The sequence below is a fragment of the Bartonella sp. CL71SXKL genome, assembly GCF_042194935.1.
Lineage (GTDB): Bacteria > Pseudomonadota > Alphaproteobacteria > Rhizobiales > Rhizobiaceae > Bartonella.
In genome coordinates this window covers 1-115,343 of sequence record NZ_JBHINI010000006.1, presented here as the reverse complement: position 1 = coordinate 115,343, position 115,343 = coordinate 1, and the positions used below count along the sequence as shown (strand labels likewise).

The following is a 115,343-nucleotide window of genomic DNA, read 5'->3' as shown; positions in this document are numbered from 1 at the left end:
AAAATATGAGTGATAAGATTGTACTGCTCTGGTTGACATCATGAGTTTAGTAGAAAAAGCTTTGATTTTAAAACTTCAAGATGAAGTGCCAATCCTTCTTTCGATATCTTTCTCATCTGACGCTCCATAAAAAAAGCCCCACAAAAGTGGGGCTGGATAAAATCAATCTCGCGCTAATTATAATAAAGTGGCTCGCTACATCCACGGGCGCCTATTTTTTCATCTTCTACATAACGAGAATGCGCAAAATTCCGTACAAGATGATCATTGTTAGAACCACCAGTCCAATCGCCTCCTCCCAACATAACATTTATGTCTACACGTAAACTGCTTCCTTGCTCCCCTGTATGCCATTTAGTCACTGGATAACAACCAGACAAATATTGCCAAACATAACCGCAACCATCCTCACAACCGATATGCGAAATCATCGTCTATTGTTTGTATCAACGTGTCCTCCAGACGTCTTAAGAGAAGGCGCTTGATTGCCGACAATACTGGTTGCTTGATTACTTCCATACATGCTTGGCGAGAACTCATCACTCGTCAAAAATCTCTTATTAACAGACCAAAAATCAAAGGCATGATCTGCATAGCTACGATTGGTCGTAATCGGAACACCATATGCCGACTTTGCATTTACACCTGTCCCTGATTGAAGATAAATATCAACCCAAATATTATGCCACGGATTGTAAACCATTTCCTCTGGGTCACTACGTGGACGGTGATTTAAACACCAAACAGAATTAGGCAAAATATCCCCTGCTTGATAACCCGATAAGAGATGATCTTCAATCTCACCAACATCCGCACAAAGCGTATGAAATCCGCCAATCTTTTGAGAATTATCCTCTGTATAGCCATCAGGAGCCGTCGGATTTTGCGAAATTTCAAAGGATATCTCATTCGTCTGATCTTTTAGGACGATATATATATAATAATCCTTTCCTGCTTCAAAATCTTCGTCAAAAGTCATCCTTCCACGCCCTGGAGTGCGGTAAAAGATGGACCTATCCCCATTCTCACCGCCACGATAAAAGTGAAAGCACGCCCCTGCATTGATCACAAGACCTTTTCTATTGTGTGAATCGGCTTCCAGAATTCTGTCAGGTTGATTAAAACGCACATTCTCTAAAAAATTAGTGGAAAGAGAACCTACCTTACTTTGAAGTTCAGAAAGACTGTCACTGTTCCTCTGTGCCTTCTCTTGAACTTCTGTCAATGCACTCTTTGCTTCTTCTGCTAACACTTTTGCCTCAGAGGCGGCTGTATTCGCAGAATTTGTCGTTGCTGTCACCGTGTCTAATGAACTCTAGACCTCTCCAAGCCCTTGCTTCGTCGTATCAGCTTCTTCTTTTGCTTGCTCCGCAACACTCTTCGCTTCTTCCGCTGTCGACTTCGCAGTCGAAGCTACTTCCTTGGCTTCTACAACCAAAGGTTTTACCTTATTGCCTTAGCCTGTACTGCTTCACAAATGATCAGATCAAATTCTGGTAAACCGTATTTCTTTTGCGCATCCGCAATCACTTGGATTAATTAGTAAGTAGCAAACACCACGGTCATTACATTCGCTAAGACTTTATTTGTTTTTTTCAAAGCTTTTGAACATCAGTTGGTAGCTGATAGAGCAAGATCTGAAACATCAAGTTCGACAACAGCATCTTTGTTTTTCGACGCTTGCCAACTTATGTATCAAAATACACCGCAAAGGAACGAAACGGCACTTCTGTATAGCGTGTCCATTCTCTTATTGTTTATGACATCAAAGCTAGGGAAGGCACGAGAAACAAAATACGCTTGCCAGTTCTAGTTATTTGTTCTGCTATCTTAAAGATGGTAAAAATCTTCTCCGTTCCACATGCCACAATAAGTTTGCCACGGTCTGCTTCTTTTAAACCCTTAGAGACTTTCTCATACTTTTGGATTTGTTGAAAAGTTACCCCTAATTGATGCCCTAATTGCTTTTGCGACATTCCCAGCATTGTTCTTTGAAAGCGAATTTTTTGCCTATAGAAATGTCGTTAAAATGTAGCCTTTTGCTTTTCACTCTTAAGCTCCCCCCGCTGAGTGCGAGCACCCTCGCATTAGTATTCCGAGAGCCTGAAAGTACTGAGTTCGAGTGAGTTTTTTTTTACTTTTAGTGCTCATCGCACCTAGACATAGAAAAATATCCCATAATTCCAAGACACCCACAGAGTGGGCTCATTTATGATCGAACTTTAGGGCTTTCAACCCCTACTGATCGCTGCGTAGACGACCAAAATCACTCTTTAAGTAATAAAATAATTTCAGGAAATTGGCAATCAAAATTAAAATAATCTCAAAGACTATAAGATTGGGCACTCTTCAAAAGAGAGCCAATGCGAAGAACTGTCATCATGGTTAGTCATCAACCCACACAATGCTTCTTTTTCAGAAAACGCACAACGCGATATAAGAAAAAATGTTGTTTGCAAAGTTCTCTCTTGCCTATACAAAGAGAAAATGAAAAATTTGGAGGGCGCCCTATGATAAATGACATCTACTGTGTTGGATACAATTATGTTGAACATGTTCATGAACTAGGTAATGTTGTTGAAGATGAACCCGTTATCTTTAGCAAGCCAAAAAGTTCACTCGTTTTAGGCAATGAAATTTATCTCCCTAATTTTTCCAAAGAAATACATTTTGAAACCGAAATTGTGCTCAAAATCTCAAAGGACGCTTTCATGATCATGGAGGAAGAAGCAGAAGAATGCTATGATGCCGTAGCAATAGGTCTTGATCTCACAGCGCGGGATTTGCAAACAAAACTGAAAGAAAAAAAGCTTCCTTGGCTTTTATCGAAAGGATTTAAAGGCGCCGCATACGTCTCTGACTTCATAAACAAGGAAAAAATAAACAACCCAATAACCTTTGCAATGAAGTTAAATGGCGAAACAAGACAAGTTGGCAATACGAAAAATATGATCTTTAACTTTGAGAAGATAATCTCATTTTTAAGTCACTACATTCAGCTAAGACGTGGTGATCTCATATACACAGGCACTCCACAGGGTGTCGGAAAACTTTCTCAGTTTGACAGAATAGAATTGTATCTCGAAAATCAATTAATTTCAGAGCTAAAAGTAAAATGAATCATCAAATACTGACCTTTTTCATTGTTTCATTTTTTTTAGTCATCTCACCGGGGCCGAATATGGCCCTTATCATCGATAATGCAACGAGATTGGGAAGAAAGAACGCATTTGTAAACGTTTTAGGATTGTGTACAGCAACATATGTGCATGGGGCATTTTCCACACCTAGGTGTATCAGCGCTCATTCTCAACAACAAAACGCTGTTTTTTTTAGTAAAACTCATATGTGGCAGCTATTTATTATACATGGGCTTTAAATCAATTAAATCTGGAATACACAGCTTAAATTCAAAAGAAAGAAGTTCAACGAATGAAAAGCATGCTACGAGTGAAACAAAGCTTTTAACCAGCTATATGGACGGTTTTCTGACACAAATACTAAACCCCAAAGTATCTATATTTTACATAGCAGCTTTTCCAAAATTCTTAGATTCTGGAGGTAGCATTAAAAAAGGTTTTGAACTTGTCACAATACATTCTTTCAACATCTTTGCATGGTTTACTTTAATGACCATTTTTATATCATTTGCCAGTACCGCCTTAAAAAAGCAGCGGGTAAAAGGCTCGATTAACATTGCGACAGGAACAGTTTTATCTCTGTTTTCTTTTTTCATTTTCTTTGGATAGTTTTATCTTTTGATAACAAATTGTAAAGTTAATAGAGCAATCTTTTCCTGATTCTGTCTCTCACTATGAATAGCTCAATCTCTAACAGAGCTTATACAATCCCCAGTTCTTTTTTTCTTTATATAACTGAATTACGTTGCATTTCTTTATCATACTCTCAAGGACGTTTGTGTAAACAATGTGAGTTTCTCGTAACATTTTATAAAATGTTACCAATATCTAAACAAAATCCTTATTCATCACTTTTAAAAAAATAAGCTATGATATTTCTCTTTTCGTTTATGAAACAAAAGTAACTTTTTGATTTATGATAGCACCATACAAACAAAAAAATGATTTTAAAAATCATTTTAATTTTCCATTAAAAATTGTTTCTTAAACTAAGATGAGAACTCTCGAGTGCTATTTGAGCAAAAAGTAAAACTCTCACCATTATGAATAATAATAAATAATGCACTGATTACAAATAATAAGTTTCAAAAAATTATAAAAACTCCTGACAACTTTCTGAAATAATTTTAAAAGCCCCACGTCTTTTAATGAACAATTTATTTGTTATTCATAACAATAAAAAGCTCCCTATTCAAATATCTGTTACGTTATTTAAGAGGACAACATTCTCTTTTTTCAAAAGTATATTCTTTTCTTTATCCACACAAAATCATAAAAAACGTTTTTTTCCTTTACACCTCATTTATATCATGCTTCGATACGAAATAATGCTTTTTTAGTGTAATTTAATCTCAAAATAATTAAAGGGAACCCCCAAAAAATGAGCTACAAACAAAATTTAAAAGATAATTCTCAGAATAAGTTGCAGCGTGGACTACACAACCGACATGTACAACTTATAGCCATTGGTGGTGCTATTGGAACAGGTCTCTTCATGGGGGCAGGAAAAACAATTAGTGTAGCAGGTCCTTCCATCATACTCGTTTATGCTATTATCGGTTTTGCTCTATACTTTGTCATGCGTGCTATGGGAGAATTGTTGCTTTCTAATTCACAATACCGATCTCTTATTGATTTTTCAACCGATATGCTAGGACCGGGAATCGCTTTCTTTGTTGGCTGGAGCTATTGGTTGAGCTGGGTTGTAACTGGAGCTGCTGACATTATTGCCATCATCACTTATATGAACTTTTGGTGGCCAACACTCAATCCATGGTTTACCGTTTTTACCTGCATTAGTGTCTTTTTAATCTTTAACCTCTTTGCCGTGAAACTATTCGGTGAACTTGAATTCTGGTTTGGTCTTATCAAAGTCGTCGCAATTTTAGCATTAATTGTTGTGGGATTTTATATGATCGTTACGGGCTTTACCTCTCCCAATGGTACGGTTGCTTCTCTCAATCACGTATGGAACGATGGAAATATCTTTCCGCGAGGAATGACAGGTTTTTTTGCTGGATTTCAAATTGCCATTTTTTCTTTTGTTGGTATAGAAATTGCTGGAACAACCGCTGCTGAAGTAAAAGAACCTAAAAAAGTTCTCCCCAAAGCAATTAATGCAATACCGGTCCGTATTGTACTCTTTTACATTTTTTCTCTCGCTGTAATTATGTCTGTCACACCTTGGGATCAAATTGTTCCAGATAAAAGCCCCTTTGTCTCGATGTTTTGGCTTGCAGGCATTCCGATAGCTGCTGGCTTGGTGAACTTTGTCGTTATCACCTCAGCTGCCTCTTCAGCAAATAGTGGTATTTTTTCTACCAGCCGTATGATATATGGGCTTGCAACACAAAAAGGTGCCCCTCCAATTTTAGGTAAACTTTCCAGATACCATGTTCCAGCCAATGCTCTATTCTTTTCCTGTTTATGTATTTTAATAGGGTATACAATTGCCTCACTCTCTCCAAGCCTCATAAGTGCTTTTACAATTGTGACAAGCATTTCAGCTATTGCATTTTTATTCGTATGGTCTGTAATTTTGATTAGCTATATTGTGTATCGTCGCAATCGCCCTCATCTACACGCTGAATCCATTTATAAAATGCCAGGAGGTGTTGTCATGTGTGGGATAATTTTAGTTTTCTTTGTTTTCATGCTCTATTTGTTGACATTAGAAGCTGATACTCTACTAGCCTTAAAATATAGTATATTCTGGTTTGTTTTCTTGGGTATAATGTATTTTATGTTTGTAAAGAAAAAAATAACTCAAGGTAACAAATAAAGTCTATACATAAAAACATCTCAAAAAAGGGTAATTTTAGTTACCCTTTTTCTACTTAACCTCCTCCCCAAACATCAAAAAACGACGATTCCTACCGGCACCGGTTTGTAAACAATCCGGCTTATTAAGGGGGAATGCTGCTGATCATTTATATGGTTCACCTACATAAGGCTCTATGGGCTAGCCCTGCCCTGAACACTCACCACCCATTCTAAAAATACTTAATGTGTAAAATGTTATATGCTTTATATCACTACTCTACACAACAGTACTTTACTGTATAATAGGATAAGAACGAGCTATTCTGTAAAGAATTCTCTATAAACTTCACTGACATTGTTTACTAATAAAACATGAGATTTTATCTAAAACTTCCCCCCCAAAAAAAATTTATATTCAATTTTTTATCAAAATTAAAAATATAGCTCTAAACAGAATATATCTTAATAGCTATCTGCAATAAAAAAAGATTCTATGAAAATATTTTTCTATTTGTAATAAATTTTAAATATAAATACTTAAAGATAAATTTTAAATATGTTTTTTCATATTTTAAATAATAGTTTAACTACTTAAACTTATTTTATTTATATATAAAGTTTTATATTTAATAAATTTACAATTTTATTTATATTTTTCTATATATAAAAATCTACATTAATAAATAATTTTAAATATAAAGATATTTATACAATAAATTACTATAAATAAATATACATAAATATAAATTATTATTTATATACAAATAATAATAATATATAATATAAATTATATTATATATTATATATATAAATTATGTATAAAACATAAAAAATCAAAAAAATATAATACAGTTTATCTTTTGTTTCTTATATATAAAATAATTATTCCATTAGTTAATAATGTTTTTGCTTTATTCACATATAGTCATAGAAAAAAATTCCTTTACTCCTTAACCATAGCGTGTTCCGATAGAAGGAATTACCTTTTTTAGGGTAATTTTTATTTAAAAATAACTAAGGAGAACTCCCCAAAAATGAACAAACAAAATTTAGAAAAAAAACCTAAGAAGAAATTGCAACGTGGACTACATAACCGACACATACAACTTATAGCCCTTGGTGGAGCGATTGGAACAGGTCTCTTCATGGGATCAGGAAAAACAATCAGTGTAGCAGGCCCCTCAATTCTACTCGTTTATGCAATTATTGGTTGTGCTCTATACTTTGTCATGCGTGCTATGGGAGAGTTATTGCTTTCTAATACACAATACCGATCTTTTATTGACTTCTCAACCGATCTTCTAGGGCCATGTGCCGGATTCTTTATCGGCTGGACATATTGGTTGTGTTGGATTGTCACTGGAACTGCTGAAATTATTGCTATTGTCACTTACACACACTTTTGGTGGCCTGAGCTCAATCCGTGGATTCCTGTTATAATTGGTCTTATGTCCTTTTTAATTCTTAACCTCGTCGCCGTAAAACTATTTGGCGAACTTGAGTTTTGGTTTGGTTTTATCAAAATCGTAGCAATTCTAGTCCTAATCGTTGTAGGATTTTATATGATCTTTACCGGTTTTGTCTCTCCAAACGGTACGGTTGCTTCTCTTAGCCATATATGGAACGGTGGGAATATTTTTCCGCGAGGAATTACAGGCTTTTTTGCTGGATTTCAAATTGTTATTTTTGCTTTTGTTGGCATTGAACTCGCTGGAACAGCTGCTGCTGAAGTAAAAGAGCCTCAAAAAGCTTTACCACAGGCTGTTAATTCAATACCAATCCGCATTGTATTCTTTTATATATTCTCTCTTCTTGTGATTATGTCTGTGACGCCGTGGGATCAAATCAGTCCAGAAAAAAGCCCATTTGTAACAATGTATGCACTTATTGGTATTCCAACTGCTGCAGGTTTGATGAACTTTGTTGTCCTCACAGCTGCCGCATCTTCAGCAAATAGTGGAATTTTTTCTACCAGCCGTATGATATATGGGCTAGCAACACAAAAAGGTGCTCCTAAATTTTTAGGAAAACTTTCTCGTAACCACGTTCCAGCCAACGCATTATTCTTTTCATGTATATGCATCTTATTTGGTTATGCCGTCGTATCGTTATCTCAAACACTCATAGCTGCTTTTACAATTGTTACGACAATTGCCGCAACTTTGTTTATATTTGTATGGTCTATCATTTTGATCAGCTATATCATCTATCGCCGCAATCGTCCTCTCCAGCATACTGTCTCTCCTTATAAAATGCCAGGAGGTGTTGTTATGTGTTGGGCGCTTCTTGTTTTCTTTGCATTCATTATCTATTTATTGTCATTAGAAGCTGACACTGCCATAGCTTTAAAATACACTCCAGCATGGTTCATATTTTTAGGAATTGTATACTTTCTTTTTGGGAAAAAGAATTATGCAAAAAATTAAAAAATAAAGCTTATATTACAAAAAACATATAAAAAAGGGTAACTAAAGTTACCCTTTTTTGATATTTATCTATAAAATTATAAAAGCTATTGACAAAATATCTCTGTAGAATCTTCAATTACGCTCTTTATCAACCAAAGCATTCGATTTTATCCAAGGCATCATAGAACGAAGTTTTTTACCAACTTCTTCAATAGGATGATTATCATTTAAACGCCGCATACTTTTAAAATGAGCAGCACCAGCTTTATATTCTTGAATCCAATTCGATGTAAATTTACCCGTTTGAATATCTTTCAATATACGTTTCATTTCTGCTCTGGTTTTCTCCGTAATCACACGTGGACCAGACATATATTCACCCCATTCAGCTGTATTAGAAATCGAATAATTCATATTTGCAATGCCCCCTTCATACATGAGATCAACAATCAGTTTAACCTCATGCAAACACTCAAAATAAGCCATTTCCGGTGCATAACCTGCTTCCGTTAGTGTTTCATAACCTGCTCGAATCAATTCAACAAGACCACCACAAAGAACCGCTTGTTCACCAAAAAGATCAGTTTCGCACTCTTCTTTAAATGTTGTTTCAATCACCCCAGCACGTCCACCACCAAGTCCACATGCATAAGACAATGCTACATTATGTGCATGCCCTGAAGCATCTTGCGCCACCGCTATTAAACAAGGAACACCACAACCCCGTTGGTATTCATTACGAACTGTATGACCTGGACCTTTAGGAGCAATCATCACAATATCAACGTTTTTTTTAGGTTCAATCAAGCCAAAATGAATACTTAAACCATGAGCAAAAGCAATTGCTGCCCCGTCGCGTAAATGATCATGAATATGTTCCTTATAAATATCAGCTTGCAATTCATCTGGTGTTGCCATCATGATGAGATCTGCCCATTTTGCTGCTTCAGCAACACTCACCACTTCAAAACCATCGGCCATAGCCTTTTTAACTGTTTCCGACCCTGAACGCAAAGCTATTTGCACATTTTTAACACCGGAATCTTTCAAGTTTAAAGCGTGCGCACGCCCTTGAGAACCATAACCAACAATGGCTACTTTTTTCCCTTTAATGAGATTAACATCCGCATCACGATCATAATAAACACGCATAAAAAAATTCCTTCTTTCTCTATTTAAACTGGATTTCAGATTATTTTTATTAAATAAGAAACATTATCTTTAGTGCATCACACACTTATAAAGACAAAAAACACCGCTTATAAAAACACAGCAATTGAATAATTTTAAAGTTTACATATTGCATAGAAAAAACTGTAATCCCCAAACATTCCTAAAACATATACAGATCCCCAAATAACTTCAACTGCTATTCTACAAAAATAATAATTACACAAAATAAGATTTCTAAAGAAAATTTAGCTAATATTCTACTCTTCTATCGTGCAACAAAACGCTATATTCTAAAAATTAAGATACAACATACAATTTTTAACATGAACCAAATCAATATGGATAGCAAGAAAAATTACAAAATAACAAGTATTGTTTTAATACAACCTTCAAAAGCATATACAACAATATCTTTAGAATAATAGAGAGGATGTTTTTACTTTTTACGTTCTTTAATATCCACGCTTCTCACGCAAAAAAGAACACCCCCATACGGCCATTATGTTATCCATTTATGGCGCCTTATAAAAAAATTTTAATATGCTCGAGCCCTTTTCAAGAATCCCCTATAATAGTCTAAGATTTATTGCACACCACTCTCTTTACTTCATAAAGCTACAAGTCGATATCATCATTCTATTTAACAGCTCCTATTGCATTAAGCTTACTCATAAGGAGATTTTACGTTATACTATTTACAGATAACCCGAAAATGAGCTCAAATATCAAGAAAATTTGTGTATTGATCCATTAAAATCCTACGCACTCCTTTATAATGGAAATACTTTCAAAACCCTATTTCTTCTCCCTTCAAAGAAATTATAGTAAGTAGATTTGGTAAAATTTCCTCATAATGGATGGTATATCAAAAAGCATTTCATACCCTAAAAAACACAAAAAATAGAAAGCTACCAATAAACAGAGGAAAATAGAATATTTTATAATGTATGCTAATAGTGCTACTTATCTCAAACATGTATAAAATTGTTTTTTAAGATAAATTGACAAACCTCTATAAAAATTTCTCTTCCAATTTTTATAGAGAAAAAAAGATTACGATAATAATCGGATAAAACGCTGAACAGTCTCATGCATTCCATACTCCAACGCATCAGCAATAAGCCCATGGCCAATAGAAACTTCATCAAGCCAAGGAATCTTTTTGACAAGAGCAGGAAGATTCATAATTGTCAGATCATGCCCTGCATTCATACCTAACTGCAACTCTTTTGCTCTTCTTGCTGCTAAAACAAGTTTATTGAGCTCTTGAACTTGTTTTATTTTGTCCTGAAATGCACCACCGTAAGGTCCCGTGTAAAATTCCACACGATCAGCACCCATTGCTTTAGCAATATCAAGACCATCGACAGTAGGGTTAGCAAAAAGGGATACACGAATCTTTCTTTTTTTTAAATTCTGAATAATAGGTGCTAAAAATTCTGCATCATGAGCAAAATTCCAACCATGATCAGACGTTGACTGATCTGGATCATCAGGAACAAGGGTAATCTGATCCGCGTAGTTTTCAGCGATATCTAAAAATTGATCACTGGGATAACCTTCAATATTAAACTCAGCTATAGGAAAAGCGTTCTTGATTAAACAGTATATATCTGGCAAATCCGCAAAACGAATATGCCTTTCATCAGGGCGTGGATGAACCGTCAAACCTGCTGCTCCAGCAGCAAGCGCTATATGCCCAATATTCGTTATACTTGGCCACGGAAGATTACGTCGATTACGCAAAACAGCAACAGCATTAAGATTAACCGAAAGTTTTACCGCCATGCCCATTTCCATTTTTTTATAGTGTGTAACAAGATAGAAAAAAGGCATTTTCCATCTGAAACTTAGATGATATACATATTTTTTTCTATCGAACAATCATTAAACGTTCTGCTGCGCGCGTAATTCCCGTATAAAGCCAGCGCGCATACATATCACGAAATGCAAAACTTTCATCAAACAAAACGACATTATTCCATTGAGAACCTTGCGCCTTATGAACCGTTAATGCATACCCATAATCAAAATCATCATATCGCTTTTTTAATTGCCATGAAATTTCTTGATCAGGGTTTTCAAACGCTGCTTTTAAAAGTTTAATCTTTGCTACCCCACGCTCACTTTCTTCTGGTTTAACAAGAAGATTAATACTCGGTTTAACTGTCTCCTTCTGTGAAGTCATCACCTTCCATAAAGAGCCATTCAACAAACCTTTAATAGGATCATTTCGCAAACACACCAGCTTATCTCCTGCTTGCGGATAATCTGCTGTAAATTCTTTTAACACACGCAAACGCTGATTATAAAGGTAGCGCGTACGATTAACCCCCACCAATACCTGATCAGCATCCAAAACCAATTGTTGATTGACTTCTTTACGTGTAACAACACAAGCTTCTCCATAGTCACCATAAGCAATATCGCGTCCTTCACGCACGTCCATAGCAAGACGTATAATCGGATTATCTCGCGCTTGCCGATGAATTTCTGAAAGAAGAAAATCTGGTTCTCCACTGGAAAAAAATCCTCCACCTGATATAGGAGGCAATTGGCCTGGATCACCAAGAACAAGAATTGGCGTCCGAAAACTCATTAAATCACGCGCCAATTTTTCATCGACCATCGAACACTCATCAACAATAATGAGTTTAGCTTGTGCAGCAGCACTTCTTCGATTTAATGTAAATGTTGGAGCGATAGACTTTTTTCCTGTTATTTCATCGGAAACTTCCTCTTCACCACGTGGACAATAAATCAGCGAATGAATCGTACAAGCATTGCTTGCACCTTTAGAACGTAAAACCTGCGCCGCCTTCCCTGTAAAAGCAGCAAACTGAACAGAACCATCAACTGTTTCTGCAAAATAGCGCGCAAGCGTCGTCTTACCCGTCCCCGCATAGCCAAAAAGGCGAAAAAGAGGAGAACGCCCTTCCTTCAACCACGCGGCAACAGCCTTCAATGCATTATCCTGTTCCCGTGAAAACTGCATAGCTTACCAACATAAGATTTGCATAAAAAGAGCAGTATTTTGAAAAAAAACTACTATCAAGAAAAAATTTTTTATTAAGAATTGCTGATACACACCCATCTAACAACTTTCGTAGCACAATTATCAATTATTTACCCATTGCTTTTTCAAGATATTGTAACAATCTAAATTTTATCTATACATCGATCTTCTTGGTAACACTTTATGCGTATCAAATAAAATATCATTTTTTACAACAGTAACACCAACAATGGAAGATGCATATCTTAAATTTAAAATAACACCTCTATACGCTTTTTCTAACCCCAAAATTTAGAATGAGAAAAAGAGCATTGCAATTGCAAAACCCTCACTAGAAAAAATGTCCTTAACAGGATAAGAATAATGTAATTTTTGAACGCTATTTTACACAATCAATCAGCTTTCTTGCACATAAAAAATAAAGTACATCCACTATTACGAAATAATAATAAATATATCAAAAACCTTTTGGCAAAAATAGAAATAGCTCTCAACAAAACGACTTAATCCTATGATGATACACCTATAAGGTTCCTATTTCCCTCTTATCATGATTTTAATAAATTTACTCTTCATGCTACAAATATGTTATATCTCAACGAATAAAGAGAGACATCACGCTTATATGAAGCACGCTTTATCTCGCACAAATATGGAACTTTTTCTGTTTCAACAATAAAATATGGTTCGTAAGTATGGCCTTCTTGGTAGTCTATTATAAGAAAACTGGGACATGGTTTCATGTCCAGCGTAGCACTTCAGGTTCGTCCTCTAGAATATGAGAAAAGCGCAATTCTCCATCGACTGAGTCAAACTTTTTCTTTTTGTCGCAATGTTTTAAAGTTTATAAAAACTAACTGATTAATACTATTCTTATTGCTAGAAATAACAATGAAATAATGAGCTCAAATATTGATGAATGAAACGGAAGGTTTAAATTGAAAATATTAATTCCAGACGACTATCAAAAAGCCACCCTAACATTACAGTCTATTACAAAATTAATGAAATTGCATGAAGTGCTGGTTATAAATAATTTAGCTAAAGAATGTGATTTAGAAGATAAGCTCAAAGAGATAGATATTCTTATCTTAATCAGAGAGCGGACTATAGTTGATAGAAATCTTCTCCTGAAACTGCCAAATTTAAAATTAATCTGCCAAACAGGCCCTATAGGTTCACATATTGATATAGAAACTTGTAGAGACTTAGGAAGTGAAATATTAGACGGTGGTGGAGATCCAACTTCTGCTGCTGAATTTGCGTGGCTCTTAATTATGTCTGCGCGTAGAAAACTCTGTAAATCTGTATCTGATATGAAAAAAGGACGATGGCAAACAACATTTGGCAACCAAATGAAAGGGGCTACTCTTGGAATATTCGGGTTTGGCCGTATTGGTAAAATGGTTGCTCAATATGCTCAAGCTTTTGGCATGTCCATTTTGGTTTATGGGAGCGAGCGTTCAACGCAAGAAGCAAAAAATTTAGGTTATCATTTTACGCATTCAAAAGATGAATTTTTTACACGTCCTGACGTTATATCCGTCCATTTACGTTTAAGCGATAAAACCAGAGAAATCATAAAATTAGATGATCTATTGAGCATGAAACCACATGCTATTTTTGTTAACACAGCGCGTTCAGCTTTGGTTGAAAAAGGGGCGATAGAAAAAATACTAAGTTTGGAAAATTCAACTTACTTTGCACTGGATGTTTATGACAGCGAGCCAGTATATGAGAGCAAATTATTGCAATCAGATAGAGTTCTTTGCACACCGCATCTGGGCTATGTGACTGAAGAAAGCTTTGAGAATTATATTGAAAAAGCTTGCCAAAATATAGCGTCTTTTATAAAGAGCGCTTAATGCCGGCTGAGCCAATGTTTGTAAAATTTATCTTATATCGCTAGCCTATCAAATTTGCACGACACATATTGGCTGGACAGATGACGCCATGTCATCTCTTTACACAAAGAGCGCAGACCGTAAAAAACTCGCTCTTGAAGCTATAAAAAAACTTCAAAAAGATGAGGAATAGAGGCAAAAAAACGTAATAGAATCAATAGCGAATAAAACCCTCACTATTAATATAACTTATTGACTTAATTATTATTGAGTATCCATACGGTGGTATTGAATATTCGGTTGAGTTAAAAAAATAGCATTTTCGCTGCTACCACATAGAATATTGACAATTCTTATGAACAAAAAGGGGTCTATTACCCCTAGACCATATTTAATCTTTAAAAACCTTCCTGTTGATAGACAAATTAATACGTCATCTAATCCTTATAATTTAGATGCGTCTTGTAAAAGTGGCTATATTAGCGAAAATTTAATTATGATGTTTTCTGTAGTGATCGGAGAGCCTTATTCAATTAAGTTTGAAGGCGAACATATAGTAAATAACCTGCTTTCTTTAGAGGATAATAAAAAAGATTATACAGAATTAGGATCTGAAGTTGAGTTAGATTTTCATACAGAAAATGCTGCACTAAAATTTATAACGGGTTTAAATTTATCTCCTAAAGGGATCCTTTTATCTGGTGTTCGCAATGATGTTGATGGCCCGTTAACGAGAATATCTGATGCACGTCTAGCTTTAAAACTTTTAAGTGAGGAGGATTTGAGGAGCTTAAGGGATAATTTATATATAATTAATGTTCCCTATAGATGGAGAAAAAATGGGGTAACCTCTACAAGTAAAGTGCCCCTAGTTCACAGGGACAGTGAATTCCCAGATATCAGCGCTGTTTTTTATCCTGGCATGTTAGAACCACAGTCAAAAAAGCCAAGGAAGCTTTAGATCATTTTTATGAAGCTATTAAGGCTGTATCTTTTGGAATTGATGTACCACTAAGGAAGATTATTATACATTGATAACAGAAGGACTCTACACTCTAGAGATAAATTTTTTGGCTCATTTGATAGTTATGAAAATCCAATGCGGTGGATTCAAAGAGTGTTGGTCTCTGCAGATTTATGGAATCATAGATATATAGAACAAATAAAAGAAAGAGTATTTGATTTTCAATGTTAATGTCCTGATAATGATATAATGTTGAGTATTATTCTGGTTTATATATTGACGATACATCTCATATGTATAGGTTTCTCCCGCATAATCAGATGAGGTTACTACCTAATTATAAGCTATGGTAGCCAATTGATTTTCTATGGCTGCATTTGATCTTTGTTATTTTTTCCCTTCCTTCAAGCCGCTAGGGGGATTCCCCTATCAAGCCCTTGAAAAAGCGATTTGGAGTAATTTCATAATGCGAAACCAAAACATAGTGACAAACTTTTCTATTGTTTTCACAAGTATGACGGTTTGCATGGTTGCCCCCTTCAAGCACAGTGGATTTTTTTCTTGCACGATGGAATCTTTCATATATGAGACAACATAATTAATTTATAACAGATAATTCAATGTATTATCTAAAAAATGCAACGAAATAGCTATTAATGTGAACATATGAATTAAAAAAACAAACATCGCGTACAAATAAATTCAAACATAATTGTGCACACGACTTATAACATTTTTTAGATGAACAAATAATAATACACCCCATGTCTTTAAACAAAGAATGAAAATCATAAAATGATCTCTAAGGATAATAGGAACTCTCCACAAAGAAGAGACAGAGATGAGGACTCCAAAGACTTCATCATCACTATCCTTCATCATTTTGTTAACATATTAATTTTATACAAGAATCTTTCCCTCGGAAGAAATAGCATTTGCAATAGCTTCTTCGCTTGCCTCATCGGGTAATAACATCTCATTATGAGCACATCCCGATGGGATCATAGGAAAACAGTTTTCTAAATGATAAACACGACAATCAAAAAGAACAGGCTTATCACAGTCAATCATCTGCTGAATTTTATCATCAAGTTCATCGGGTTTTGAACAATGAATTCCCACGGCTCCATAAGCTTGTGCCAATTTCACAAAGTCAGGCATAGATTCCGTATAAGAATGAGAAAGACGATTACCATGCAGCAATTGCTGCCACTGGCGAACCATCCCCATATACTGATTATTTAAAATGAAAATTTTTACAGGTGTGTCATGCTGAATAGCTGTTGCAAGCTCTTGAATATTCATCTGAATGGAGGCATCACCAGAAATACACACAACAAGCGCATCAGGATGTGCTATTTGAACACCGATAGCGGCCGGAAGACCATACCCCATCGTTCCAAGACCACCAGAAGTCATCCAATGTTTTGGTTCATCAAAATGATAATACTGTGCTGCCCACATCTGATGCTGTCCGACATCCGTTGTAATATAAGCGTTCGCATCTTTGGTAAGGGCATACAGCCGTTCAAGAGCATATTGCGGCATAATGACATCTTTTTTCTCCGCATATGCCAATGAATTACGAGCTTTCCAACGGTTAATTTGCGTCCACCACGCCTCACGGACTTCACTGTTAAACGCTGGTTGCTGTATTTTTACGAGTTGCGTCATATCTCCTAAAACACAAGCCACATCACCAATAATTGGAACTTCTGCTTTTACAATTTTATTGATGGAAGAAGGATCAATATCAATATGAATAATACGCGCATGAGGTGCAAATGCATCAAGGCGCCCCGTGATACGATCATCAAATCGTGCTCCAACAGCTAACATGACATCACAATCATGCATGGCCATATTAGCCTCATAGGTTCCATGCATTCCAAGCATTCCAAGCCAATTTTTACCGGAAGCAGGATAAGCACCAAGTCCCATTAATGTTGAAGTAATCGGAAAATCCCCCAATTGAACCAAATTACGTAAAAGCTGTATAGCTTTCATCCCCGATGAAATAACACCACCACCAGAATAAATAATAGGGCGTTTTGCCTCAACTAAAAGAGAAACGGCAGATTCAATAGCCTTAATATTCCCTTTCAACGATGGAAAAGAATGTAAAGACTCCTGAACTTGAGGTGCTCTATAAAGTCCTGAAGCAAATTGAACATCCTTAGGAATATCAATCAAAACCGGCCCAGGACGACCTGATTGAGCAAGAGCAAAAGCTTCATGAATAATAGCCGCAAGATCATTGACATTTTTAACCAGCCAATTACGCTTCGTACAAGGCTTTGTAATTCCAACTGTATCAGCCTCTTGAAAAGCATTTGTTCCAATCACCGTTGTTGACACCTGCCCAGAAAAACAAACAAGAGGTATCGAATCCATAAGAGCATCTTGCAAAGGTGTCACAGCATTCGTTGCCCCTGGACCAGAAGTCACAAGCATAACCCCTACCTTCCCTGTGCTGCGTGCATAGCCTTCAGCCGCATGCCCTGCGGCTTGTTCATGGCGCACCAAAATATGCTGGAGTGTATCTTGGTGATAAAGAACATCAAAAATAGGCAAAACAGCCCCACCAGGATAACCAAAAATATGTTCAACGCCTTGATCTATAAGAGCCTGAATCACTATTTCAGCGCCCGACATTATTTTTCCATCTGCACTCTCTTGCTTTCTTGGATCATTTCTCATTTTTCCCACTCACCTACTTTATAGGACAATAAAAAAGCCCCTAACGGAGCCCATAAAAAAAGCCCCCAAAGGAGCCCATTACACAACACATACTGTATGATCACCCCCCATTATTCCAACGTATAAAATATATAAAAAATTCCTTGTAGACAGATTTCTAATTCCATTGATACCATTCGTCAATAAAAAATTATATTTTCTAAAAAATTTCTTTTTTACGAATTATCTTTTATCTTTCGAAAGTTTCTTTGCAAGGCTCCAGCTCCTTTATCAAAAAGTAAGCATCCATTCTTCATCAAATTGATTACGAAACCATGTCATTTGTCTTTTTGCATATCTCCTCGTTTGTATTTTCACCGCTTCAAGAGCACTCTCAAAGCTTCTATATCCATCCAAATAAGCCATAAACTCAGGTATACCAATAGCCTTCATTGCTGGTAATGAAGGGGAAAGTTTAAGTTTTTTCATAGCCACCACTTCTTCTAAAGCTCCTCTTTCAATCATAGAATCCAAGCGTTTATGAATACGTTCATAAAGCAGAGGACGTGGTGGCATGAGAAGAATTTTTTCGGTCAAATTTGGCGCAATGAGAGGTGTTGTTTTTTGTTTCTGCCACCAACTGAGCGTCTTACCGGTTGCATCATAAACTTCCAAAGCACGGACAATACGCTGTCTATCATGCGAAGAAATTTTTTCAGCAACAACAGCATCAATCTGCAACAACTGGCGATAAAGACTTTCAGGTCCCTCTTTATCAAGCAGCAAACGCCACTTCTGCCGCACAACATCTGGAACATGAGGGACTTCCGAAATCCCCTCTAAAAGAGCACGAAAATAAAGTCCTGTTCCACCAACAAAAATAACTGATCTTAAAGAAAAAGTAGCCAATAGCTCCTCGACATCACACAACCATTGCCCTACTGAATAGTTCAAAGTAGGACTCACATGACCATAAAGATAATGGGGAACAATCGCGGTGTCAGCCTCCCCCGGCCGTGCCGTTAAAATATTTAAAACATCATAAACCTGCATTGAATCAGTATTAATAATGAGAGCATTCTTTTCTTGAGCCATTTGCAAGGCAAGTTCTGACTTCCCACTTGCCGTTGGCCCTGCTATCAATGTAATTGTTCTTTGTGCCATAAATAGCAATTTCTCCCAATCAATAACTTATTGCAACATACAGACACCCCCAAAGCCACTATCTTCTCTCCATTATCATAGAGTAAATACTTCAAACAAAAATACGAACACAAATTCTCTTCAATACAAAGAAAATCCTATGAAACTTATAAAAAAGAAAAAATAGACTTAAGAACAACACCAAAGGAATTTCCAAGCATTTTTTGCTATCATAATTCAATAACAAACCACAGCTATAATAATTTTGTCCGTTTAGGCCATTAAAAACATACTCTTTGTCATCATTTATGAAAATAATACTGAGCTTAACCTATACAATCAAACAGCTTTATTTTTTCCTATAAAAACAGCATGCTACTCTGATTTATAATAGGAGATTCAGAAATTGTCTTCTTCACGCTCTTTTTTTATAACTATTTTTTCATCCATCACCAAGAAAGGTGTAAATATATATATAACTAATTTAGTCTAATATGATTTTTCTCTGAGAGAGCTTTTTTCAAACTGAAGTGAAAAAACGTTCTCTATAGCACACAAAATACAATCACAAAGTGCTAAAATTCTCACTAGATACAACATTATTTATAATAATAATTGACTTAAATACAAAACATAGATCTCTTATGCACTATTTTAAAGCCTAAGCTGTTGCAAAGTTGGAAATCTAGCAAATCTATGATGGTAGCAACTTGTACTTTTATTTAACGCAAAAATAGAGCTGCCCAATGAATTTTATATTGCACACCCCATGCTCTCTATCGTGAAATGAATTTGAGAAATATTGGACATCACATGCCTAGCTTGCAAAATATCCCATATACTAAGGCTGATAAAAAACAAAAAATAATTTTTAAGGATCAATCCATTAGGAGCGTTACGAACCGTAACTCTCCATCTGGACGCGCTACAATAAATAGAGCATTTTTGCGTCCAGCTTCACGTAATTTATGAATACGTTTTTTAGCCTCATCAATTGTTGTGATAGAACTCTGATTGATATCAACAATCACTTCACCAACGCGAATACGCTTTTTATCCGCTGCACTATTTTGTGCAACAGATGTCACCACTAGTCCTCGAAGTTTATCTGAAATTGAATAACGATGACGCAAATCCTCCGTCAGTTCAGATAACGTCATTCCCATAAATTGCATTGTCACGTTTTTCGACAGATCTTGATTTTTTTTATCATCAACTTCTTCTTCTGTATCTTCATTTGGATCTGTTTCAATCAAACGTCCAAGCTTAACTTTTACTGTTTCTTCTTGCCCATTCCGTAAAACAGTAACATCCACCACCTTTCCTTCTGAACTTTCTGCAACTAAACGCGGCAAATCACGTGCATGCTTAATTTTGGAATTACCAAAAGAAAGAATAACATCTCCAGTTTGTAACTGGCTATTATCTACATTATTTTCTTCCGTCTGTTCTATTTTACCAGCCACCAATGCTCCCACAGCATTGTCCAATTTTAAACTTTTTGCAATATCCTCTGTTACCGGCTGAATACGAATAGCCAACCAACCACGTCTTATTTCTCCAAAATCACGCAATTGATTAATAACAGAAAGAGCCATATCCGATGGAATAGCAAATCCAATACCGATAGATCCTCCCGAAGGTGAAACAATTGCTGTATTAATGCCAATGACTTCACCATTTCTATCAAATAACGGACCACCAGAATTGCCCCGATTAATTGCTGCATCTGTTTGAATAAAATTATCATAGGGACCAGCATTAAGATCACGGTTACGCGCAGAAATAATACCAACCGTCACACTTCCACCAAAACCATAAGGATTACCAATAGCCATAACCCAGTCACCAATACGTGCTTTTTCTGAGTCACCAAAACGCACAGCTTTTAATTTTTTACTTCCTGCATCGACTTGAAGCAACGCCAAATCAGTTTTGCTATCCTTTCCAAGAAGCTTTGCCTTTAGTTTTGTACCATCCGTAAAATTAACTTCAATATCATCAGCATCAACAATAACATGATAATTTGTAACAATAATCCCCTTTTGCGCATCAATCACAAAACCAGACCCTAAAGAACGCACCTTTTGAAATTGACTATCTTTTTGAGCATCCTTGGGTGTAAAAAAATCACTAAAATATTCCTCCAGCAATGAATCTTTTGGGATAACGGGTACCGAGGTATTTTCATCCTGTTCTGTTCCTTCAACAGTCTGTGCCGTGGAAATATTCACAACTGTTTCCAAAAGCTCAGAAGCTAAATCAGGAATAGAAAGCAATGCCTCGCTTGTCTCTGCTCCCCAAGACAAACCTGACCCTGATAGAAACAAAGTCACACAAAAAACAACTCTTGTGATAAAAAACTTTAAAAACGTATTTTTACTCACGACACTTCTATCCATGACATGCCTTTAATCAAAGATGCAAAGAGCCCCACTAAATTTATCTACATAAAACCAGCACGGCTCGATACTCTCTACCACTTTTACCATAAAAGAAAATGGTCACAGATCATTCTTTTCATGCAAAATCTCGTATCTGCAATCCATTATTTTATCTATTCTCTCCCGATTTTGGATCAGTTTTACTAATGCCAGTATTCATTGTCGGTAAGAATGCTTTATTTGCCTGCGGCGGATTACGAAAATAGAAAAAGAAATCCTCATTTGGAGAAATCACCATCGGTGTTTTCTCTAAATTCTTGTATTGTTCCATCGCCAACCAAAAATCGTAAAAAGACGGATTAGCCTCCCTCGCATTCAATAAAAGACGAATACTTTCAGCCTGACCTTCACCACGAGTAATTTCAGCATCACGCTTTGCCGCTGCTACAATTTCTTCATATTCACGATTAGCTTCTGCTACAATACGATCTCGCTCTTGTTGACCACGAGCACGGATATTTTCCGCAGCAGCTTCACGTTCAGCTGCCATTTGCCGATAGACATCTTCTGAAACAGCATCAGTCAAATCGGTTTTACGAATACGCACATCAACAATGGTAATACCCAACGAACCTGCATCTACAGAAAACTGCTTCTGTACTTCAGCCATCATCGCGCCTCGTTCATCCGATAAGGCTGCTTTAAATTCTCGCTTACCATAAACAGCGCGCAAAGCGTCAATAAACCGTGGTGCAAGGTTTTCACGTGCCGCAATTTGTGGACGCCCAGAAGCAATGCGCTGTAAAAACAACTTAGGATCTGTAATACGGTAAATAAAGAACGCATCCACCTCATAATACGCACCACCACGAACCTGTACAGATTGTGTAGGAACATCGTAACGCAATAACCGATTATCAACAATGATCATCTTATCGATAAAGGGCGCCTTGAAATAGATTCCAGGATTAGATTCTACCTGAACAATTTGTCCAAAACGCTTAATTGCTACTTGTTGACGAGGATAGACGATAAATACGGACATCCACAAAATCATCAAAACAAACACTATAGCACTAAAAACAAACAAAAAGCGAGATTGCTGCATAATTAATCTCCTCCAGAAATACGAGAATCTAAGAGTAACGCAGGACGCGCTGATGTTGCCTTTACTTTTTCCGATGACTTGCTACGCAACAATTCGTTCAAAGGTAAATAAGGCACCGCTGGAGAATTTGCCTGATCAAGAACCAGCTTATTTGGTGAAGAAAGAATCCGCCCCATCGTCTCCATATAGAGACGATAGCGAGCAGCTTCTGGTGAAATCGCAGCCTCACGAGCTATCGCCTGAAAACGTTCAGCACGCCCTGTTGCCTCTTCAACCATTTGTGCCTTTTCACCTTTTGCGATTTCCCGTGTGCGTGAAGCTTCACCATTTGCTAAACCAATTTTCGTAAAACGCACACGATTCCCCTCTTCAATCATTCTTCCACGTTCCTGCTCCGCCTGCTGAACAGAATTAAACGCAGCAGCAACCTTTGTCGGAGGAGCAGCTTCACTGATAGACACACGACTTATTTCAACACCAAGTTGATATTTATCTACAGTCAACTGAATAATCTTTCTGACGTCATTAGCAACTTCCTCTTTCTTGTCACGTAAAACATCATCAACCGGCCGCGAACCAATGACCTCACGCATTGCACTCTCAGCAACTTGGCGGACTGTTCCCTCTTGATCATTCACATTGAATAAAAACTGACTAGGGTATGAAATCCGATAGTAAACGGAAAAGTTAACATTAACGATATTCTGATCACTTGAAAGCATTAAGCCATCACTTTGTTGCGCCTGACCAGGCTTCCCACCAATCGCAATTGTTTTTTCCGTTAAAGGTACTTTCATATAGGTCTCAATTGGCCAAAAATGAAAATGCAACCCATCACCAATAATACCTTCTTTAGGGATGCCAAAGCGCAACTCTACCGCTTGTTCATTTTGCTGAACAATATAAATTGACTGGTATAGCCAAAAAAACACAATAAGCAGAAGGAATAAAACAGAAAAACTGCTTCTCCCGAATTGTTTAAACTGATCCTGCCCTTTGCGCAAAATATCATTAAGATTAGGACCATTTTCGCCACCATTACCGCCACCAGAACCAAAGAGATTCTTAGCTGGTGTTTTTTTGTCACCACTGTTTTTATCGCCACTCCACGGGCCACCACCATTTTGATTTGTCCAGGGCATTATCACCTCTTTAACTGATTACCACTACTCGAACACCAACCATTTGCTTGATCTTATAGGGTGTCTCTTACCTCATTACAATACAACTGATAACCCCTTCCACTTCATATTACAAAAAATTATTTCCGCTCATAAACAACAAAACGTGTCGGATGACTATCTTTATCCCCTTTTGGAATATCTTGTGTTTGCACAATAGTCCACTTTTCTTTATCAAAAACAGGAAAAAAACTATCACCTTCTATAGAAGCTAAAACTTCTGTAAGAAATATTTTATCAGCCATATGCAACCCTTGTTGAAAAATTGCACCACCACCAATAATAAAAATTTCCTCTACATCATTTTGAGAAGCAACGCTTGTTGCAAGAGAACAAGCTTGCGATAAAGAGTGAGCAACAACAGCCCCCTCAGCACAAAAGGTACAATCACGCGTAATGACGATATTTGTACGCCCTGATAAAGGTCTCCCGATAGAATCCCAAGTTTTTCTTCCCATAATAATGGGCTTACGCAACGTCAAAGCTTTAAAGCGTTGCAAATCCGTCGATAAATGCCACGGCATTGCACCTTCACGACCGATAACACCATTTTCTGCAACAGCAGCAATTAAACAAATGGAAATCGTCATATTGCTACCGGCGCTTTAATATGAGGTTGTGCTTCATAATTAAGCAACTCAAAATCCTCAAATTGAAAAGAAAAAAGATCTGTTACCGCTGGATTTATGCGCATACATGGCAAAGCATTTGGTATACGAGACAATTGATATTTTGCCTGTTCAAAATGATTAGAATAAAGATGAGCATCTCCCAGAGTATGAATAAAATCGCCTACTTTAAGACCGCTTACTTGCGCAATCATCATCGTTAGCAATGCGTAGGATGCAATATTGAATGGAATACCTAAGAAAATATCCGCCGAACGCTGATAAAGTTGACAAGATAATTTACCCTCCGCAATGTAAAATTGAAAAAGACAATGACACGGAGGTAACGCCATTTCCTCTATTAATGCAGGATTCCAAGCTGATACAATCAAGCGACGAGAATCTGGCGTTTCCTTAATCATCGTTAAAAGATTGTTAATTTGATCAATATGGCGTCCATCAGGAGCAGGCCAAGAACGCCACTGATAACCATAAACAGGACCAAGATTTCCCTTTTCATCAGCCCATTCGTCCCAAATCGACACACCATGCTCTTTCAACCAAGCGATATTTGTATCGCCTTTAAGAAACCACAAAAGCTCATAAATAATTGAACGTAAGTGTAGCTTCTTTGTTGTCAACAACGGAAATCCTGCTTGTAAATCAAAGCGCATCTGATACCCAAAGATAGATCGCGTGCCAACACCCGTTCGATCTGTCCGATCAATACCCTGATTTAAAACATGAGATAAAAGAGCAAGATATGACTTCATAGGGCTATTATGTCCGATTCTTCTCATTATAGAAAATAAAAACTGTAAAATCCGTACAAACATAATTCAAATCTTTTTCCAAAAACATCTTACACAAGAAATTATCATGATCTGACTAAATTTTTGATGCAAAAGATAAAATACTATAGACAGCTTCTAAAAAAATGACATAAATGAACAAAGATGGATAAACATCAAATAAAGGGATCGACTATGGAAAAACAAGAAGCTTTAAAACCACATGATACAAGAAAACGTATCTGGGCTATCGTGTCCAGTGCATCAGGTAATCTAGTAGAATGGTATGACTTTTATGTTTATTCCTTTACATCTATTTATTTTGCATCACAATTCTTTCCCTCAGATGGCAATGTCGTTACGCAACTTTTAAAAGCGGCTGGTGTCTTTGCTATTGGTTTTCTTATGCGCCCAATCGGCGGATGGCTTTTTGGCTTCATTGCCGATCGTTACGGACGCAAACGCTCAATGCTTATCTCTGTTTTTATGATGTGTGGTGGTTCGTTCTTAATCGCCCTACTTCCTACCTATGAAACCATTGGAGTGGCAGCAGGAATTCTTTTACTTTTACTCAGAATGCTTCAGGGGCTTTCTGTCGGTGGTGAATATGGTACAACAGCAACTTATATGAGCGAAATCGCCCTCAAAAATCGCCGTGGATTTTTTAGCTCTTTCCAATATACCACACTGATTGGTGGTCAACTTCTAGCCAGTCTCGTTATATTCATTTTAGCGCTTTATCTCACCGAAGATCAGCTAAAAGCGTGGGGCTGGCGTATTCCATTTGCCATTGGTGGATGCGGCGCAATTGTTGCGATTTATCTACGCCGCACACTCCATGAGACAACGACCAAAGAAAGTCGTTCTAGTGCACAAGCTGGTAGTATTAGGGGACTTCTGAGCAACCACCGAAAAGCTTTTTTTCTAGTTATCGGCTTTACCGCTGGAGGATCGCTCACATTTTACACCTATACGACTTACATGCAGAAATATCTGATCACAACCACCGGCTTTGATAAACATACAGCCACAACTATAATGACTGCTGCACTCTTTGTTTTCATGTTACTCCAACCCCTCTTTGGTTCTCTCGCAGATAAAATTGGAACAAGAACTTCTCTCCTTATTTGGAGTGTCTTATCTATTATCTTTACCATTCCTGGACTTAATATGATTGGTAATACTGATAGTACATGGATTGCTTTATCAGTCATTACTGGAATGCTCTGCATTATGAGCTTTTATACATCTATCTCTGGCATTGTAAAATCAGAAATGTTTCCCGCTTCAGTACGAGCGATAGGAGTTGGGCTCTCTTATGCTATTGCCAACGCACTGTTTGGCGGTTCTGCTGAATATGTCGCGCTTGGATTAAAAGATCTTGGATATGAATCTGTCTTCTATTTTTATATAACCGGCATGATGATTATTGCATTCATTGCTGTTCTCTTAATGCCAGATGCTCGCAAAAAAGGGTATTTACAAGGAGACGATATTCATTAACCTTTAATGTTAACAAACAAGGGTTTCAACAAAAAAAGCAAAGCCCAGTATTCTGGGCTTTTTTATATTCTTTCCAATAGAAGTTTAAAGCTCACAGTTTTTTATCCCTTCAAACACTCTAAAGAAGCAATGTTCCCTCCTACACACGCCGCTTATAAAAACAAATGGCTTCATATTATTATGTAATAAATACTTCTTTTGCTGAATTTAATTCACGGAAGATAAAAAACGTTTGATTTATTTTAATATTCCCATTCCCACTCAACGTCGAAGAAAAGTGATTATCTTTCAAGAAATTTTATCAATAATAAAGATTACACTCATGATTTTGTTTAATACGTTCTTAATGGTACCCCCTCATGCAAAACAAATCCTTTCATGAAAAATAGAAAATACCATTATATTATGAATTCGCACACTTTTTTGAGAAACATTTCTCAATGCACCCAACTCCATTTCACAACGGCACCCGTGAATGACATAACGTAAAAGCCCCGTAAAGTATAAACATGGGCATCACTCTCTTTACACTTAATAAAAGTGCAAGCCGCTATCATTATACTATTGAGGAACTCTTAATATTGTACTCCCCCTTAACACTTAAGATCATTCCTAAAAAGTATTTTAACTGATACACCAACCTCGCATGCAATAGTCAATAACATCATTTTACGAAACAACATCAAGCATATAAACTAAAGAGTATCATATCTTCATAAGCACTCTGCATATGCAAATAATTCACAATCAAACAAAAAATAATATTTCCTTAAGGATAGTAAAAAGCGCATAATTTACGCAATATAACAACACCATAAGCCCAAAACAGCACTGATAGCTCTAGAAAAAATCTTTATGTTTCCCTGAAAAATTATCATGGTACAATGGCGTTTTTATAATGCACATCGTAAATAGCTTTAAAAAGAAGAAAAGTTATAAATCTAAAAGGGGAATACTTCATGAATAATCAAACAACTTTAGACCCACATGATACAAGGAAACGTATTTTTGCTATCATGTCCAGCGCATCAGGAAATCTGGTAGAATGGTACGACTTCTATGCTTACTCCTTTGCATCGGTTTATTTTGCCTCACAATTTTTTCCTGAAGATGAAGATATCGTTACACAACTGTTAAAAACAGCAGGAATCTTTTTTATTGGCTTTCTTATGCGTCCAATTGGAGCATGGCTCTTTGGATTCATTGCGGATCGTTATGGACGTAAACGCTCAATGCTTATTTCTGTTTTTATGATGTGTGGTGGCTCTTTTCTCATTGCCATACTTCCCACTTATAAAACCTTGGGAATAGCAGCAGCATTCCTTCTCCTTTTTGTCCGTATGTTTCAAGGACTTTCCGTTGGAGGTGAATATGGTACAGCAGCAACTTATATGAGCGAAGTTGCACCCAAAAATCGTCGCGGGCTCTTTGCTTCTTTTCAATATGCAACAACGATCTCAGGTCAACTTCTCGCAAGTTTTATAATATTTATTTTAGCCCTTTACCTTACTGAAGATCAGTTAAAAGCGTGGGGATGGCGTATTCCTTTTGTGATTGGTGGCTTTGGAGCAATCGTTGCAATTTATCTGCGTAGTTTGCTCCATGAAACAACAACCCACAAAAGCCGCTCTGAAAAACATGCTGGTAGTCTTCGAGAACTTTTTCGCAATCATAAAAAAGCTTTCTTTTTGGTTGTTGGCTTTACAGCTGGTGGATCACTCACATTTTATACATACACTACTTATATGCAAAAATATCTGATCACAACCACCGGCTTTGATAAACAAACCGCAACAACGATAATGACTGCCGCCCTCTTTATTTTTGTGCTACTCCAACCCCTTTTTGGTTCCCTAGCCGATAAAATTGGAGCAAGAGCTTCACTCATTAGTTGGGGGCTATTATCCATTATCTGCACTATCCCTGTACTTAAAATGATCGGTAATGCCCATAATCCATGGACAGCACTCTTAATCATTATTGGAATACTCTGTGTTATGAGTTTTTATACGTCCATCGCTGGTATCATAAAAGCAGAATTGTTCCCTGCTTCAATCCGAGCAATTGGTGTTGGATTTGCTTTTGCCATTGGCAATGCACTCTTTGGCGGTTCTGCCGAATATGTAGCGCTTGGATTAAAAAATATGGGATACGAATCTGTTTTCTTTTTTTACATAGTTGGTATGATGGTCATTGCACTCATCTCTATTCTTCTTATGCCCGATATAGATAAAGGAGGATATCTCGATAAAGACGATAGACTTCATTAAACTTATTTTCTGGATAAAAAAAGCCCAAGAAATTGGGCTTTTTTCATCTCCTCTCCATCCTAACAAAGAACGAAAATTCTGCCCCGCATTCGTCTTACAAACAACTCAGTTTCTCTTAAATTGTCTATAGTTACTGCCCTCTTTATGTAATTCACTTGATAAGATTCTATAGGCAAGCCCTACCCTAAATATTTATCATGATATCTGAAAAATACCTCATACGGAAAACCTTATCTGAGCCTTACCTCCCCCTCCTAAATAATGATGTGTGGTGATACAACAAGATAAGCAAGGACACAAAAATCCCCTTTTACATTATTTAAGCTTTATGAAATGTCTTCAGTTTTTGGGCTTTCTGCTCATAAAGACCATCTCTTCTATAATCTTCCGGTATGCCAATAATTGCATTCTTCTCATAAAGTTTAAAGGTATCTTGATCTACTTTTCAATGTTCTCTCCCTTTAAATGCAACGTGATAACTTTTTATTCTATAACACAAGTAAAAATCTTAAAACGAATGACAACATAACTCTAATAAATCATCTTAAAGAGTTTCCCTAAGAAATTATTATAATACAATTGAATTTTTCTGGAAATCATAAACAATTATGTTTAGAAAATATAAAATATAAATCCAAAAGGGGAACAATTCATGAAAAATGAAACAACTTCAGCATCACAGGATGCAAGAAAACGTGTTTTTGCTATTATAGCAAGCGCATCAGGAAATCTCGTAGAATGGTATGATTTTTACGTTTACTCATTTGCATCAATTTATTTTGCATCACAATTCTTTCCCTCCGATGGTGATACGATTACGCCACTGTTAAAAACCGCGGGTGTGTTTTTTATTGGCTTTCTTATGCGCCCTATTGGAGCTTGGTTTTTAGGATTTGTCGCCGATCGTTATGGACGTAAACGCTCGATGCTTATATCCATTTTTATGATGTGTGGTGGCTCTTTTTTCATCGCCATACTTCCCACCTATGAAACCTTAGGAATAACATCAGCAATCCTTTTACTTTTAGCTCGAATGATGCAAGGACTTTCAGCGGGTGGTGAATATGGTACAGCAGCCACTTATATGAGCGAAGTTGCTCTCAAAAAACATCGTGGGCTTTTTGCTTCTTTCCAATCAGCCACCCTTATTACAGGTCAACTTCTTGCCAGCTTCATTATATTTATTCTAGCATCTTATCTCTCTGAAGATCAGTTAAAAGCATGGGGATGGCGCATTCCTTTTGTGATTGGTGGTTTCGGGGCAGTGATTGCGATTTATCTGCGTCGTTCTCTCCACGAAACAACCACGAAAGAAAGCCGCTCTCACAAACACTCTGGCAGTCTTAAGGAACTTCTCACCAAGCATACAAAAGCCGTTGTCGTAATTGCATGCTTTGCATCAGGAGGATCACTCACATTTTACACCTTTACGACTTATATGCAAAAATATCTAATCACAACCACCGGCTTTGATAAACATACCGCAACAACGATTATGACAGCTGTACTATTTATTTTCATCCTATTCCAACCCATAGCTGGTATCATAGCCGATAAAATTGGAACAAAAACTTTACTTATCATTTGGAGTATACTCTCTGTCATCTTTACATTTCCTGGACTCTGGATAATCGGTAATACGCATAGTATATGGGTTGCCTTTTCCGTCATTATTGGCTTGCTCTTCATTATGAGCATGTATACATCCATCTCTGGTGTCGTCAAATCAGCAATGTTTCCCTCTTCAATACGCGCATTAGGCGTTAGCATCTCTCATGCCATTGGCAACGCCTTATTTGGTGGTTCTGCTGAATACGTTGCGCTTGGATTAAAAAAGTACGGTCATGAATCACTCTTTTATTTTTATATAACCGTCGTGATGATCATGGCATTCATTGCTCTTCTCTTTGTCCCGAGTATGCGTAAAGGAGGCTACCTCCAAGAGGATGAAAAACATTAACCCTTTTTATCAACGAAAAAGCCCAAGAAATTGGGCTTTTTTATCATTATCACAAATTTAATATTGTTTAAATTTTATGAAGTGCATTAAGGTGCTTAGCAACTAGATAATAAAAAGTCAGTCGATTTTTTCTACGCTCTCCAGACATCATCTCAGCCACTTTTGAAACAGCCATTTTAGCACTCTTCTCATCGGCTTCTAAAACATCTTGAACCCATTTTTCAACACGTTCTAACTCTTTTGGATCCGATGTAGCAACAAGCGCTGCATCCTGCTTTTTCATCACCAAAGCTAAACGACGGCTAAGTCGTTCTACTGCTGCTTCATCGGGATTTGAATCATATAGTTTAATATCTGCTAAATTATTTGTCATTTTGCATCATCTCCTCTCCAAAAATGAGCGGACTATACTTTACAGCCGCATCATATAGCTCCATAAATAATTAGAGGATTAAAAATATTAACAACCCCCCCTTTTCCTAAGACTGTTCTTCATCTATATTTAGAGGGCTGGTTTACCAGCTATGGTAATAAATGGACGGTGAAATAAACCTATTGGACCCGGGGGCGGTACCCGGCGCCTCCACCAAAATATAAGAAACCAAAGTTATATTTTGGTGGGGGCGAAATAGGATCGACAAGGGTGTAAAGATCGCTCTTTTACTCGGCATTGTACCACCGTTATCGGGCTAAATGAGTAGTTGCAAATGACAACTATGCGGAAGCACGTCTCGCCGCTTAAGGTGGTGTGAATGTTTCAATTTGAGCCTTAAACCGTCGCAGGTTTAAGCGGGGTTCGGAGGCACCTGGCAACAGAAGCCTTCACTTTTTTAAATGTTGTTGATTGATCTTTCAGACATTATCAGACATTATTTACCATAGAGTTTCGTATTTATTCGATTTATTGAGGTGCATCGTAGAAAAAATCTGCTAATTTAAAATATATTCTGTCACACAATATCAATACGCCCCATTCTGCTACGTGAAATAAAAGGAATAAACTTCGATGGTTAAAGATCAAATCCGTTACGATATTCTCGTTCAGGATGCGCTTCGTGGAGTTATCCGTAAAGTTTTATCGGAAGTTGCCAAAGCAGGTCTTCCGGGAAATCATCATTTTTTTATAACTTTTTTGACAAATGCCCCAGGCGTTAAAATTTCTCCTCGGCTAAAAAATCGCTATCCCGAGCAAATGACAATCGTCTTACAACATCAATTTAGAGATCTCAGTGTTTCAGAAACAGCTTTCGAAGTAACCCTCTCTTTCAGGGAAATAACCGAAAAGCTCGTGATTCCTTTTACTTCCATTCAGGTCTTTTATGATCCTGTAGCAGCATTTGAAGCAGCATTTGATCTGCCCTCAAATCTGACCTCTGGAGAAAGTGAAAATTCAGAAAATACCTCAACTACGCCCATTACCTTATCAAACAAACAAAAAATAGAAAATACGCTTACAAAAGAACAAAATCTCAGTACAAACAAAGAACCTTCAAATAACGATGCAAAACAAAGTCAAAGTGCTGATGTTGTATCTTTAGATTCCTTTCGGAAAAAATAATTTTTCTCATGACTGAATTGATTAATCTTCGCCAATTTCGAAAACAAAAAAAACGTACAGAAAAATCTCTTCGTGCTGAGCAAAATCGTTATCGTTTTGGACGAACAAAAACTGAAAAAAATTTTGAGCAACAAAAATCTTTAAAAACGCAAAAATTTCTTGATCAAAATCGTTTACGAAACGACGAATAAAGGTGGAAAAATGCACGAAAATAATTCTATCGATTGGTCAAAAGTCATTCCACGAAAGATATCTGTTCGCGTTGATGGACACGCAACAAGCGTCTCTTTAGAACCACCATTTTTAGATATTCTAAAAGATATAGCCCGCCAAAAAGGACAATCTTTAGCCTTTATTATCACCGATATTGATAGCAAAAGACCACAACAAGTAAATCTTTCGGCTTCGTTACGCGTTTATGCCCTTCAAAGCGTTCTCACCCAGCGCCTTTAATGTTTGTGCTTATTTTTTTACGTTCTCTTTCTGTCTGTTTAACTGAAACTGTTGTGACTTTTTAAGAGAAGTTTTTTTAATCTAGAACTTCAATAAAAAAAAGACTACAAAAGAGAGATAATGAGTAATTTTTCTGATCACAACATACCTTTCTTTGAAGAAGATTCCCCTCCAGACCATGATAAGAAGAGCTCTGGTTTTTTCTCCCATACTCTAAAAGAACAAAAATCATATAACACAGATTATTTAGAACAACTCAATCCAGAACAGCAACAAGCTGTTATGAATACTGAGGGACCTCTTTTAGTTCTTGCAGGTGCTGGTACAGGAAAAACGCGCGTTTTAACAACCCGTATTTCTCACATTTTACGCTCTGGACTTGCCTCTCCTCAGCAAATACTTGCTGTCACTTTCACCAACAAAGCAGCACGTGAAATGAAAATACGTATTGGTGAACTTATTGGAGAAGTTGTTGAAGGTATGCCTTGGCTTGGAACCTTTCATTCCACTGGCGCTAAAATTTTACGCCGTCACGCAGAGCTTGTTGATTTAAAAAGAAACTTTACAATTCTCGATAGCGATGATGTTCTTCGACTTTTAAAACAGCTTATTCAAGCTGAAGGATTAGACGATAAGCGTTGGCCCGCACGAAACCTTGCCATGATGATTGATTCTTGGAAAAATCAAGGACTTTCACCAAAACATATCTCAAAAAGTGATGCTCATTCCTTTGGTAACGGCATGGGACGTGAACTTTATCACAATTATCAAAATCGATTAAAAGATCTTAATGCTTGTGATTTTGGTGACCTTCTACTTCATTCTATCTCTATCTTCCAACATAATCCAGATATTCTTCGCGAATATCATTCTCAATTTCGTTATATTCTTGTCGATGAATATCAAGATACAAATACAGCACAATATCTTTGGCTTCGCCTTTTGGCCCAACATCCTCAAGGTCAACATGTTAATCTTTGTTGTGTTGGCGATGATGATCAATCCATTTATGGATGGCGTGGTGCAAAAGTCGAAAACATATTACGTTTTGAAAAAGATTTTCCTTCTGCTAAAATTATTCGTCTAGAACGCAATTATCGCTCAACATCCCATATTCTCAAAACCGCCTCCCATCTCATTGCTCATAATGAAGAAAGGCTGGGAAAAGTCCTTTTTTCTGCTCAAATAAAGAGTGAGGAAGAAAAGGTAAAAATTCATTCAGCATGGGATTCGGCAGAAGAAGCACGAGCAATCGGAGAAGAAATCGAACGCGCACAACAAACCGGTCATGCATTAAATCATATGGCTATATTGGTACGCGCATCATTTCAAATGCGTGAATTTGAAGATCGCTTTGTAACACTTGGCCTTAATTATCGCGTCATTGGTGGTCCTCGTTTTTATGAGCGAATGGAAATACGTGATGCCATGGCTTATTTACGCGTTGTTGTCCAACCTACTGATGATTTAGCTTTTGAGCGTGTTATTAATACACCAAAACGCGGCATAGGAGATGCAACCCTGCGCATTCTTTATGAGAGTGCACGTGCACGTGCTGTTCCTCTCTTTTCTGCTGCCGCTGACATCATTGAAACAGATGAATTAAAGCCTAAGGCGCGCAGTGCGTTACGAAGCCTCATTGAAAGCTTCCGCCGCTGGCAAAATATGCTTCAAGACACTCCTCATAGAGAACTTGCCGAGATCGTCCTTGATGATTCTGGTTATACAACCATGTGGTTAGAAGATCGCTCACCAGAGGCTCCTACAAGACTAGAAAATCTTAAAGAAATGATTCGTTCCATGGAACAATTTGAAAATCTTCAAAGTTTTTTGGAACATGTTGCACTCGTTATGGAAACGGAAAATAATGAAAATATGGATGCAGTCAACATCATGACACTTCATTCAGCCAAAGGACTTGAATTTGAAACAGTTTTTCTTCCAGGTTGGGAAGAAGGACTCTTTCCCCACCAACGCTCATTAGATGAAGGTGGACGTTCAGGATTAGAAGAAGAACGGCGCCTTGCTTACGTAGGTCTAACAAGAGCAAAAAAACATTTGCATATATGGTTTGTATCTAATCGAAGAATTCATGGACTTTGGCAACCTGCTCTTCCCTCCCGTTTTCTAGATGAATTACCAGCAGAACATATAGAAGTTGTAGAAATGGAAACATCCTATGGTGGTTATGGAAAATCTTCCTTTCAACATCACGATTCCTTTTATACTGACTATGCAACAGCAAGACAAAAGCGTGCACAAAAAAACAAGAATATTGAAGGGAAAGTTATCTCTCAATCAATCTCTCATGCACCATCAGATTTTTCTGTCAATGATCGGATTTTTCACATAAAATTTGGTTATGGTCATATTACAGCAATAGACGATCATAAATTGACAATAATGTTCGAAAAAGCCGGAGAAAAGCGTGTACTAGACAATTTTGTAAACAAAGCTTAATTACAAGTAAACCACGATCAGTTTTTTCAAGAAACCACTTTATTTTATTCTGAATGTCATTTCCATTTACGAACAAAGGCTTCAATAGGCAAATTTTGCATATCAGGCAATGCGTTGTGAATTTTATCAAGCGGCCAATCCCACCAAGCCATATCTAAAAGGCATTCTATCACATTATTGGGAAAACGCATCCGCAACCGTTTAGCAGGCACCCCAACGACAATCGTATAAGGCAAAACATCTTTCGTTATAACAGCGTTCGCGCCAATGATAGCGCCATGACCAATTGTCACCCCAGGCATAATAACCGCACCATATCCAATCCACACATCATGCCCAATAATAACACGTTTTGCACAACGCCTTTCACGAAAACCACTATCTAATGCCATATAACGAAAATATTCGTTTGGACGATAGGTTATTTTATGCGTTGAAACGCGCTCCATAGGATGCTCCAACGCATTCATCCGTACATGAGATGCAATAGAACAAAAACGCCCAATATCGCTATAAATAGCCTCACTATTACGTTCTAAATAAGAAAAATCTCCAACGGTTACATCCCGTAAAATCACCCGCTCATTAACTTCCACATAGCGCCCTAATTTACAACCATGCAGCCGTGCCGTCGTATGGATACGAGGCTCACTTTCATGAAACCGAAGATCGTTCTCAATATTCATGCATCTTTCACCAATGTTTCATCATAGATATGGAAAGACATACCAATCAAGCCAATAAAATCAACCATGAAACACACATTGCAAAACAAACCTGCCGATGTTACAATTTCTCGATCTATTTAAGAGAGTCAAACTATGAAAAATGTAATACGCATCTTGGGGCTGACAATCATATTTCTTGCAGGTGTTTTTATTTATGATACGCTGACAAATAAGCCTTTAGGTGATAACTTTACTCTCACTGATTCTAATGGAAAAAATATTACTGAGGCTGATGTTCGAAGCAAACCTTCAATAATTTTTTTCGGCTTCACTATGTGTCCTGAAAGCTGCCCTACCACACTGATGAATCTTGATCGATGGCTTACAGCCCTTGGGCCTGAAGCTGATAAATTAGGTATATGGTTTGTGACTGTTGATCCTGAACGTGACACACCAAAAGTACTCCATGATTATCTCAGTAATTTTAACAATAAAATTGTTGGCATCAGCGGAGATCCTGAAAAAGTTCATAAAATGGTCAATTCTTTCAACATCGTTGCTGAAAAAGTCCCTGAAACAGATGGAAACTATACATATAACCATACAGCAGCAATTTTTTTACTCAAAAAAGGTGGAAAATTAGCTGGCGTTATCCGTTATGACACGAAAGAAAGCGATAGCGAATTAAAAGATGAAATCGCCATTGAACGGTTAAAAAAACTCATCTTAAACTAAAAAAACCGATCAAAAGAAAGAACAGCATGTCGCAACAAATTCGCCTCTATTATACTGCTTCTAAAAATGAAGCAGAACGGTTCTATACCCTTATAGAAACAGCCTTTGACGAAGAAGGGTATCCTCTTGCTCTCACAGAGATAGATGAACAAAATGCTGTATATGAGCTTTCTCTATATGTCGATCAAGACAATCAAGAGAACGCATTGAAACGTTTTGCTCAAATCCTTTCTATAGATTTTGATAAAATTAATATGGAAGTTTTACCCAACATTGATTGGGTACAAAAAAGCCTAGAAGGACTAAAACCTGTGCAAGCCGGTCCTTTTTTCCTTCATGGAAGTCACAACCGAAACGCCATTCCAGCAAATGTTCTCCCTATTGAAATTGAAGCTAATCAAGCTTTTGGCACCGGACATCATGGAACAACAGCCGGTTGTTTAGAAATGATTGCCAAAGTCATGAAACACGAAAATCCCAAAAATGCCCTTGATCTTGGTACTGGGAGCGGTGTACTAGCCATTGGCATAGCAATGCTCAAACCAATTACTGTGCTTGCATCCGATATTGACCCAATTGCTGTTCAAGTTGCACAACACAATATCGAATTCAATGGTGTCAAGGAATATATTACAGCTATTACAGCAACAGATTTTGCCCATGATGCAATTGCATCACGAACCCCTTTTGATCTCATCGTTGCCAATATCCTTGCTAATCCGCTTATTGAACTTGCGCAAGAAGTGGTAAAGGCACTTCAAAAAGGGGGATCACTTATACTCTCTGGAATTCTTGAAGAACAACATGCCCATGTTTTGGAGACTTATATAAAACAAGGAATGAAGCATATCGAAACATACCACCGGCAAGGATGGGTTACGATACATCTGAAATAAAATAAAAGAAAAGGACGTCGTTATGTATCAATCTTTTGAGGCGACAACAAATCCTGCTTATGCAGCAGAACGCATTTCTTGCCTTCGTAAAGAACTCGATCACCTTGGACTCGATGGTTTTCTTGTTCCGCGGTGCGATGAGCATCAAGGAGAATATGTCCCCCCTCATGCTCAACGCCTTAGCTGGTTAACCGGCTTTACTGGATCAGCTGGGATTGCACTGATTTTAAAAAACAAAGCCATCATATTTACAGATGGGCGATATAAGCTCCAAGTTCGCCAACAAACTGATCCTGATATTTTTAATTATGAAGATCTCATAACTTGTCCTCCCTCACAATGGCTTGAAAAAAATGGTCAAAAACTTTCTATTGGCTTTGATCCATGGCTCCACACGATTGCTGCCACCGATGCATTGAGAAACGCATTAGAAACGAAAGCAGGTGGAAAACTTGTAGAAGTTCAACATAATCCCATTGATTTGCTCTGGCATAATCAACCAAAGTTACCACAATCTGCCTTATCAATTCACCCTCTCAAATATGCTGGGTGCGATACAGATGAAAAACTCGCTTTGATTTACAAAGATATACAGCAAACTCATGCAAATGCTTTTATTTTTACAGACCCCTCTTCCATTGCATGGACATTCAATATACGGGGCAATGATGTTTCCAACACGCCTTTTTCCCTTTGTTTTGCTCTCATTCCACTTAACGAAACACCAGCCTTATTCATTGACAGCAAAAAACTTGGTGTAGAACAGAAACAATATCTGGAACGTTATGCAAAATTATATGAACCAGAACAGCTTATTCCCAAGATCAAAGAGTATGTTCAAAAAGGGACCGTGTTTGCCTTAGATCCACAGCTAACATGCGAAAAATTACGAACTGTTATTGAAGAAAAAAATAGCTCTTTTATCACACTTACCGATCCTGCTGCTCTACCACGTGCCATTAAAAATGACACAGAACTCAATGGCGCACGCAAAGCGCATCTACGCGATGGTGTTGCCCTAACCCGTTTTTTTTCTTGGTTAGATAAACAAATACCAGGGTCAATAAGTGAAATTTCTGCTGCTCAAAAATTAGAAGAATTTCGCATAAATACAGCAAAAGAAATGGGAGAAAAACTTAAAGATCTTTCTTTTGATACAATTTCAGCAGCAGGAGAAAATGGCGCCATTATTCATTATCGTGTAACAACACAAACAAATAAACAACTCAATGCTGGTGAACTTTATCTTGTTGATTCAGGTGGCCAATATCGTGATGGAACGACAGATGTCACACGTACAGTAGCAATTGGGAATATTGGAGAAGAAGAAAAACGCTGTTTCACTCTTGTTCTCAAGGGCATGATTACTCTTTCAACTGCTTGCTTTCCCAAAAGAACCCGTGGACAAGACATTGATATTCTAGCACGCATTGCATTGTGGAAAGCTGGTTTTGATTATGCCCATGGCACCGGTCATGGTGTTGGGTCTTATCTTTCTGTTCATGAAGGACCACAAAATATTTCCCGCAAAGGATGCCAAGAACTCATCTCCGGTATGATTCTTTCAAACGAACCAGGATATTATCGCGAAGGTGCTTTTGGTATCCGTCTTGAAAATTTGATGATAGTAAAGCCAGCACAAAAAATTGATGGTGGAGATATAGAAATGCTCTCGTTCGAAACACTCACACATTGCCCCATTGATCGACGGTTAATCCTTCCAGAGCTTTTGACACAAGAAGAACGGCAATGGCTCAATGATTACCATGCGCGCGTTTATCAGATGAATGCACCTTACTTAAATGAAGAAGATAAAAAATGGGCAAAAGAAGCAACAATGCCCCTTTAAATCAAGCAACCTATAACTTTTACCCTTTCTACAAAAACAGCACCGTCTTTTTTTAGAGAAAAATATGTACTTGCGTCAGGAAATACAAAAAATATTTCTACAAGATACTTCACGTTTTTTCTGATATGGCAAACACTGACCTAGGTGAAGCAGAGTGAGATACGCCTGCACGTGGTAATGCTTATTTTGGGTATTACCATCTAGACACTACCATATCCCTAGTTTCTTTATATGGAAACTCTCGTTATATTTTGTAATCCTTCGCATCGTATTTCTAAAACACCTATTATAACCAGCTTATTACGCTGTTTGGATTCAAAAATTCTGCATATTTATTCGAATAAATTTTACCTTTTTGTTTGCTTCACAATGATAATTTATATTATTTTAATTCTTGAATCATTTTCAATAGTTGTAATTCATTATAATACATATTGCTACAATAAAATAGAATCTGCTATGAAATAAAATTAAGTATTTAGAATTAAAAGAAGGAGCATGCTGATAACATCAGCGTTAAAGTTTTTTATTTATTTGCATAGTTAACAGTACAATATTATTTTCTAGACTATTACTTACTGTTGAAAAAACGTTACCCACAATATAGATAGTTTCCAACTACACAGTATAAAAACAACATATATGGAGGCATGTGTTTTGACCTGAATGTGTTATTCAGCTAAAAATTAACAACAATAACAGAGGATATGAAAAACTAGATAACACAAAAACAGTCACGTAAATAAAGAAGATTCAAACTCTCTACAGAGTTTTACAAATGCTCTGAAAAATACACAATAAAACGTGTGTCTTATAGCTTGTTAGTTAACAAAATCTTAAGCACAGATCTTAGTAATCTATATCCTTTCCTTATCCAGTATTTTAGAAATAAAGTGACTATCCTAATGCGTATAATTTTATTTTGTTCCGTAATATTATTATTTGGATACTATATTGGGCCTTCTGTATTGAAGGAAATTACTAAATTTAAGCGAGTTCCTATTGCTTTATTTTCTGAAAATCAAGTCATTACTCCAAATCAGTACGATAAATTATACGAAGAGTACGTAAAGACACAATATCCTGATAATATATACGAAGAGCGCCTAGAAATTGCAAAAAAATATCTGGATAATAAGAGTTATGGTGTATATCATGTTCTAAGCCCTGGGATGGTAGTACTAATTCCTGAAAATATAAATCTTATCCATGCGAAAGTTGTTTGGTGTGCATGCCTTGTGGACTTATTACAGGGAGAGTACAATAAAAAATTTCCAGCATTATCCCTACCTACCTACATACATAAGCTACGTTCTCAATATAATTGGAAAGAAAACGATTTCATTTGGGCAAAAAATTTGGTCATGAACTCGACAGATCCAATGTTTAGATACGCACGAATGGTATTTAATTCTGAAATATTCTCAATCCAAATACTAGCTCTAATAAACGAAATTTCCTATGCTGAGAAATTTGAGAGAGATGAAGGAAGTCAGGAAAAAAATTATGCTGCTAGACGCATTAGCGAATATCCGAAATTTTGTAATGAAATTGGACAAGTGTACCATCTAATAATGCCTGATAAGTATAGGTACCAGTAATCTTTTATAAATTCAACATAATAAACAACTCGCATTTATATCCCTTATTCATTTATAGCGGAATGTTTTATTATATTTTGTAATCTTCCGCGTTACATTTCTATTACGGCATTTTGGATTAAATTCTACATATTTGTTCAAAAATTTACCTTTCTTCACAGTAATAATTTATATCTTTTACTAATAATAACCTTGCATATTCTTCATCATAATAGTTTAAGTTTAATATTTAAGTTCAACGTTAATTATTTTAATAACTTAATAAATATCAAAGTATATGGCGCTCTATTTTTGCAAAAAACAGCTCCTATTATCCCCTTTTTGATTTCATCCCCCCAAAAATGTAAGAAAGATAATCATATCAACAGTATACGATCTTCTGGAAAACACCCTTTAAACATTATGTTTCTCAATCAGCTGTAGCCAAACCTCTTCATCGATAACCTCAACACCTAATTCTTCAGCTTTAGCCAATTTGGAGCCCGCTCCAGGTCCTGCAACAAGAAGATCTGTTTTTTTAGAAAGTGAACCAGATGTTTTAGCCCCTAATCGCTCTGCCAATGCTTTTGCTTCATCGCGTGACATATGCGACAAAGTTCCTGTAAAAACAATGATCTTCTCCGCTATTGGTGAAGAATCTGCTATGATAGGCTCTTCATCAAGAGGTGTTACTTCTTCAAGCAAAACAGATAAAATCTCACGGTTATGCGCTTCTTGATAAAAATCAACAATTGCGCTCCCTACCTGTGGTCCAATTCCTTCAATATTGGTAAGCTCCATCCAAGCCTCATTTCCTTCTTCATTTTTCTTATCACATGGCATAAGTGCTTCCATAGCCGCGGTCTCAAAAGCTGTATAATTTTTATAAGCACGTGCAAGGCGGCGTGCATTCACTTCGCCAACATGACGAATCCCCAATGCAAACAAAAAACGGCTCAAAGGAATTTCTCGGCGCGCATTAATGGCATCATACAATTTCCGCACTGAAACAGTACCAAAACCTTCCATATTTTCCAAACGTATCAAAGATTTTTCTTGGCGCCGTTGTAACGTAAAAATATCGGCTGGTGTATGAATACAAAGCGCTTCATCTTGAACATGGAAAAAGAACTCCACTTGTTTTTTACCCAAGCCCTCAATATCAAAAGCATTGCGTGAAACAAAATGACGAATACGTTCAATCGCTTGTGCCGGACAAATAAGCCCCCCTGTACAGCGACGCACGGCTTCTCCCACTTCACGAACAGCATGACTCCCACAAGCTGGGCACAAATGAGGAAAAATAAAAACAGCAGCATCTTTCGGGCGTTTTTCAATGATAACATCAATAACTTGAGGGATCACATCACCAGCACGTTGTACAATCACGCTATCGCCTACACGGATATCACGTCCTTCACGAATGGGCTCTCCTTTATGACCAATTCCCTTAATATAATCCTCATTATGCAAACTAGCATTGGTCACCACCACTCCACCAACAGTAATAGGCGTAAGACGTGCAACAGGTGTCAAAGCTCCCGTGCGACCAACTTGAATGTCAATATCTTCCAAAAGCGCTATCGCTTTTTCTGCTGGAAATTTATGGGCGATAGCCCAACGCGGCGAACGAGAAACAAACCCCAAACGCTTTTGGAGCATCAAATCATTAACCTTATAAACAATGCCATCAATATCATAGCTTAAAGAATGACGGCATTCTTCGATATCGTGATAATACGAAATAATTTCTTTTACTGTCTTAAAGACTTTTGTTAATGGATTGATAACAAAGCCATATTCTTTTAGCTTTTTCATCATCTCCATTTGACTTTCTGCCAATATTTCACTCACCTCACCACAAGCATAAGCAAAAAATTGAAGTTTTCTGCTAGCGGTTATCCGTGAATCAAGCTGACGGAGTGAACCAGCCGCCGCATTTCGAGGATTGGCAAAAGTTAACTTTCCCTTCTCTTGTTGGCTGATATTCAGTGCTTGGAAATCTTCCCGCCCCATATAAACTTCACCGCGAACCTCAATGATATCAGGAAAATCACTTTGTAAAACTTGTGGAATATCAGCAATTGTTCGGGCATTTGCCGTCACATTTTCACCGACAGTTCCATCCCCACGCGTTGCCGCACGCACAAGCCGCCCCTTTTCGTAGCGTAAAGACAAAGATAAACCATCAATTTTTGGCTCCGCTGTTATTTCTAACACTTGTGTTTCTGGAAGCCGTAAAAAACGACGAATACGCTCAACAAATTCACTAACATCTTCAGAGCTAAACGCATTATCAAGTGAAAGCATAGGCTGTGCATGAACAGATTTTTCAAACTTTTCAGAAATTGGTGCCCCAATTTTATGTGAAGGAGAATCAATACGTATAAGCTCTGGAAAAAGAGCTTCAATTTCTGCATTACGGCGACGCAAAGCATCATATTCTGCATCAGAAATTTCAGGCTGATCATCACGATTATAAAGCACATCATGACGTGCAATTTCTTTTGCCAACCACTCTAATTCACGTTCTGCTTCAACAGCTGTGAGATTTTTATCTGCATCTTTGTTCATAAAATCTATTCCAAATTACAAGCACTGCCACAAGGATTTCCACACGCATCCTCATCAAGTGAATCTCAATAAATTCAAGCTTTCCAGTATTTTTATCGCTGACTAATTACCTTTATGCTAGAAGCTTTTGAGCCGCTGCACGCGCTTCTTCAGTAATCTGTTCTCCAGCCAACATACGGGCAATTTCTTCTGCACGCTCATGCTCTTCCATTTTATGAATCGCAGTAACAAAGCGTCCTTTATCCTGACTCTCAATTTTTGAAATAAGAAAATGACCATGCGCTTTCGATGCAACCTGTGGAGCATGCGTAATAGCGAAAACTTGGACATGTTCTGATAAGCGTTGCAACCGTTGCCCAATAGCCGCTGCAACAGCCCCCCCAACGCCTGTATCAATTTCATCAAAAATCAGCGTCGGTGCTGATCCTCGATCAGATAAAACAACTTTTAATGCCAGCAAAAAACGAGATAATTCACCGCCAGAAGCCACACTAAGCATGGGACCGGCCCGTGTGCCAGGATTTGTTCGTACCCAATATTCAACACGATCACATCCCTCTGCACTCCGCTTTTCCATATCACTTTGCATTTCAACAATAAATTCAGCCCTCTCTAATTTCAATGCCGGTAGCTCAGCCATCACGCTTTCAGACAAGTGCTTTGCAACCTCTTGACGTTTTATTGACAACGCTTGCGCTAACATATCATAATTTTTTTGTGCTTGTCTTGCCTCATCTTCAAAACGTGTCAATATAGTCTGAGCCTCTTCAAAATCAGCGAGTTCTGCGTCCATTTTATCGCGTAACTGAATCAATTCATCCGCAGAAACTTGATATTTACGAGCAAAACCCCGAAGAGAAAAAAGACGCTCTTCTATCCGTTCCAATTCATCAGGTTCAAAATCTAATGCTCGTATTGCCGTCTCAATACCTTCTTGTGCTGTTGCAAGTGCATGCAATGCCTCATCAATAGATTTCACCACTGGTACAATAAGTTCTTGCGCCTCAGGAATTTTCCGCTCCAAACGCCTCACCAAATTAGAAAGTACTGGGATTGGTGATTTTTGACCCGTTAAAAGATCATCCGCTTCTTTAATATCTGTCGCTATTTTTTCTAATTTAAGCATATCAGCACGACGAAGAGAAAGAGCTTCCTCTTCACCAACTTTAAAATCAAGCTTTTCAAGCTCTTCTACACACGCACGAAGATAATCAACCTCACGTACGGCACTCTCTACTTTAAGACGCTGCCGTTGCAAACGCTCCTCAAATTCACGCCATGAGTGATAACACTGACGCAAATTTTCCACTTCATCTTCAAGACCACCAAAGGCATCTAATAATTGGCGATGTGTAACAACATCAACAAGCGCACGATCATCATGTTGTCCATGGATTTCAACCAGCAAACGGCCAACACTCCGCATCAATGCAACACTAGACACCTGATCATTGATAAAAACACGGCTACGTCCATCACTTGATTGCACACGCCGTAAAATAATATCACCCTCATCATCAAGACCATTCTCACGAATAAGTTGACGTGCAGGATGTGAAACAGACACATCAAAAACAGCTGTGACCTGCCCGCGGTCAGCACCATGACGCACAAGCGAAGCATCACCCCGCCCCCCTAGAGCAAGTGATAAAGCATCAAGGAGAATAGACTTCCCCGCACCTGTTTCTCCAGTTAAAACCGTCAACCCCGCCGTAAAATGAATATCAAGCGTTTCGATCAAAACAATATTATGAATCGAAAGCTGTACCAACATAGAGAATCAACGTACCCTCTTCTTATCACCACCTAAAGCATTTGAGATCCAAGAAGATTTATGCTCACGTGGCGATATTTTATTCTTCTGCAAGAGATTATAAGAAAATTTATACCACTCACTTTTGGGATAATTACGTCCTAAAATAGCTGCTGCCGTCTGTGCTTCCGCCGTTAAGCCGAGAGCAAGATTAACCTCAGTCAAGCGGAAAAGCGCTTCTTCAATTTGATTTGTATCAGAATACTCTTCAACCACGGTACGAAACCGTCTACTTGCCGCAAGGTAACGCCGCCCCTCTTCATAATAACGGCCAATCTGCATTTCTTTACCAGCCAGCTGTTCGCGACCAAAACGGATTTTATCCTTAGCATCCTTGACATACTCAGAATTAGGATAACGCTCTATAAGAAGCTGCATAGCAGCAATAGCACGTTTCGTATCACGTTGATCACGTGTAACATCAGGAATCCGACGGAAAGAAGAAAGACCAATAATATAATACGCATAAGCCGAGTCAGTCGACCCTGGATAAAGAGTAATATAGCGTTGAGCCATACTAATTGAATCATCATACTTTCCGAGTCGATAATTAGTAAAAGCACCCATGACCAAAGATTTACGCCCCCAGTCTGTATAAGCGTACTGTTTTTCAATCTTCAAAAACTTCTTCGATGCATCCCCAAGCCGCCCACTTTCAAGGCTAGCAAGCGCCTGATTATAGAGAACATCTGGTGGCTCTATTTTCAAAACATAAGCAGATGGATCAAGGGTTTTTTTCTCTTTAAAGAGACATCCCGCTAACATACAGGTGCTTCCTAAAAGTACCACCCCCAATATCTTGCGTACAATGTTAGATTTTCTATATGTCATATTTCCAATGCACACATGAGATTTTTTCATAGTTTTTCCGGCCTCCAGAGAATATCACCTTGTAGCAAAAACAATTTATTAAAGTTTTTATACCATATCACTTTAAAATCCACATAACCAATTTAGCAGTTTAGGTCAATCATCCCCTTAAAAATCAAATAAACGATAAAAAAATCTTGTCAATTTTCTTTTACTCTTTCCCTAAAAAGCTTTTTTGGTAATATGATTCGTCTGCCAAAACAGCTTTCACCAATTGCGCATTAATTCTATGCCCACTACAATAAGAACGAAATAATCCAATAAAAGGTGCTCCCAGCAAAGCAGTATCACCAATCGCATCAAGCATCTTGTGCCGAACACATTCATTCTCCCAATAAGGACCATCGGGATTTAAAATTTTATCATTAAGGTCGATAACAAGAGAATTTTCCAAAGAAGCACCTCTCGCCTTTCCAGAAAGCCTTAATTCTTCCACGTCTTTGATAAAACCAAAAGTGCGCGCACGTGACAAATCATCCCTAAACCCTCGTGTGGTAAGATCAAAACTGAAATGTTGCTTACCAATAGCAGAAGAAGGAAAAGAGATCGTTATATCAAAACGACGTCCATCGAATGGCAAAAGCTCTGCAACACCATGAGATCCTTCAACTCGCACCGGCTTTTTTATAATGAAATAAGAACGCAACGCATTTTGCTGTACAATACCAACATCTTCAAAAGCTTGGCAATATAGCCACGCTGAACCATCCAAAATAGGAATCTCATTATGTGACACTTCAATAACAAGATTATCCAAATTATAAGCAGCAATTGCTGCCATCAAATGTTCAATTGTTTCAACCCTTACATCTCCATCTCCAAGTACTGTTGATAATTCAGTTTCTCCTGTTTGCGATGCATGAGCTTGAAATATTTTCTCTGTTCCGTCTAATCCACAACGCTTAAAAACAATACCACACCCAACATCCGCTGGACAAACCTTTACCACTGACAAACAGCCACTGTGAACGCCAATCCCCTTAAATGTTACTGCTTTTTTAAGAGTAGACTGATATTTTGGTACTAAATTCATCATAATCATTTTATTAAATTGCTTGTACATCTTTTAACAAAATTTATAAAATTATAAAGAATATTCATAGTAAATAATAAAAAAAAACCGCTTATAATAAGCGGTTTTTTTTAAAACAAAGTATTTTATCCAAAAAACAGCAATATATTTTACTGTATAATTTTTGACTGATCATTAAAGAAATAATAAATTTTCTTACTTTATCTCACTTTTCATCAATTAATTTGCCTGACGACGTAAAAATGCTGGTATTTCCAACTGATCTTCTTCACTTATAAAAGTACGTTGATCTTGTGGTACCTGAGGGTGCAGCTCACCAGAACGACGTGGAACATACACAGAAGCATCTTGAGAAAGCGCCTGAGAATTTTTATTGTAAACATGAGACTCTTTCTGCTGAGATGATCTAACAGCAGGCTCCAGCCTCGCTTCTGGCTCAGTTTCTTCACGATGTGTCAAGCTCTGTTTCAAACGCTGCCAAAGATTACGAGGACCTTGATCAGTCACAAATGTTCTTTGACTTTGTCCATGAGCAACAGGAGGAAAATCCTTTAACTCAGGCATACGCATTGGAGCGCGCGCTTGCATTTGTTGCATTTGTTTTGGTTGCACTGGCTTTTCTTTTTGCTTCACAACCCCTGTCATCTCATCAAGAACATGTGCTGTTGCCTCCATACTCACAGGAGCTGTCATCGCCTGTTGAGAACCACGGCTTACTTGCATACGAGGCACATTGGATCTCTGTTCCTGAACAGCATTTGAACCATACGCAACAGCATTCGTGGCACTTCGTGTCGTCATTGCTTCTGCAGGTTGTGCAAAAATTTGACTTTTGGGACGGAACTGTTCTCCGGTTGATTTACCCTTCTCTATTTCAAGTGATTCGATCACTTCTACCATTGACTCAGAACGCAGAGGCGATGACTGAACATGAAAAGAACTGTGTGACGTTCCAGGATCGCTCTTGCGTATTGAAGAAGCAGGTCTTTGAATCTGAGGATGAGAGGACTGAACAACATCACTAACTTCACGATCAATACCGGTGGCAACCACAGAAACACGAATAACACCTTCCAATGACTCATCATCAATAGCGCCAAAGATCACATTCGCATCAGCATCCACTTCTTCACGAATACGATTAGCAGCTTCATCAACCTCAAAGAGAGTCATATCACGACCACCCGTAATAGAAATCAATAAACCACGCGCCCCACGCATAGAGGTATCATCCAACAGTGGGTTTGCAATAGCAGCTTCAGCCGCAGCCAAAGCACGCCCATCACCAGATGCCTCACCCGTTCCCATCATGGCTCGCCCCATTTCGTGCATAACAGAACGAACATCAGCAAAATCAAGGTTAATTAAACCCTCTTTAATCATCAAATCCGTAATGGAAGCAACACCAGAATAAAGCACTTGGTCAGCCATAGCAAAAGCATCAGCAAACGTTGTCTTATCATTTGCAATACGGAAAAGATTTTGATTGGGTATAACAATCAATGTATCGACAGACTTTTGTAATTCTTCAATACCAGCCTCTGCCGTTTTCATACGACGTGCGCCTTCAAACTGAAACGGCTTTGTCACAACACCAACAGTCAAAATACCTTTTTCACGCGCTGCGCGAGCAACAACGGGAGCAGCTCCTGTTCCAGTTCCTCCCCCCATACCAGCAGTAATGAAAACCATATGAGAGTCTGCAAGATGATCAATAATTTCATCAATACATTCCTCTGCTGCCGCTTGTCCAACTTCCGGCAAAGCCCCAGCACCCAAACCTTCTGTCACAGCTGCCCCAAGTTGGATAACACGTTCAGCCTTTGACATAGCCAAAGCCTGTGCATCCGTATTTGCAACAACAAAGTCAACTCCCTGAAGACCAGCATTTATCATATTATTCACGGCATTCCCGCCACCACCTCCAACACCAAAAACGGTAATGCGTGGCTTCAATTCCGCGATATCTGGCCGATGCAGATTAATCGTCATTTTCTTTTCCTTCTCATAAGACACCGCAAGCCAAAGCGATGAAATTTATCCAACTAGACTTAACTAAAAACTCTCACGCAACCACTCACCAACACGCTGAAAATACCCACGCGTGCCCATCGATAAATGATTTCCTGCCGCCTGCATTGTTTTTTCTTCAAAACCCACCAATTGCGGATAAATTAACAACCCAACAGCAGATGTAAACGCCGCCCCTTTTGCAAGAGAAGGAAGCCTCGAAATACCTAAAGGCCGCCCGATACGAACATTTCTTCCTAATATAGTACGTGCCATTTCTGGCAATCCTGTTAACTGGCTTGCTCCCCCCGTCAAAATAACACGTTTACCAATGATGTGACCAAAACCAGAACGATTTAAACAATCACGGACCATTTCTAAAATTTCTTCAACACGCGCACGAATGATACGCCCAAGAACCGCGCGAGGATATTGAGTTTCACGCTGTTCACTCCCAATTTCTGCTACATTAATCATTTGCCGCTCATCAGCACTTGTTAAAAGTGCTGAACCATAAACAACTTTTAAACGTTCCGCCTCTGTTAAAGACATAGAAAATCCGCGCGCAACATCAAGAGTGACATGATGCCCCCCAACAGCAAGAGCATCCGCATGAATAAATTTTCCTTCAAAAAACACTGAAAATGTTGTTGTTCCACCACCAAAATCAATACATGCAGCCCCTAAATGCGCCTCATCATTCATCAAGACAGCAAGACCACTTGCAAAGGGAGTAGCAACCATTGCTTCAACACTCAAATGTGCACGATTAATACAAGTTTCTAAATTACGCAAAGAGGCTGTTTCTGCTGTTACCACATGCACGTCGACACCAAATGTTTCCCCTGCCATGCCAATAGGATCAAAAATTCCTTTATCTCCATCCAATACATAAGAAACTGGAACTGAGTGCATAACATGACGTTCAGCATCAAAGGCTTTACGCGAAACATCTGAAAAGGCCATACGCATATCACGCTTGGTGACTTCACGACCATTCAAATGGACCTTTCCATTAATCAAAGCACTTTGTAATCGACTTGAGGAAAAATTCACAATCACTGAATCCACCACCAAACCCGCCATTTTTTCTGCCGCATCAACAGCCAATCTTATTGATTGTTCTGCTGCAAACATATCCATGACAACACCGGATTTAATACCACGTGAACGCTGCACTCCAAAGCCTAGAATTTCCGTAGAATGTGTACGACCATGTAAATAGTGTGCATGCTTCAAAGGACGCAAACAAGCAATAAGACAAACAATCTTACTTGAACCGACATCAAGTACCGTTAAAAAACGTGTTTTACGCCCCTTCAAATGATGTGATCTGAGTAGCATCATAGGCTTCCTGCCTTTCGCGCTTTTAAAATACGTTCTTCTTCTGCTACAGTAGCATGATAACGCTCCAACGTTTCATCTGATAAAGAAACAGTAATTCGATCAGCAAGACGTAAATCAATACTGAGAATATCGCGAGATAAAAGATCTTGCATTGTACCGGACGAAAAAAGAGAAGAAAGCCTTTCAAGAGCACCATTTTCAGGCAACATAACGCGCATTCCATTATTCAAAACAAGATCCCAACGTCGATCACCTACCCGCACAAAAGCACGAATACGATCATATACTTCCGGATAGACTGACAGCGCTTGAATAAACACTTTAGCAGCATTTTGTGCCCCCTGCCCAACCACAAGAGGTAAATCCCGAACAATTTCCCCTTTAAAAGGCACAATGACACGACCTGTATTATCAACAATATCCATTATGCCATCATGTTGCCAAATGGCATAGGGTTCACGCTCCACGATGGAAATGCGCATTTTATTAGGATAAATTTTCTGAACATTAGCCGATTGCACCCAAGCCTGTTTTTCCAAAAGAGAACGCGCTCTTTCAACATCAAAAGTGAATATAGAAGGCGCAACATCAAGTTTTAAAATTTTAAAAATATCCTGCTTTGCCAAGCGCTTATTACCGCTTATATCAACATGAGTGACCACAAAACTACTATCCAATATGATCGTGTTTACGATCACAGCCATCTGACCACTTGATGAAAGTCCATAAAAAGCCGTAACAAAGAAAAACCATACAACAGCAAAAGAGCCAAAATGGCGTGGAATATGAATATTAACAAAAACAAACTCAAACATAAACCGAAGAAAACGACGATAAAGACGTGGCAAAGCCGGCACTGAAAGCACCTCCATCGGAACATTTGTTTTACTAACATTCAACGCATACATGATGCGTCCTCCACCATCCATTGAACAATATCGCCGTAAGTACGGCCGCTCGCTTTTGCAATATCAGGAAGAAGAGACGTCGATGTCATACCGGGTTGCGTATTAATTTCAAGCCAAACCAACTCTCCCGTTTTTTCATCAAAACGAAAATCAGAACGGCTAACACCTCGACACCCTATCGCCTGATGGGCTGCTAAAGACATTCTTTGCACACTTTGGTAAATATTTAGTGAAAGTTGTGCAGGACAAATGTGAAGAGAACCACCCGTTTTATATTTTGAGTCATAATCGTAGAATGGAAAGTGTTTATCGGGAAGAATTTCACACACATCCAGCACTTCATTCCCCAAAACAGCACAAGTCAATTCACGACCAGGAATATATTTTTCAATCATCACCTCATCGGCATATCCCCACTCAGCTCCCCCAATATTATGCGGCGGTACAGCTTCATTTCCTTGGACAATGACAACACCAAAACTTGATCCTTCACACACAGGTTTAATTACATAAGGAGGCTCCATGGGATGCGTTCGGCCCAAAGCAAAGCGGCTCATGATACGAGAAGGAGCAACACAAACCCCAACATTTGCAACGATAATTTTTGCACGTCCCTTATCCATTGCCAAAGCAGATGCCATCACGCCAGAATGAGTATAAGGAATTTTTAAATATTCAAGAATCCCCTGAATCCGGCCATCTTCACCAAATGGACCATGCAATGCATTGAAGGCAATATCGGGCTGCAACTGTTCAAGAACAGAAGCAATACGAGCATCAACATCCACGCGGCTCACGCGATACCCCTGTACCTCTAGAACATCAGCACAAGCCGCCCCTGAAGATAAACTTACAGACCGCTCAGAAGAAAAACCTCCCATTAACACAGCTATATGTTTATCTTTCATAATAAATCACCCTCTTTCGCATACTATATGTAGTCTATATAGAATACATCAGCACCATATACAGGAAAAACAAAGTTTATCCTTGCGAATCAATAACCTAGCATTTTGCATAATGAATCAGACTCAAAAGCCTGATGCAAGAGATTCTTTGTTAATTTATTGATTCTTAATAGAAATTTTTTATTATCTCTTTGAAATGACTCAATTTTTTATTTTCACTTTTTTAGTGAACAATAAATCAATGAAATGGATCAAAAGGAGAAACACTTCGACCACGCTCAAATTGACCAATACGCTCTATTTCCCATTGTAAAAGGTGGGCTGAATTTGCAAAAACACGTGCACGCACTGTTTCTCCCAATGCTTCAAGATCATATCCTGTTGCTTGCCCTGTATTAATCATAAAATTACAGTGCATTTCACTCATTTGAGCGCCACCAATCCGTAAACCACGACACCCTGCTTCATCAATCACGCGCCACGCAGATCCATTCCCAGGATTTTTGAAAGTTGACCCCCCTGTTTTTTCACGAATAGGTTGCACTGTTTCTCTGTGGAGGGCAACTTCATCCATAGCAGCACGAATATCATCTTTATTGCCGAGTTTTCCTTCCAATAAAGCAGCCGTAAAAATAAAATCTTTAGGAACATCACAATGGCGATAGGAATAATGCATATCTTTCACACTCAAGATATGACGTTGCCCTTTACGATCCAGAGCATAGACCTCGACAACACGCGCTGCGGTTTCAACACCATTCGCACCAGCGTTCATTTTGAGAGCTCCTCCAAGACCTCCAGGAATACCATGATAAAAATGAAAACCTGCAATCTCAGCTTCTAAAGCGGCAGCAGCTAAATGTTTATCCGCCGCACCAGCACCAACTAAAAAGCCTTTTGGAGAAACCTGCTTCACTTGCCCAAAACTTTTTGGCGAAAGACGAATCACAACACCAGGAACCCCCCCATCCCGCACCAGAAGATTAGAACCGATACCGACAATTGTTACAGGAACAAATTCAGGCAAATTTTGAAGAAAGAGAGCCAAATCTTCTTCATCAACAGGCTGATAAAAAAGCTCTGCCAATCCGCCCGTGCGAAACCACGTTACCTTACGCATCTCAACATTAGGTGTAAGTTTTCCTCTCACGCCACCCAACAATGGTTGCAATTGCGCCAATAGCGCCTCACCATCAATGTGCTGAAAATTTATCATGACCATCCAATACCGCTAACTGATGAGGCAACGCACAAGCCCATTGTGTGATATTGCCAGCACCAAGAAAAACAACATAATCCTCTGCCTGAGCAAATTTTGAGACAAGAGACACAACATCTTCCAAACCATGTATCAAGCGCACATCACGATGACCCGCCATTTTAATATGCTCTACCAATTCTTGAGAACCAAATCCTACAATAGGCTCTTCACCAGCCGCATAAACGGGCGTAATCAACACTGTATCTGCATCATTAAAACAAGCAGCAAAATCATCAAATAAATGATACAACCGTGAATACCGATGGGGTTGTGCAATCGCAATAACACGCCCTTTTGCACTCTCACGTGCAGCACGCAAAACAGCCTTTATTTCGACAGGATGATGTCCATAATCATCAAATATTTCAATGCCACGCCAACTTCCTGTTCGCGTAAAACGCCGTTTTACTCCGCCAAATTCTGCTAAGCCCCTTTTTATAGCTTCATTTGAAATGCCAAGTTCATGCGCAATAGCAATTGCCGCCGTTGCATTGGCAACATTATGCTGCCCTGCCATAGGCAAAAGCATATTTTTCAACTCAATCTTTCTTCCTGTTTTGCGTGAGCGAACAAGAACATCAAAATGCGTTTTTTGACCATCCATCGAAAGATTAAAAAAACGAACATCTGCTTGTGGATTTGCACCATAAGTGATCACCCAACGATCATCAATACGGCCCGCCAATGACTGAACCTCTGGATGATCAAGGCACAAAACAGCAAAACCATAAAAAGGAACATTTTCTACGAATTGCCGAAAAGCCTCACGCACAGCATCAAAACTTCCATAATGATCCAAATGCTCAGCGTCAATATTAGTAATAACAGCAATATCAGCAGGCAGCTTTAAAAATGTACCATCACTTTCATCAGCTTCAACAATCATCCAATCGCCATCTCCTGTACGAGAATTCGTACCATAAGCATTAATAATACCGCCATTAATCACCACTGGATCAAAATGACCAGCATCAAGAAGGGCTGCAACCATTGATGTGGTTGTTGTTTTACCATGTGTACCACCCACCGCAATTGCACGCCGAAACCGCATCAGCTCCGCCAGCATTTCTGCACGTCTAACAAGCGGTAAATGTCTTTCCTTTGCAGCAATATACTCAGGATTTGTTTTTTTAACGGCAGTAGAAAAAACAACAACCTCTGCATTCCCTAAGTTTTCAGCACAATGACCTATATGAACGTTAATTCCCTTTTTCCGCAAACGTTCAACATTTGCACTTTCAACTTGATCTGACCCTTGAATTTTATAGCCAAGATTATAAAAAACCTCCGCAATTCCACTCATACCGATCCCCCCGATTCCGATAAAATGGATAACGCCTATATCAAGTGGCATTTTCATTAAAAAGCTCCTCTTTTATATCTGACAACAATCGCCCTGCAATTAAGAATTCAGCCATATCAGCAAGGCAACGGGTTGCATGAGGTTGCCCAACTTTTTTTGCAGCAAGCGCTTGTTTTTCCAATAAATGGGGTGCACAACAAGCGTGCATTAAAAGAGAAAAAAGCTTTTGTGCATTCAAATCTTTTTCTGATACAATTTGCGCACCACCTACACGAGCAAGCAGAGCTGCATTGGCAGCCTGATCATGATCTAAAGCATGGGGATAGGGAACAAGCAAAGCAGGTCTACCAATCACCGCTATCTCACAAACGGACGAAGCCCCAGCGCGCGACAAAATAAAATGAGCATGTGCCATACGTTCAGCCATATCATCAAAAAAAGGAGCAACCTCTGCTTGTACGCCCATATCACGGTAGATTTTGATCAACCCTCCTGCTTCACCGCGAACTTGCTGTACAATTCGTAAACGTTTACGGTTCTTATCATCGAATAAAGCAATAGCTTCTGGAACAATATGTGAAAAAGCAGAAGCCCCTTGGCTACCTCCAAAAATCAAAAAATTAAATGGCTTTTCCCCCTCTGAAGAATGATAAGGAATTTTGGCCGCCTTCAACACAGCCTCACGGACAGGATTCCCCGTCAAAAGTATTTTATGAGCATAAGCGCCATTTGGCGACAACAAACCACCAGCGATTGCACGCACAAAAATTGCCAACACCCGATTGGCACGCCCCATAACAGCATTTTGTTCATGAATAAATGTCACACGCCTCGTTAAAGCCGCAATAAAAAGAGGAGGAAAGCTCGGATACCCCCCAAATCCTCCAACAAGAACAGGACGTAATTTATAAAGCAACGCCAACGATTGCCCCATTCCCCTTAGCAAAGACCAAAACGTCTTTATCAGAGCAAAAGGATGACGTCGTATAAACGTTGCCGATGAAACGATATGAATATGCTCTTCATCAAAGCACCGAACAAAAGGTCGTGCTCTTTCATCTGTTATTAAATGAACATCATATCCACGCTTCCTTAATTCAACAGAAAGGGCTTCAGCAGGAAAAAGATGTCCACCTGTACCACCAGCCACCAAAACAATAACTTTTTTATCACTCATAAGGGGTATCCAATACAGAAGAGGAAGAAAAAGCTGAAAGGCGTGCTTCTGGCCAACGACGTGTTAAACTAAGCAAAATGCCCATTGAAAACGCAATCGCCACCATCGAAGAACCACCGTAAGAAATAAAAGGCAATGTCATGCCTTTTGGAGGAATTAAGTGAAGATTAACGGCCATATTAATAGCTGATTGAAAGCCAATCATCATTGCTATGCCAGTAATACCAAGACGTATAAAGGAATCACGTGTATTCATGGCTATATATAATGAACGCATAACGATAAAGCCAAACAGCATCATAATTAATAAACAAAGAATAATACCATATTCTTCAGCAGCAACGGAAAATACAAAATCTGTATGGCTATCAGGAATGATACGTTTTACTGTTCCCTCCCCAGGACCTTGCCCAAACCAACCACCATTCAAAATAGCCTCACGTCCTACATCCACTTGAAAAGTATCTCCTTCACCTGTCAAAAAACCATTGATACGCTCGCGCACATGATGCAGAAAAAGATAAGCTAAAATAATTCCTACAACGCCTAAAATGAGAAAGAGAAAAATAATAGTAAGAGGTACACCAGCAATAAAAAACAGCCCCCCCCATGTCGCACTTATTAAAACTGTTTGTCCAATATCAGGCTGCAAAACCAGAAGCACACAACAAATGCCATAAAGTACAATCGCTAACGTATAACCTAGAATTCCCCTCTTGCGTATCTGTTCCGAAAAAAGCCAAGCGGACATAACCACAAAAGCTGGCTTCATAAACTCTGAAGCCTGTACAGAAAAACCAAATAGCTGAATCCATCGCCGTGCTCCCTTTAATTCTGGACCAAAAAATAAGGTTGCAACCATAAGAGCAAGCGTTACAATGAGCAAAAGAGCACATAAACGACGAATATTAGAAAGCGAAAAAAAAGAAATGGTAACCATCGTAAAAAATGCTAAAATGCTGAAAATGATATGCCACCGAACAAAATAAAAACTATCAGCAATTCCGATTTTTTTTGTAATAATGGGGCTGGCAGCAAAAGACAGCATAATGCCAATTCCCATTAAAATTAAACAAGCTGCAAAGATAGAGCGATCAATCGTCCACCACCAATTAGCAATTGGATCTCTATCTGCACGCGTCACCATGATATACACACCTTATCCATTTTATAAATTGTCTCAAAGTGATATGGTTTCCCAGCCTGTTTAACAAACACTTTAAAAACTAAATTACACAAAAAAAGATTCTGGAGTCTTAACGCAAAAATATTTTTTATAACTGATGCTTTTTTTATTGTAACTGCATCACAAAAGAGACAAATGCTTCGCCTCGCATTTCATAATTTTTAAATTGATCATAACTTGCACAAGCAGGTGACAAAAGAACCGTCACCTCTTTTGCCTTACAACCCGTTGCGTCAACAGCTGCTTCACGCACCGCATTTTCCAAAGTTAAGCTCATAGAAAAGGGAAAAGCAGATCCAATAGTGCGAGCAAATTCTTCCGCCGCGCTCCCAATCAAATAGGCTTTACGAATTTTAGGAAAAAATTCTCTAAGAGACTCTATTCCTCCCTTTTTTGCCTGCCCCCCAACAATCCAAAAAATATCATTAAAGGTGGAAAGCGCAGGAGCTGTTGCATCTGCATTAGTCGCCTTGCTGTCATTGATAAACAAAACCGCCCCCATTTTACGCACCTGCTGCATACGATGATCCAACCCTTTATAACTTGCTAAATGCTTGTTCATAGAAGGATCGGTTATTTTTAAAGCCTGCAACGTTGCTAATGCCATAAGGGCATTTTGCGCATTATGCCTCCCACGTAACCCCGCCATAGGAGCAAGATCTGCAAGCATATGACGCTGTCCTTGACGAACAGAAAAGAGCTTGGTCCCATCTGCATAAAAACCATTTTCAACAAAATGATCCTTGGAAATTGCCTCAATTTGCTTCCCCTCATGAAGTAACTGTTGATATAAAACTCGGCAAGCTGCATCATCAACTGAAATAAAAGCCTGAGAAGCCTGAGCAATCAGATGCCTTTTGGTTTGCACATAACAGGCAAAACTTCCATGTCGATCAATATGATCAGGTGTGAGATTTAATAAAAGTCCAATGGTCGGCTGAAGAGAGGGAGTAAGATCAATTTGAAATGATGAACATTCAATCACATAGATACGTTTTTTAACAAAGGGCTTAAGCGTCAATATTGCCTTTCCAATATTTCCCCCCATCTGCACATCATAGCCCATTTTTTCCAACAAATGCGCAAGTAAAGATGTTGTGGTTGACTTCCCATTCGTCCCCGTAATCGCAATGAAAGGAACGTCTTTGTCACAAAAACCATAATGCTGTAAAAATTGATGGCGCGCCCGAACAAATAATTCAATATCACCGATAATTTCTATATTTTTTTTTCGTGCTTTTTCAATAACCCAATGGGGTTGAGGATAACTTAAAGGAACTCCAGGAGCTACAATCAATGCAACAAATTCTGACCAATCTTCATAACGGAGATCTCGTGTTGGAATATTGTGCCGAAAAGCCATTTGCACGCTTGAAGGACTATCATCCCACGCCACCACTTCTGCACCACCACACATCAATGCTTGTGCCGTTGCTAGTCCAGACTGTCCCAATCCAAACAGAGCAACTTTTTGACCTTTATAACACGTAACAGAAATCACATTCTCACCGCAATTTAAGTGTTGAAAGACCTATGAGAGCGAGAACAATCGAAATAATCCAAAAGCGTATCACGACTTGGCTTTCAGTCCAGCCTTTTTTCTCAAAATGGTGATGTATCGGTGCCATAAGAAACACGCGTTTTCTTGTTAATTTGAAATAACCAACCTGAATAACGACCGAAAAAGCTTCCACAACAAAAAGCCCACCAATAAGAACCAAAACAATTTCGTGTTTCGTAGCAACCGCAACAGTCCCTAAGAGTCCTCCAAGAGCCAATGAACCAGTATCTCCCATAAAAATAGCTGCAGGTGGTGCATTAAACCATAAAAAACCAAGCCCTGCCCCAACAACAGCTCCCAATAAAACAGCCAATTCACCTGTACCCGATACATAATGGATTTGGAGATAATCAGCAAAATTCATATTACCAGAAAGATAAGCAATCAGAGCAAAAGATAAAGCTGCAACCATCACAGGAACAATAGCAAGCCCATCGAGTCCATCCGTTAAATTAACCGCATTACCCGTCGCGACAATGACAAACGCAGAAAAAGGAATAAAAAACCAGCCCAAATTGATAAGATAATCTTTTAAAAAAGGCAAAGCGAATCCAGATGAGCCAATTTTCAGAATAACAAAAGCCGCAATTGCGGCAACACAAAACTCTAAGCTTAACCGTGCTTTCCCAGAAAATCCTTTGTCTGTTTGTTTTGTGACCTTAAGATAATCGTCATAAAATCCAATTGCCCCAAAAGAAAGCATAACCAATAGCGATACCCAAAAGTAAATATTCGATAAATTACACCACAAAAATGCCGATACCACAATGCCGGTTAAAATCATCAATCCACCCATTGTAGGTGTTCCAGCCTTTTTAAAATGTGTTTGAGGACCATCAGCACGAATCGGTTGTCCCTTACCCTGCCGCAATTTAAGAGAAGCAATGATGCTAGGTCCAAACAAAAAGACGATAAGTCCCGAAGTAAGCATAGCCGCTATCGTGCGAAAAGTAATATAACGAAATACATTCACACCTGGAAGCCAATCACTAAACGAAGAAAAAAACAGCATCATTGTACAAAAAACCTCTTAAAACTATGAAGAAACCGCTTTATAGCGATCAAGCAATGCAGTCACAATATTTGATGAACAAAGGCTATTGGATGATTTAACCATAAGCAGATCCCCAGAAGAAATTTCTGCTAAAAGAAGCGGTAAAATTTTCTCAATATTTTCAGCATAATGAACCTTAACACCAGCAGACAAATCACTGACTAAAGATTTCATTGCCTCACCAAATAGAAAAACCGGATTAGCACCAGAAAGACGTATTGGCTTTATTAAATCACGATGAAGCTTTTCACTATACTCCCCTAACTCTAGCATATCCCCTAAAATAGCAATTCGCCGCCCCTCTTTCCCTACAGGTCCTGTAGCAAGAAGCTCAAGTGCAGCACGCATAGAAGCAGGATTTGCATTATAGCTTTCATCAATGAGATAAAATTCACCCCCATTTGATAAAGACAATTGATAACGAACACCTCGCCCCTTTTGAGAAGAAAAATGGCGAAAAGAAAGAAAAACAGGCTCTAACTCAACCCCCATAGCATCACAAGCAGCAATAACCCCTAAACTATTTTGCACAATATGGCGTCCTGGAGCACCAATTTGAACCTCCCTATCCCGCCCCCCAATACGCACAATCATAGAAGTACTATCAGTTAGAAGACGTATACCTCGCGCTTGATAATCAGCATCTTTAGTCTCACCAAAGCTTAAGATCTTCTTTACACCGCATTTCTTTGCTTTTTGAACGAGATAAGAAAAAAAATCACTATCCGCATTTAAAATGGCAATTCCTTTTTCATCTAATCCTTCAAAAATTTCAGCTTTTGCCTTTGCTATTTCTTCAAGATCTTTGAAAAAACCCATATGTCCTGCACAAATATGCGTAATGAGAGCAACATGCGGACAAACCAGTTTGACCAGAGGGCGAATTTCATCTCTATGATTCATACCAATTTCAAAGATACCATAATCACTCTCCATAGGCATCCGCGCTAAAGTGAGTGGAACCCCCCAGCAATTGTTTAAAGAAGCGAGATTCGCATGAACATTCCCAGCCGTTGCAAGAGCTTGTTTCAAAGCTTCTTTTGTCGTTGTTTTTCCCACTGATCCTGTTACCGCGATAATCTTAGCTCTTGAACGTTTGCGTGCAGCTTGTGCAAGTTGTTCTAAGGCTTGCAAAACATCAGGAACGACAATGAGTGGAGCCGATATCTTTTTCATATCCCTCAAACGGTGTTCCGCAACGATAAGAACGCCTGCACCTCGTTCATAAGCTTGCGCAGCAAAATCATGACCATCAAGATGATGCCCCTTAATGCAGAAAAAAACATCCCCTTCCGCAAGAGTACGGCTATCAATGGAAACCCCAGAAAAAGTTTCTGGCATGCTTCCCATTACAACACCATTAATTGCAGCAACAAGTGCTTGCTTATCCCATAAAGCTGTCATTTCTTTCGGTCCTCTAAAGCTTCTATCGCTTTCAGACGATCTGAAAAAGGATAAGTTTTCTGCCCTATAATTTGGCCATCCTCATGACCTTTTCCAGCAATGATTAATGTGTCACCAACTTTCAAAAGCTCCACCGCGTAAGAAATAGCCTCACCACGATCTGCTATCTCTATTGCTGTTGGCACCGCCTGTAAAATATCCTTGCGTATTTTTTCTGGCATTTCTGTGCGAGGATTATCATCCGTTACAATAACAATGTCCGCTTTATCCGCCGCAATTTTTCCCATCAAAGGTCTTTTTCCTTGATCACGATCTCCTCCACAACCAAAAACAACGATCAAGCGCCCTTGCGTAAAGGGACGAACAGAAAGCAAAACCTGCTCCAAAGCTTCTGGTTTATGGGCATAATCAATATAAACAAGCGCATTATTTTCTGTCTTTCCCACAAACTCTAATCGCCCAGGTGCCCCCTGCAAAGTTTCAAGCGCAGAAAAAACCTTACGAGGTGAAGCACCCGTTGCAATTGCTAACCCCGCTGCCATAAGCGCATTGGCGACCTGAAAATCTCCAGCTAAAGGCAAATCAAATGTATAAATATTGTTTTCCACACGACACTCAATACACTGTTTTGAGCGTTGATGTTCGACACGATTAATCGTGATAAATTGCCCCTTACGACCAATTGTCAAAACACGGCGACGCGCTTGTGTGACAACATCAATAACCTTTTGTGAATAGACATCATCAGCAAAAATCAAAGCAGGAGCAGATACAGGCAAAAGTGTATCAAATAACCTCATTTTAGCCCGCAAATAATCCTCTACCCCCGTGTGATAATCCATGTGATCTCGCCCTAAATTGGTGAAGGCACCAGCCGTTAAACGGACTCCATCAAGTCGCCCTTGATCAAGCCCATGCGAAGAAGCTTCAAGAGCTGCATGTGTCACACCTTCATGAGAAATTTCATAAAGAAGACGGTGCAAGACGACCGGATCAGGTGTTGTGAGAGATCCATAAACATTCCGTTTAGGAGAAACGACACCAACCGTTCCTATACTCGCAGCACAAAATCCAACATAAGTCCAAATTTGCCGAAGAAAAGAGACAACAGATGTTTTACCACTTGTACCAGTCACAGCAACGACCGTTTCAGGCTGAGAACCGTAAAAACGTGCAGCTGCCAACGCTAAACTATGACGAACATTAGAAACACGTAAAATGGGAACAGATAAATCCTCAAGAACAGCATGACAATCTGTAACGATTGCTCGTGCACCACGCTTTATCGCATCATCTATATAGTGTCTTCCATCACTTTTTTTTCCTTGAACAGCGACAAAAACATAGCCTGGCAAAACTTGTCGAGAATCCGCACTGATTCCTGTTATTTCTATTGGAGAAAGACTTTCATCTTCAACACATTCTGTAAAAACTGTTCCCAACAACATGATAACGCACCTTTATATTCATTTTACCGTTGTTTAACGAAACTTGAATTGCTCTTTTTACTTAAAAGAGGCTCATATTCTTTTTTAAAATCGGGTTTTACACCAAGAAAACTAGCTGTGCGACGAACAATATTAGCAAGCATTGGTCCAGCATTCATCCCCGCTGTTGCTGAACGCTGTCCCTCAGCAGGCTTTGGTTCATCAATAATTGTTAAAACAACATAAGCAGGATCCTCAATAGGAAAAGCAGCAAGAAAACTATTAAAATTTTTTGTTTTAGAATATTTTCCATTTTCAACTTTTTCAGCTGTTCCTGTCTTACCACCTACACGATAACCTTCAACTTTTGCATTACGTCCAGAACCAATATCACTATTTAATTTATAAAGGTAACGCATATTTTGACTTGTTTTAGCCTGCAAAACCCGTTTTGCATGGTGCAAAGTTTGTTCTTTTGGCCGTTTTAAAAATGTCGGAGCAATTAACCAACCACCATTCATTAAAGCAGCAGCCCCGACAGCTGTTTGCAAGGGTGTTGTTGCCATACCATGCCCAAAAGAAATCGTCATAGAATGGATATCCTTCCAATGATTTGGCACAATAGGGTGGGCAACTTCAGGCAACTCTGTTGTGAGACGATCCAGTAATCCAAGTTTTTGCAAAAAACCACGATGTTTATCAATCCCTATCGCCAACGCCTCTTTAGCAGAACCAATATTAGAAGAATAAATAAAAACCTCCCATAACGTTAAGGGTCGATTTTTTCCATGAAAATCATGAATAGTATAGCCACTACTTGCTTTTATTGGCTTTGAAGCATCAATAATACTGTTTAAATGAAAAATATCGGAATCAAGAGCCATAGCGGTCGTAAAACTTTTAATGATCGATCCCATTTCAAAAGCTCCTGCCGTCATCCGATTGAGACGATCACTTTTTAAAGCTTCAACAGGATTTCCAGGATCAAAGTCTGGTAGTGATGCCAAAGCCAAAACTTCCCCCGTATGTATATTTAAAATAACAGCTCCTGCAGCAATTGCCTTATAACGCTTCATAGCCTGAATAAGTTCATCATGAACAATTGACTGAACACGCACATCAATCGAAAGCTGAACTTGTTTTAATGATTCTTCCATGGCAAGACCAGCGGCACGCAAAGCACTCAGCCCCGCATCATCAATGTATTTTTCCATACCTGCAATACCCTGATTATCAACATTCACCATACCGAGAATATGGGAAGTTACAGGTCCATCAGGATAAAAACGACGAATTTCAGTCCGAAAACCAATTCCTGGTATACCAAGAGCCATAATTTGCGTCTTCTGCATTGGTGTTAACCCACGCTGTATCCAAGAAAAACCAGATTTTCTTTTTAAGCGCTTATAGGTTTCCTGCCAATTAAGATCAGGCAAAACTGTTGAGAGCAATTCAATTGTTTCATCCACATCAATAATACGTCGTGGCTCAGCAAAAAGTGAATAAGTTTTAATATCTGTTGCCAATAAACGACCATTACGATCAACGATATCAGGCCGTGCCATCAATTGAAGAACTCCTGGCCCCTTTGCTTCTTCAATCTGTCCACCTTCCAACCCATAAGAAATAAGGCAAGCCCCCATGATTCCATATAAAATTAAAAAGCAGAACAACGAAAAAAGCAAACGTGGACGACTAGAATAGGGACGACGAACAGAAACATTATGATTATTCAACGAATTCTTTAAGCGCTTTTTCTTCTGTGAGAATAAAAAAGTCGATTTCATTACTGCGCGCCTTTTTGGACAACACTATTGATCTGAGAAGCTCGATTATTTGTCAAAATATCCTGATTATCTTCCAAGATATTTTGTTTAATCACTTCTTCAATTTGATCATGTACCTGTACCGGAATGTCTTTAAACTCCACGATTTGACGCGGCTGTATAACCTCTAACCCAAGTTCTTTCTGATAACGTTTCGCAAGTTTTTGCATGCGTGAAGGCCTTATCATCACAGCCCACTCAGCATGAAGCAAACTTACCGTATTTTTTGCTGCAGCAATTTCATGCTCAAGATGAAGAACTTCGTTCATTCGTTTTTGAACATCATATTTTACCTTATAAGTAAGTCCTGCCATACAAATCATAATCAACACTAAAATCATATCAAATGTACGAAAAACTGTCATTTTTTGCTGCCTTCAAAACTGGCAATCTCTGCTAAACCAAATAATTTCATATCTGCTGCAAGAGCCTCTGCTTCAGTCCGTACACCAATACGCAACCTCGCAGAACGTGAACGAGGATTTTTCTGTAACTCCTCTTTAGTTGCCGTGATCCCACCTTTAAACAAAGGAAAAAATGTTGCTGGAGCAGCCTTCATTTCAGGCAGATAGCGTGATCTCATACACTCTCCAGAACGAGCCGAAAAAAATCTTTTGACCATACGATCTTCAAGAGAATGAAAACTGACAACCCCCAAACGGCCTCCAGCTTTTAAAACGCGTTCAGCAGCAAATAAACCACATGCCAATTCACCAATTTCATCATTAACATAGATACGAAGAGCCTGAAATACACGTGTTGCTGGATGAATACGATCTCCCGGTTTACGTCCTATCAACGCTTCGATAGCATACGCCAAATCACCTGTACGCAAAAAAGGCTGTACAACACGACGCTTTTCAATCATCCGTGCAATTCGCCCCGCATAACGCTCTTCTCCTAATATCTTAAAAATACGTGCCAAATCCCTTGCTTTTAAATGATTGACAACATCGCTGGCTGTAAAACCAGTCTGAGCCATTCGCATGTCCAATGGACCATCTTTTTGAAAAGAAAAACCTCTTTCTGCTTCATCCAGCTGCATTGAAGAGACACCAATATCCAAAATAACTGCATCCACCTTCTCTTCAACGACACGATCGAGCTGTGAAAATGCCATATGGACCAAACGAAGACGTGGAAAAAATTCTTCAACAAGCGATTGTCCTGCACTGATAGCATGAGGATCACGATCAAGAGCGATCACCTGTGCCCCTGCCTTTAACAAAGCGCGCGTGTAACCACCAGCACCAAAGGTGCCATCAATTACTTTTGCTCCAACCAATGGCATAAGCCCAGTCAAAACTGGCTGCAACAACACTGGAATATGGCGTTCAGCTCTTTGATCCTGATTTATCAAAATAATCCGTCTTGAAGTTATGCTGTCTCAAATCAACAGCTCTCTCATGGCAACTGATCTTAGAATAACCTAGCCTTCAACTTTCATATTAATCACAATGAACGAAAAAACTAAAGTTATCCCAAAACAGATCCTAACGCATTATACTTAAAGAAATGTTATAATTTTTTAAAACACTTTGCTCAAGTGTCCATTTCAAACACATAGACTCCATAAAAGATCATATATAATCGATCTTATAAAATATCGCGTATCATCATGAAATATCAGTCGGCCTATAAGCCGGGTTCTGTAGAGTAAAGCTTACACTTTACATGGCAACCATTCATCTGGGACGGATGTTACCATCCGCCTCGTGCAACCTACCCGAATGACTCGCCCGGAAATCGGCTGCAAATTAAATTTTGCACGTCATTTCTATTTGGTCTTGCTCCCGGTGGGGTTTACCTTGCCACATTCATTACTGAATGCGCGGTGGGCTCTTACTCCACCCTTTCACCCTTACCTATAAAAATAGGCGGTTTACTTTCTGTGGCACTTTCCCTAGGGTCACCCCCGCCGGGTGTTACCCGGCACCGTCTTTCCATGGAGCCCGGACTTTCCTCACCTGCCATATTTCAGCATCAGACAAGCGCGGCTGCCCAGCCGACTGACGCATTAATTTATAAAACATTTTCTGCTCAATGAAAATAGCATCTTAAAATATTTTATGACAAACCTCTCTCAACAGATGTTTTTATTTTAATGAAGCCAGATAAGTTTTCACTTTTGCGCAATATTTCGCCGAAATGGAATTCATTTTTTTTGCAGCATGACCTGCGTTATATTTAAGGATTGTACCACACGTACTTCCACCACTGAGTTTATACGCCCGTGCCAAATAACGCATACCATATTCAAGATTGGTCGCAGGATCGTACAAATCCTGTACAGAACCACTAAAGCCCAACCCTCGTGCCGTAGAGGGTTTAATTTGCATTAAACCTATTTCGCCAGCAGCCCCCTTTATACCTGCCTTATAATTACTTTCAACTTTTACAACAGCATGTGCTAAATTAACGGGAACATTATATTTATTCGCAAGTTTCTGAATAAGAAACTCATAAGGGCGATCAGGAATCTTAGGAGCAACAATCACTGAGGCTTCTCCTGATTCCGCAACATTTAAGACACTATGAGTCCAACTTATGTCAAATACAAAAAATACAGCACACGCTGTATTTAACAAGATTTTCAAAAATTGCATTTTCTTTCTCTTCACTCAAACATTCTCAAATTCTAGCCGCAAGTAATTTGCAAACGTATTATACAAAAAAAGAAAGCAAAAGAACGGCTTGAAAAAGGAAAGAGTAAGACAATTTCAAGATAAAATCATGTAACAAAAGAATATCTCTTTATTCACAAATCATAGATTTCTCTATATCATAAAATAAAAAAATAAAGAAACTATGGTTAATCTTATAGCGTATTAAATAAAATGATATAATCTATAAATTGCTGCTATCGCTATTGTATCACTTAATTTTTATATTAAAAAAATAGCATCTTAACTAGATGTAATATTTTTTACATAAGATTATTAATTTTTTTATTGGGATCAATCCCACAAAGTAAGAGAGACAAGAGCATCTTTTTACCGAAGATGCTCAATATCAAGAAAGTTTCATAAAAATATAAACCGCTATCAACGCTTCTCTCTGGTTAATACCCCCCCCCCACAGCACTCTTTATATCCGATAAAACCTCAACAAATCACAAAACAAATCCCCCCATTATCGCACATAAAAAATTCATAAATATACTAAAACCATCATACTCTTTACCAATTCAAAATATTGCAACAGACTTTTAGCTCTCAAGATGTCTCAAAGAAGCTTTTTAATTCCTTTTTAAAAGAGCTGTTATCCACACAGTCCTCCCACTGGTAGTGTACTAGAAACTAATTTTGATTTTTTCACCATGGATAAATTTAAAATGAGAAAATTTTACAATTCTTAAGATTCTTATTCAATATAATAATGATAATTTATCATTATAAAACAATATACTAAAGAAGTTACATCCGTCTTTGTCTCTACAATAAAGCCTAACAATTACTTGTGTCTGTTTTTTTGAAAAATGCTAGAAAACTCAATACCCCCAAAGCCTTTTTAAATAAAAATAGACCTCTCACCTTCATTCAAATATTTTTTCTTTGTCACAGACTATCACCTTATCAGCCTTGCACTTCATTTTCAGAAATCATACAAGTGGATAAATATCCTAAAATCCGTAGAACAAAGAAAGCTTAAATCCTTTTAAAAAATTTTATTTTCTCATATCAAATAAAAAAATAACTGGCATATAAAATGCGATTAACGTATTTTATTATAGTCAATACTGCTTTTGTCATTGTAGCGATTGATAATGCAATTAACTTGACCAATACCCTTGATAGATTTTCTATCTCTCCTGTAATGATTGCAACATTACCGTTATACTCCGACTGCACACCTTTTGAGTAAGATAAATTTGTTAATTATCTTACAAATTGATTATCTCCTCGCACTTTTCAAAACTTCACGAAAAGCTCTTTCTCCTTTAAAACCCAAAAGCGCAATTAAAAAATAGCTAAAAATAAGCATTAGCAATGGAAGGACGAGAAATCGCTTTTGAGAGAGCCATAGCAACAGTTTCACCAGATTTTTGAGCCTGCTCACGACTCTGACCACTTTTAGCAGCAAGCGCAATTACATCACGACGCAGCTGCGCAATAAACAACTCTTGCTGTTGAGGGTCCATCTTAGAAAGATGCTTGATAATATCTGGAAAAGACACGGACAATCTCTCTAACAACTCCTCCTCTGTTACATCAAGCTTCTGAGAAGAAAAAGAAGAACGACCGGAAAAAAACTGATAAACAACACCACTTCGAGAAGCAAAAAAGACAGCGCCAAAAATAAAAAATACGAATAAAATAAAAATAATACGATGCGAAAAAGATCCCATTATCTCTTACCTAAAGATCACAGAATACAAACATAGATTCCTTTTATGATTCCCCTTATAGCATTCAACAATGCCTCAATAAAGAAAAATCAAATTATTAAAAATGAATACGCTAACACTCTCCGCCCAATAAGACCCGCCCCTCTATGTATTTAGGTACTATAGGCGAAACAATAACAGATCTTACACTTCCCCCCTAATAACACTTTACATTTCCTAAAATAATTACAAAAAGCCTGACTGAGGAAATCCTCAGTCAGGCCAGACAATCTAGGGGATCCACGCGGGGGGGGGGGAGGAGGTTCCCCGATTGTCCTCTTACATCAACCACTAAGATAGCCGATGCAATATTCTTGCTATGGAATAAAATTTTTTAAACAACAAGAAATTCTTATCATCTTCTACGCAAAAAAACATAAAAGAATTATAAATTATTTAAAAATGTTTAAATTTAGGCAAAAAAAGTTCATAATGACCCAATTTGAAGCAATTTTATTTCTAGAAGCACCAATTAGAATCTACGATCATTATAACTTTTAAATAGTTTCTTTCATAACTCTGATGATCATAATTTAAAAAAAAACAGTAATTTCTACGTATCCACCCTATAAAAATCAAACTACGTAAAAGTAGAATCATTTTTCCAACAGCAATCACCACAAAAAGAAAAACGTAGATTTTTAAAATCTTACACAAATAACCGTAAAAAATGAAAAACATCTTCTTGCAAGAAATCTATGAATTATTCGTATAAAACAATAAATTAGAGAAATAAAATCTTATCTATTTTTATAAAAAATTGCTGTAAATGATCATTAAAATATTGTTACATCCCTCATGTAAAAATCAATGAAGAATTTAAACTGCTTAATCTTATGAAAAAATGAGAACTCTGAAGGTATTTGTTTCGAATCACGCCCCATCGTCATTCCAAATAACGATAAATCATTTTACAATAACCAACAGTCTCTAACGCATTTTAACATAACAAACCGAAATCAATGCAGACATTTTCTCTTAATCTCTATCATTTAAATGATCCCGTAAAATAATACACACAGTAGTTTCTGTGATAAAAAATTGTATAGTCTGTTCTTCTAACGTAAACAATTCATTGATTTACAATCATAACTCATCATTTACAATTTACATGAGAGATCTCAAGAACGTAAGGTTCCCTTATTTTCAATCTTCGTCTATTGAATCAATGAATAGCCATACTATCGCACATCACAAACAAGAAGAAGCGTATGGATAAAAAACATAAAACGATAATGCCGGCTTACAACTTTCACTTAAACTAAAGACGATGGTGCCCTATCAATTTTACGCTATACCCACGGACTGCGTCATAAGATGAGCGGCAAACATAAAAAGAAAAAAATACGTTTGGCAAGAACAATGGACTTATTTAATAACCTTCATAACTTCTCATGATAAAGAGATACGAAACTTTAGTGTAATATCACGCTTTTCTTTCCTACTTTCAGCCACGGACTATCCATAGATCATCGCCGATCTTATTTTTATGAATATAATGCAAAACACATAGATGAACACCATATATGAATGCTTATAGGAAGAAATAAACGTAAAGCCAGATGCGTTATTATAACCGTTGTTGTACAAAATGTTTTTAAAATTCAGAATATCACTCCAATCCATTACCAATTTATGAGTAATTTTATGGCGTCATCTACCAAGCTTTTACTTTTTCTATTACTTGTAAATCAACACCTGCTCTAAACATAGCAATATGTTTGAGATAAAGATTAGAGCAAATGAGAGCCATGTGAAAAATCCCAGCTTTTATACGCCCAATTAGAGTAAAAATATTTACGTCTGGTTGAGAAATCTTAAAAAAGCCATCATTCATTTTGGAAGAAACATAAAAGCCCAAAGATAAAACTATTGCCATCTTTACCATCCCTTTCATTTGCCTTTACGACTTTCAAACACGCTCATAACGCTGTATTTTAAATAATGAAAATCATGCATTGCCTCACCTTTTTACTTTTTCGTCTTTTTAGAGCATCTTTTTGCACTCCTCACTAAAAGTTCCAAGGCATTTCTTATCTAAGAACCTGTTTTAAAGAAATATTTTAAGATCTATTGGGCACACCACCTTTGACATTTATGAAGGTATGAGCCATCACTATATTATATTGTGCGGCACAATATCATATTGCAGCCGCAAAGATGTATTTTTTTTACAAACGTTATCATTAAGATAAATACCTTCTTTTGTAACAGACAAACAGACTCTTTTGGATTCTGAAACAGGAAATTTGAAATGAAAAAATATTCCTGTATTCAAACCTCTCATTGAGTCTAAAAAAATCAATGATCTTTTAAAATCAATATATTGGCTAATAACATAAATATGATATCAAGAACACCTTAAATAATGATCCTCATAGGCTTAACTCTATAGAAGGTGCTTTCATTATACAGCCTACACGCCGCTATAAAACACCAATACTCCCATATAAAAACATAATACAAATGTAAAAAACAATAGCTTATCAATGATTGAATAAAGTTTTATCTCTACGCTATTCCTTGAGAAAAATCAGAGAATAAAGCACGTTAACAAACGCGATTTATGCAAAATCTACTTGTTTATCTTTGATATCGTCAACCAATAAACGCGGATCACGAGCAAGCCAAAGCGTAACCATACCCTCCTCACTGTTTTCATTTTGTATAGGAGTAAGACAAACCGTTTGTTCTAGAACAAGTCCCGCATTTTTAAGCCATTGTTCTATTTGTAAAGCCGAAAATCCAAGACGCATATGCGCTTGATCGGAATATGAAGGCTCAATTTCATGATAACCAAAATCCACAATCAATAAACGGCCATGAGGACGCAAAACTCTTGATATTTCATGAAGGAATATTTCAGGATTTTCAAGAAAATGTAAAACCCAATGAAGAATAACTAAATCAAAAGTTGTATCTCCAACAGACAAGTGCAAAACATTGCTATCAAGCACGACTTCAACCGCATGCGTATAAAGATTAGAAAACAATTTTAAGATAGAGCCTCCACCTCTTCCAATATTCAGCATCGTCTGAAATGGTTTATCGCCAATGATTTCAAGTAAAGCGTTTTCTACACCCTGATCTGCCATATAGGATGACCGTAATACATCCCATTGCAACGTATTTTGTAAGAAATGCTTCTTCCTCGTTTTTTGACGCTGCTTTTTGACATCCTTCAAACGTTCTAAATCATGCGCTAACAACACATCATGCTTTGGCAAAGCCGAAAGAACACCCATCACAATGTCTTTACCCCAAAAATCATGACAAAGCTTAAAATAAAGGCTATCTCCCTTCTGATAACGCTCAATCAATCGAGCTTCGTACAAGAAACGTAAATATCGTGATATACACGCTTGCGACTGATCAAGAATAAAAATAAAATCAGGAATTGTTAAATCTTCATGACGCAAGAGCGTAAGAACACGTAAATGGCTTACTTCTGCGACCGCTTTCAGCAGCACAATCATTGCATCTAAACTTGCACTTTTTTGCATAATTATCCCCTAAACATTCCTATAAACATTTGTTTATAGGAAAAAAAGTCAAGCATACAACGCATATTCTCATCTATTTTGTTCTCTCTATTTTATCATACTATGAAAAAAATAGGCTAATGTAAAAAACGAACAGATCTTATCTCCCTGCAGCTCGTTATAATGAGAATGCATTGATTTATAATAATAATTCATTCATTTTTAACTTGAATAAAAAACCGGAATACCGTAAATTTTTCTCATTTCAAATCTATTCATGATAAATCAATCCAAATCATTCTCTTACAGCTCATAAACGGAGGGGACATATGGATAAAAATATCTTTTATACCCACCTCAAAACAAGAACTGCATACCATTGAGAAAAATAAATAACATGATAGTGCCAGCTTGCATTTTTATTAAGTAAAGATAATAATGCTCAATGACCAGAGCATTCGTAGAAATAGTACTATACTCTTCATCCCCTCCTTTTCATTGCAATTTTACAAGCAATAACCGGTTATATATCATGAGTAGAATAACCCTATTTAGGTCATAATTTCATAAAGTGTCTCTTACTCTTTGTTTAATGAATAAAAACTTACACAGAGTACACACACTTTATTTATGAAATAACAAACTCAATAAAGTACACTATTATTCCAACAAAGTTGAGATAAGAAAAAAATTTCTAGCGTGTAAGAGGTTTATAATTTGCATGCTTAGGATTAAGAGATTCCGCCCCAAGACGACGAACTTTATCAGCCTCATATTCAGCAAAATTACCTTCAAACCATTCTACATGACCATCACCTTCAAAGGCTAAAATATGTGTTGCCAATCGATCAAGAAACATACGATCATGCGATATGATAACTGCACAACCAGCAAAATTTTCCAATGCATCTTCCAATGCACCTAATGTTTCAGTATCAAGATCATTTGTCGGTTCATCAAGAAGAAGCACATTCCCCCCCTCTTTTAGAAGTTTCGCCAAATGTACGCGATTGCGCTGCCCTCCTGATAAATTTGCCACCTTCTGCTGCTGATCTGCCCCCTTGAAATTAAAAGCCCCGCAATAAGCGCGGCTATTCATCTCATATTTACCTAATTTAATAATGTCATTTCCACCAGAAATTTCCTCCCAAACAGTTTTATCCCCCACCAAGGAATCGCGACTCTGATCCACATAACTCATGTGAACTGTTTCACCGATACGTATTTGACCTGAATCGGGCTGTTCCTGTCCCGTCAACATTTTAAACAAGGTCGACTTTCCCATACCATTGGCCCCAATAACGCCGACAATGCCACCAGCAGGAAGTTTAAAAGAAAGAGAATCAATCAATACACGTTCACCATAAGCTTTAGAGAGATTATCAACCTCAATAACAACCTGTCCTAATCTTTCTCCAATAGGAATAATAATTTGTGCCTCTCCAGGACGGCGCTCACGGGCTGCTTGAACCAACTCATCATAAGCCTTAATCCGAGCTTTTGACTTTGCTTGTCGCCCCTTTGGACTAGAAGCGATCCATTCTTGCTCACGTGATAAAGCACGTTGACGCGCTGCCTCTTCACGGCCTTCTTGAGCCAAACGCTTGGCTTTAGCCCCCAAATAAGCAGAATAGTTCCCCTCATAAGGAATACCTCTACCGCGATCTAACTCTAAAATCCAACCCGTTACATTGTCGAGAAAATAACGATCATGGGTTATCAAAAGCACAGCCCCTGGATATTCACGTAGATGCCTCTCAAGCCAAGCCGTCGTTTCAGCATCTAAATGGTTTGTCGGTTCATCCAAAAGTAATAAATCAGGTTTTGACAAAAGCAATTTACAAAGTGCAACACGCCGCTTCTCACCACCCGAAAGTTTTGTTACATCCCCATCGGCTGGCGGACAACCAAGAGCAGCCATAGCCATTTCCACTTGACTTTCTAAATCCCAAAGACTTTGACTGTCAATAATGTCCTGAAGCTGTGCACTTTCATCAGCCGTTTCCTCGCTATAATTCATCATCAATTCGTTATAACGCTCAAGAATTTCCTGTTTATCTGCAACACCTTCCATTACATTGCCACGCACATCTTTGCTCGCATCAAGCAAAGGTTCTTGTGGTAGATAACCACAGCGTGCTCCTTCAGAAATCCATGCTTCTCCCGTATATTCCTTATCTAGCCCAGCCATAATACGTAAAATAGTTGACTTCCCCGCACCATTTGGCCCTAAAATACCGATCTTTGCATCTGGATAAAAAGACAAATGAATATTTTCTAGAACTTTTTTATTGCCGTAAGACTTGTTAAGCCCAGCCATATGATAGATAAATTGACGTGCCATAAATTTCTCTTTATATTGTGCGATATTAAAGATTAGGATTTTGAAAAAACTGCTTTTGCTTTTTGAAACTGTACAGTAAATAGCACTTACATCGTATCAAAAGCTTTTCGCTTTATATTGGTACATTTTTTCTAATCTCACAAGCCCCAGTATGGTCCTGAATGCAAAAAAACATCTCCCTAAAAAGCAAAAAGCAAATCTTTTTAGCTGTACCTGAAACCTGTTATCAAACATTACCTCTCTTTTCCATACCAGATATAACATTGTATTTTTATCGTATTAAACCAACTTATCAATGTAATATGGTACCACAAAGAAAAGCAATTCTCTATGCGCCTTCTTTTCTCGCTTTATGGGCTTTATATTACGCAGTAAAAAATCCTTCTCTTTTTTCATCGATTTTTTGCTACGGAAAGCAATGGACTTCACCCCTTGCCTTGATATGGCTTAAATTACGTTTACAAAACGACCGCCGCCTTATGGGATCTGACGTCCCAAGCCCAATGATCATGAAAGCTTTGCATCAACACGTAGCAACAAATGAATACAGTGCACTTCCCATTGGTACGTGGTTACAATTCGTAAAAAACTATAAAACCAATTGTAAAAACTTATCCATCCCCCTCTTTTGGCTTGATAATTATAAAAATAATATCAATATCCAGCACATCATTTCAAAACTTCAAGACGACATATAGCTTTTTAAAAATACGATAAAAGCTCATCTCGTATAGGAATATATTTATGGAAAAAAAAGCCTTAATCGTCATTGATGTTCAAAATGACTTCTTACTAGGTGGAGCACTTGCCGTACCACAAGGTGATGCTATTTTACCCGCCGTCAATAATCTCATAAATCATTTTGACCACGTTATCTTAACCCAAGACTGGCATCCCAAAAACCATTGCAGCTTTGCTTCCTGCTATCCTGAAAAAAAGCCCTATGATACAGTCATTCTTGACTATGGTCCTCAAATACTTTGGCCTGATCATTGCATACGAGGAACACAAGGAGCAGAATTCCATCCATCTCTTAGAGTAGAAAAGGCACAACTTATCCTTAGAAAAGGCTATAATCAAAAAATGGATAGCTATTCTGCTTTTCTTGAAAATGATCAAAAAACACCAACAGGTTTACAAGTTTATCTCAAAGAACATGGTTTTACTAAGCTCATTATGTGTGGCTTAGCAACTGATTTTTGTGTCGGATTTTCTGCTCTTCACGCTATGCAATGCGGTTTTAAAGTCAGTGTTTCATTAAATGCCTGTGCTGGTATTGATGTAAACGGATCACTAAACACTATGCTTAAAACGATGAACGAAGCTGGTATAGAACTTTTAATGGTCTCTTAAAATATCCTTCTCTAATCTACCATTATAATACACTGATTTATAAAGGATAAATTATTTTACACATATTTAAGTAAGAGTCCAGAATATCGTAAATTCTCTCATTTCAAACCTGTTTCAAAAACATTCTCTTACACGTTACAAAGAGAATCAATGTATGAATAAATCATTCAAAAAAACAGTAAGAATGCTTCTTATGCCCCATTAAATGCAAGAGCTTGTCATAATATTGAAAGCTGATAAAAAGTATAACATCAGCTTTCTGTCTTATATTTAGGTCAAAAAGTATCCTAGAGATTGTACATTATTCCCTTCATGGGTAGTATCATGCAATGAACTCAACTTTAAAAAAACGCAAATAAGCAATAAAATAGTATTTTATTTTGCATGAAAGACCTCTTTTTACTCAAAGATATGCGATCAACAAAAGCGTGAAAATCTCCATTACTTAGACACAACATGTTTATACAATTGACGATTCTTAAAACGAATCGAAGAATATAATGCCATTCCAATAATACAGATTCCCACAAGTCCTGTTAAAACTTCAGGAACCGATATAATCGTTTGCAGATACATAATCACTGCAAGAACTAGAATTGCATAAAAAGCACCATGCTCTAAATAACGATAATGCAATAATGTTCCCGATTCAACCAACATAATTGTCATAGAACGAACGTAAAATGCACCGATACCAAGACCTATCGCAATAATAAAAAGGTTATGTGAAAAGGCAAAAGCACCAACCACGCCATCGAAAGAAAAACTAGCATCAAGAACTTCTAAATAAAGAAACGCCCCTACTCCCCCGTGAGCTACTGTTGTTAAAGTCTTTTGAGGAGTATCCAAGAGATGACCAACAACTTCAACACCGATAAAGGTCAAAAGTCCATAAAGGGCTGCCAATAAAAAAGTTATTTTATTTTCTGCGTCAATCTGACCTGAAACAAATAAGATCAAAATCAAAACAATTGCAATATCAATTCCAACAAGCGCCCCAAACTTTTGAGCAGGTCTCTCTATAACATTAAGCCAATGCACCTCTTTTTCAGAATCAAAAAAATATTTTAAGCCAACCATCATAAGGAAAGTTCCTCCAAAAGCAGCAATCCCCATATGCGCATCGGTTAAAACTTCAGCATATCGATGTGGTTCCCATATCGCTAATTTGACTGCCGCAATTGGATTAATCCCAACAGCAACGACAACCACCAATAATGGAAAAACAATTCGCATCCCAAATACAGCTATCAAAATGCCCCATATAAGAAAACGACGACGCCACAATGGACTCATTCTACTAAGAACACGCGCATTGATAATAGAATTATCAAAAGATAAAGAAATTTCCAAAATTCCTAAAACAACGCAAATAAAAAAATATTTAAGAAAACCAGTAATACTTTCCGTTTCAAACCAACCAATAACCCCTCCTAAAAAGACACCAATAATCGTGAAAAAAAAAGCAAACCCAAAATAGCGTAATAGGGCCATGATCATTCCTCAAAGTTTATTTTCTACTTCATCTAAAGCACACCCAGTACAAATCCAAAGTTTGCATCTCTTTAAAGTTGCATCTATTAATGCAGAGGTGTATAGAATATATATGGTAAAGTTACATGAAAATTCTCTCAAAAAAAGCAAGAGACAAATGTAGCAAACAAGGAATTTTGTTTTGAAGTGAATATCAATTGTCAATACAATAAGTGAAAGATTGCTTTCTATCCACGAAAATAAAAAAATAAAAAGAAATTAAAGCTATAATATTGACATTATATCATAGAATATTAATACATAGTGTGCTTTTATTATTTAATGATTTATACCATGATGATTTACCGAGGGAGATAATTCGTGGCACGTCCTGAAACTGAATCAAAAACCATATTTGGAAAACGTTTACGTTATGTACGTCTTGCTTTAGGCGATCCATCACGTGAAACCTTAGCTAAAAGTTTTAGCATGACAAAAAATTCCATTGCTTTTTATGAGCGTGGAGAGAGAGAACCCAATCTTAGTGTCTTACAAACATACCGCACGTTATACGGTGTCAATATTAATTGGCTTTTAACTGGACAAGGAAAAATGTTTGACACCGAATATACAAAAGGTGATTTTGACTGGAATTATTTTATTAAAAAAATCGAGGGACTGGAAGAAACACTTGCCGATAGTGATCGTAACGAAAAACTAAATCAAGAAAAAATCGACAGTTCTTATGAAAAATTGCAGCAATATTTGTCAAGACAAGGTTTATCAAATAGTTTTAACCCTAAAACTACAACCTCTCTTATCGATATGAAAGCTAAAATGGCCAATTCTTACACCCTTAGCTTATTCATTGATTTACTCATTCGAAGCGTATCCCAAAAAGAGGTTATAGCTAATCAATAAACGTCTATTTCAAAAGAAAAAACAAGAAATGATTAAACTCTACCAGTATGGAGAAAAGTGTTTTTTACTTTATCCGTGCTGGTGGAATTTTGTATAATTTATAAATTTTGTTTCTGTAACGACAATAAAAATATTTGCGTTGTAAGTGAAAGTATAGTGTCTTTAACTTAAAAAAATAATTTTATAGTATAAAATTCTCATTCATATCTTATTGACAAGAAATTTTTTCTTGTTAAAAGAATAATAGCTCTCATAGAAATTATTTTTTAAGTCAGAAAATTTAAGGGGAATATATTGACGACTTCCTATAGAGACATACATTAATGTTTACAAACGGATTAGTTAAATATTTATCCTGAAAATTATCAGCTATTTTATGAGGTGAGAAACATGTATTTTGAGGTGTTTCAAGGAGTTCACAATCAATGGTACTGGCGTTTAATCTCAGGAGATGCACAAAAAATTGCTTTTTCTAGTAAAGGCTATCCAACAAAACAAGATATCCTAATCAATATTGAGCAAATAAAAGAAGTTACACATAAGGCTCTTATTAGAGAACTACAATCCTAACGTTCTTTACCATTAAAACAAGCGTTTATTTTGTATAATGGTATGTTGAGTTATTTTTGTGATAAATGAACAGTGATTGTTTTTTCCCTCAATGAGAGGGCGTTTTTTGTATTATTTCTGACGCTTACAAATAACAGTCATATTCTTACAGATTATGTGTTTATTTTCAATCACACACAAATCTCTATAGCCTTTATCAAAAAGAAAATCTCTTAAGTCTTGTATTTTTCATAAAAAATAAACGCACATGAAGAGAAGATAAACATCAATGAGAGATATAATTACTCTACAAGATATTAATATCTTTTACGTTCATATTCCTCTTCTGTATCTGATAATCATAACTGACTTACCCATTTCATCTTCATAAAAAGCAAATATCTCTTTCTTCCTATTATCATGCAATTTTTTATACCTATTAGCTGAAACTATCGTAGCATTTATACCTTACATCTAAAAGGAACGTGCAAAATTGTTTCCAGCAATAATATAAAATTTCTGGATTGTATAGACGCGCTTTTTAATAACCAGCCTACCTATAAACTGGTTTATCATCATAAACTCTTATTTTATGACCAACGACGCTCTGTCTTATAAACTTAAATGTTTTCATAAAATCAGAGTAAACTTGAATATTCTCTTCTAATACAATATCTCCATCAGCACCATAATTGGCTTCATTAAAGTTTATCTCTCTCGTCATTCCAATCTTCCTAACACATTTTCAAACCCTTTAATGCAAAATATGAATACAATCACTCTTTATCATCTTCAAATTTAAGCATTTTTTTATATTTCTTTTCATTTTTTTCATATTGCTTAATTTGTTTTTTCAGTTTTTCAATTGCTTGGTCACGTCTTTTAATCACCATACTTTGCTCTCTAATAGCTCTATCTCGTTCTTCAGTCATCTTCATAGAATCTCTTAAAAACTCATGCTTTATTCTTCTAGATTCCTCTTTTAAAATTTTCACTTGACTGCGATAATATAAAGAAAACCGAAATATAACCCCGCTGCACAACAAAACAACAACCATTGCTCCCAATAAAATTTCGTTTACACTCATTTGGATCTCCCTTAATTGTCGCTCAAGTGATCATCTTGACCAATTTATTTCATCCTCAATCAAAAAAAGAATGCAATAAATTGCATGTTCCAAGTGTGAACAATCACTCTCGGCATTCTTATTTTCTCCATTAAAGCATTGATCAATGGCGCAAACAAATCTCTGAAAGCGGCTAAATCTACACTCACACCAATTATTTGCGACACATTTATTGACACAAAATACAAAAAATAAGGAACGTCAAATAAAACTAACGACGCAATGCAATCATAAAAGCCTTGCCCAAATCGTTCCTATCTTCCTTTTTACGCCATGTGGAATGCGGCTATATGAAAGTTTTTCATTATTACAAAAATCTTCACTGTCACAAAGCACAGCATTTCTGTAAAATTTTGCCTTCCCACAAATCTTTACATCACCATAAACTAAAGCATCATTATAAACTCGAGCCTTTCTACAATCACGAGTATCACCATAAAATTCAATACATTGAACATTCAAAACTTGATCAAAAAAGACCGCATTAGCGTAAACATATGCATCTCCACTCATATTCAAATAACGATAAAGTTCTTATTTTTCATAAACATGCAAACTCTTACGAACGACTACACAACCATATGTTAATGCATTGTTATAAATAACAATATCATTGTAAACACAGACTTCATTATAAACCGCAGCATCATAAAAACACACTCATCCCCATAAGGGCATTGATCGAATGTATAATTCTACCAAACAACCACCTTTGTGGATCAGATTACCTTCCTGTTTAATAAAATATCCAAGATCACTTTTTTGATATTTCCCAATTTTTTAATGCATATATACGATATACCATCTGATAGTGATCTAATTTATTACAATAAAGGAGAAATCAGTATTCTTTGCCTATGAATTTACATTTTTTCTACAGCCATTATCCTATCTCTTAAGGCTCTAAAGCTTCGTTATATTCACATACTACCTCAACGCAGAATTTTTTTACAAATTCTGATGTTGGGGTATATCTTGATTTATAATGCTGCTACGTATACTATCACAGTGAAATCTCATAAACATACGAGTGTGTATCGCCCTTTCTGGTATACACATTTACTTTTTCACAACCGTGGAACTAAGCAACCATTTTTATTGATTCGAATCTGAAAGTGTATGGGGACATTTTGTTATTAGTTAAAAACAACTCTATATGCTTCCTTAGCGAAGAGCTACACATGGATATTTTCACGCTCCTTGTATCATATATTCTGGATTCGCAACGCAATATTAACGCTATAGCGTAAATATGTAAAGGTCTAAAAATGACAAAGACTGAAAAAGATTGGTTCCAACGCTTAGTTGAATTGATAAAAAGTGACGGACGAACAATGATTGAAATAAGCAGAGCTGCAGGCTGTGGACAAAATTACGTCCAACAAATGATAAATGGGGGAAAGAGGCCTTCTGTAGATAAACTCATGGCTATTTTGAACACACTGGGAAATGCTAGTGCCATATATGTAATAACTGGTTTCAACATCTCCGATGAAGATTTAAAACTCATAACTTTGATTTCGTCTGGAGATAAAAAGAAGATTGAAGCCTTAAATGTTCTGTTGAATGAGCAGAATCTGTAGAATTTTCTACTTTATCCAATATCGCTTGCTTTTGAGACGTCGATAAAGACTCCCATTTCACAATAATATCAGATAAAGTTGTTTCAAATTTTTTATCATTCTTCATAGTCATACTCCATGTAGTCAAACTATATAACGCTAAAGCGTTCAAATATATCTCATACCTTAGAAAAAAATATTTGCAATAGGCAGTATGGAAGCAATTGTGTACAAACTTATTTTACAAAATCAGATGAAGTTCTATTAGTCATGTACCATGGTGAAACAAAAGGCATCACACGATCCAGACCTTACTTATGAAAATTGGTATAATCTATCAAAAACGCGAATAATGTTACGCAGATCTTGCGATTCGGACCAATGAAAACTAATGTGAAAATATCCCTGAAGACACTCCTGAACTCTATATAAGAGAACACGAAAAAGCTTTTTGAAAAAATACATCACAATTTTATTCTACATAGCACTATCTATGTTTTTTAAACAATATTGCAAAGCAAGAATATAACAATGTTATAGGAATAAATTCTTATAAACAGAGCCACACTACCTAAAACTCTGTAACACGTTTACAGGTAACCTCCCCTCTAAACACACCTTGTAAATACTAATATAAGTCTCTATCATGAGCAAAAATAATACTATTAAAAAATAAAACGAATCACCACGCACAATCTTTGTACGTAAATTGTATGCAGATTTACAACAAGAGAGAAATTCCCTTATGCAAATGAAGAATTATATTTTCAAAGTATGATTTTGAAGACGAAGTGTACTTTTACAAAAAAATCCCCCTCTCTGCCAATACTTTTTCATAAGAGAGAAAACTCATAACAAAGATAAAACTCTCTACACGATCAATACGAGAAAAAGGTTAGCAATACAAAAAAGTGGTAGGTTTACCGCAATATTGCCAATCCCTTATGAGAGTAAAATTAAAAAAGACATCTGCTCTTCAATAATAATTCGGATCACATGAAAACTCTATAATTTGAACATTAAGAAAAAAATACACAAAGATAGAAAATGGCATTTTAACGAATTTTTTAATATCATAGAAAACATTTCTTACAGAATAATAAAATGCTTATTACAATAAAATCTGGATGATGCAAAGCGATAGAAACAATCACTCAATTGATTTTTCAAAGAACAATTGATGAAATTCTTTTCAAAGAACACGCCTCCGTCACTATGAACAATATTTCTCAAAAATCAAATAGAACTCCTTTCTTGGGAAAAAGAAAATATCAACAAATGTTATCATCGTTGACCCCATGATACATATGAACGCCTATAGATCACATTCTCTTATATACAACCTTTCATCACAATGATGCTATTCGAACGTCTAAAAGACATTAACATCACTTAGAAAAAAGCAAATTTACACTAAATGTTTTTTGAGCCATTTGTTCTGAACAGGTCCAATCTTTAAAATTTGTTTTATTGAGATCTGTTTATTTGCAGAACAAGTATAAATAAATTTATCTAATGAAGCTTTTAGTCTTCTATTTTATGAAGCACATCACACAGGAAAAGTACAAAACAGTATATGAATTAAGCAAGTAAATAGCGACACATATCAGTTAATCAAAATGCTACAATGTTGCAAATGAGAGAACTTCTTTGATGAGACTAAAAAAATATACCCTCACTTTATATTAAAGTGACTGAGAGAAAAAAATGAAACAAACAACGACTAAAGGATTTTAGAACAAACAGGAAAATAAATAAAAAAAACGAAAAAGGTAGAATCTCAAAACTTTTATATAAGCGATCCATTTTTCTATTGGATATTTCCCTATTGGTGGGCCCGGAGGGACTCGAACCCCCAACCAAGCGGTTATGAGCCGCTGGCTCTAACCAATTGAGCTACAGGCCCCACATAGGTTGTTTCTCTCTAAACTAAAATGCCCTATGATACAAGAGCTGACAAAGATTATAACCCATCTTTTTCTCTTTTCTATTGGTTTTTTTTTCAGTGCTCTAATTTCTTTACAAAAACTCTTAAAAATGAGAGAATAATTAACTGACAAATATAAAGGTATAGATATGATAGAAAAGAAAATTCAACCACTGAAGGGTTCTCTGGTTAAAACAGTTATATTAGCATTTACACTCTTAACCACATCGTTGACTGTACGTGCTTATGCTGAAGAAAATAAAATGAAAAATGCAACAATTACAGTGACAGCAATCGGAGAAAGTCAAGCCGCACCGGATATGGCAATTATTAATCTAGCCGTTGTTACCTATGATAAAACTGCCCAAAAGGCATTAGCTTCCAATAATCAATCCATCAATGATATTATAAAAGCTTTTAAAAACAATGGTATCCAAGCAAATGATTTGCAAACATCAGGCTTATCCATTTATCAGTCAACCTCTGATAAACAGCACGAAAAAAAGAATAATGAAAAACTCTATCATGTTTCAAATTCTTTAACCGTACGCATTCGTGATCTTACCAATGCTGGTAAAATCTTTGATCAAGCGATGTCACTAGGTGTTAATTCAGTTAACGGCATTACTTTTACCAACGCAGATACAAAGCCATTTTATCAAGAAGCACGTAAAAAAGCCATTACTGAAGCCATTGAAAAAGCGCAAACGATAGCGCAAGCGGCCGATTTAAAATTAGGAAAAATTATTGAAATCAATGAAAAGGATGATTACTATCACCCAACACCACGTCTCATGAGTAGAGCAGCAGATGTAAGCTACGCAAATACAAATTTTGCAGGTGGTGAGTTAAATTATAACGTGAGCGTCACTGTAGTCTTTGCGATCGATTAAGTCACAAACAGTTGTATAAAAATTACATTACTGGCCTTCACGTAGAAGACCAGTAATGTGATAAAGATATTCTTCCTCAGATAATAATTCGTCTTCGTAAACCTCTATTTGTCCGCGTGCAGAAATACGCGCTGTATGTACCGTCTGACAATCTCCTGATACTAATGGATGCCACCAATGAAGATCTTTTCCCTCATAAATTAATCTATAAGCACAACTTTCTGGAAGCCAACGCGCTGTTTTAACTGTCGTAATGTCTAGCGACATACAATCTGGTACAATTGATTTACGATGAGCATAATCTCGACACCTGCAAGTTTCCCCATCTAAAAGACGACAAGCAATACTGGTTGCATAAAGGTCACCCGTATCGTCGTCCTCAACTTTATGGAGACAACAACGGCCACAGCCATCACAAAGGCTCTCCCACTCAGAAATGGAAATCTCTTCTAATTTTTTTACTTTCCAAAAGGGGAGTTCTCCACTCATAAACTCAGACACACCTTTTTTAATTAAGACGATCTATAAAAATAAAACGTTTAATTTCTATAATTTCATCTATTTCTGTCTCTTAAAAAGATTCAACTCAATGTATACTTTAAACCATGTTCTTAAAATCTATCTGAATAAAAAGAGAATATTCAAAAAATAGCGCATATAAATGAACATAACCTATTGAAAAATCTCTTTATAAACTGACAAAGAATAAAATGCGTCACCTAAAATGATAGAAAAATCCCGCAAAAGAATACACATTTTTCATCAAAAAGTCCGTATGTTGCAATATAAGTTTATTCCTAATAGATCCCATTTCTTAAAAAACGAGCTGCGCTATACGCAAAGTAATGTTTTTATCGTTCATTTCTTGAAAGCCCCCCTCTCTCTACTCCATAAACACCCTTTGCCCTATATCTATTCTTTTGAGACAGAGAAGTATAAAGCCCCAAAGCTAAGAAAAACATTAAACATCGCAAACTTTCTAGATTATTCAAATTCTTCCCATGTTTTTCTCAAGAAAGTATCCAAGTACAACATGACGCACCTCCCCCCCTTCATTAAGAAGAAAGAGGAAGTTATTAAAATGCACAAGAATTCCTTTATTTAAGAATCGAGAAAACTGCGCAATTTTCGTGAACGGCTAGGATGTTTCAATTTACGAAGTGCCTTTGCTTCAATCTGACGAATACGCTCTCTTGTAACTGAAAATTGTTGTCCTACTTCTTCCAACGTGTGATCTGTATTCATCCCTATTCCAAAACGCATCCGCAAAACACGTTCTTCCCGCGGTGTTAATGAAGCAAGAACGCGTGTTGTCGTATCTCGCAGATTAGCTTGGATAGCTGCATCAATTGGTAATAACGCATTCCTATCCTCAATAAAATCACCCAAATGGGAATCATCTTCATCACCAACAGGCGTTTCGAGAGAAATAGGTTCTTTTGCAATTTTAAGAACTTTTCGTACTTTTTCTAACGGCATAGAAAGCTTGCTAGATAATTCTTCTGGTGTTGGTTCTCGTCCAATTTCATGGAGAATCTGACGCGAGGTACGAACGATTTTATTAATTGTTTCAATCATATGAACAGGGATACGAATTGTACGTGCCTGATCAGCAATTGAACGTGTAATAGCCTGACGAATCCACCATGTTGCATAAGTTGAAAACTTGTAGCCGCGCCGATATTCAAACTTATCCACAGCCTTCATCAAACCGATATTGCCTTCTTGAATAAGATCAAGAAACTGCAAACCACGATTAGTGTATTTTTTTGCAATTGAAATGACAAGACGCAAATTAGATTCTACCATCTCTTTTTTCGCAATAGTTGATTCGCGTTCACCTTTCTGCACCTGCATAACAATCCGACGAAATTCACCAATCGAAATAGCCGTTTCTTGCGCAAGATTTTGTATCTCACTTCGCAGTTTTTGGATTTCTTTTGCTTCACGCACCGAAAACTCTTTCCAACCAGGTGTAGGCAAAGCAGCAATATAATTCATCCAATCTGCGTCCAATTCACGCCCTTGGTATTCTTTTAAAAAGTCCTCATGGCCAATGCCATAGCTATTGGCAATCCGTTTCAGCTTACCTTCATTATGAATCAATCTCTTATTGATGTCATAAAGCTGTTCAACCAAAGCTTCAATACGATTTTGGTTTAAAGAAAGAGATTTTACTGCTTGAATCAACTCACCCTTTAATTGAATATATTTCTTCTTCTGAGAAGAAGTAAGGGCCCCCTCTTTACGCTCTGCCAAACTGCTTTCAACATGCTGATCTTGTAATTTTCGTAATTTCACATAGGTTTGAGCAATAAAATCCAATGTTTCCATAACTTGAGGACAAAGCTCATTTTCCATTGCAGCAAGCGATAAGTTAACATCGTCATCGTCTTCTTCATCATCGTCTTCAATATTTCTCTCTCCTGCGCTCTCCCCCATATTACGTATACCAGAAGACATTTTTTCTTCTACCGTCTTATCAACTTCACTTCGCTCAATAATAGGAGCCTGCTTTGCTTCTGGACCAGCATAAGTCGTTTCAAGATCAATAATTTCACGAAGAAGAATACGCTGCTCTTTTAACTCGTCACGCCAGATAATAAGAGCCTGAAAAGTCAAAGGACTCTCACAAAGTCCCGCAATCATTGTCTCACGCCCTGCTTCAATACGCTTAGCAATGGCAATTTCGCCTTCCCGCGAAAGAAGCTCAACAGCTCCCATCTCACGCAAATACATACGCACCGGATCATCCGTACGATCTGTTACTTCGCGTTTATTCGTTGTCGTTGCAATTGCGTGGCTAGAGGCTTCTACTAAATCACCACCCTCTACCGTAACTTCTTCTTCATAATTTTCAGACTCAACTTCATCCTCATCATCCACAACATTAACCCCCATCTCAGAGAACATCGCCAAGATATCTTCAATTTGTTCGGATGTAACCTCGTCAGAAGGAAGAACTGCATTGAGTTCATCCATTGTTACGTAACCATTTTTTTTGGCAAGCTTAATCATTTTCTTGATGGCATCATCAGAAAAATCAAGAAGAGGACTATCCAAACTCGCTTGGCTTGTTACTTCTGCATTATCTTTCTGTTTAACCTTTGTTGCCATACCATAACTCCACTCGATCACTTCACAGTTTCCATGTAACCATAGTTTCCATGTGACCAGTTTGTTTGTTCTCACTAAAATCTACCAATAGTTACTCATATATACTTCCTTTTAAGAGATTACTATTGGAAAGAATACATTTTGTATATGCCCTGACATCCAGACAAACTCGACATCCAGACAAAAACGCGGGAAAACTCCAGAAGTTTCCCCGACACCTCTCAGCCCTTCTGAGATAATCTCTGTACCCTATCGTAAGAACCAATTTCCCGCTTTTCCTAAAATTTACCCGCTTTTTCTAAAATTTAATTGTCATCTTTATAAAAATGTCACTCCACATAAAGTTCCTCATCTAAAATTTAAGTGACTGATTCGCATTAAAAAAGCGAATCATTTTATCGTATCTTGTGTATTCCCGTCTATTTTTTCATCCAACCAACTTCCAAACCCTTCAATTAACGCTTCTGTTGCCTGCATCTGCTCCAGCTCATTTTTTACCTCACGAAGCAGATCAAAAACCTCACTCTTAGGATTTTCTACAAGTTGCTCTTCAATATCCTGTAATCTCTTATGTAGGTGGTGTTCTTGAAGATGCAAGTAGACAGCTTGTTTTAATATAGCACGTGCATCTTCTATAGGGGCTCCACCAAGGATAATACGCATACCAATATTTTGCACAAGATGTTTCATACGCTCTAACAGAGCTTTTTGTTCTCTTTTCTCTAAGAATGCAACCATCGTCTCTTTATCATGAAGCTGTTGGTCCCCAAGAATTTCCAACATAGCTTGATGAAGAGTTATCAATTGAGTATTTTTTAATTCTAACTCAGAAAGAATTTCAAAATTTTCATACCACAACTCAGGATAGTAAGCTAAAGTGAGTAAAATCACTGCTTCACGCAAAGGAATAGATTGCGAAGAATTTCGTACTATTTCAGAATTTGCTAACAGAGAAAAGGTTTGATCTTTAAAGGTCCTATTTGGTGAAGATTGATCATATCGCCCTCCCCCCTTTTTTTTCGAAAAAGAGGGACGAAAAAAATCAAAAAGGCGTTTTTTTACATCTTGCAAATAATAACGGCGGACATCTTCATCCTTAATCGTAAAAATTTGTTGTTTCAGTTGTTTTTCTAGCGCTGCTCGTGTCTCTGGAATTTCAAAATGCTTTCCATAGGTAGCTCGCCACCATAAAAGCTCACTCAAAGGAATTGCCTTTTGCAAAAAAGAAGAAAAAAGCTGTGCTCCACCAGCACAAACAATTTCATCAGGATCTTTCCCTTGTGGCAACAAAACAAAGCGTACACAAACCCCAGCCTTTAAAAGAGGCAACACACGATCAGCAACACGAAAAGCAGCTTTTAAACCAGCATCATCACCATCAAAACACAAAATGGGCTCCTTCCCCATCTGCCATAAAAGCTCAATTTGCGCTTCCGTTAATGCTGTCCCTAAGGGCGCTACGACTCCTTCAAAACCAGCTTTAGTCAATGCAATGACATCCATATACCCCTCAACAACAAGAAGTGAATGAATTTTTTCATCGCCAACAAAGCGACTATTTTTGCGAGCTGCTGCCGCGTTATAAAGTATATTTCCTTTATGAAACAGCACTGTTTCAGGGCTATTGAGATATTTTGCTCGTGTCTCTTTCTCTAATGCACGCCCTCCGAAAGCCACCACACGTCCGCGCAAATCTTCGATAGGAAACATAATGCGATTTCTAAATCGGTCATAAGAATCCGCGCTCTCCTCATGCACTGAGAGAAGCCCACATTCTTCCATTTGCTTTATTGAAATGCCCCGTGCACTCAAAGCTTCTTTCAAAGCTGTACGCCTTACCGGTGCAAAACCAATGCGGAAACGCTCTACAAGCTTTGGTGTAACACCACGTGCATCCAGATAACGACGTGCTTGCGTACCTTCTTTATCGCGTAAATTATATTGGAAAAAATCTGTAGCAATTTTCATCACATCATAAAGGTCAGCTTTTTCCAGTTGACGTTTATGACTTTGTGAATCCAAAATAGGGAGTTTTATTCCCGCAAAATCAGCCAAACGCTCTACACTTTCTGAAAAGTGCAATCCATCAAGCTCACACAAAAAGGTAAAAATATCTCCACTTACACCACAACCAAAACAATAATAGCGCCCTTTATGATCATCACAATGAAAACTTGGCGTTTTTTCACCATGAAATGGACAGCAACACCAAAAGTCTCCCCGTGAAGGCTTACTTTTTCGAGGATCAAAATCCACCCGTTGCCCAATCACTGTTGAAATTGGGAGTCTCGTACGCAGTTCATTAAGGAAATCGGGCGGAAAACGCATTATCTCTCACAGAGTTTGAAAATTCTTTTTTGCATATTTAACGACTTTAGAGCATAATTCCAATACTTCCTCTTAAGCAGTTGTAAAATTTTAAACCCTCAACTGCATATATTTTTAGAAATGGAGAATAAAAAAGTGATCGAATTTATTGTTCAATATCCGTGGTTAGAGGCTATTTCTTGGCTTATTATTCTTACTATAGCTGCCCTTTTAGTGAACTTTCTAGGACGAAAATTACTTATTCACGGAGCAAAAAAACTCTCTTCTTTTCTCCCCAAAAACACAACGATCGATATTAATAATGCTATTCAATACATGGCAAATATCACTTCAGCTTTTATTCTTTCAATTGGTGTTAATTTTATTCCAACATTGCCCGATGCATTTAGCACTGTCATCGGTAATGTTGCCAACGCCTTCATTATCTTTTTTGTTGTCCTGACAATTTCTTCCTGTCTCAATGTCATTAACATCCTTTACGAACAACGACCAACAGCACGACTAAAACCAATAAAAGGTTATATTCAAATTGCTAAAATTGCACTTTTTGCTGTTGCAACAATTTTAATGGTTGCTACATTGATTGACCGCTCCCCTCTTATTCTCTTCTCCGGTCTTGGTGCAATGGCCGCGGTTCTCATGTTAATTTTTCAAGATACGCTCCTTTCTCTCGTTGCCGGTATTCAAATTTCATCCACTGATATGGTTCGCGTTGGAGATTGGATTGAAATCCCCAATCTCGGTGCCGATGGTGATGTTATTGAAATTGCCTTGCATACTGTTAAAGTTCAAAATTTCGACAACACCATCACCTCAGTTCCTATCCGTAAACTTGTGACCGACCCTTTTAAAAATTGGCGTGGCATGCAAGAATCAGGTGGCAGACGCATCAAACGCTCCCTTTTTATTGATCAATCAAGTATCCATTTTCTCACAGAAGAAGAACAAAAATATCTTTCTCGATTTAATTTATTAGAAAATTATTTCACGCAAAAAGTAGCAGAAATTGATCAATGGAATGCTCAATTAGATAAAAATCATGATGTCTTAGCCAATACGCGCCGTTTAACCAACATTGGAACTTTTCGTGCTTATGTTTTTGCTTATCTACAACAGCATCTAAATATCAACCCTAATATGACCTATATGGCAAGGCAATTACCTCCTACAGAAAATGGTTTACCCTTAGAAATCTATTGCTTTACGAACACCACCGTTTGGATAGACTATGAACAAATTCAAGGCGATATTTTTGATCACCTTTATTCTATTCTGCCCTGTTTTGGTCTAAAGGTTTTTCAAAATCCAAGCGGTTATGATTTTAATCAAGTATTAAAAGCAAAAGTGAAATAAAAACAATAAACTTCAATTTATTAATTTTGAAGTAACCACATTCACAACAACAAAGAAAGAATAAAGTATCATGAATGGTTCATTGGTACTCCTTCATCTTGCCGGCGCTATTTCTTTACTTCTCTGGGCCACACGCATGGTGCGCACAGGAATTGAACGCGCCTATGGTGACAGACTTAAATATAAAATGTGCCACGTCATTTCAAAACCATTGTTTGCTGTAAGTTTTGGACTTTTTACAGCAATGATTTTACAAAGCTCTACAGCAATAACGCTCCTCGTTGGTTCTTTCGTTGAATCTGGTTTTGTCTCTGGAGTAGCAGGACTTATGGCTGTACGTGGAGGAGAATTAGGGTCAGCAATCGTTGTAAAAATTCTCACCTATGACCTCACTCTTGTTGTGCCCTTGTGTCTTTTAATTGGCACTTGTATCTTCATGACAACAGAAAAACGTGAATGGCGTCAAATAGGACGTATTGTCATCGGTATTGGTCTTTTAATTTTATCTTTAGAGATGATAAGTACAGCGACAGAACCTTTACGTGAAAGCGAGATTTTGCCTAGCATCATTCGTTATCTTTCAACCGATCCTGTTTCCTCTTTTTTGTTGGCTGCTGGCTTAACCTACCTCTTACATTCATCCATCGCAGGAATCATTTTGCTGGTCAATTTTGCCAATTACGATCTTATTCATACGCAACTCTGTGTTGTCATGGTTCTTGGTGTCAACTTTGGCTCTTCTCTTATAGCACCACTTTTAACGCGCAACGCCTCTCCTAATACCCGCCTCGTTCCCTTAGGAAACTTACTCATGCGTGGGGCCGGTTCAATCCTTATACTTATCTTATTTCTCTCCTTTCACCCTCCCATCACATGGCTTGGCAATAACGCCCCTACTCAAGTAATCAACGCCCATATCATTTTTAATGTTTTCATTCTCCTTGCTGGAATACCACTTTCAAAATGGGTTTTAAAATTAACCACTCAGATCGTGAATATAAGTGCAAAAAAAATGCAAGCTAACAAAACGCTCAATTTATCCGATCAAACAGCTCTTGATGACAGTGTTCTTGAACGCCCAACTCTCGCTCTCTCAAATGTCATGCGTGAAGTCATTCATATTTGTGATCTTGTAGACATCATGCTAGAAAAAATCATGGGACTTTATGAAAATCCTGACCCCAATATTATTCGTGAACTCAACCAACTCAACACCATATTGGACAAAAAACATATCGCCATCAAACTTTATCTTGCACAATTAGCGGGACAAAAATTATCTGACGAAGAAGCTTTTCAAACGCAAGAACTTCTAGGCGCCTGTATAAAATTAGACCAAGCAGGCGATATCATTATTCATAATATGCTGATGCTGGTTAAAAAGAAACAACAAAAAGGTTTACAGTTCAGCAGCGAGGGCTGGAGTGATCTCCTTCGTTTCCACGCCATTGTACTAGCCAACGCGCATATAGCATTTAACGTTCTCGTCTCACGTGATACACATACTGCACACCTATTGGTACAAAAAAAAGATCAACTACGAAACTTAGAAAAAGAGATGAGTTTAAAACATTTTAAACGTCTGCGTGAAGGGGATATCAAAAATGTAGAATCATCCAGTCTTCATCTCGACACTGTGCGCGACCTCAAACAAATCAACTCTCTTTTGACCTCAATGATCTACCCCATTTTAGAAGAACAGGGACTTCTTCAAAGTTCTCGTCTACGCACCCCTGCTGAAGAACAAACAGAAAAAACTTAAACTTTTCAAATAACTTGAATAGAACACACATCACATCGATTATTCAATTTTGAATATGGTCAAGATATTGATTTAATCAAAACATCTTATTATTTGACAATTTAAATGAGCTTTCTTCATCGTAAATTTCTTTCATTTAAAATCTATTCATGATGAATTGCTCAAAGTCATTTGCTTGCACATTACAAACAAAGCAGCATGTAGAATAGAACTCTTGAAGAAAGACATAAAAATGCCTAACCATCTCAAAGCCAAGACTGTTAAACACATAAAGAGTAGGTCAAGAGTATGATAGTTCCAACCTAAACTCGCCTTGTAAAAAGGGGATCGCTTCACAGTAGCAGCAAAACAGAAATGCTCTATAAGGAATGCAAAACCCCACAAAAATGCAATATTTATATCAAGATCTGTAGAGGTTAAACCTATACAGCCACGCTATAACGTGTCAACAAAGCAGTTTTAATTTCAAACATCATTGATATCAATTGGCAAGCTCCAAACTTTTAAATATCCATTTTACTTATTGCTTTAATCACAGTTGTTTTTTTCAATTTAAGAGAGAGCTTTAAAAAGCTTATAAATACACTTTATGAGTTCTTAAAACATTTTCACTAATATTTTATTATTTTATTCGTATTTCTAAATTAATTAATTTGTTTATAAATTAAAATGTATTATATATTTATACTTATTAAGTATTATTATGATACAAATGTGAATATTATTTTAATATAAAGGAAAGTAATAAGTAAAATATCTAAAAGCAATATCCTTTCCACTGGGTAAAAAAGGAATAAACCTTGATTTTTACAAAGTTTACTCTAGTTACAATTTAAATTCAGGCAAAGGAGGGTATCATGGAAAATGCAAACATCGGCTGGATTGCAGCTATTGTCATTGGCGGGATTGCAGGTTGGGCTGCACAGTATATTATGAAAAGCCAAACAGGAATATTGTTGAATATTATCTTAGGGATTATTGGCGCTGCGCTAGCAAGCTTTCTTTTTAGTCTTTTAGGTGTAAGTTTTGCTGGTTGGCTTGGCTATCTTATTTCAGGTTTTATAGGAGCCTGTATTCTTATATGGATAGGACAAAAAATTCGATCATAGAGTATTTATTTTTTACACCTTTTGGAATTCAATACAAAACTAGGAAACAACTAGCAGAGTTTGAAATATTTTCTTGTAACTTGGTGTTACCAATTTTGATATGATGGTGAGATGCTTAAGCTGCGATTTTAGGCATACACCATCACCGTATTATAAAACGAAATGCAGTACAGAACTTTATAACGCACCATTTCATACCTATATAAACTTACGCATATCAGGAGAGATATGTTGCGTTATTTTAACGAAATACGAACTGATTTTTGTACCACGTGCGCAAATCCAGCATATCTCACTGTAATAACAATTCATAAGGTTACAAAAATCACTAACGATGATTAAAAATTCTACCGTATAATGCTTAATAGCTTACACTCTATCAACAATGCCCTTTTTACCAAGAAAACTCGAAGAGCTTTTTTGTATCTTAAGAAATAAAGAGAAACGGTAAGAACAAAATGATAAAGAATTTTTTCTAATCTATGAAAGAAAATAGTATATAAAATAAATATGAAATAATATTAATGTAACTTTATTATAGAATTACTACAAATTATGTTATGTGAAGTAATTTTTAACAATATAATGTATTTTAAAGTTTTCAAAAATATATGCATTAATATAAATTTCTTGATTATAAAGAATACGATCCCCTTTACATCTCAATTCAAAAGATTTGAATACCTCTTCACTTTCTAAAGTATAAAATAAAGTTTTGTTCCTCTTAAAACTTCCTCTTTATATCATCTTGCATAGATGAATTTTTAGCTCTTCTTTATATGCGTTACAAACGAATTTTAAAGTACGAAACATTTTTCCCATTGCTCTCATGCGATAAAGAAATTTCCGTAACGCATTGTGAAAGCGCCTTGGATAAAACATAATACCTTATTTTGCTTTTTTAATGAAAATAATCCTATAATATATACTTCCCGCATATCTTCTTTTAAAGACCTTTGCAATCGACTTTCCCTTTGATATCTTCCTGTTAAAATCTTGCTGCTTTTATACTCCTTGTATTACAATAGAGCTATCTATTTAACCCAACATAACATATGGAATAAGACTTTAGCTGTGGAGTAAAACGATGTCTGATCTTGAAGATTCCATCTTACCGCCTCTAAAGTGGTTCTCTGATCAAAATCCTCCAATACCAGAAAACGTTCGCGATTGGCTCATGGAATCGGGCTCGATGACGCTTCGATTAAAGAAATATTGTACCTGCCTCCAAGTTCAACCACAACGCGAATGTTTTATTACGCAAGATAAATTAACAGAAGAAGCAGAGCATCTCCCCGAAAGTGCGCGTTATTGGCTACGCGAAATCATATTAATGGGAGATAATAAACCTTGGCTCCTTGGACGCACTGTAATTCCACAAGAAACCCTCCTACACAATCAAGCCTTGATGCATTTGGGAACTGTACCTCTAGGACATTATTTATTTAACAATGACAAATTAACCCGCGATTACATTCATATTGGTCAACAAGGTGCACTATGGGCACGCCGTTCCCGTTTGCGGTTAACGGGTAAGCCATTGTTGCTAACTGAACTATTTTTAACAGATTCACCACTGTATCCCCACAAATAGAGGTTACTCATTTTATTCTGCATAACTTATAGATTTCATATAGCTTATAAGGGATTTAATCAGAGAAAAGAATTTCAAAATTATCTCAAGAACACATTAAAAACAAAGACTTCTTTTCAAAATATCCTTTTATTTCATAAACTCAGCTTAAAAATGTCTCCCCTAGAAAAAACGTTCTAAAATTCTGATTTTCTTATCATTAAAACCAGCACTTGAATTAAAAAGATACACGCCATATTGATAAAACCATCTATATTTAAATTTCTTACCGAATAATCACTACTCTAAATATGGTAACTCTTTATCAAACAAATGCTTTGAAACAGCAAAAAAGACAATAATACACTCCCCAAAATTGGAAATCTGTATCAATTAACTTAATCATCCTGTTTAAAATTTTTAACAGTGCAAATAATAGATCTTTTTTAAAAAGTAAAAACTCTATAACCTTTTTGTTTTTTAATGATCTAACAGCTTTGAAGAACAGAAAAATATAATACATAAAAGAATGTTTATTGCTCTATGAGCTCCAAAAAAACTTCGTTGATTTCAAAAAAATATTTTTTTGATAATAGTATGTATATAAAAAATAAATGATATTTATCAACATCCTACTGATTTATAAAGGTGACGCACAATAAAAAATATTTTCTCATCCCATTGAATTAACAAGATCTATTGCAATTTTTTACGAAGACTATTGCACACTTTAGAAAAATTCATTTGCCCCGCATACCGTTCCTTAAGCCACGCCATCACCTTACCTATATCGCGTAATTTTTCAGCCTTTGTTTGTGCTAAAGCTTCACAAAGAACCTGTTCTACTTCCATCTCCTTAAGTTGATAGGGAAGAAATTCACGAATAACTTCTATTTCTGCTTGTCCTCTCTCTGCCAATTCCAAGCAACCAGACTCTTTATAGGCTCGCATCAATTCTTCACGCTGTTGAAGCATTTTAGTGAAAACAGACTGTATCTGCTGATCATCCACTTCTAGCTTCCCCTCATCATAATAAAGAATATCACGATCCCTAACTGCAGCATTCATTAAACGAAGTGTAGCAAGACGCGCACTATCTTGCACTTTCAAAGCAGCCCTAAGAGCCCCATCAATCTGGTTACGCAACATAAATTTATCCAATTTTGTTCAAGAAGAATATGCCTTTTAACCAATCTTTATCCATCTTGCAATGGAAGATAAAAAAATAATTAAGGACTCGATCTTCGAAAAGCTAAAACAAGACTTTACCTCTTCATGGAATGTACTTATACTGCCTATTTCAAGCGAAACGTTACCAGAATAATATACACAGCATCTGTTAAAGGTATGATTTTTGTGTAAAGTTGGTCATTATACCTTTCAGAGAATAAATTGTGGATACATACTATGATACAAGCAACTTCACCCAGCCACCCTTGGAGTATCAAAAAACCGACAGCCCTCTTAGTCTTAGCAGATGGAACCGTTATTGAAGGCAAAGGAGCAGGTGCTACAGGTATCGCTGAAGCTGAAGTGTGTTTTAACACCGCCATCACAGGCTATGAAGAAATCCTCACCGACCCATCATACACACAACAAATCGTTAATTTTACTTTTCCTCATATAGGAAATGTAGGGGCAAATAGCGAAGATATTGAAGATCTCTCTCCTCTCAATTGTCATGGTGCTGTTGGCGCTATTTTCAAAGCAGATATTACACATCCCTCAAATTATCGATCCAATGAAAATCTTCATCAATGGCTTAAAACGCGTAAAATTATTGCACTTTGTGGTATTGATACACGTGCACTCACAATTCTTATTCGTGAAAAAGGTGCACAAAATGCTGTCATTGCACATGATGCTAATGGAAACTTTGATATTCCTTCTTTAAAGAAACGTGCGCAAAAATGGCACGGTCTCGTCAATCTTGACCTTACGAAAGACGTGACATCTCAATCATCAATACAATGGAATGAAAAACCATGGAGTTGGAATAAAGGATACGGTACAAACAATGTGCACAATCTTCATATCATTGCAATTGACTACGGTATTAAGCGCAATATTCTTCGCCTTATGGCAACACAAAAAGCCCGCATTACTGTTGTGCCGGCCCACACAACTGCAAAAGAAATTCTGGCAATGAACCCTGATGGCGTTTTTCTTTCTAATGGACCAGGAGACCCCGCAGCTACAGCTCAATATGCCATTCCAACGATTAAAACATTAATTGATCATAATTTGCCAATTTTTGGAATATGTCTTGGTCATCAACTTCTCGCTCTTACGGTTGGTGCAAAAACCGTGAAAATGCACCAAGGACATCATGGTGCCAACCACCCAGTTAAAGACCTTAACACTGGAAAAGTTGAGATTGTATCGATGAATCACGGTTTTACCGTAGATTCTTCCTCTTTACCACAACATGTTCAAGAAACACATATTTCTCTCTTTGATGGTTCAAACTGTGGTATTCGAATCATTGGAAAACCTGTTTTTTCTGTTCAATATCACCCCGAAGCTTCTCCTGGACCACAAGATAGCCACTACCTCTTTCAGCATTTTTGTGATCTCATTATGAATTATAAAAAAATATCTTAAAATAAAAAGCCTCACCTTTTAACTTCTCTCCTTTAAATTATATCATCTTCCTACGCACAATTATATTATTTTTATACCTACAACTTATTGAAGTTGTATTATTATTTATCATTCTGAAACTAAAAAGAGCGCACTGAATAACTTAAATTTTTCTCCTTCCTCTTCTCTTAAGGTCGTATCCATCAAAATCATTGGCTTCTCCCCCCAAGCAAGGTAAGTGTATCGATAAAAACTATTTTTAAAAAGAGTAAAGTGTCTAAACTTCAAATAAGCATTTGATTCACAATACAATTTTAAGCATTCTATTTTGCATGAGAAGCATAACTCCTCCTAAAGAATAAAAAAAAATTAAAGTGTGAAACAATGCAACAAATCTCTACTTTTTAAAAGATATTGCCGTAGATGGTTTTGAAAACTGTAAAGCCAAATAAAAAAGTAATAGCAAAACAGAAAACATCTTTTCAATTTTACAACTTTATATTCTTCCAAAATGAGGTTTTCTTTCGATTCCAGAAGTTATGCCAACAAATATAAGCAATATTTACTTCCAATTTGCCATATAAAATTTGGAATTGTTCATACAATACTGATACATCTAACGCAGATACGTTTTAATCTTTTGTTTTCAATATGCTGCTGCATTAGCACTGGATATTAATTTGCAAGCAATAGAAAAAATACGGACTCCCCTATACAAACAATATCACAAAATAAAAAAAATTATTTGCACTAAATGAGAAGGATATATCGATATTTTATATAACACTTTGTTAAACAAATATCACAAAAAACTTTCTGCCTATAAAATGATACATTTTGTTTATCTTGTGCATTCTTCTAGCAAAATAGTACGTACCGGCCTCTCTCAACAAATTAACGTACCCGCAAGGCAAAAATAACTGTCGCAACGACAAGAAGAAAAAAGCCTCCAACAAAAGGAGCACCTGAAAAATAAAACAGTGCATTTTTATCTGTAAAACATTCAAAAAGAAACACATAAAAAACAGAACCAAATGTTAAACTTAATGAAATAACAGATGTCATCGCTCCTTGCAGTTCTCCTTGTACATTTGTCGGTACCTGCGCTGAAGCAATCGCACGTATAGGTGCATGAACAAGATATTCAAGCATTGTACACATACAAACCATATAAACCATCCACCCCTGCGTCGCGAATGTATAGCCCAGCATAGCAACGGAGGCAAACAAAAGCCCCACTATAACAATATGCCAATCACTCCATCGTTTAGAAAAATAAGGCAAAAAGAGAGCGACTACAATAAATTGGCCTATCCCAAAAACACTATAGGAGAGTCCAATAGAAAAAGAACTCCAATCATAGCGTTCTTTTGCAATGAACGCCCAAATGCTTAACCATACAGATTCCGCAAACCAATAAAGAAAAAAGACCAATAACACCCAAAGAACCATCGGATATTGTTTCAGGTGCCAAAAAGCACCTAAGGGATTTGCCCGCTTAATATCAAAAAAGCGCCTATTCCATAAAGAAAGGGTTTCTGGAAGCATAACCCAAGAAAAAATAAAATTAATGAGTGAAAAACCAACAGCAAAATAAAACGGAATACGCGGACCAAACTGACCTAAAAAACCACCAATAAACGATCCTAAAATAAACCCCAATGCGGATGCAATGCCTAACAAACCAAAATTGCGTGTACGGGTTTTATCATCAGATATATCCGCAAGATAAGCTGTACAAGTTGCAAAACTAGCGCCACTTATCCCTGACAAAAGACGCCCGATAAATAACATAGAATAGCTCCATGCTATAGCACATATGAGATTATCAAGAGCAAAGCAGATAATAGAGAGAAGCAAAATAGGACGACGACCATAACGATCAGAGAGATTGCCAATAACAGGAGCAAACAAAAACTGCATCACTGAATAAGCTGCAAGTAATTTTCCTCTTTCTACAAAAGATGTACTGACCTCTTTTCCAGTTAATTGAGAAAAATATTCAGGCAAAACAGGACAAATGATCGCAATACAAAGAATATCTAACAATAAAGTGATGAACACTAAAATGAGCCCACGCTGAACAAATTTCGGATTGAGCATTTGGTCTTGCATAACATACACACTATTTTACGCATACAATGACTCCCCCGCTATCTTTTAACTCCCTTTTCCTTTTAAAAGTATTCTATACCGTATACTTTTCACATACAAAATAATAACAAAGTAAAAATTTAAGTAAGAGTCAAGATAAAACTGTAAAATTACGTTTTAATTGGTGTATCTTTAGTTGCTATCTCATTGTCAAAGAATAAAAATTTTTTTTGCATTATACGAACAAAATATTTGTGCGACAAACTCATGAACAAAATTTCATGAAACACAGAGTATTTCCAATAGTTTTAGAGACATTACGATGAATTTTATCAGACATCATTTTCCCCTCTCATCCCACCGTTTTCAGGAATCTCAATTCCATTGGATACGTTAGATATCCTATAGTAATTGAAACCTTTTAAAAGATAAGCTCTTAAAAAATTTTCTTACCCTCAGAATATGCTATAAAGTTAAAGCAGCAACACCAGAATAGCTTAACAACGTAAAAAGCTCATCATATTTTAAAAAATATTTATTTGACAATAATTTTGATTAAAAAATAAGTATATTATAGAGAAAAATCCTTTAATTCTATAATCTTAGAAAAGATTCATATCGTTTGCAATTTGTGTAACCTTAAAAACCATGATTTTATCTTTATATTCATTGATACTCTTAATGATTGTATGCTAGCATTAAATCTAACGATGATCATGATAAGCATTTAAAAAATAGCACTTTTAGAAATAGTTCGTCATGAATTTTTAATTCAAAATGGTGTATAAAATGCGAAAAATATCCCTATTAATTCTCATATTAATGTTGGTAACAGGATGTGATGTTCAGGATTCTGATTCACAAGAGAGTACTGTAGAAAATAAAATAAAAACACAACAAACAACCAACGTAAACCTAGATCCCTATACTCTAAATAAATTAAATGCTCTTCTCAAAAAACGTTCAGAAACAAATTATCAGGAAAAAGGGGCACTAATTGACTTTCTTTCTGAAGCTTTTTTAGGGACACCTTACCAAGCAAATATGTTACATGGCTCAGAAAATACACCAGAAAAACTGATTATTGATTTTAGAGGCTTAGATTGCTTCACTTATCTGGATTATGTTGAAGCATTGCGCAAATCAACATCCCAAACAGAATTCATAAATAACGTCATAAAAACGCGTTATATTAACGGTAATGTTCATTTTTTAAATCGGAAACATTTTTTTACGGATTGGGCTTATAGAGAATATAAACTCGCCACTGATATTACCGCTGAAATAAGTCCCCATGCGGTAAAAATAGAAAAATATCTCAATAAAAAAGCTGATGGTGGAAGCTATCTACCTGGGTTGCCAGTTGTGAAACGCACAATAACGTATATTCCAAGTAACTTTATTAATGAGGAGGTTATAGGTCGTTTACAGTCTGGTGATTTCATTGGTATTTATACGAAACTTGCTGGATTAGATGTAACACATGTGGGCTTCTTTATCATGACAGATAAAGGGCCAATGTTAAGAAATGCTTCTTCACGAAAAGAAAACGAAAAAGTCGTTGATTCTCCTTTTATGAATTATGTTGAAAAAACACCAGGAATCATTGTTTTAAGAGCTCTTGAATAACATCATAGCGATATGAAATATCTTCTCTATTCTTAAAATATATACTGTCGTTATTCAGGTAAACATCTAACTTCGTTCAAGCTATACGGATACAATATATTTGTTTACAGTTTTAAGAGAAAAAAGTCGTTTTGATCTAACTTTGTTTATAAGTATGACAAAATCATTTTTGGAGAAATTACGGATTTGTAATCACTTTTACTGGTTGAACGATAAAGACAGAAAAAACTCTATTATAGTATCACGCTTTCCTTTCATATTCTCAACCAAGAGTTATCTTTAGATTACCGCTAATCTGATCTTTACGAATATAACGCAAAAGACACAAACGAACGTTTGTAAAAATAAGTAAAAGTAAAGCCAGATATGTTTGGTGGTTGTTTCATAAAGTATTCTATAAAAATTCGATCTACCTCTCTAATTTATTGCATATAAATTTTTGACTTTATAGCTTTTTTTTCCTTATAAAGTCTTTGCTTTTTGTTATTATCTATAAATTAAAATAGCCCTGATATAGCAGCATATTATGATTAGGATGCACCAGTACTGTACGAGTCCTTGTAAAATTTTGATGCCAGATTGGAATGAAAATATGAAGGCATCAATTAAAAACCAGTTTCTATCTTTAGCATCATTCTTTAGTTCAGCTTTACAATTTTCTACAGTAACGACAATAATATCCTTTAAAGAGTAGAGTTATGAGCATGATTTTTGTTTTTTCATCTTTTAATGAGTCCCCCATCCTTCATGCAATAAAGAACACTCTAAACAGAACACATTGTATCGATAAAACAACACATTTATTAGCAACAATAATGACGATTAATCTATGATCACAAACTTTAAAACCCTATTCATAACTTTTATACAAAATTTATAATTAAATCTCATTAAACTTATTACGAAGGCTTCACTCCTCCTCGCCCTAAGAAACGAAACATCTACTCCCGACAGTCTGTAAACGATCCGTTTTCTTAAATGGATTTAAGCTGCTAACCATTTCATGAGATTCACTTACAAAAGAATACACCGGCAAGTCCTATTTTGAATATTTACTCCATACTCTAAAAACACTTAATAGATCAAATTTTATATGCCTTATCTCACCACACCTTAAATGACAGTGTTTTAACGAAATAGAATAAATCTTGCCTTAAATACTCTGTTTAACCTTGTATACTTGATTGATGCAAAAATTAAATCAACAAAAGAGCATCATTGTATTTTCGAGAGGTATGAATCACCCCATCATAAAAAACAGTCCTCATAACATAACAGGTAATTTGAAAAAAACTTTTTATATAAAAGGGATTACCGTTGTACCAGGAGGCAATTTTGCCTCATCTTCAGGCTCGACATGAATAGAAATACGCACATTATCAAATTCTTTTTGAAGAACAGCTTCGATTTTATCACAAATTTTATGTGCTTCTCCTACCTGCATTACAGCAGGCACAACCAAATGAAACTCTATAAAAGTAACCCTTCCAGCAACACGCGTCCGTAAATCATGGACCTCAAGCGCACCCGATGCATTTGCAGAAATCAGTTCCCGAATCCGCATGCTTTCATTCAATTCAACGCCAACATCCATTAATCCCTGAACAGCATTTCTAATCACCTTCCAGCCCTGTAAGAGAATATTAACGGCAACGATTATCGCTAAAATTGGATCTAAAGCTCCCCATCCTCCGACAAAACCGGCAATCAAACCAATTAAAATTGCAAGCGAAGTAAAAACATCTGTTATAAAATGCACTCCATCAGCTTTAAGAGCCGGTGAGCGATGGAGTTTTCCCTGCCAAATAAGAACCATTCCCCACATACAATTTATGACAGTTGCAATAAGATGAATAACAAGCCATATTCCAGGTTTCTGCAACAATTTAACGGTAGAAAGAGCTATCCATGCTTCTCTTAAAATAACAATTGCGGCAATAATAATGAGTACCCCTTCAAGAATTGCGGAAAAATATTCCGCTTTATGATGCCCAAAGGGATGATCATGATCTGCTGGCTTCATACTCACTTTAACAGCCCACCATGCTGCCAATGACGCAAGGATATTAACGATTGATTCCAATGCATCAGAATAAAGTGCAACCGAACCTGTGATGTGATATGTCCAATATTTCAAAGCAAAAACAATACACGCAATAAAAATAGAGTATAAAGTCAAGCTTTGTATATTGATTTTTACATCCATGAACCTCATCCTTTTCTTCACGAAATAGGGAATTAATATTTTCAACCATATCATTATACTTTTGGCATAACGACGATCTTTCCTCAATATTACAGAAGCTTCATCATACAATAAACGCCTCAGCTCACCATTATTATCGTAAAAACTGCTCAGTTACACGAACAGCACCAATAAATAAAGAAGAGAAAAAATAATAGAAAAAAGAGCTTTCCCAAGAGCAATCAAACACATAACCTTCATTATTAATCGTTTTCTGAATAACTTAAAGCCATCTCACTTCTCATAAACGAAAAACTTGTTTTTGCTCAAATCTATCATGATCATGCATTATTTTTCAGTCTTATGATGTGCATTATACCCCATCTATAAGCCATCGTTGCACCTTAGAAAAAATATCTTAGCACTCTACGGTAACTTTACAGGTCAACTGGATTTTAAAATATGATTTACTAAAAAATTTAGATATAAAAAGAAGAACAATGATTACCCTCAAAAAAAAAGAATCTGGGCATTGGGGACCCAGATTCTTTTCCCTTAGAAATTAAGGGCATACAGAACTTGGGAAATAGCGGGGACCCAAGACACTGCACCCGATACGAGAAAAAATATATGATTCCGTATCAGTATTTTTACATTATACCTATGGTTGCATATTGTCAATACAAATTCTACCATAAGTTTTAAAATAATGTTTTTTTATCTCTTTTTTTTAAATAAAACAAATTCTAACATCTGGAAATCATAAGAAAAAAGCACTAAAAATCTCGCATGCATTTGAATATCACAACAATCAATGAAACAGATGATCCACGCCTAAAAGCCTATCATAATATCCGTGAAAAAGATCTTGTTGGACGGCAACATCAATTTATTGCTGAAGGCAAAGTAACATTGTCCGCATTACTACATTCGAAAGAGTTTTCTGCCATCTCACTGCTCATCGTAGCAAACCGTCTCTCTGGACTTCTACCGCTTTTAGAAAAAACACAGCCTCTATGTCCCATTTATTGCGTTCCACAAAAAGTTATGGATAATATCACCGGCTTCCATGTTCATCGTGGTGTTCTGGGTATTGGTAAACGCAAAATACTGCCATCCTTACAAAGTTTTTTACAACATCTTCCAGAAAAAGCTTTGATTCTTGTTTTATGTGGTATCTCGAATCACGATAATATGGGATCAATTTTTCGTAATGCAGCAGCCTTTGCCAGTAATGGCATTATTGTCGACAAAACCTCATGCGATCCACTTTATCGCAAATCAATAAGAGTGTCTGCCGGCGCTGCTTTAAAAGTACCCTATACGCAAAACGCTGATATAGATGACATTATAGCTGCTCTAAACGATGAAAACTTTCATCTTTATGCACTCTCCCCTTCTGCCTCACACACTCTCAAGCAAGCCAACAAAACCAAAAGAATGGCACTTATTTTTGGAACAGAAGGCGATGGCTTACCACCCCATATACTACAACAATCAAACACCTTACGTATTCCCATGACTGACGGTTTTGACAGCCTTAATGTTGCCACAGCCTCAGGTATTGCACTTGCTCATTTTACCAACTTTGACCACTAAAGATGATAACACTTCAAGTTATAAAACATACCCAATGTTGTATGTTATCTATCAGTCTCCAATAATATTGCCGTCCCCTAGCCTTTGAAAGCATTGATAAAAAACATTTTTACATTTTCTTTATCATCACTTTCCACACCCTAACCCCGCTTATGACGTGCAGAAGATATAATTTTGATGGATTCAATCATAAAACAAACTTTCAATGAGAAAATCTTCCGGAAGTCTCTCATTCAAGTTTAAGATTAAAAAATATCATTATAAATCAATTTACTATGCTTTATAAAGCTGTTGTTTTTAGTTCTGAGGAAACAGGATCTTTTGTTTCGAGATTGCATAAAACGCGCTTCAACATCATTTCAGTATCAGCTGCACGTTCTGAATGTGTTACAAATCCTCCCCCAAGAATACGCGCCTCATGACCATTTCCATCATAAAGAACGCAAGCTTGCCCTGGTGCCACACCATTTTCACATTCCAATAAATCAACGGAAAAAATACCTTCTTTATAATGTAAGCGCGCAAGGTGAGGAGGACGCGTTGAACGCACCTTTACAGCCACCTCAATACCTTGAGAAGGGAAATTATCTAACGACTCATCACCAAGCCAATTCACATCACGTAAAAAAAGCTTATGCGTTTCTAACATTTCACGCGGTCCAACAATAACACGTGCATTTTCCACATCGAGATAAACCACATAAAGCGCTTCACCCGTTGACACCCCAATACCACGACGTTGACCAACCGTATAATTAACAATTCCCGAATGTTTACCTAAAATCTTTCCATCAATATGGACAATAACGCCAGGATTAGCTGCTTCTGGACGCAGTTTTGCGATAACATCTGAATATTTTCCTTGTGGAACAAAACAAATATCCTGACTATCATGCTTATTGGCAACCACAAAGCCCATTTCTGCTGCCATTTCACGAACGCGGGCTTTTGGAAGGTCACCAAGTGGAAAACGCAAATAATCAATCTGTTCTTGTGTCGTTGCAAAGAGAAAATAACTCTGATCACGATCATTATCGAGAGGACGAAAGAGTGCTCGATGCACTCCGTTGGAACGCGAACGAATATAATGTCCCGTAGCCAAAGCATCTGCCCCCAATTCGCGTGCCGTTGCTAATAAATCAGCAAACTTAACCGTTTGATTACATGCAATACATGGTACTGGGGTCTCTCCATGAGCATAACTTTCTGCAAAAGGATCAATAACAGCTTCGCGAAAGCGCTTTTCATAATCAAGAACATAATGAGGAATTCCTAGTGTTTCTGCAACGCGGCGTGCATCCTCAATATCTTGTCCTGCACAACACGCCCCCACCCGATGCGTTGCTTCCCCATGATCATAAAGCTGCAACGTAATGCCAATAACATTATATCCTTCCTTTTTCAAAAGACCTGCAACAACCGATGAATCAACCCCCCCCGACATTGCAACAACAATGCGAGAATCTTCAGGTTGTCCTGGTAAATCAAGACTGTTTAAAAACATGTATTCATTCTCTATTTACTGCTCTGTTTAATGGCTACCCATATGTTGACATTCTGATGCACGCTCTTCAGCACTTTTACACGATTGATTGTCTTTATATTATTTTTTTATCCTTTCCACAACCATAGGCATTATTTTCTTAAGAGCTGCTGCAAACAAAAAAAGAATGATGGAAATAAGGCATAATGGCAATCGTTTAGGAGAAATCCTTTTTTGCTCTTTTGAAAAATCCGGTAAAATATTGCAAGAATCTCTTCTACACACTTCAACTTGAGCTTCTTTTTACATAATTAATTTTTTCTTTCAGCGCTTTTAGCTCTTTTTTAAATTTCATGCTCTATAAACGAATCAAGTCCTTGACTAAAGGTAGAGGATACGAATGAGCAACTTGATAAAAACACAAATGAAATATGTTATTGGGCCAGATGGAAGTCCGCTTACAATTGCCGACCTACCGCCGCAAACAACACGGCGCTGGGTGATTCGTCGCAAAGCTGAAGTTGTTGCGGCTGTCAGAGGTGGATTGTTAAGTCTTGACGAAGCGTGCCACCGTTATACTTTGACTGTAGAAGAATTTCTTTCATGGCAAAGTTTAATCGATGAACACGGTTTAGCGGGATTACGAACGACCAAGATTCAACACTACAGGCATTAAGTTGCCATTGATTACGATTTGATAACATAAAGCAATCTATAAAACAGCCAAACTTGATAAAAGTTTGGCTGTTTTATACTATATCCAAAAGATAAACCTGAAAGAATGGATTCTTCAATAATTGCTTTTATTAGCCAACCATTGAATTAGATTCAATCAAAATATCCTTATCATCCGCAACAATCTTCTTTTCTCGTGCTTCCAAAAGCTGTGCACGTTGCAGCTCTGTATTAGCTTCATGGAGAGCAATTTCAGCGTTTGTTTTTTGAAGTTCTAAATCACGAATTGAATTGATCAGATTATCACGTCTTTGCCGCGCTGCACGCGCAAAAGCAGAATAAGCAAAATGGTGAACATCATTGTTTCCAGATTTACGTTCTTCATGAGTAATCTGTGCTTCCAACTCTAACACCATTCGTTCAAATTCTGCGATCATCATCTCAAGCTGTGCAATTTCACGGCGCTTTCCACGCACTTGAAACATCCTCAATCGCACCATATTTTCTCGTGGCTTCATACTCACTACTCCTTGATTGCGCCAACTCAAAACTCGCATTCACACCCAATAAAATATCTTTTAGTTATATGTCTATCCGACAAAAACAGTCTATTAACTTGAAATTATAATAATTTTTGCCTTGCATTAAAGCATCTGAAAATACAATCTGCTTTAAAGAGCAATAACTATTTCTTTAACTTTTCCTTCCATTATAAATGAAGAGGTTTAAAGCTCAGTAAATAAACACTGAAATTGTAAAAAAGTAATTTATAACGCTCTTTTACAATTTTTTTTAAGTTAAAGTTTATAGAAAAAGCCCTTCTTTGTTTATTATGTTAAAAAATATGGGATTTTTCTAAAATAATTTTGTAGCCTCTTTCAAAAATAAAAATATTTTGTTAACCACTATCATGGATAGTGGGGAATTTAGTAGTGATTGTTACGCGTACTACTGAAATGTTCATAAACACTTTGTCATAAGTGTTTGATTTAATGAATTGTTTTTATAACAGTGGTTTTGCTAACTGATATAAAATAGAAATGCTCCTTATGATTCGTGAAGGAGCAAAGTGAGGGATCTAAAATGCGCGTATTATTAATTGAAGATGATAGAGCAGTTACTCAAAGCATTGAGTTGATGTTAAAGTCGGCTAACTTTAATGTTTATATCACTGATCTGGGTGAAGAAGGTATCGATTTAGGAAAACTCTATGATTATGATATCATTTTGCTTGATCTGAATTTGCCTGACATGTCAGGGTATGATGTCTTGCGGACTCTAAGATTGGCAAAAATAAAAACTCCTGTCTTAATCCTTTCTGGTATGAATGCCATTGAAGACAAGGTTCGTGGTTTTGGCTTTGGAGCAGACGACTATATGACGAAGCCTTTTCATAAAGATGAGCTCATTGCACGTATCCATGCAGTTGTTCGTCGTTCTAAAGGACATGCACAATCGGTTATTGTTACCGGAGATCTCACCGTTAACCTTGACACAAAAACTGTCGAAGTTGCAGGGCGCCCTGTTCATTTAACCGGTAAAGAGTACCAAATGTTAGAGCTTCTCTCTTTACGCAAAGGTACCACCCTTACCAAGGAAATGTTTCTCAATCATCTCTATGGTGGAATGGATGAACCAGAACTAAAGATTATCGATGTTTTTATCTGTAAATTGCGGAAAAAATTGGAAGCAGTCTCTTCTAATGTAAATTACATTGATACAGTTTGGGGACGTGGTTATGTATTACGTGATCCAGTTGAAGAGAACGTACGAAAAACCGCTTAAGCAGTGAACATGCACATTGTAAAATCTCGGAGTGTAGCGGGCCGAGATTTTTTCCCGAGATCTTTTCTCTGTTAAAAATAGAAAACTCGCACACCAAAAATCTCATATAGAAAGCGCTTAAAGCTTAAGAAGTAACCACACCAAATTTACACATATAACCTTATCGCTCATAAATTCAATCGAAGCCACTTTTCCCAACACAGCTTAAGCGCTTCTCTCTTATTCAAAGCTTTTTTATACTTTCTAAAACAATACAACCATCACTTTCATCAATATTTATTTTCATCTCTGTCATCTGAGCAAGTAACATTGTGTAATAAAATTGGATGACATGTGCATCAACAAGCTTTTCTTGAACTTCTCCACGGAATAACGCAAGAAAATGAGGGGGTATACGGAGAGTTCTACCGAAAACCTCAAATCGAAAAGAACGTTTATTTTCTTCTTGCAAAATCATAACAACAATTTCACCACCACGAGAAACTGTTGCATTTGCAATCAATAATAAATTAAGCAAAAGTTTAACTTCATCTTTTTCTAACAATAAAGAAGAAGCTTGCCATTTTAAAGTTGCTTTTTCTTCTTTCATATATTGTTGAGCAACCTGCTCTGCAACCCGTGTATCTATTTGTCCTCCACTTGCACCAGCAAAACCAAAAGCCAATCGCGCAAATTGTAGACGTGCAGCAGCACTTGCAACGGATAAACGCACCAATTGTAAAGCATCTTCTTCAGCTCCTCCTTCATCATAAAGCTCCATTGCATTTTGAATAGCCCCCACAGGTGAAATCAAATCATGGCAAATACGACTACAAAGCAAAGCAGCAAGATCCATAGGCTTCAAAGAAATATCTAACGTCATAATGATTGAAAACTCCTAGATTCAAAAAAACAAACTTTATTTTAAAGAAAAACTCTTAACATCTGATGCATAATAGGAAATATTAACAATCATGCTAAAAAATCAGAAATAAATTCAAGAATTTAAATAACCTTATATCTTATTTTTTATTTGAATAGCATGAAAATTCTAATATTATCTTTTTGTTTATCACTAATAAAAGGAGAAAACTCCATGGCTCTCTCTCTGCTCAAATACTGGTACAAAAATATTATATCTTTAATCTTCCTTTTATTCATCACCATAAACACCACACATGCTCAACTAAAACCAATAGAGCAAAACGAGCCTCATTATTCACTCCAAGAAATTATTGATTCTGGTCATATTTTTTTTGGAAAAACAGCCAGTGGTTTGGCTGTTGCAATTCAAAATATTTTTTCAAAATACGGTTATCCCAATGCCTATATTTTAGGAGAAGAAGCTTCTGGTGCCTTTTTTGCTGGATTAACCTATGGCGAAGGAAGGGTTTTTACCAAAAGCTATGGTCAACATAAAGTTTTTTGGCAAGGTCCCTCAGTAGGATGGGATTTTGGCGGCCAAGGCTCCCGTTTAATGATCTTAGTTTACAATCTTAATGGCATAAATAATTTATGGAGACGCTATGGTGGTATTTCAGGTTCGGCCTATTTAATTGCAGGTGTTGGTTTTCATGTCCTAAAATACCATAATACCTTGTTAATCCCAATACGTACAGGAGTCGGCGCACGCCTTGGTATCAATGTAGGATATTTAAAATTAACACCTAAACCGACATGGAATCCGTTTTAAACGTATTCTTATTTGAAAAGGGGTATTATGCTTATTCAATCATTTCTTTTTTTTATACTCGGAGTTGCTTTCACTTCTTGGTTACTGGTGCTTTTATCTCCTTTTATTTGGCGGAAAGCCGTTCATTTTGCATATAAAGATGTTTGTGCGAAAATGCCATTATCACTCGCGGAAATAGAAGCAAATCACGATTTTCTTCGTGCACAACATGCTGTAGAATTAGCAAACAACCAACAAAAGTATGAATTTTTGCAAAAAAAATATACCCAACAAAAAATACAACTGAGCCAAGTAACAGAACAATTTTATCGGCTATGCCTCCCCACAAAAGATACTCTCACCAAAGAAGCGATAGCAATCAAACAAAATATCGCCACACTACACACTTTCAAAGGAAAGAAAAATGATGCGTGAAAAAATCGCACTCTATCAGCAACGCTTACAAAAAATCCAAACTCATGAGCTTGACCCGACTGCTAACCACCAATTGCTGGAAGAACTCCGTGAAGAAACAAAAGAACTTGCAGCAACATTGGCAGCTCAAATAGCGCTACAAGAGGGGAATACATCACCCATCAACACATTGATTCAAAAATCAAAAAACAAAAATGACCTAGCCTCACGTATTCGCAAAAAAATAACTTTTCTCTCCAAAAGCCCTGTTAAATAAGTTATCTTTTAAAACACCTTAAATGAAGAGTAAAATCAACAAAGGTTCATTGTAACTTTCATAACCCAAATCCTTTTTATTAAACGTGACTTTTCTGCTAAGCTAAAGGACAAAGTTTTTTAGCCCATACCGTTCTGTTAAAAAATATCTTCTTGTCTAGCAGATTCACTTGCTAATCATATCTCCGCTCTAAAGAACAACAGTTCATAGGTTCTAGAAAGCAAATAATACCAAAGACATTGGTCACACACTCTAACAAAAAATACCTTCTAAGATGCATCACCAATAGAGATTTGACCATAATTTTAAGGATAAAAACACGCTCTCAAGAGTGATAAAAATCTCTTATTTTTTGGATAATCATATCCTGATCCGTTTGTGTCAAGTAAGGATGCATTGGTAAACTTAAAACGCACTCTCCTAAAGATTCTGAAACAGAAAGGGAATCTTTTACATAAGGGAAGTGTTTATAAGCTGGCTGTTGATGTAAAGGAGTTTTATAATAAATCATTGTAGGAATAGAATTTTTTTGTAAAAAATCTTTTAATTTATCCCGTTCTTTTACCTTAATCGTATATTGTGCATAAGCAGAACGAATATTTTCTCCTATTTCTGGAACTGTAACAATATCTCTTAAGCCATTGGAATAGCGTTGAGCAATTTCTACACGCTTTTCCATTTCATCTTCAAAGATCACAAACTTTTCTAGTAAAATTGCAGCCTGAATGCTATCTAGGCGCGAATTCATACCAATACGTACATTGTCATATTGCGTTTCACCTTTACCATGAAACAAAATAGAGCGTAAAAGTTTTGCAAAATGATCATCATTGGTCATCATAGCGCCTCCATCACCATAACATCCTAATGGTTTTGCAGGATAAAAACTTGTAGCAGCCACATCACCAAAAGCACCACACATAGTATTACCGCTTCTCCCCCCCATAGATTGAGCAGCATCTTCAATTACAAAAAGATTTTCCTTGGCAGCCACTTGAGCAATTTGCACATAGTCAGCAGAAAGCCCAAATAAATCAACAGCAATAATAGCCTTTGGCTTTAGACGTCCTTCTTTTTTTATCATTTCGATAGCGTGAGAAAGTTTTTCAACATCAATATTGAATGTATCAGGTAAAACATCGACAAAAACAGGTTCAGCCCCCACCAAAGCAACCACTTCAGCCGTTGCTGAAAATGTAAAACTAGGACAAAAAACAGCATCCCCTAGACCAATATTTTTAGCCATAAGAGGCATCTTCAAAGCATCTGTTCCATTAGCACATGCAATCACATGTTTAACGCCAAGATATTCTGCCAATTTCTCTTCAAATTCTGTTACTTTTGGCCCCAAAATATACTTACCACTAGCGACTACATGCGCAATTGCAGAATTAATTTTATCTTCAATACGCGCACGCTGCGCCCCAAGGTCGATGAATTGCATATTAACTCCATTGATCATCACAAGAATGCAAAAGCGCTACCTATCTCTTTTATCTATCATAATTGACATCAGCAGCTGTTAAAATCCGTAAAATAGCAATAGCATCATCACCATTTGTACGAGGTGATTGACGCGTTTCAATACAATGAAGGAAATGCCGTAATTCGCAAGTAAGCGGCAAGTCTTCACAAACATCAATATAATTCAGCTCATCCATGCTAAAAGCCCACTCTTGATTTTCTTTCCAAACGGCAAAATGGTGCATTGCCAATTTACGACTCCACGGTTCCATATCATCAAAAACGAGTATAGCCTTTGTTCCAACAACAGTTAAACGCCTCTCACGATAAGAACTTAAGCGTGAAGTAAAAAGATGACTACGCACACCATTTGGAAAAATCATATGAATATGAGAAAAATCAGAAATCTGATCAACGACAGCAGCCCCCTCACCGCGAATTTCGGAAGGTTCGCATCCTGTCAACGCCAAAATCATTGAGAGATCATGAGGGGCAAGATCCCATAAAGCATCACTGTGTGTGTGAAATTTTCCAAAGCCTAATCTATGAGAATAAATATATCGCACATCTCCCACATCTCCGTTTTTCACCAATTCACACATTTTTTCAAAAGCCGGATGAAAACGTAAAATATGGCCCACCATAAAAACTCGCTCATAGGCCTCAGCCTCCTGAACTTGGCGTTTAGCATCAGAAACATTCAAGGCTATTGGTTTTTCCACCAAAACATCTTTACCATTTTTAACAGCACGGAGCACATTTTGCGTATGCAATTGTGGCGGCAACGCTAATACCAACGCATCAATATCTCGATGAGTAAAAAGATCATCTGGTGTAACAACCTCTACACCATACAGTGTTGCAAAACTAGCAGCACGATCATTATCAATATCAGAAACTGCTGCTAAAGCTCCGAGAGAGTGGAGTGTCCGTATATGATTTTCACCCCAATGACCGCATCCTAAAACCGCTACACGTGGCACCATTTTCATGCCTTACCTTACTTTATCATATAAAATTACACTTTTACATATCGAGGATAATATAGAATGACAAGAGAAAAGCTTAAAAACGATGCTTGACATCTTACTATTCTACCCCTTATATCCGCAAAAGATATAATTATTGACAATTATGATTGCTTATTTTGGCGGAGTAGCTCAGTAGGTTAGAGCAGAGGAATCATAATCCTTGTGTCGGGGGTTCAAATCCCTCCTCCGCTACCATTACTTTTTTATTGTGTGTGTAGTTTGTCAGCTGTAGCTTGCCAGCGGGTTTTGTATATTTTGCCACTAGGTTTTGTACCAATTTATTTTTTCTCAAAGAGTTTTAAAGATGTTCTCAAAGGGTCTTCAAATGCCTTTCAAAGGATATTTAAAGCTCTCTTTAACGCATTTTTCTGCTCCTATTTTTCCAAATCACTAAAGCATGTAAAGTCGGGTTGAAAG

General features: G+C 37.1%; 91 protein-coding genes, 2 tRNA genes, 2 other RNA genes and 2 pseudogenes. 39 read left to right on the top strand and 58 right to left on the bottom strand.

Going from position 1 to position 115,343, the window contains the following annotated elements:
* Positions 1–173: 173 nt before the first annotated feature.
* The 4 genes and pseudogenes from ACFILA_RS04855 to ACFILA_RS04840 all read right to left on the bottom strand — a co-directional run.
* Positions 174–431, bottom strand: coding sequence for a hypothetical protein (locus ACFILA_RS04855; RefSeq protein WP_375660756.1), 258 nt, complete (start codon positions 429–431; stop codon positions 174–176).
* A complete protein-coding gene (locus tag ACFILA_RS04850) occupies positions 428–1,300 on the bottom strand; it encodes a hypothetical protein (protein ID WP_375660755.1) in 873 nt (290 codons plus the stop codon). Before ACFILA_RS04850 ends, ACFILA_RS04855 begins: the two co-directional genes overlap by 4 nt.
* A gap of 15 nt (positions 1,301–1,315) precedes the next feature.
* On the bottom strand, positions 1,316–1,438 hold the full coding sequence (locus ACFILA_RS04845; protein WP_375660754.1) for a hypothetical protein: 123 nt from the start codon (positions 1,436–1,438) through the stop codon (positions 1,316–1,318).
* Between the two features lie 32 nt (positions 1,439–1,470).
* Positions 1,471–1,931, bottom strand: a pseudogene (locus tag ACFILA_RS04840) (DEAD/DEAH box helicase family protein); the annotation flags it as partial.
* A 579-nt stretch (positions 1,932–2,510) separates the two neighbouring features.
* On the opposite strand from ACFILA_RS04840, the gene ACFILA_RS04835 reads away from it, so the two are divergent.
* The 4 genes from ACFILA_RS04835 (at position 2,511) to ACFILA_RS04820 (ending at position 8,329) form a co-directional block, all read left to right on the top strand.
* Positions 2,511–3,119: a fumarylacetoacetate hydrolase family protein gene (locus ACFILA_RS04835; protein ID WP_375612032.1), complete on the top strand. Its 609-nt coding sequence runs from the start codon at positions 2,511–2,513 to the stop codon at positions 3,117–3,119.
* Positions 3,120–3,263: 144 nt separating this feature from the next.
* Positions 3,264–3,749, top strand: coding sequence for a LysE family translocator (locus ACFILA_RS04830; protein WP_375660753.1), 486 nt, complete (start codon positions 3,264–3,266; stop codon positions 3,747–3,749).
* A 772-nt stretch (positions 3,750–4,521) separates the two neighbouring features.
* Positions 4,522–5,922, top strand: a complete 1,401-nt coding sequence (locus tag ACFILA_RS04825; RefSeq protein WP_273791432.1) for an amino acid permease — start codon at positions 4,522–4,524, stop codon at positions 5,920–5,922.
* A 1,015-nt stretch (positions 5,923–6,937) separates the two neighbouring features.
* Complete coding sequence (locus ACFILA_RS04820; RefSeq protein WP_273790746.1) at positions 6,938–8,329, top strand: amino acid permease; 1,392 nt, start codon at positions 6,938–6,940, stop codon at positions 8,327–8,329.
* A gap of 114 nt (positions 8,330–8,443) precedes the next feature.
* Here the strand turns inward: ACFILA_RS04820 and ilvC are convergent, their stop codons facing one another.
* The 3 genes from ilvC to ACFILA_RS04805 form a co-directional block, all read right to left on the bottom strand.
* A complete protein-coding gene (gene ilvC / locus ACFILA_RS04815; RefSeq protein WP_273790747.1) occupies positions 8,444–9,463 on the bottom strand; it encodes a ketol-acid reductoisomerase in 1,020 nt (339 codons plus the stop codon).
* A gap of 1,074 nt (positions 9,464–10,537) precedes the next feature.
* A complete protein-coding gene (locus tag ACFILA_RS04810; protein WP_375660752.1) occupies positions 10,538–11,272 on the bottom strand; it encodes a pyridoxine 5'-phosphate synthase in 735 nt (244 codons plus the stop codon).
* Positions 11,273–11,357: 85 nt separating this feature from the next.
* Positions 11,358–12,479, bottom strand: coding sequence for an ATP-dependent RecD-like DNA helicase (locus tag ACFILA_RS04805; protein WP_273790749.1), 1,122 nt, complete (start codon positions 12,477–12,479; stop codon positions 11,358–11,360).
* Positions 12,480–13,438: 959 nt separating this feature from the next.
* Here ACFILA_RS04805 and ACFILA_RS04800 point away from each other — a divergent pair.
* The 3 genes and pseudogenes from ACFILA_RS04800 to ACFILA_RS04790 all read left to right on the top strand — a co-directional run bounded on the left by ACFILA_RS04800 (position 13,439) and on the right by ACFILA_RS04790 (position 15,305).
* On the top strand, positions 13,439–14,365 hold the full coding sequence (locus tag ACFILA_RS04800) for a D-2-hydroxyacid dehydrogenase family protein (protein ID WP_375660751.1): 927 nt from the start codon (positions 13,439–13,441) through the stop codon (positions 14,363–14,365).
* Positions 14,366–14,435: 70 nt separating this feature from the next.
* Positions 14,436–14,537: pseudogene (locus ACFILA_RS04795) on the top strand (integrase); the annotation flags it as partial.
* Between the two features lie 162 nt (positions 14,538–14,699).
* On the top strand, positions 14,700–15,305 hold the full coding sequence (locus ACFILA_RS04790; RefSeq protein ID WP_375660750.1) for a hypothetical protein: 606 nt from the start codon (positions 14,700–14,702) through the stop codon (positions 15,303–15,305).
* A gap of 903 nt (positions 15,306–16,208) precedes the next feature.
* On the opposite strand, the gene ACFILA_RS04785 is transcribed toward ACFILA_RS04790, so the two are convergent.
* The 7 genes from ACFILA_RS04785 to ACFILA_RS04755 form a co-directional block, all read right to left on the bottom strand.
* Positions 16,209–18,008: an acetolactate synthase 3 large subunit gene (locus ACFILA_RS04785; RefSeq protein ID WP_375660749.1), complete on the bottom strand. Its 1,800-nt coding sequence runs from the start codon at positions 18,006–18,008 to the stop codon at positions 16,209–16,211.
* A 270-nt stretch (positions 18,009–18,278) separates the two neighbouring features.
* Entirely contained in the window at positions 18,279–19,151 is an 873-nt protein-coding gene (gene miaA / locus ACFILA_RS04780) for a tRNA (adenosine(37)-N6)-dimethylallyltransferase MiaA (RefSeq protein WP_273790753.1), read from the bottom strand.
* Positions 19,152–20,008: 857 nt separating this feature from the next.
* Positions 20,009–21,532 (bottom strand): Do family serine endopeptidase, encoded by a 1,524-nt coding sequence (locus ACFILA_RS04775; protein ID WP_273790754.1) that lies wholly within the window; start codon positions 21,530–21,532, stop codon positions 20,009–20,011.
* 151 nt (positions 21,533–21,683) lie between these two features.
* A complete protein-coding gene (gene hflC / locus ACFILA_RS04770; protein WP_273790755.1) occupies positions 21,684–22,622 on the bottom strand; it encodes a protease modulator HflC in 939 nt (312 codons plus the stop codon).
* Positions 22,623–22,624: 2 nt separating this feature from the next.
* Positions 22,625–23,764, bottom strand: a complete 1,140-nt coding sequence (gene hflK, locus ACFILA_RS04765; protein WP_273790756.1) for an FtsH protease activity modulator HflK — start codon at positions 23,762–23,764, stop codon at positions 22,625–22,627.
* Between the two features lie 119 nt (positions 23,765–23,883).
* On the bottom strand, positions 23,884–24,393 hold the full coding sequence (locus ACFILA_RS04760; RefSeq protein ID WP_273790757.1) for a dihydrofolate reductase: 510 nt from the start codon (positions 24,391–24,393) through the stop codon (positions 23,884–23,886).
* Positions 24,390–25,184 (bottom strand): thymidylate synthase, encoded by a 795-nt coding sequence (locus ACFILA_RS04755; protein WP_273790824.1) that lies wholly within the window; start codon positions 25,182–25,184, stop codon positions 24,390–24,392. Before ACFILA_RS04755 ends, ACFILA_RS04760 begins: the two co-directional genes overlap by 4 nt.
* A gap of 213 nt (positions 25,185–25,397) precedes the next feature.
* Here ACFILA_RS04755 and ACFILA_RS04750 point away from each other — a divergent pair, with 213 nt between their 5' ends.
* The 3 genes from ACFILA_RS04750 to ACFILA_RS04740 all read left to right on the top strand — a co-directional run bounded on the left by ACFILA_RS04750 (position 25,398) and on the right by ACFILA_RS04740 (position 30,935).
* Positions 25,398–26,705, top strand: a complete 1,308-nt coding sequence (locus tag ACFILA_RS04750) for an MFS family transporter (protein ID WP_375643461.1) — start codon at positions 25,398–25,400, stop codon at positions 26,703–26,705.
* 959 nt (positions 26,706–27,664) lie between these two features.
* Entirely contained in the window at positions 27,665–28,975 is a 1,311-nt protein-coding gene (locus tag ACFILA_RS04745; RefSeq protein WP_375658197.1) for an MFS family transporter, read from the top strand.
* Positions 28,976–29,627: 652 nt separating this feature from the next.
* Positions 29,628–30,935, top strand: a complete 1,308-nt coding sequence (locus ACFILA_RS04740; protein ID WP_273790760.1) for an MFS transporter — start codon at positions 29,628–29,630, stop codon at positions 30,933–30,935.
* A 67-nt stretch (positions 30,936–31,002) separates the two neighbouring features.
* Here ACFILA_RS04740 and ACFILA_RS04735 read toward each other — a convergent pair whose 3' ends face one another.
* Entirely contained in the window at positions 31,003–31,308 is a 306-nt protein-coding gene (locus tag ACFILA_RS04735; RefSeq protein WP_375660748.1) for a DUF2853 family protein, read from the bottom strand.
* A 97-nt stretch (positions 31,309–31,405) separates the two neighbouring features.
* On the opposite strand from ACFILA_RS04735, the gene ssrA reads away from it, so the two are divergent.
* The 5 genes from ssrA to ACFILA_RS04710 all read left to right on the top strand — a co-directional run bounded on the left by ssrA (position 31,406) and on the right by ACFILA_RS04710 (position 35,406).
* Positions 31,406–31,762: a transfer-messenger RNA gene (gene ssrA / locus ACFILA_RS04730) on the top strand.
* Positions 31,763–31,941: 179 nt separating this feature from the next.
* Complete coding sequence (locus ACFILA_RS04725; protein WP_375631167.1) at positions 31,942–32,493, top strand: SspB family protein; 552 nt, start codon at positions 31,942–31,944, stop codon at positions 32,491–32,493.
* A gap of 8 nt (positions 32,494–32,501) precedes the next feature.
* On the top strand, positions 32,502–32,684 hold the full coding sequence (locus tag ACFILA_RS04720) for a DUF4169 family protein (protein ID WP_273790763.1): 183 nt from the start codon (positions 32,502–32,504) through the stop codon (positions 32,682–32,684).
* Between the two features lie 10 nt (positions 32,685–32,694).
* On the top strand, positions 32,695–32,946 hold the full coding sequence (locus ACFILA_RS04715) for a ribbon-helix-helix domain-containing protein (protein WP_273790764.1): 252 nt from the start codon (positions 32,695–32,697) through the stop codon (positions 32,944–32,946).
* Between the two features lie 120 nt (positions 32,947–33,066).
* Positions 33,067–35,406, top strand: coding sequence for an ATP-dependent helicase (locus ACFILA_RS04710; RefSeq protein ID WP_375637651.1), 2,340 nt, complete (start codon positions 33,067–33,069; stop codon positions 35,404–35,406).
* A 56-nt stretch (positions 35,407–35,462) separates the two neighbouring features.
* On the opposite strand, the gene ACFILA_RS04705 is transcribed toward ACFILA_RS04710, so the two are convergent.
* Positions 35,463–36,092, bottom strand: coding sequence for a DapH/DapD/GlmU-related protein (locus ACFILA_RS04705; protein ID WP_375631169.1), 630 nt, complete (start codon positions 36,090–36,092; stop codon positions 35,463–35,465).
* A gap of 135 nt (positions 36,093–36,227) precedes the next feature.
* Here ACFILA_RS04705 and ACFILA_RS04700 point away from each other — a divergent pair, with 135 nt between their 5' ends.
* The 4 genes from ACFILA_RS04700 (at position 36,228) to ACFILA_RS04685 (ending at position 41,155) form a co-directional block, all read left to right on the top strand.
* On the top strand, positions 36,228–36,809 hold the full coding sequence (locus ACFILA_RS04700; RefSeq protein ID WP_273790767.1) for an SCO family protein: 582 nt from the start codon (positions 36,228–36,230) through the stop codon (positions 36,807–36,809).
* Positions 36,810–36,835: 26 nt separating this feature from the next.
* The gene (locus ACFILA_RS04695; protein WP_273790768.1) at positions 36,836–37,705 is read left to right on the top strand and encodes a 50S ribosomal protein L11 methyltransferase; all 870 of its coding nucleotides are present in this window, start codon (positions 36,836–36,838) and stop codon (positions 37,703–37,705) included.
* Positions 37,706–37,727: 22 nt separating this feature from the next.
* The gene (locus ACFILA_RS04690; protein WP_375660747.1) at positions 37,728–39,554 is read left to right on the top strand and encodes an aminopeptidase P family protein; all 1,827 of its coding nucleotides are present in this window, start codon (positions 37,728–37,730) and stop codon (positions 39,552–39,554) included.
* A 905-nt stretch (positions 39,555–40,459) separates the two neighbouring features.
* Positions 40,460–41,155 (top strand): hypothetical protein, encoded by a 696-nt coding sequence (locus ACFILA_RS04685; protein ID WP_375660746.1) that lies wholly within the window; start codon positions 40,460–40,462, stop codon positions 41,153–41,155.
* 393 nt (positions 41,156–41,548) lie between these two features.
* On the opposite strand, the gene ligA is transcribed toward ACFILA_RS04685, so the two are convergent.
* From ligA to ACFILA_RS04580, 21 genes are all read right to left on the bottom strand, one after another.
* The gene (gene ligA / locus ACFILA_RS04680; RefSeq protein WP_375660745.1) at positions 41,549–43,708 is read right to left on the bottom strand and encodes an NAD-dependent DNA ligase LigA; all 2,160 of its coding nucleotides are present in this window, start codon (positions 43,706–43,708) and stop codon (positions 41,549–41,551) included.
* Between the two features lie 112 nt (positions 43,709–43,820).
* Complete coding sequence (gene recN, locus ACFILA_RS04675; RefSeq protein WP_375660744.1) at positions 43,821–45,482, bottom strand: DNA repair protein RecN; 1,662 nt, start codon at positions 45,480–45,482, stop codon at positions 43,821–43,823.
* Between the two features lie 6 nt (positions 45,483–45,488).
* Entirely contained in the window at positions 45,489–46,382 is an 894-nt protein-coding gene (locus ACFILA_RS04670; protein WP_273790773.1) for an outer membrane protein assembly factor BamD, read from the bottom strand.
* 160 nt (positions 46,383–46,542) lie between these two features.
* Entirely contained in the window at positions 46,543–47,427 is an 885-nt protein-coding gene (gene lpxC, locus ACFILA_RS04665; RefSeq protein WP_375637669.1) for a UDP-3-O-acyl-N-acetylglucosamine deacetylase, read from the bottom strand.
* Between the two features lie 216 nt (positions 47,428–47,643).
* Positions 47,644–49,416, bottom strand: coding sequence for a cell division protein FtsZ (gene ftsZ / locus ACFILA_RS04660; RefSeq protein WP_375660020.1), 1,773 nt, complete (start codon positions 49,414–49,416; stop codon positions 47,644–47,646).
* Between the two features lie 63 nt (positions 49,417–49,479).
* The gene (ftsA, locus tag ACFILA_RS04655; protein WP_273790775.1) at positions 49,480–50,781 is read right to left on the bottom strand and encodes a cell division protein FtsA; all 1,302 of its coding nucleotides are present in this window, start codon (positions 50,779–50,781) and stop codon (positions 49,480–49,482) included.
* Positions 50,778–51,689 (bottom strand): cell division protein FtsQ/DivIB, encoded by a 912-nt coding sequence (locus ACFILA_RS04650; RefSeq protein WP_375660743.1) that lies wholly within the window; start codon positions 51,687–51,689, stop codon positions 50,778–50,780. Before ACFILA_RS04650 ends, ftsA begins: the two co-directional genes overlap by 4 nt.
* Positions 51,677–52,597 carry a D-alanine--D-alanine ligase gene (locus ACFILA_RS04645; RefSeq protein WP_375631176.1) on the bottom strand — a complete coding sequence of 307 codons (921 nt, stop codon included), beginning with the start codon at positions 52,595–52,597 and terminating at the stop codon, positions 51,677–51,679. Before ACFILA_RS04645 ends, ACFILA_RS04650 begins: the two co-directional genes overlap by 13 nt.
* A 238-nt stretch (positions 52,598–52,835) precedes the next feature.
* Positions 52,836–53,813: a UDP-N-acetylmuramate dehydrogenase gene (gene murB / locus ACFILA_RS04640; RefSeq protein ID WP_273790778.1), complete on the bottom strand. Its 978-nt coding sequence runs from the start codon at positions 53,811–53,813 to the stop codon at positions 52,836–52,838.
* On the bottom strand, positions 53,791–55,218 hold the full coding sequence (gene murC, locus ACFILA_RS04635) for a UDP-N-acetylmuramate--L-alanine ligase (RefSeq protein ID WP_375660742.1): 1,428 nt from the start codon (positions 55,216–55,218) through the stop codon (positions 53,791–53,793). The genes murB and murC overlap by 23 nt, the downstream gene beginning before the upstream one ends.
* Positions 55,202–56,338, bottom strand: coding sequence for an undecaprenyldiphospho-muramoylpentapeptide beta-N-acetylglucosaminyltransferase (gene murG, locus ACFILA_RS04630; protein ID WP_375660741.1), 1,137 nt, complete (start codon positions 56,336–56,338; stop codon positions 55,202–55,204). Before murG ends, murC begins: the two co-directional genes overlap by 17 nt.
* Positions 56,331–57,485, bottom strand: coding sequence for an FtsW/RodA/SpoVE family cell cycle protein (locus tag ACFILA_RS04625; protein ID WP_375660740.1), 1,155 nt, complete (start codon positions 57,483–57,485; stop codon positions 56,331–56,333). Before ACFILA_RS04625 ends, murG begins: the two co-directional genes overlap by 8 nt.
* Positions 57,486–57,630: 145 nt before the next feature.
* Positions 57,631–59,025 (bottom strand): UDP-N-acetylmuramoyl-L-alanine--D-glutamate ligase, encoded by a 1,395-nt coding sequence (gene murD, locus ACFILA_RS04620; RefSeq protein ID WP_375660739.1) that lies wholly within the window; start codon positions 59,023–59,025, stop codon positions 57,631–57,633.
* Positions 59,026–59,029: 4 nt separating this feature from the next.
* Complete coding sequence (mraY, locus tag ACFILA_RS04615) at positions 59,030–60,100, bottom strand: phospho-N-acetylmuramoyl-pentapeptide-transferase (protein ID WP_273790783.1); 1,071 nt, start codon at positions 60,098–60,100, stop codon at positions 59,030–59,032.
* A gap of 21 nt (positions 60,101–60,121) precedes the next feature.
* A complete protein-coding gene (murF, locus tag ACFILA_RS04610) occupies positions 60,122–61,543 on the bottom strand; it encodes a UDP-N-acetylmuramoyl-tripeptide--D-alanyl-D-alanine ligase (RefSeq protein WP_375660738.1) in 1,422 nt (473 codons plus the stop codon).
* The gene (locus ACFILA_RS04605; RefSeq protein ID WP_375660737.1) at positions 61,540–62,991 is read right to left on the bottom strand and encodes a UDP-N-acetylmuramoyl-L-alanyl-D-glutamate--2,6-diaminopimelate ligase; all 1,452 of its coding nucleotides are present in this window, start codon (positions 62,989–62,991) and stop codon (positions 61,540–61,542) included. The genes murF and ACFILA_RS04605 overlap by 4 nt, the downstream gene beginning before the upstream one ends.
* 23 nt (positions 62,992–63,014) lie before the next feature.
* Entirely contained in the window at positions 63,015–64,757 is a 1,743-nt protein-coding gene (locus ACFILA_RS04600; protein ID WP_375660736.1) for a peptidoglycan D,D-transpeptidase FtsI family protein, read from the bottom strand.
* Positions 64,757–65,161, bottom strand: a complete 405-nt coding sequence (locus ACFILA_RS04595; RefSeq protein ID WP_273790787.1) for a hypothetical protein — start codon at positions 65,159–65,161, stop codon at positions 64,757–64,759. The genes ACFILA_RS04600 and ACFILA_RS04595 overlap by 1 nt, the downstream gene beginning before the upstream one ends.
* The gene (gene rsmH, locus ACFILA_RS04590; protein WP_273790788.1) at positions 65,158–66,156 is read right to left on the bottom strand and encodes a 16S rRNA (cytosine(1402)-N(4))-methyltransferase RsmH; all 999 of its coding nucleotides are present in this window, start codon (positions 66,154–66,156) and stop codon (positions 65,158–65,160) included. The genes ACFILA_RS04595 and rsmH overlap by 4 nt, the downstream gene beginning before the upstream one ends.
* A gap of 262 nt (positions 66,157–66,418) precedes the next feature.
* Positions 66,419–66,809, bottom strand: an RNA gene (rnpB, locus tag ACFILA_RS04585) — RNase P RNA component class A.
* An 83-nt stretch (positions 66,810–66,892) separates the two neighbouring features.
* Positions 66,893–67,402 (bottom strand): lytic transglycosylase domain-containing protein, encoded by a 510-nt coding sequence (locus tag ACFILA_RS04580; protein ID WP_273790789.1) that lies wholly within the window; start codon positions 67,400–67,402, stop codon positions 66,893–66,895.
* Between the two features lie 1,102 nt (positions 67,403–68,504).
* Here ACFILA_RS04580 and ACFILA_RS04575 point away from each other — a divergent pair.
* On the top strand, positions 68,505–68,660 hold the full coding sequence (locus ACFILA_RS04575; RefSeq protein ID WP_273790790.1) for a hypothetical protein: 156 nt from the start codon (positions 68,505–68,507) through the stop codon (positions 68,658–68,660).
* 106 nt (positions 68,661–68,766) lie between these two features.
* On the opposite strand, the gene ACFILA_RS04570 is transcribed toward ACFILA_RS04575, so the two are convergent.
* The 4 genes from ACFILA_RS04570 to ettA form a co-directional block, all read right to left on the bottom strand.
* A complete protein-coding gene (locus tag ACFILA_RS04570) occupies positions 68,767–69,144 on the bottom strand; it encodes a hypothetical protein (protein WP_375631184.1) in 378 nt (125 codons plus the stop codon).
* Between the two features lie 1,696 nt (positions 69,145–70,840).
* Entirely contained in the window at positions 70,841–71,062 is a 222-nt protein-coding gene (locus ACFILA_RS04565) for a hypothetical protein (protein WP_375660735.1), read from the bottom strand.
* Positions 71,063–71,747: 685 nt separating this feature from the next.
* On the bottom strand, positions 71,748–72,686 hold the full coding sequence (locus tag ACFILA_RS04560) for a methyltransferase domain-containing protein (protein ID WP_273790792.1): 939 nt from the start codon (positions 72,684–72,686) through the stop codon (positions 71,748–71,750).
* A gap of 673 nt (positions 72,687–73,359) precedes the next feature.
* Positions 73,360–75,009: an energy-dependent translational throttle protein EttA gene (gene ettA / locus ACFILA_RS04555; RefSeq protein WP_375643447.1), complete on the bottom strand. Its 1,650-nt coding sequence runs from the start codon at positions 75,007–75,009 to the stop codon at positions 73,360–73,362.
* 161 nt (positions 75,010–75,170) lie between these two features.
* On the opposite strand from ettA, the gene ACFILA_RS04550 reads away from it, so the two are divergent.
* Together ACFILA_RS04550 and pncA are read left to right on the top strand one after the other, a co-directional pair.
* Positions 75,171–75,707: a hypothetical protein gene (locus tag ACFILA_RS04550; protein WP_273790794.1), complete on the top strand. Its 537-nt coding sequence runs from the start codon at positions 75,171–75,173 to the stop codon at positions 75,705–75,707.
* Positions 75,708–75,753: 46 nt separating this feature from the next.
* Positions 75,754–76,362 (top strand): bifunctional nicotinamidase/pyrazinamidase, encoded by a 609-nt coding sequence (gene pncA, locus ACFILA_RS04545; protein WP_273790795.1) that lies wholly within the window; start codon positions 75,754–75,756, stop codon positions 76,360–76,362.
* 441 nt (positions 76,363–76,803) lie between these two features.
* Here pncA and ACFILA_RS04540 read toward each other — a convergent pair whose 3' ends face one another.
* Complete coding sequence (locus tag ACFILA_RS04540; protein WP_375658186.1) at positions 76,804–77,856, bottom strand: DUF475 domain-containing protein; 1,053 nt, start codon at positions 77,854–77,856, stop codon at positions 76,804–76,806.
* A 360-nt stretch (positions 77,857–78,216) separates the two neighbouring features.
* Here ACFILA_RS04540 and ACFILA_RS04535 point away from each other — a divergent pair, with 360 nt between their 5' ends.
* Together ACFILA_RS04535 and ACFILA_RS04530 are read left to right on the top strand one after the other, a co-directional pair.
* Positions 78,217–78,756: a helix-turn-helix transcriptional regulator gene (locus tag ACFILA_RS04535; protein WP_273790797.1), complete on the top strand. Its 540-nt coding sequence runs from the start codon at positions 78,217–78,219 to the stop codon at positions 78,754–78,756.
* A 390-nt stretch (positions 78,757–79,146) separates the two neighbouring features.
* Complete coding sequence (locus ACFILA_RS04530) at positions 79,147–79,326, top strand: DUF1508 domain-containing protein (RefSeq protein ID WP_273790798.1); 180 nt, start codon at positions 79,147–79,149, stop codon at positions 79,324–79,326.
* A 532-nt stretch (positions 79,327–79,858) separates the two neighbouring features.
* Here the strand turns inward: ACFILA_RS04530 and ACFILA_RS04525 are convergent.
* The 3 genes from ACFILA_RS04525 to ACFILA_RS04515 all read right to left on the bottom strand — a co-directional run bounded on the left by ACFILA_RS04525 (position 79,859) and on the right by ACFILA_RS04515 (position 80,945).
* Positions 79,859–80,029 (bottom strand): hypothetical protein, encoded by a 171-nt coding sequence (locus ACFILA_RS04525; protein WP_375631186.1) that lies wholly within the window; start codon positions 80,027–80,029, stop codon positions 79,859–79,861.
* 52 nt (positions 80,030–80,081) lie between these two features.
* A complete protein-coding gene (locus tag ACFILA_RS04520) occupies positions 80,082–80,393 on the bottom strand; it encodes a hypothetical protein (RefSeq protein ID WP_375660734.1) in 312 nt (103 codons plus the stop codon).
* 267 nt (positions 80,394–80,660) lie between these two features.
* Positions 80,661–80,945 carry a hypothetical protein gene (locus ACFILA_RS04515; protein ID WP_375631187.1) on the bottom strand — a complete coding sequence of 95 codons (285 nt, stop codon included), beginning with the start codon at positions 80,943–80,945 and terminating at the stop codon, positions 80,661–80,663.
* A gap of 755 nt (positions 80,946–81,700) precedes the next feature.
* Between ACFILA_RS04515 and ACFILA_RS04510 the strand changes: the two genes are divergently transcribed.
* On the top strand, positions 81,701–82,015 hold the full coding sequence (locus ACFILA_RS04510) for a helix-turn-helix domain-containing protein (RefSeq protein ID WP_007347852.1): 315 nt from the start codon (positions 81,701–81,703) through the stop codon (positions 82,013–82,015).
* On the opposite strand, the gene ACFILA_RS04505 is transcribed toward ACFILA_RS04510, so the two are convergent.
* Together ACFILA_RS04505 and ACFILA_RS04500 are read right to left on the bottom strand one after the other, a co-directional pair.
* Entirely contained in the window at positions 81,939–82,121 is a 183-nt protein-coding gene (locus ACFILA_RS04505; protein WP_273790801.1) for a hypothetical protein, read from the bottom strand. The genes ACFILA_RS04510 and ACFILA_RS04505 overlap by 77 nt on opposite strands.
* A 1,702-nt stretch (positions 82,122–83,823) precedes the next feature.
* A tRNA-Ile gene (locus ACFILA_RS04500) sits at positions 83,824–83,900 on the bottom strand.
* Positions 83,901–84,070: 170 nt separating this feature from the next.
* Here ACFILA_RS04500 and ACFILA_RS04495 point away from each other — a divergent pair.
* Positions 84,071–84,814, top strand: coding sequence for an SIMPL domain-containing protein (locus tag ACFILA_RS04495; RefSeq protein ID WP_273790802.1), 744 nt, complete (start codon positions 84,071–84,073; stop codon positions 84,812–84,814).
* Positions 84,815–84,841: 27 nt separating this feature from the next.
* Here the strand turns inward: ACFILA_RS04495 and ACFILA_RS04490 are convergent, their stop codons facing one another.
* The 3 genes from ACFILA_RS04490 to dnaG form a co-directional block, all read right to left on the bottom strand.
* A complete protein-coding gene (locus tag ACFILA_RS04490) occupies positions 84,842–85,303 on the bottom strand; it encodes a YcgN family cysteine cluster protein (RefSeq protein WP_273790803.1) in 462 nt (153 codons plus the stop codon).
* A gap of 612 nt (positions 85,304–85,915) precedes the next feature.
* A complete protein-coding gene (gene rpoD, locus ACFILA_RS04485; RefSeq protein WP_273790804.1) occupies positions 85,916–87,931 on the bottom strand; it encodes an RNA polymerase sigma factor RpoD in 2,016 nt (671 codons plus the stop codon).
* A 390-nt stretch (positions 87,932–88,321) separates the two neighbouring features.
* Positions 88,322–90,259 (bottom strand): DNA primase, encoded by a 1,938-nt coding sequence (gene dnaG / locus ACFILA_RS04480; protein ID WP_375660733.1) that lies wholly within the window; start codon positions 90,257–90,259, stop codon positions 88,322–88,324.
* 135 nt (positions 90,260–90,394) lie between these two features.
* On the opposite strand from dnaG, the gene ACFILA_RS04475 reads away from it, so the two are divergent.
* The 4 genes from ACFILA_RS04475 to ubiC all read left to right on the top strand — a co-directional run bounded on the left by ACFILA_RS04475 (position 90,395) and on the right by ubiC (position 96,077).
* Complete coding sequence (locus tag ACFILA_RS04475) at positions 90,395–91,612, top strand: mechanosensitive ion channel family protein (protein ID WP_375631190.1); 1,218 nt, start codon at positions 90,395–90,397, stop codon at positions 91,610–91,612.
* A gap of 70 nt (positions 91,613–91,682) precedes the next feature.
* The gene (locus tag ACFILA_RS04470; RefSeq protein WP_375660732.1) at positions 91,683–93,374 is read left to right on the top strand and encodes a Na/Pi cotransporter family protein; all 1,692 of its coding nucleotides are present in this window, start codon (positions 91,683–91,685) and stop codon (positions 93,372–93,374) included.
* 857 nt (positions 93,375–94,231) lie between these two features.
* Positions 94,232–94,483 carry a GlsB/YeaQ/YmgE family stress response membrane protein gene (locus tag ACFILA_RS04465; RefSeq protein WP_273790808.1) on the top strand — a complete coding sequence of 84 codons (252 nt, stop codon included), beginning with the start codon at positions 94,232–94,234 and terminating at the stop codon, positions 94,481–94,483.
* A 1,087-nt stretch (positions 94,484–95,570) separates the two neighbouring features.
* Positions 95,571–96,077 (top strand): chorismate lyase, encoded by a 507-nt coding sequence (ubiC, locus tag ACFILA_RS04460; protein WP_375660731.1) that lies wholly within the window; start codon positions 95,571–95,573, stop codon positions 96,075–96,077.
* Positions 96,078–96,752: 675 nt separating this feature from the next.
* Here ubiC and ACFILA_RS04455 read toward each other — a convergent pair.
* Complete coding sequence (locus ACFILA_RS04455) at positions 96,753–97,205, bottom strand: GatB/YqeY domain-containing protein (protein WP_273790810.1); 453 nt, start codon at positions 97,203–97,205, stop codon at positions 96,753–96,755.
* 258 nt (positions 97,206–97,463) lie between these two features.
* Here ACFILA_RS04455 and carA point away from each other — a divergent pair, with 258 nt between their 5' ends.
* On the top strand, positions 97,464–98,660 hold the full coding sequence (gene carA / locus ACFILA_RS04450) for a glutamine-hydrolyzing carbamoyl-phosphate synthase small subunit (protein ID WP_375660730.1): 1,197 nt from the start codon (positions 97,464–97,466) through the stop codon (positions 98,658–98,660).
* 873 nt (positions 98,661–99,533) lie between these two features.
* On the opposite strand, the gene ACFILA_RS04445 is transcribed toward carA, so the two are convergent.
* Entirely contained in the window at positions 99,534–100,754 is a 1,221-nt protein-coding gene (locus ACFILA_RS04445) for an MFS transporter (protein WP_273790812.1), read from the bottom strand.
* A 768-nt stretch (positions 100,755–101,522) separates the two neighbouring features.
* Between ACFILA_RS04445 and ACFILA_RS04440 the strand changes: the two genes are divergently transcribed.
* Positions 101,523–102,362 carry a DUF1460 domain-containing protein gene (locus ACFILA_RS04440; RefSeq protein ID WP_375623436.1) on the top strand — a complete coding sequence of 280 codons (840 nt, stop codon included), beginning with the start codon at positions 101,523–101,525 and terminating at the stop codon, positions 102,360–102,362.
* 1,297 nt (positions 102,363–103,659) lie between these two features.
* On the opposite strand, the gene ACFILA_RS04435 is transcribed toward ACFILA_RS04440, so the two are convergent.
* Positions 103,660–104,568: a cation diffusion facilitator family transporter gene (locus ACFILA_RS04435; RefSeq protein ID WP_375631194.1), complete on the bottom strand. Its 909-nt coding sequence runs from the start codon at positions 104,566–104,568 to the stop codon at positions 103,660–103,662.
* Positions 104,569–105,336: 768 nt separating this feature from the next.
* Here ACFILA_RS04435 and ACFILA_RS04430 point away from each other — a divergent pair.
* A complete protein-coding gene (locus ACFILA_RS04430) occupies positions 105,337–106,146 on the top strand; it encodes a TrmH family RNA methyltransferase (RefSeq protein ID WP_375655117.1) in 810 nt (269 codons plus the stop codon).
* 280 nt (positions 106,147–106,426) lie between these two features.
* Here ACFILA_RS04430 and mnmA read toward each other — a convergent pair whose 3' ends face one another.
* On the bottom strand, positions 106,427–107,650 hold the full coding sequence (gene mnmA / locus ACFILA_RS04425) for a tRNA 2-thiouridine(34) synthase MnmA (protein ID WP_273790816.1): 1,224 nt from the start codon (positions 107,648–107,650) through the stop codon (positions 106,427–106,429).
* 379 nt (positions 107,651–108,029) lie between these two features.
* On the opposite strand from mnmA, the gene ACFILA_RS04420 reads away from it, so the two are divergent.
* On the top strand, positions 108,030–108,305 hold the full coding sequence (locus ACFILA_RS04420; protein ID WP_273790817.1) for a DUF1153 domain-containing protein: 276 nt from the start codon (positions 108,030–108,032) through the stop codon (positions 108,303–108,305).
* A 130-nt stretch (positions 108,306–108,435) separates the two neighbouring features.
* On the opposite strand, the gene ACFILA_RS04415 is transcribed toward ACFILA_RS04420, so the two are convergent.
* Positions 108,436–108,822 (bottom strand): flagellar export protein FliJ, encoded by a 387-nt coding sequence (locus ACFILA_RS04415; RefSeq protein ID WP_375637668.1) that lies wholly within the window; start codon positions 108,820–108,822, stop codon positions 108,436–108,438.
* Between the two features lie 565 nt (positions 108,823–109,387).
* Between ACFILA_RS04415 and ctrA the strand changes: the two genes are divergently transcribed.
* A complete protein-coding gene (ctrA, locus tag ACFILA_RS04410) occupies positions 109,388–110,089 on the top strand; it encodes a response regulator transcription factor CtrA (RefSeq protein ID WP_375660729.1) in 702 nt (233 codons plus the stop codon).
* A 223-nt stretch (positions 110,090–110,312) separates the two neighbouring features.
* Here ctrA and chpT read toward each other — a convergent pair whose 3' ends face one another.
* Positions 110,313–110,951 (bottom strand): histidine phosphotransferase ChpT, encoded by a 639-nt coding sequence (gene chpT, locus ACFILA_RS04405; protein WP_375660728.1) that lies wholly within the window; start codon positions 110,949–110,951, stop codon positions 110,313–110,315.
* A gap of 213 nt (positions 110,952–111,164) precedes the next feature.
* On the opposite strand from chpT, the gene ACFILA_RS04400 reads away from it, so the two are divergent.
* Genes ACFILA_RS04400 through ACFILA_RS04390 form a run of 3 tightly spaced genes read left to right on the top strand, consistent with a single transcriptional unit; the run spans position 111,165 to position 112,431 of the window.
* On the top strand, positions 111,165–111,761 hold the full coding sequence (locus ACFILA_RS04400) for a DUF1134 domain-containing protein (protein WP_273790821.1): 597 nt from the start codon (positions 111,165–111,167) through the stop codon (positions 111,759–111,761).
* A gap of 27 nt (positions 111,762–111,788) precedes the next feature.
* Positions 111,789–112,175, top strand: coding sequence for a hypothetical protein (locus tag ACFILA_RS04395; protein WP_375660727.1), 387 nt, complete (start codon positions 111,789–111,791; stop codon positions 112,173–112,175).
* Positions 112,165–112,431 carry a hypothetical protein gene (locus ACFILA_RS04390; protein ID WP_375660011.1) on the top strand — a complete coding sequence of 89 codons (267 nt, stop codon included), beginning with the start codon at positions 112,165–112,167 and terminating at the stop codon, positions 112,429–112,431. The genes ACFILA_RS04395 and ACFILA_RS04390 overlap by 11 nt, the downstream gene beginning before the upstream one ends.
* Positions 112,432–112,756: 325 nt before the next feature.
* Here ACFILA_RS04390 and ACFILA_RS04385 read toward each other — a convergent pair whose 3' ends face one another.
* A complete protein-coding gene (locus ACFILA_RS04385; protein ID WP_375660761.1) occupies positions 112,757–113,875 on the bottom strand; it encodes a DegT/DnrJ/EryC1/StrS family aminotransferase in 1,119 nt (372 codons plus the stop codon).
* A gap of 49 nt (positions 113,876–113,924) precedes the next feature.
* Complete coding sequence (locus ACFILA_RS04380) at positions 113,925–114,881, bottom strand: Gfo/Idh/MocA family protein (RefSeq protein ID WP_375660760.1); 957 nt, start codon at positions 114,879–114,881, stop codon at positions 113,925–113,927.
* A gap of 163 nt (positions 114,882–115,044) precedes the next feature.
* On the opposite strand from ACFILA_RS04380, the gene ACFILA_RS04375 reads away from it, so the two are divergent.
* Positions 115,045–115,121, top strand: a tRNA-Met gene (locus tag ACFILA_RS04375).
* The last annotated feature ends 222 nt before the right edge of the window (positions 115,122–115,343 follow it).

Excerpts from the sequence above, each read along its gene's own strand:
- ACFILA_RS04695 (WP_273790768.1), top strand. The coding sequence starts at position 36,836 with ATGTCGCAACAAATTCGCCTCTATTATACTGCTTCTAAAAATGAAGCA.
- recN (WP_375660744.1), bottom strand. The coding sequence starts at position 45,482 with ATGTTGGTACAGCTTTCGATTCATAATATTGTTTTGATCGAAACGCTT.
- ACFILA_RS04580 (WP_273790789.1), bottom strand. The coding sequence starts at position 67,402 with ATGCAATTTTTGAAAATCTTGTTAAATACAGCGTGTGCTGTATTTTTT.
- ACFILA_RS04830 (WP_375660753.1), top strand. The coding sequence starts at position 3,264 with ATGTGCATGGGGCATTTTCCACACCTAGGTGTATCAGCGCTCATTCTC.
- ACFILA_RS04755 (WP_273790824.1), bottom strand. The coding sequence starts at position 25,184 with ATGAAGTCATATCTTGCTCTTTTATCTCATGTTTTAAATCAGGGTATT.
- ACFILA_RS04650 (WP_375660743.1), bottom strand. The coding sequence starts at position 51,689 with ATGTATGCGTTGAATGTTAGTAAAACAAATGTTCCGATGGAGGTGCTT.
- ACFILA_RS04440 (WP_375623436.1), top strand. The coding sequence starts at position 101,523 with ATGCGAAAAATATCCCTATTAATTCTCATATTAATGTTGGTAACAGGA.
- ACFILA_RS04490 (WP_273790803.1), bottom strand. The coding sequence starts at position 85,303 with ATGAGTGGAGAACTCCCCTTTTGGAAAGTAAAAAAATTAGAAGAGATT.
- ACFILA_RS04720 (WP_273790763.1), top strand. The coding sequence starts at position 32,502 with ATGACTGAATTGATTAATCTTCGCCAATTTCGAAAACAAAAAAAACGT.
- ACFILA_RS04725 (WP_375631167.1), top strand. The coding sequence starts at position 31,942 with ATGGTTAAAGATCAAATCCGTTACGATATTCTCGTTCAGGATGCGCTT.
- ACFILA_RS04825 (WP_273791432.1), top strand. The coding sequence starts at position 4,522 with ATGAGCTACAAACAAAATTTAAAAGATAATTCTCAGAATAAGTTGCAG.
- ACFILA_RS04530 (WP_273790798.1), top strand. The coding sequence starts at position 79,147 with ATGTATTTTGAGGTGTTTCAAGGAGTTCACAATCAATGGTACTGGCGT.
- ACFILA_RS04550 (WP_273790794.1), top strand. The coding sequence starts at position 75,171 with ATGCAAAAAAACATCTCCCTAAAAAGCAAAAAGCAAATCTTTTTAGCT.
- ettA (WP_375643447.1), bottom strand. The coding sequence starts at position 75,009 with ATGGCACGTCAATTTATCTATCATATGGCTGGGCTTAACAAGTCTTAC.
- dnaG (WP_375660733.1), bottom strand. The coding sequence starts at position 90,259 with ATGCGTTTTCCGCCCGATTTCCTTAATGAACTGCGTACGAGACTCCCA.
- ACFILA_RS04855 (WP_375660756.1), bottom strand. The coding sequence starts at position 431 with ATGATTTCGCATATCGGTTGTGAGGATGGTTGCGGTTATGTTTGGCAA.
- ACFILA_RS04430 (WP_375655117.1), top strand. The coding sequence starts at position 105,337 with ATGCATTTGAATATCACAACAATCAATGAAACAGATGATCCACGCCTA.
- mnmA (WP_273790816.1), bottom strand. The coding sequence starts at position 107,650 with ATGTTTTTAAACAGTCTTGATTTACCAGGACAACCTGAAGATTCTCGC.
- ACFILA_RS04835 (WP_375612032.1), top strand. The coding sequence starts at position 2,511 with ATGATAAATGACATCTACTGTGTTGGATACAATTATGTTGAACATGTT.
- ACFILA_RS04445 (WP_273790812.1), bottom strand. The coding sequence starts at position 100,754 with ATGCAAGACCAAATGCTCAATCCGAAATTTGTTCAGCGTGGGCTCATT.
- ACFILA_RS04435 (WP_375631194.1), bottom strand. The coding sequence starts at position 104,568 with ATGGATGTAAAAATCAATATACAAAGCTTGACTTTATACTCTATTTTT.
- pncA (WP_273790795.1), top strand. The coding sequence starts at position 75,754 with ATGGAAAAAAAAGCCTTAATCGTCATTGATGTTCAAAATGACTTCTTA.
- ACFILA_RS04820 (WP_273790746.1), top strand. The coding sequence starts at position 6,938 with ATGAACAAACAAAATTTAGAAAAAAAACCTAAGAAGAAATTGCAACGT.
- ACFILA_RS04565 (WP_375660735.1), bottom strand. The coding sequence starts at position 71,062 with ATGGCAATAGTTTTATCTTTGGGCTTTTATGTTTCTTCCAAAATGAAT.
- ACFILA_RS04785 (WP_375660749.1), bottom strand. The coding sequence starts at position 18,008 with ATGAGAAATGATCCAAGAAAGCAAGAGAGTGCAGATGGAAAAATAATG.
- ubiC (WP_375660731.1), top strand. The coding sequence starts at position 95,571 with ATGTCTGATCTTGAAGATTCCATCTTACCGCCTCTAAAGTGGTTCTCT.
- ACFILA_RS04415 (WP_375637668.1), bottom strand. The coding sequence starts at position 108,822 with ATGAAGCCACGAGAAAATATGGTGCGATTGAGGATGTTTCAAGTGCGT.
- miaA (WP_273790753.1), bottom strand. The coding sequence starts at position 19,151 with ATGGCACAAAGAACAATTACATTGATAGCAGGGCCAACGGCAAGTGGG.
- ftsZ (WP_375660020.1), bottom strand. The coding sequence starts at position 49,416 with ATGACGATTAATCTGCATCGGCCAGATATCGCGGAATTGAAGCCACGC.
- ACFILA_RS04510 (WP_007347852.1), top strand. The coding sequence starts at position 81,701 with ATGACAAAGACTGAAAAAGATTGGTTCCAACGCTTAGTTGAATTGATA.
- ACFILA_RS04740 (WP_273790760.1), top strand. The coding sequence starts at position 29,628 with ATGAAAAATGAAACAACTTCAGCATCACAGGATGCAAGAAAACGTGTT.
- ctrA (WP_375660729.1), top strand. The coding sequence starts at position 109,388 with ATGCGCGTATTATTAATTGAAGATGATAGAGCAGTTACTCAAAGCATT.
- ACFILA_RS04385 (WP_375660761.1), bottom strand. The coding sequence starts at position 113,875 with ATGCAATTCATCGACCTTGGGGCGCAGCGTGCGCGTATTGAAGATAAA.
- ACFILA_RS04700 (WP_273790767.1), top strand. The coding sequence starts at position 36,228 with ATGAAAAATGTAATACGCATCTTGGGGCTGACAATCATATTTCTTGCA.
- ACFILA_RS04745 (WP_375658197.1), top strand. The coding sequence starts at position 27,665 with ATGAATAATCAAACAACTTTAGACCCACATGATACAAGGAAACGTATT.
- ACFILA_RS04470 (WP_375660732.1), top strand. The coding sequence starts at position 91,683 with ATGAATGGTTCATTGGTACTCCTTCATCTTGCCGGCGCTATTTCTTTA.
- ACFILA_RS04420 (WP_273790817.1), top strand. The coding sequence starts at position 108,030 with ATGAGCAACTTGATAAAAACACAAATGAAATATGTTATTGGGCCAGAT.
- ACFILA_RS04790 (WP_375660750.1), top strand. The coding sequence starts at position 14,700 with ATGAACAAAAAGGGGTCTATTACCCCTAGACCATATTTAATCTTTAAA.
- ACFILA_RS04395 (WP_375660727.1), top strand. The coding sequence starts at position 111,789 with ATGCTTATTCAATCATTTCTTTTTTTTATACTCGGAGTTGCTTTCACT.
- ACFILA_RS04760 (WP_273790757.1), bottom strand. The coding sequence starts at position 24,393 with ATGACGATTTCCATTTGTTTAATTGCTGCTGTTGCAGAAAATGGTGTT.
- ACFILA_RS04775 (WP_273790754.1), bottom strand. The coding sequence starts at position 21,532 with ATGGATAGAAGTGTCGTGAGTAAAAATACGTTTTTAAAGTTTTTTATC.
- ACFILA_RS04735 (WP_375660748.1), bottom strand. The coding sequence starts at position 31,308 with ATGACAAATAATTTAGCAGATATTAAACTATATGATTCAAATCCCGAT.
- ACFILA_RS04625 (WP_375660740.1), bottom strand. The coding sequence starts at position 57,485 with ATGGTGACGCGTGCAGATAGAGATCCAATTGCTAATTGGTGGTGGACG.
- ACFILA_RS04540 (WP_375658186.1), bottom strand. The coding sequence starts at position 77,856 with ATGGCCCTATTACGCTATTTTGGGTTTGCTTTTTTTTTCACGATTATT.
- ACFILA_RS04605 (WP_375660737.1), bottom strand. The coding sequence starts at position 62,991 with ATGTTGTTGGGAACAGTTTTTACAGAATGTGTTGAAGATGAAAGTCTT.
- ACFILA_RS04595 (WP_273790787.1), bottom strand. The coding sequence starts at position 65,161 with ATGACAGTTTTTCGTACATTTGATATGATTTTAGTGTTGATTATGATT.
- ACFILA_RS04505 (WP_273790801.1), bottom strand. The coding sequence starts at position 82,121 with ATGAAGAATGATAAAAAATTTGAAACAACTTTATCTGATATTATTGTG.
- murG (WP_375660741.1), bottom strand. The coding sequence starts at position 56,338 with ATGAGTGATAAAAAAGTTATTGTTTTGGTGGCTGGTGGTACAGGTGGA.
- ftsA (WP_273790775.1), bottom strand. The coding sequence starts at position 50,781 with ATGATGCTACTCAGATCACATCATTTGAAGGGGCGTAAAACACGTTTT.
- murB (WP_273790778.1), bottom strand. The coding sequence starts at position 53,813 with ATGATAAATTTTCAGCACATTGATGGTGAGGCGCTATTGGCGCAATTG.
- ACFILA_RS04810 (WP_375660752.1), bottom strand. The coding sequence starts at position 11,272 with ATGGCGGTAAAACTTTCGGTTAATCTTAATGCTGTTGCTGTTTTGCGT.
- ACFILA_RS04750 (WP_375643461.1), top strand. The coding sequence starts at position 25,398 with ATGGAAAAACAAGAAGCTTTAAAACCACATGATACAAGAAAACGTATC.
- ligA (WP_375660745.1), bottom strand. The coding sequence starts at position 43,708 with ATGAACAAAGATGCAGATAAAAATCTCACAGCTGTTGAAGCAGAACGT.
- mraY (WP_273790783.1), bottom strand. The coding sequence starts at position 60,100 with ATGATGCTGTTTTTTTCTTCGTTTAGTGATTGGCTTCCAGGTGTGAAT.
- ACFILA_RS04560 (WP_273790792.1), bottom strand. The coding sequence starts at position 72,686 with ATGCAAAAAAGTGCAAGTTTAGATGCAATGATTGTGCTGCTGAAAGCG.
- ACFILA_RS04570 (WP_375631184.1), bottom strand. The coding sequence starts at position 69,144 with ATGGGATCTTTTTCGCATCGTATTATTTTTATTTTATTCGTATTTTTT.
- ACFILA_RS04715 (WP_273790764.1), top strand. The coding sequence starts at position 32,695 with ATGCACGAAAATAATTCTATCGATTGGTCAAAAGTCATTCCACGAAAG.
- ACFILA_RS04455 (WP_273790810.1), bottom strand. The coding sequence starts at position 97,205 with ATGTTGCGTAACCAGATTGATGGGGCTCTTAGGGCTGCTTTGAAAGTG.
- rpoD (WP_273790804.1), bottom strand. The coding sequence starts at position 87,931 with ATGGCAACAAAGGTTAAACAGAAAGATAATGCAGAAGTAACAAGCCAA.
- ACFILA_RS04525 (WP_375631186.1), bottom strand. The coding sequence starts at position 80,029 with ATGACGAGAGAGATAAACTTTAATGAAGCCAATTATGGTGCTGATGGA.
- lpxC (WP_375637669.1), bottom strand. The coding sequence starts at position 47,427 with ATGATGAATTTAGTACCAAAATATCAGTCTACTCTTAAAAAAGCAGTA.
- ACFILA_RS04670 (WP_273790773.1), bottom strand. The coding sequence starts at position 46,382 with ATGAAAAAATCTCATGTGTGCATTGGAAATATGACATATAGAAAATCT.
- ACFILA_RS04400 (WP_273790821.1), top strand. The coding sequence starts at position 111,165 with ATGGCTCTCTCTCTGCTCAAATACTGGTACAAAAATATTATATCTTTA.
- hflK (WP_273790756.1), bottom strand. The coding sequence starts at position 23,764 with ATGCCCTGGACAAATCAAAATGGTGGTGGCCCGTGGAGTGGCGATAAA.
- ACFILA_RS04520 (WP_375660734.1), bottom strand. The coding sequence starts at position 80,393 with ATGAGTGTAAACGAAATTTTATTGGGAGCAATGGTTGTTGTTTTGTTG.
- ACFILA_RS04705 (WP_375631169.1), bottom strand. The coding sequence starts at position 36,092 with ATGAATATTGAGAACGATCTTCGGTTTCATGAAAGTGAGCCTCGTATC.
- carA (WP_375660730.1), top strand. The coding sequence starts at position 97,464 with ATGATACAAGCAACTTCACCCAGCCACCCTTGGAGTATCAAAAAACCG.
- murF (WP_375660738.1), bottom strand. The coding sequence starts at position 61,543 with ATGACAGCTTTATGGGATAAGCAAGCACTTGTTGCTGCAATTAATGGT.
- hflC (WP_273790755.1), bottom strand. The coding sequence starts at position 22,622 with ATGCAGCAATCTCGCTTTTTGTTTGTTTTTAGTGCTATAGTGTTTGTT.
- ACFILA_RS04710 (WP_375637651.1), top strand. The coding sequence starts at position 33,067 with ATGAGTAATTTTTCTGATCACAACATACCTTTCTTTGAAGAAGATTCC.
- ACFILA_RS04645 (WP_375631176.1), bottom strand. The coding sequence starts at position 52,597 with ATGAAAGATAAACATATAGCTGTGTTAATGGGAGGTTTTTCTTCTGAG.
- ACFILA_RS04805 (WP_273790749.1), bottom strand. The coding sequence starts at position 12,479 with ATGCAGTTTTCACGGGAACAGGATAATGCATTGAAGGCTGTTGCCGCG.
- ACFILA_RS04465 (WP_273790808.1), top strand. The coding sequence starts at position 94,232 with ATGGAAAATGCAAACATCGGCTGGATTGCAGCTATTGTCATTGGCGGG.
- ACFILA_RS04600 (WP_375660736.1), bottom strand. The coding sequence starts at position 64,757 with ATGAAATCGACTTTTTTATTCTCACAGAAGAAAAAGCGCTTAAAGAAT.
- ACFILA_RS04495 (WP_273790802.1), top strand. The coding sequence starts at position 84,071 with ATGATAGAAAAGAAAATTCAACCACTGAAGGGTTCTCTGGTTAAAACA.
- ACFILA_RS04380 (WP_375660760.1), bottom strand. The coding sequence starts at position 114,881 with ATGGTGCCACGTGTAGCGGTTTTAGGATGCGGTCATTGGGGTGAAAAT.
- murC (WP_375660742.1), bottom strand. The coding sequence starts at position 55,218 with ATGAAAATGCCACTTGATATAGGCGTTATCCATTTTATCGGAATCGGG.
- ilvC (WP_273790747.1), bottom strand. The coding sequence starts at position 9,463 with ATGCGTGTTTATTATGATCGTGATGCGGATGTTAATCTCATTAAAGGG.
- ACFILA_RS04685 (WP_375660746.1), top strand. The coding sequence starts at position 40,460 with ATGCGTATAATTTTATTTTGTTCCGTAATATTATTATTTGGATACTAT.
- ACFILA_RS04515 (WP_375631187.1), bottom strand. The coding sequence starts at position 80,945 with ATGAGTGGAGATGCATATGTTTACGCTAATGCGGTCTTTTTTGATCAA.
- ACFILA_RS04575 (WP_273790790.1), top strand. The coding sequence starts at position 68,505 with ATGCGATTAACGTATTTTATTATAGTCAATACTGCTTTTGTCATTGTA.
- ACFILA_RS04390 (WP_375660011.1), top strand. The coding sequence starts at position 112,165 with ATGATGCGTGAAAAAATCGCACTCTATCAGCAACGCTTACAAAAAATC.
- ACFILA_RS04690 (WP_375660747.1), top strand. The coding sequence starts at position 37,728 with ATGTATCAATCTTTTGAGGCGACAACAAATCCTGCTTATGCAGCAGAA.
- chpT (WP_375660728.1), bottom strand. The coding sequence starts at position 110,951 with ATGACGTTAGATATTTCTTTGAAGCCTATGGATCTTGCTGCTTTGCTT.